Annotated in this window: 94 protein-coding genes and 2 tRNA genes (2 of these 96 cut by a window edge); 52 read left to right on the top strand and 44 right to left on the bottom strand. The window is 36.9% G+C overall.

Annotated elements, in window-relative coordinates:
- The 8 genes from ZA06_RS09715 to ZA06_RS09680 form a co-directional block, all read right to left on the bottom strand.
- Nucleotides 1-414: the 5' end (the start) of a sodium:solute symporter gene (locus ZA06_RS09715; RefSeq protein WP_053977276.1), read on the bottom strand. Its footprint begins 1,284 nt before the window's first position; only the first 414 of its 1,698 coding nucleotides appear in the window; its start codon is at nucleotides 412-414; its stop codon lies beyond the left edge, outside the window.
- Between the two features lie 113 nt (nucleotides 415-527).
- Nucleotides 528-3,050 carry a PIG-L family deacetylase gene (locus ZA06_RS09710; RefSeq protein WP_053977275.1) on the bottom strand — a complete coding sequence of 841 codons (2,523 nt, stop codon included), beginning with the start codon at nucleotides 3,048-3,050 and terminating at the stop codon, nucleotides 528-530.
- 88 nt (nucleotides 3,051-3,138) lie between these two features.
- Nucleotides 3,139-4,206, bottom strand: a complete 1,068-nt coding sequence (gene corA / locus ZA06_RS09705; protein ID WP_053977274.1) for a magnesium/cobalt transporter CorA — start codon at nucleotides 4,204-4,206, stop codon at nucleotides 3,139-3,141.
- Between the two features lie 34 nt (nucleotides 4,207-4,240).
- A complete protein-coding gene (locus ZA06_RS09700) occupies nucleotides 4,241-4,771 on the bottom strand; it encodes a mechanosensitive ion channel domain-containing protein (RefSeq protein WP_053977273.1) in 531 nt (176 codons plus the stop codon).
- A gap of 75 nt (nucleotides 4,772-4,846) precedes the next feature.
- Complete coding sequence (locus ZA06_RS09695) at nucleotides 4,847-5,434, bottom strand: Maf-like protein (RefSeq protein ID WP_053977272.1); 588 nt, start codon at nucleotides 5,432-5,434, stop codon at nucleotides 4,847-4,849.
- Complete coding sequence (locus tag ZA06_RS09690) at nucleotides 5,434-6,348, bottom strand: geranylgeranylglycerol-phosphate geranylgeranyltransferase (RefSeq protein ID WP_082331996.1); 915 nt, start codon at nucleotides 6,346-6,348, stop codon at nucleotides 5,434-5,436. Before ZA06_RS09690 ends, ZA06_RS09695 begins: the two co-directional genes overlap by 1 nt.
- A 35-nt stretch (nucleotides 6,349-6,383) precedes the next feature.
- A complete protein-coding gene (locus tag ZA06_RS09685) occupies nucleotides 6,384-6,914 on the bottom strand; it encodes a KdsC family phosphatase (protein WP_053977270.1) in 531 nt (176 codons plus the stop codon).
- Complete coding sequence (locus tag ZA06_RS09680; protein ID WP_053977269.1) at nucleotides 6,904-7,662, bottom strand: Rossmann-like and DUF2520 domain-containing protein; 759 nt, start codon at nucleotides 7,660-7,662, stop codon at nucleotides 6,904-6,906. The genes ZA06_RS09685 and ZA06_RS09680 overlap by 11 nt, the downstream gene beginning before the upstream one ends.
- Nucleotides 7,663-7,720: 58 nt before the next feature.
- On the opposite strand from ZA06_RS09680, the gene ZA06_RS09675 reads away from it, so the two are divergent.
- A complete protein-coding gene (locus ZA06_RS09675; protein WP_053977268.1) occupies nucleotides 7,721-8,113 on the top strand; it encodes a group III truncated hemoglobin in 393 nt (130 codons plus the stop codon).
- Nucleotides 8,114-8,190: 77 nt separating this feature from the next.
- Complete coding sequence (ccsA, locus tag ZA06_RS09670; protein ID WP_053977267.1) at nucleotides 8,191-11,379, top strand: cytochrome c biogenesis protein CcsA; 3,189 nt, start codon at nucleotides 8,191-8,193, stop codon at nucleotides 11,377-11,379.
- A 67-nt stretch (nucleotides 11,380-11,446) separates the two neighbouring features.
- Here the strand turns inward: ccsA and ZA06_RS09665 are convergent, their stop codons facing one another.
- Complete coding sequence (locus ZA06_RS09665; RefSeq protein WP_053977266.1) at nucleotides 11,447-12,163, bottom strand: DUF3307 domain-containing protein; 717 nt, start codon at nucleotides 12,161-12,163, stop codon at nucleotides 11,447-11,449.
- Complete coding sequence (locus ZA06_RS09660) at nucleotides 12,160-12,759, bottom strand: transcriptional regulator (RefSeq protein WP_053977265.1); 600 nt, start codon at nucleotides 12,757-12,759, stop codon at nucleotides 12,160-12,162. The genes ZA06_RS09665 and ZA06_RS09660 overlap by 4 nt, the downstream gene beginning before the upstream one ends.
- A 167-nt stretch (nucleotides 12,760-12,926) precedes the next feature.
- Between ZA06_RS09660 and mscL the strand changes: the two genes are divergently transcribed.
- From mscL to ZA06_RS09635, 5 genes are all read left to right on the top strand, one after another.
- Nucleotides 12,927-13,376, top strand: a complete 450-nt coding sequence (gene mscL, locus ZA06_RS09655) for a large conductance mechanosensitive channel protein MscL (protein ID WP_053977264.1) — start codon at nucleotides 12,927-12,929, stop codon at nucleotides 13,374-13,376.
- Nucleotides 13,377-13,418: 42 nt separating this feature from the next.
- Nucleotides 13,419-14,021 (top strand): glutathione peroxidase, encoded by a 603-nt coding sequence (locus ZA06_RS09650; RefSeq protein ID WP_053977263.1) that lies wholly within the window; start codon nucleotides 13,419-13,421, stop codon nucleotides 14,019-14,021.
- Between the two features lie 111 nt (nucleotides 14,022-14,132).
- Nucleotides 14,133-15,302 carry a trans-sulfuration enzyme family protein gene (locus ZA06_RS09645; RefSeq protein ID WP_053977262.1) on the top strand — a complete coding sequence of 390 codons (1,170 nt, stop codon included), beginning with the start codon at nucleotides 14,133-14,135 and terminating at the stop codon, nucleotides 15,300-15,302.
- 82 nt (nucleotides 15,303-15,384) lie between these two features.
- Nucleotides 15,385-16,101, top strand: a complete 717-nt coding sequence (gene bshB1, locus ZA06_RS09640) for a bacillithiol biosynthesis deacetylase BshB1 (protein ID WP_053977261.1) — start codon at nucleotides 15,385-15,387, stop codon at nucleotides 16,099-16,101.
- Between the two features lie 59 nt (nucleotides 16,102-16,160).
- Nucleotides 16,161-16,236: transfer RNA gene (locus tag ZA06_RS09635), tRNA-His, on the top strand.
- A gap of 98 nt (nucleotides 16,237-16,334) precedes the next feature.
- Here the strand turns inward: ZA06_RS09635 and ZA06_RS09630 are convergent.
- The 4 genes from ZA06_RS09630 to ZA06_RS09615 all read right to left on the bottom strand — a co-directional run bounded on the left by ZA06_RS09630 (nucleotide 16,335) and on the right by ZA06_RS09615 (nucleotide 23,098).
- A complete protein-coding gene (locus ZA06_RS09630) occupies nucleotides 16,335-17,375 on the bottom strand; it encodes an adenylate/guanylate cyclase domain-containing protein (RefSeq protein WP_053977260.1) in 1,041 nt (346 codons plus the stop codon).
- 121 nt (nucleotides 17,376-17,496) lie between these two features.
- Nucleotides 17,497-21,174 carry an ATP-binding protein gene (locus ZA06_RS09625; protein WP_205625705.1) on the bottom strand — a complete coding sequence of 1,226 codons (3,678 nt, stop codon included), beginning with the start codon at nucleotides 21,172-21,174 and terminating at the stop codon, nucleotides 17,497-17,499.
- A 136-nt stretch (nucleotides 21,175-21,310) separates the two neighbouring features.
- Entirely contained in the window at nucleotides 21,311-21,682 is a 372-nt protein-coding gene (locus tag ZA06_RS09620; RefSeq protein WP_053977258.1) for a response regulator, read from the bottom strand.
- A gap of 432 nt (nucleotides 21,683-22,114) precedes the next feature.
- Nucleotides 22,115-23,098, bottom strand: a complete 984-nt coding sequence (locus ZA06_RS09615; RefSeq protein ID WP_053977257.1) for an aldo/keto reductase — start codon at nucleotides 23,096-23,098, stop codon at nucleotides 22,115-22,117.
- Nucleotides 23,099-23,564: 466 nt separating this feature from the next.
- Between ZA06_RS09615 and ZA06_RS09610 the strand changes: the two genes are divergently transcribed.
- Nucleotides 23,565-24,929 carry a metallophosphoesterase family protein gene (locus tag ZA06_RS09610; protein ID WP_053977256.1) on the top strand — a complete coding sequence of 455 codons (1,365 nt, stop codon included), beginning with the start codon at nucleotides 23,565-23,567 and terminating at the stop codon, nucleotides 24,927-24,929.
- A 70-nt stretch (nucleotides 24,930-24,999) separates the two neighbouring features.
- Here the strand turns inward: ZA06_RS09610 and ZA06_RS09605 are convergent, their stop codons facing one another.
- The 4 genes from ZA06_RS09605 to ZA06_RS09590 form a co-directional block, all read right to left on the bottom strand.
- Nucleotides 25,000-26,565 (bottom strand): M28 family peptidase, encoded by a 1,566-nt coding sequence (locus ZA06_RS09605; protein WP_053977255.1) that lies wholly within the window; start codon nucleotides 26,563-26,565, stop codon nucleotides 25,000-25,002.
- Between the two features lie 107 nt (nucleotides 26,566-26,672).
- Complete coding sequence (locus tag ZA06_RS09600; protein ID WP_053977254.1) at nucleotides 26,673-27,707, bottom strand: M28 family metallopeptidase; 1,035 nt, start codon at nucleotides 27,705-27,707, stop codon at nucleotides 26,673-26,675.
- Nucleotides 27,708-27,788: 81 nt separating this feature from the next.
- Nucleotides 27,789-28,196, bottom strand: coding sequence for a hypothetical protein (locus ZA06_RS09595; protein ID WP_053977253.1), 408 nt, complete (start codon nucleotides 28,194-28,196; stop codon nucleotides 27,789-27,791).
- A gap of 4 nt (nucleotides 28,197-28,200) precedes the next feature.
- A complete protein-coding gene (locus tag ZA06_RS09590) occupies nucleotides 28,201-28,986 on the bottom strand; it encodes a DUF3108 domain-containing protein (RefSeq protein WP_053977252.1) in 786 nt (261 codons plus the stop codon).
- 202 nt (nucleotides 28,987-29,188) lie between these two features.
- Between ZA06_RS09590 and ZA06_RS09585 the strand changes: the two genes are divergently transcribed.
- The gene (locus ZA06_RS09585; RefSeq protein WP_053977251.1) at nucleotides 29,189-29,968 is read left to right on the top strand and encodes a M90 family metallopeptidase; all 780 of its coding nucleotides are present in this window, start codon (nucleotides 29,189-29,191) and stop codon (nucleotides 29,966-29,968) included.
- A 6-nt stretch (nucleotides 29,969-29,974) separates the two neighbouring features.
- Here the strand turns inward: ZA06_RS09585 and ZA06_RS09580 are convergent, their stop codons facing one another.
- The gene (locus ZA06_RS09580) at nucleotides 29,975-30,439 is read right to left on the bottom strand and encodes a pyridoxamine 5'-phosphate oxidase family protein (RefSeq protein WP_053977250.1); all 465 of its coding nucleotides are present in this window, start codon (nucleotides 30,437-30,439) and stop codon (nucleotides 29,975-29,977) included.
- Nucleotides 30,440-30,718: 279 nt separating this feature from the next.
- On the opposite strand from ZA06_RS09580, the gene ZA06_RS09575 reads away from it, so the two are divergent.
- The 6 genes from ZA06_RS09575 (at nucleotide 30,719) to ZA06_RS09550 (ending at nucleotide 36,160) form a co-directional block, all read left to right on the top strand.
- Nucleotides 30,719-31,549, top strand: a complete 831-nt coding sequence (locus ZA06_RS09575; RefSeq protein WP_053977249.1) for a universal stress protein — start codon at nucleotides 30,719-30,721, stop codon at nucleotides 31,547-31,549.
- A gap of 62 nt (nucleotides 31,550-31,611) precedes the next feature.
- Nucleotides 31,612-32,466: a universal stress protein gene (locus ZA06_RS09570; RefSeq protein ID WP_053977248.1), complete on the top strand. Its 855-nt coding sequence runs from the start codon at nucleotides 31,612-31,614 to the stop codon at nucleotides 32,464-32,466.
- Between the two features lie 27 nt (nucleotides 32,467-32,493).
- Nucleotides 32,494-33,348, top strand: a complete 855-nt coding sequence (locus ZA06_RS09565) for an ATP cone domain-containing protein (RefSeq protein WP_053977247.1) — start codon at nucleotides 32,494-32,496, stop codon at nucleotides 33,346-33,348.
- On the top strand, nucleotides 33,345-34,718 hold the full coding sequence (locus tag ZA06_RS09560) for an MBL fold metallo-hydrolase RNA specificity domain-containing protein (protein ID WP_053977246.1): 1,374 nt from the start codon (nucleotides 33,345-33,347) through the stop codon (nucleotides 34,716-34,718). Before ZA06_RS09565 ends, ZA06_RS09560 begins: the two co-directional genes overlap by 4 nt.
- 146 nt (nucleotides 34,719-34,864) lie before the next feature.
- A complete protein-coding gene (locus ZA06_RS09555; protein ID WP_053977314.1) occupies nucleotides 34,865-35,320 on the top strand; it encodes an Hsp20/alpha crystallin family protein in 456 nt (151 codons plus the stop codon).
- Between the two features lie 111 nt (nucleotides 35,321-35,431).
- On the top strand, nucleotides 35,432-36,160 hold the full coding sequence (locus ZA06_RS09550) for a sulfite exporter TauE/SafE family protein (protein WP_053977245.1): 729 nt from the start codon (nucleotides 35,432-35,434) through the stop codon (nucleotides 36,158-36,160).
- A gap of 6 nt (nucleotides 36,161-36,166) precedes the next feature.
- Here ZA06_RS09550 and ZA06_RS09545 read toward each other — a convergent pair whose 3' ends face one another.
- Nucleotides 36,167-37,012 carry a universal stress protein gene (locus ZA06_RS09545; RefSeq protein ID WP_053977244.1) on the bottom strand — a complete coding sequence of 282 codons (846 nt, stop codon included), beginning with the start codon at nucleotides 37,010-37,012 and terminating at the stop codon, nucleotides 36,167-36,169.
- 224 nt (nucleotides 37,013-37,236) lie between these two features.
- On the opposite strand from ZA06_RS09545, the gene ZA06_RS09540 reads away from it, so the two are divergent.
- From ZA06_RS09540 to ZA06_RS09505, 8 genes are all read left to right on the top strand, one after another.
- Nucleotides 37,237-38,076, top strand: a complete 840-nt coding sequence (locus ZA06_RS09540) for a universal stress protein (protein WP_053977243.1) — start codon at nucleotides 37,237-37,239, stop codon at nucleotides 38,074-38,076.
- 162 nt (nucleotides 38,077-38,238) lie between these two features.
- Entirely contained in the window at nucleotides 38,239-38,733 is a 495-nt protein-coding gene (locus ZA06_RS09535) for a DinB family protein (protein WP_053977313.1), read from the top strand.
- Nucleotides 38,734-38,745: 12 nt separating this feature from the next.
- Nucleotides 38,746-39,063: an antibiotic biosynthesis monooxygenase family protein gene (locus tag ZA06_RS09530; protein ID WP_053977242.1), complete on the top strand. Its 318-nt coding sequence runs from the start codon at nucleotides 38,746-38,748 to the stop codon at nucleotides 39,061-39,063.
- A gap of 148 nt (nucleotides 39,064-39,211) precedes the next feature.
- A complete protein-coding gene (locus ZA06_RS09525) occupies nucleotides 39,212-40,522 on the top strand; it encodes a TolC family protein (protein WP_053977241.1) in 1,311 nt (436 codons plus the stop codon).
- 25 nt (nucleotides 40,523-40,547) lie between these two features.
- The gene (locus ZA06_RS09520; protein ID WP_053977240.1) at nucleotides 40,548-41,624 is read left to right on the top strand and encodes an efflux RND transporter periplasmic adaptor subunit; all 1,077 of its coding nucleotides are present in this window, start codon (nucleotides 40,548-40,550) and stop codon (nucleotides 41,622-41,624) included.
- Nucleotides 41,625-41,633: 9 nt separating this feature from the next.
- Nucleotides 41,634-44,828 carry an efflux RND transporter permease subunit gene (locus ZA06_RS09515; RefSeq protein WP_053977239.1) on the top strand — a complete coding sequence of 1,065 codons (3,195 nt, stop codon included), beginning with the start codon at nucleotides 41,634-41,636 and terminating at the stop codon, nucleotides 44,826-44,828.
- A 12-nt stretch (nucleotides 44,829-44,840) separates the two neighbouring features.
- Nucleotides 44,841-45,146: a hypothetical protein gene (locus ZA06_RS09510; protein ID WP_053977238.1), complete on the top strand. Its 306-nt coding sequence runs from the start codon at nucleotides 44,841-44,843 to the stop codon at nucleotides 45,144-45,146.
- An 18-nt stretch (nucleotides 45,147-45,164) separates the two neighbouring features.
- Nucleotides 45,165-45,374 carry a YgaP family membrane protein gene (locus tag ZA06_RS09505; protein ID WP_053977237.1) on the top strand — a complete coding sequence of 70 codons (210 nt, stop codon included), beginning with the start codon at nucleotides 45,165-45,167 and terminating at the stop codon, nucleotides 45,372-45,374.
- A gap of 103 nt (nucleotides 45,375-45,477) precedes the next feature.
- On the opposite strand, the gene ygiD is transcribed toward ZA06_RS09505, so the two are convergent.
- The 5 genes from ygiD to ZA06_RS09480 all read right to left on the bottom strand — a co-directional run bounded on the left by ygiD (nucleotide 45,478) and on the right by ZA06_RS09480 (nucleotide 49,414).
- On the bottom strand, nucleotides 45,478-46,308 hold the full coding sequence (gene ygiD / locus ZA06_RS09500) for a 4,5-DOPA-extradiol-dioxygenase (protein ID WP_053977312.1): 831 nt from the start codon (nucleotides 46,306-46,308) through the stop codon (nucleotides 45,478-45,480).
- Between the two features lie 69 nt (nucleotides 46,309-46,377).
- Complete coding sequence (locus ZA06_RS09495) at nucleotides 46,378-46,905, bottom strand: YceI family protein (protein ID WP_053977236.1); 528 nt, start codon at nucleotides 46,903-46,905, stop codon at nucleotides 46,378-46,380.
- 51 nt (nucleotides 46,906-46,956) lie between these two features.
- Complete coding sequence (locus ZA06_RS09490; protein ID WP_053977235.1) at nucleotides 46,957-47,544, bottom strand: ester cyclase; 588 nt, start codon at nucleotides 47,542-47,544, stop codon at nucleotides 46,957-46,959.
- Nucleotides 47,545-47,642: 98 nt separating this feature from the next.
- On the bottom strand, nucleotides 47,643-48,476 hold the full coding sequence (locus ZA06_RS09485; protein WP_053977234.1) for a helix-turn-helix domain-containing protein: 834 nt from the start codon (nucleotides 48,474-48,476) through the stop codon (nucleotides 47,643-47,645).
- A 95-nt stretch (nucleotides 48,477-48,571) separates the two neighbouring features.
- Complete coding sequence (locus ZA06_RS09480) at nucleotides 48,572-49,414, bottom strand: SDR family oxidoreductase (protein WP_053977233.1); 843 nt, start codon at nucleotides 49,412-49,414, stop codon at nucleotides 48,572-48,574.
- 160 nt (nucleotides 49,415-49,574) lie between these two features.
- On the opposite strand from ZA06_RS09480, the gene ZA06_RS09475 reads away from it, so the two are divergent.
- The 3 genes from ZA06_RS09475 (at nucleotide 49,575) to ZA06_RS09465 (ending at nucleotide 51,674) form a co-directional block, all read left to right on the top strand.
- Entirely contained in the window at nucleotides 49,575-49,955 is a 381-nt protein-coding gene (locus ZA06_RS09475; protein ID WP_053977232.1) for a winged helix-turn-helix transcriptional regulator, read from the top strand.
- A gap of 139 nt (nucleotides 49,956-50,094) precedes the next feature.
- The gene (locus ZA06_RS09470; protein ID WP_053977231.1) at nucleotides 50,095-51,111 is read left to right on the top strand and encodes an LLM class flavin-dependent oxidoreductase; all 1,017 of its coding nucleotides are present in this window, start codon (nucleotides 50,095-50,097) and stop codon (nucleotides 51,109-51,111) included.
- Between the two features lie 17 nt (nucleotides 51,112-51,128).
- Nucleotides 51,129-51,674: a 2'-5' RNA ligase family protein gene (locus tag ZA06_RS09465; RefSeq protein ID WP_053977230.1), complete on the top strand. Its 546-nt coding sequence runs from the start codon at nucleotides 51,129-51,131 to the stop codon at nucleotides 51,672-51,674.
- A gap of 95 nt (nucleotides 51,675-51,769) precedes the next feature.
- On the opposite strand, the gene ZA06_RS09460 is transcribed toward ZA06_RS09465, so the two are convergent.
- Nucleotides 51,770-53,539 (bottom strand): DUF4209 domain-containing protein, encoded by a 1,770-nt coding sequence (locus tag ZA06_RS09460; RefSeq protein WP_053977229.1) that lies wholly within the window; start codon nucleotides 53,537-53,539, stop codon nucleotides 51,770-51,772.
- A gap of 355 nt (nucleotides 53,540-53,894) precedes the next feature.
- On the opposite strand from ZA06_RS09460, the gene ZA06_RS09455 reads away from it, so the two are divergent.
- From ZA06_RS09455 to ZA06_RS09440, 4 genes are read left to right on the top strand one after another with little or no spacing between them, the layout of a single operon-like run.
- The gene (locus tag ZA06_RS09455) at nucleotides 53,895-54,575 is read left to right on the top strand and encodes a TetR/AcrR family transcriptional regulator (protein WP_053977228.1); all 681 of its coding nucleotides are present in this window, start codon (nucleotides 53,895-53,897) and stop codon (nucleotides 54,573-54,575) included.
- On the top strand, nucleotides 54,565-56,229 hold the full coding sequence (locus ZA06_RS09450; protein ID WP_053977227.1) for a peptidase domain-containing ABC transporter: 1,665 nt from the start codon (nucleotides 54,565-54,567) through the stop codon (nucleotides 56,227-56,229). The genes ZA06_RS09455 and ZA06_RS09450 overlap by 11 nt, the downstream gene beginning before the upstream one ends.
- A gap of 5 nt (nucleotides 56,230-56,234) precedes the next feature.
- Nucleotides 56,235-57,596 (top strand): HlyD family secretion protein, encoded by a 1,362-nt coding sequence (locus ZA06_RS09445; RefSeq protein ID WP_053977226.1) that lies wholly within the window; start codon nucleotides 56,235-56,237, stop codon nucleotides 57,594-57,596.
- Between the two features lie 38 nt (nucleotides 57,597-57,634).
- A complete protein-coding gene (locus tag ZA06_RS09440) occupies nucleotides 57,635-59,044 on the top strand; it encodes a TolC family protein (RefSeq protein WP_082331994.1) in 1,410 nt (469 codons plus the stop codon).
- A gap of 60 nt (nucleotides 59,045-59,104) precedes the next feature.
- Here the strand turns inward: ZA06_RS09440 and ZA06_RS09435 are convergent, their stop codons facing one another.
- Complete coding sequence (locus ZA06_RS09435; protein ID WP_053977225.1) at nucleotides 59,105-60,904, bottom strand: AMP-dependent synthetase/ligase; 1,800 nt, start codon at nucleotides 60,902-60,904, stop codon at nucleotides 59,105-59,107.
- A gap of 515 nt (nucleotides 60,905-61,419) precedes the next feature.
- On the opposite strand from ZA06_RS09435, the gene ZA06_RS09430 reads away from it, so the two are divergent.
- From ZA06_RS09430 to ZA06_RS09400, 7 genes are all read left to right on the top strand, one after another.
- The gene (locus tag ZA06_RS09430) at nucleotides 61,420-62,667 is read left to right on the top strand and encodes a tyrosine-type recombinase/integrase (protein WP_053977224.1); all 1,248 of its coding nucleotides are present in this window, start codon (nucleotides 61,420-61,422) and stop codon (nucleotides 62,665-62,667) included.
- Nucleotides 62,668-62,841: 174 nt separating this feature from the next.
- Nucleotides 62,842-63,933 (top strand): hypothetical protein, encoded by a 1,092-nt coding sequence (locus ZA06_RS09425; RefSeq protein ID WP_157503212.1) that lies wholly within the window; start codon nucleotides 62,842-62,844, stop codon nucleotides 63,931-63,933.
- A gap of 80 nt (nucleotides 63,934-64,013) precedes the next feature.
- Nucleotides 64,014-64,298 (top strand): helix-turn-helix domain-containing protein, encoded by a 285-nt coding sequence (locus tag ZA06_RS09420; protein ID WP_053977222.1) that lies wholly within the window; start codon nucleotides 64,014-64,016, stop codon nucleotides 64,296-64,298.
- The gene (locus ZA06_RS09415; RefSeq protein ID WP_053977221.1) at nucleotides 64,298-64,627 is read left to right on the top strand and encodes a hypothetical protein; all 330 of its coding nucleotides are present in this window, start codon (nucleotides 64,298-64,300) and stop codon (nucleotides 64,625-64,627) included. The genes ZA06_RS09420 and ZA06_RS09415 overlap by 1 nt, the downstream gene beginning before the upstream one ends.
- A 136-nt stretch (nucleotides 64,628-64,763) precedes the next feature.
- The gene (locus ZA06_RS09410; protein WP_053977220.1) at nucleotides 64,764-65,273 is read left to right on the top strand and encodes a hypothetical protein; all 510 of its coding nucleotides are present in this window, start codon (nucleotides 64,764-64,766) and stop codon (nucleotides 65,271-65,273) included.
- A gap of 2 nt (nucleotides 65,274-65,275) precedes the next feature.
- On the top strand, nucleotides 65,276-66,568 hold the full coding sequence (locus ZA06_RS09405) for a DUF3987 domain-containing protein (protein WP_053977219.1): 1,293 nt from the start codon (nucleotides 65,276-65,278) through the stop codon (nucleotides 66,566-66,568).
- Nucleotides 66,569-66,680: 112 nt separating this feature from the next.
- Complete coding sequence (locus tag ZA06_RS09400) at nucleotides 66,681-67,637, top strand: DUF6371 domain-containing protein (protein WP_053977218.1); 957 nt, start codon at nucleotides 66,681-66,683, stop codon at nucleotides 67,635-67,637.
- 90 nt (nucleotides 67,638-67,727) lie between these two features.
- Here ZA06_RS09400 and ZA06_RS09395 read toward each other — a convergent pair whose 3' ends face one another.
- Together ZA06_RS09395 and ZA06_RS09390 are read right to left on the bottom strand one after the other, a co-directional pair.
- Complete coding sequence (locus tag ZA06_RS09395) at nucleotides 67,728-68,378, bottom strand: hypothetical protein (protein ID WP_053977217.1); 651 nt, start codon at nucleotides 68,376-68,378, stop codon at nucleotides 67,728-67,730.
- Nucleotides 68,379-68,383: 5 nt separating this feature from the next.
- Nucleotides 68,384-69,904, bottom strand: coding sequence for a hypothetical protein (locus tag ZA06_RS09390; RefSeq protein WP_053977216.1), 1,521 nt, complete (start codon nucleotides 69,902-69,904; stop codon nucleotides 68,384-68,386).
- A gap of 214 nt (nucleotides 69,905-70,118) precedes the next feature.
- On the opposite strand from ZA06_RS09390, the gene ZA06_RS09385 reads away from it, so the two are divergent.
- From ZA06_RS09385 to ZA06_RS09345, 9 genes are all read left to right on the top strand, one after another.
- Nucleotides 70,119-73,184, top strand: coding sequence for a type I restriction endonuclease subunit R (locus ZA06_RS09385; RefSeq protein ID WP_053977215.1), 3,066 nt, complete (start codon nucleotides 70,119-70,121; stop codon nucleotides 73,182-73,184).
- A gap of 14 nt (nucleotides 73,185-73,198) precedes the next feature.
- Nucleotides 73,199-74,824, top strand: a complete 1,626-nt coding sequence (locus tag ZA06_RS09380) for an HsdM family class I SAM-dependent methyltransferase (protein ID WP_053977214.1) — start codon at nucleotides 73,199-73,201, stop codon at nucleotides 74,822-74,824.
- A complete protein-coding gene (locus tag ZA06_RS09375) occupies nucleotides 74,817-76,112 on the top strand; it encodes a restriction endonuclease subunit S (RefSeq protein WP_053977213.1) in 1,296 nt (431 codons plus the stop codon). The genes ZA06_RS09380 and ZA06_RS09375 overlap by 8 nt, the downstream gene beginning before the upstream one ends.
- Complete coding sequence (locus ZA06_RS09370) at nucleotides 76,105-76,836, top strand: AbiV family abortive infection protein (protein ID WP_157503211.1); 732 nt, start codon at nucleotides 76,105-76,107, stop codon at nucleotides 76,834-76,836. The genes ZA06_RS09375 and ZA06_RS09370 overlap by 8 nt, the downstream gene beginning before the upstream one ends.
- A gap of 129 nt (nucleotides 76,837-76,965) precedes the next feature.
- Nucleotides 76,966-79,353 (top strand): ATP-binding protein, encoded by a 2,388-nt coding sequence (locus ZA06_RS09365; RefSeq protein ID WP_053977211.1) that lies wholly within the window; start codon nucleotides 76,966-76,968, stop codon nucleotides 79,351-79,353.
- Between the two features lie 6 nt (nucleotides 79,354-79,359).
- Entirely contained in the window at nucleotides 79,360-80,370 is a 1,011-nt protein-coding gene (locus ZA06_RS09360) for a hypothetical protein (RefSeq protein WP_053977210.1), read from the top strand.
- A gap of 8 nt (nucleotides 80,371-80,378) precedes the next feature.
- Entirely contained in the window at nucleotides 80,379-81,542 is a 1,164-nt protein-coding gene (locus ZA06_RS09355) for a hypothetical protein (RefSeq protein WP_053977209.1), read from the top strand.
- Entirely contained in the window at nucleotides 81,535-83,532 is a 1,998-nt protein-coding gene (locus ZA06_RS09350; RefSeq protein WP_053977208.1) for a hypothetical protein, read from the top strand. The genes ZA06_RS09355 and ZA06_RS09350 overlap by 8 nt, the downstream gene beginning before the upstream one ends.
- A complete protein-coding gene (locus ZA06_RS09345) occupies nucleotides 83,519-86,965 on the top strand; it encodes an SNF2-related protein (RefSeq protein ID WP_053977207.1) in 3,447 nt (1,148 codons plus the stop codon). The genes ZA06_RS09350 and ZA06_RS09345 overlap by 14 nt, the downstream gene beginning before the upstream one ends.
- Nucleotides 86,966-87,229: 264 nt before the next feature.
- On the opposite strand, the gene ZA06_RS09340 is transcribed toward ZA06_RS09345, so the two are convergent.
- The 4 genes from ZA06_RS09340 to ZA06_RS09325 form a co-directional block, all read right to left on the bottom strand.
- Entirely contained in the window at nucleotides 87,230-88,504 is a 1,275-nt protein-coding gene (locus ZA06_RS09340) for a hypothetical protein (RefSeq protein ID WP_157503209.1), read from the bottom strand.
- A gap of 253 nt (nucleotides 88,505-88,757) precedes the next feature.
- Nucleotides 88,758-89,708 (bottom strand): hypothetical protein, encoded by a 951-nt coding sequence (locus ZA06_RS09335; protein WP_053977205.1) that lies wholly within the window; start codon nucleotides 89,706-89,708, stop codon nucleotides 88,758-88,760.
- Nucleotides 89,709-89,948: 240 nt separating this feature from the next.
- A complete protein-coding gene (locus tag ZA06_RS09330; protein ID WP_053977204.1) occupies nucleotides 89,949-90,284 on the bottom strand; it encodes a helix-turn-helix domain-containing protein in 336 nt (111 codons plus the stop codon).
- A 248-nt stretch (nucleotides 90,285-90,532) separates the two neighbouring features.
- Nucleotides 90,533-90,617, bottom strand: a tRNA-Ser gene (locus ZA06_RS09325).
- A 183-nt stretch (nucleotides 90,618-90,800) separates the two neighbouring features.
- Between ZA06_RS09325 and ZA06_RS09320 the strand changes: the two genes are divergently transcribed.
- The 3 genes from ZA06_RS09320 (at nucleotide 90,801) to ZA06_RS09310 (ending at nucleotide 93,869) form a co-directional block, all read left to right on the top strand.
- On the top strand, nucleotides 90,801-91,430 hold the full coding sequence (locus ZA06_RS09320; RefSeq protein ID WP_053977203.1) for an NAD(P)H-dependent oxidoreductase: 630 nt from the start codon (nucleotides 90,801-90,803) through the stop codon (nucleotides 91,428-91,430).
- Nucleotides 91,431-91,583: 153 nt separating this feature from the next.
- On the top strand, nucleotides 91,584-92,780 hold the full coding sequence (locus tag ZA06_RS09315; protein ID WP_053977202.1) for a DegT/DnrJ/EryC1/StrS family aminotransferase: 1,197 nt from the start codon (nucleotides 91,584-91,586) through the stop codon (nucleotides 92,778-92,780).
- A gap of 129 nt (nucleotides 92,781-92,909) precedes the next feature.
- Nucleotides 92,910-93,869, top strand: a complete 960-nt coding sequence (locus tag ZA06_RS09310) for a hypothetical protein (protein WP_053977201.1) — start codon at nucleotides 92,910-92,912, stop codon at nucleotides 93,867-93,869.
- Here the strand turns inward: ZA06_RS09310 and ribB are convergent.
- The 9 genes from ribB to recG all read right to left on the bottom strand — a co-directional run bounded on the left by ribB (nucleotide 93,866) and on the right by recG (nucleotide 108,976).
- Nucleotides 93,866-95,023, bottom strand: coding sequence for a 3,4-dihydroxy-2-butanone-4-phosphate synthase (gene ribB / locus ZA06_RS09305; protein ID WP_053977200.1), 1,158 nt, complete (start codon nucleotides 95,021-95,023; stop codon nucleotides 93,866-93,868). The genes ZA06_RS09310 and ribB overlap by 4 nt on opposite strands.
- Nucleotides 95,024-95,057: 34 nt before the next feature.
- Entirely contained in the window at nucleotides 95,058-97,028 is a 1,971-nt protein-coding gene (locus ZA06_RS09300; RefSeq protein ID WP_082331993.1) for an LptF/LptG family permease, read from the bottom strand.
- A 12-nt stretch (nucleotides 97,029-97,040) separates the two neighbouring features.
- Entirely contained in the window at nucleotides 97,041-97,685 is a 645-nt protein-coding gene (locus ZA06_RS09295) for a LolA family protein (protein WP_053977198.1), read from the bottom strand.
- 21 nt (nucleotides 97,686-97,706) lie between these two features.
- Entirely contained in the window at nucleotides 97,707-100,193 is a 2,487-nt protein-coding gene (locus ZA06_RS09290; protein WP_053977197.1) for a DNA translocase FtsK, read from the bottom strand.
- A gap of 63 nt (nucleotides 100,194-100,256) precedes the next feature.
- Complete coding sequence (locus ZA06_RS09285; RefSeq protein WP_053977196.1) at nucleotides 100,257-100,625, bottom strand: diacylglycerol kinase; 369 nt, start codon at nucleotides 100,623-100,625, stop codon at nucleotides 100,257-100,259.
- Between the two features lie 14 nt (nucleotides 100,626-100,639).
- Nucleotides 100,640-101,137, bottom strand: a complete 498-nt coding sequence (gene tpx, locus ZA06_RS09280) for a thiol peroxidase (protein WP_053977195.1) — start codon at nucleotides 101,135-101,137, stop codon at nucleotides 100,640-100,642.
- 200 nt (nucleotides 101,138-101,337) lie between these two features.
- Nucleotides 101,338-103,764, bottom strand: coding sequence for a phenylalanine--tRNA ligase subunit beta (gene pheT, locus ZA06_RS09275; RefSeq protein WP_053977194.1), 2,427 nt, complete (start codon nucleotides 103,762-103,764; stop codon nucleotides 101,338-101,340).
- A 140-nt stretch (nucleotides 103,765-103,904) separates the two neighbouring features.
- On the bottom strand, nucleotides 103,905-106,346 hold the full coding sequence (locus ZA06_RS09270) for a S9 family peptidase (RefSeq protein WP_053977193.1): 2,442 nt from the start codon (nucleotides 106,344-106,346) through the stop codon (nucleotides 103,905-103,907).
- 527 nt (nucleotides 106,347-106,873) lie between these two features.
- On the bottom strand, nucleotides 106,874-108,976 hold the full coding sequence (gene recG / locus ZA06_RS09265; protein WP_053977192.1) for an ATP-dependent DNA helicase RecG: 2,103 nt from the start codon (nucleotides 108,974-108,976) through the stop codon (nucleotides 106,874-106,876).
- 88 nt (nucleotides 108,977-109,064) lie between these two features.
- Here recG and ZA06_RS09260 point away from each other — a divergent pair, with 88 nt between their 5' ends.
- A complete protein-coding gene (locus ZA06_RS09260) occupies nucleotides 109,065-109,970 on the top strand; it encodes a patatin-like phospholipase family protein (RefSeq protein WP_053977191.1) in 906 nt (301 codons plus the stop codon).
- A 7-nt stretch (nucleotides 109,971-109,977) separates the two neighbouring features.
- On the opposite strand, the gene ZA06_RS09255 is transcribed toward ZA06_RS09260, so the two are convergent.
- On the bottom strand, nucleotides 109,978-110,499 hold the full coding sequence (locus ZA06_RS09255; RefSeq protein ID WP_053977190.1) for a DUF7935 family protein: 522 nt from the start codon (nucleotides 110,497-110,499) through the stop codon (nucleotides 109,978-109,980).
- A gap of 18 nt (nucleotides 110,500-110,517) precedes the next feature.
- Complete coding sequence (locus tag ZA06_RS09250; protein WP_053977189.1) at nucleotides 110,518-112,083, bottom strand: FMN-binding glutamate synthase family protein; 1,566 nt, start codon at nucleotides 112,081-112,083, stop codon at nucleotides 110,518-110,520.
- A gap of 58 nt (nucleotides 112,084-112,141) precedes the next feature.
- Between ZA06_RS09250 and ZA06_RS09245 the strand changes: the two genes are divergently transcribed.
- Complete coding sequence (locus ZA06_RS09245; RefSeq protein ID WP_053977188.1) at nucleotides 112,142-113,719, top strand: AsmA family protein; 1,578 nt, start codon at nucleotides 112,142-112,144, stop codon at nucleotides 113,717-113,719.
- 92 nt (nucleotides 113,720-113,811) lie between these two features.
- Nucleotides 113,812-115,343, top strand: partial view of an ATP-dependent helicase gene (locus ZA06_RS09240; RefSeq protein WP_053977187.1) — the 5' portion only. The gene runs 787 nt beyond the window's last position; 1,532 of the gene's 2,319 nt are visible here — the first part of the coding sequence; its start codon is at nucleotides 113,812-113,814; its stop codon lies beyond the right edge, outside the window.

Below are 115,343 nucleotides of genomic sequence, written 5' to 3'. Positions count from 1 at the left end.
AATAGTAATTCCGGCCGATAATCCACGTTGGATAAGAAACAGGGAGGAGGTTAGTGTTCTTGTTTTTCTATCAAACCTGTTCTCTAAAAATTCATAAGCTGTGTAAACTTTAAGTTTGTCATACAGTGGAATAAATACCATACAAATGACAATTATGGCAATAGGCACTCCAAAATAAAACTGAACAAAGCCCATACCGTCGTGAAATGCCTGTCCTGGAGTTGATAAAAACGTGATGGCGCTAGCTTGGGTTGCCATTACCGAAAGGCCAACCGTCCACCAAGGTGCCGAATTACCTCCCTTTACAAAGTCCTGTACATTTTTGCTACCTCTTGTTTTCCAAGTTCCGTAACCAACAATGGTCAATAATGTTGTGACCAAAACAGCCCAATCCAACCAATTCAATACCCCCATACTAAAATGCTTTCATGATAAGGTAAAACGCAATAATGTAGATGACGTTGGCCACTATTACCAGTGTGTAGGATTTTAACCAAGGCTGTTTTTGTGGTGAATGTTCTGTCATGTTAGTCGTTCAGAGGGTTATCGGTTTTAATGTCTTCCTTGCCAATAGATAGCATATTGGCAAATAAACGGTAGGCTCCAGGAACTCCCGCCGGAAATTCCCTGAAGAAACTAAGGCCCGTATAGATATAATAGCCTTTGCCATACTTGGCTACCAATAAACTTCCCTTTTTCTTGGAGTCACCTTTATCATGCATTTCAAGGATAGGGGTGAATTCTTTACCCCAACTGTTTGGGAAATAAAGACCGCGTTCCTGGGTCCAACCTTCAAAATCGTGTTCATTGATTTTATTTGGGAAGTTCAGTAGCTCGTGTTTAGGCTCCAAAAAGGCAACTTCGGCCAATTCATCTGTAACGCGATCTCTGGACAATTCCAATTTATATGGCGCCAAATGATCTGTTTTTAGGCGGTGGTTGGTATTGTACTGTACAATCATATTGCCGCCATTGGCAACATAATCAAACAATAATTGTTGTTTGAACTTTAAAGCATCTACAGTGTTGTAGGCTCTTACGCCCACGACAATAGCATCGAAATATCTCAAAGTATCTTCGGAAATATTCTCAGGGTTGATGGTGATGACATTATAACCTATTTGTTGTAAACTTTCAGGAATTACATCGCCAGCACCTTCTATATAGCCAATATTCTGTCCTATTTTTTTAATATCCAATCTCACAATTTTACTTTCACTAGGAAGCAGCACCGTTTGAAAAGGAATATGGTCGTAATCTATTTCAATCAATTCTCTGGTATAGATTTGATCTCCAACATGCACCATAGGCGTAATCAAACCTTCATCTTGATGTTTTGGAGGAATGATGGTGAAGACCACCGTTTGTTCTGCTCCTTTATGTTGAATGTTTACTGTTTGTTTTTCTGGGAAAACCGTCCAGCCTTTTGGATGTGCCAATTGAACCTGGCCTTGTAAATTGTTGATGCCAGATTTCACAATTACTGAAACCTGTTTCTCTTCGTCATTGTCAAAAATGATGACTTTTTCAGCAACCTTGGCAGAAGCCTCGGGAATAATTTCAAACGGTTTGTACACTTCTCCCTTTACAGGATCGTTAGTTTTATAAATCACAGGACGCGTAAAGGAAATAGGGGTTCCTTCGATAGTTAAATTGAAGGTGACGTTGAAGGTTCTTGGTGTTTCAGGTTTTCCTATTAAAGATTTGTCATCCACTTGATACATGCCCAAAGTCCCTTTGCTGGTAAGCCAATATGGGGTAGTGGGCTGTTGTTGACTGTCTATAGTTAGTGACTCTTGGAATTTCTGGTTAACGTTATTCGCTAACTCAACATTTTTATCAGTTTTTGTATTGTTGATGGTGAAGCTTTGAAGTTTTATGTTGGCATTACTGCGATTAATGGCTTCAATATTCAACTGAACAGAACTTCCTGCAGTGGCATGATTGGTGTCTGCAGCAGCTTCAAGATACAAACCTGCACAGGCAGCAATAATTTGTTTGATTTCTTCGGTTTTGATAGTTTTCCAATGGGTGTCTTCCAGGTTTTGGATGAGTTTGTAGGCTTCCTTTAATTGAGGAATCGAGGCCGAAGGATTTTGAAAATTGTAGTGCTCTTCTACGTTTTTCATAATATTGCCAATTGCTTCACCGTCTTTTACACGAGTCCAAGTGGTATTGATGCCTTCAAAAATATTGCTTCCATCGTTGGGCATATCGCCTTTAATCAGTTCAATGTATTCCATTTGAGACCCTCGGGTTCCTGTGTTTCCAAAGCCTTGGGATTTGTGCTGACTACGGCTTAGGGAGGCAATTTCGGTATTGCTCAATCCTTTGGAAGGGTAATAGGTGCCAATATCAAAGGACAACAAATTGCTTTTATTGGCTTTTTCAAACTTTTCTTCACTTCCGTAAAACCACCAAGAGGTGTTAAAAAATAAACGTTTGGGTTGCCACACAGTTGTAGAATTCAATTGCTCTTGATATTTGGAAGAATCGTTTACCAAATCAAAAGCTTCAACGCTCAAGATGGCAGAACTTGTGTGGTGTCCATGCGTGCTGCCTGGGCTGCGATGGTCAAATCTGTTGATGATGACATCGGGTTTGAATTGGCGAATGGCCAAAACCACATCACTCAATACTTCGTCTTTATTCCAAATTTGCAAGGTTTCATCTGGGTGCTTGGAATAGCCAAAATCGTTGGCTCTGGTAAAGCGTTGTTCGCCACCGTCTATTTGCCTTGCAGTAAGCAATTCCTGTGTACGGATAACTCCCAATAATTCCCTTATTTCAGGGCCAATTAAGTTTTGACCGCCATCACCTCTAGTCAAAGAAAGATAGGCTGTGCGTGCTTTGACTTCATTGGACATATAGGAGATGAGACGCGTATTTTCGTCGTCTGGATGCGCTGCTACATATAAAACCGATCCCAAAAAGTTGAGCTTTTTGATGGATTCATAAATTTCGGAGGCATTGGGCTTTTTGGGTTGTTGGGCGTATAGGCCAAGACAGGTGGCCAATGTGAGAAAAATTGCATGTAATTGTTTCTTCATGGTGTGTTTTAATTGCCCCTAAATATAAAAATAAAACCAGCCAAAGGGCTGGTTTTAGAATTTCTTTAACGGTTGAGGGGTCAATGAATCACAACCACTTTTTCCGTTTAAAATAAATCACCATGGCAATAAACACTGCAATCATCACAATCCAAACTGTGTAATAGCCATATTTAAGATGAAGCTCAGGCATGTGGTCGAAATTCATTCCGTAAATCCCGGCAATGAAGGTCAAGGGAATAAAAATGGTAGCGATAATGGTCAAGACTTTCATGACTTCGTTCATACGGTTGCTGATGGTAGTCATGTACATGTCCATTAAACTCCAAATCATTTCCCTGAAAATATCAATATTATCAGAGAGCTGGATGACGTGGTCATAAATATCTCTGTAGAATTGAATGGATTTTTTATCAATAAGGGGGCTTTCGCTTTTTTCGATACGGCTGATGATTTCCCTTAAAGGAAAAATGGCGCGTCTTACTTTTAGTAGTTCCTTTTTCAGCATCAATATTTGAACACTCATGCTGTCCTTCATACTGCCTTCAAACAAGGAGTCTTCAATGTCTTCAATTTTATTGCCCAGCATTTCACTTACCACATAATAATGGTCTACAACAGCATCTACAAGTGCATATAGCAGATAGTCGGCTCCCATGCCTCTAATACGGCCTTTTCCGGAACGGATGCGTTCTCTTACGTTATCAAAAACATCACCTTCGGCTTCCTGAAATGTCAAGACATAACGGTCTCCCATCACAAAACTCACCTGCTCAATGATGACATTTTCGTCGGCATCAAGGTGTAACATTTTAAGGGAAATAAAGATGTATTCGTCGTACTCGTCGATTTTTGGACGCTGCGAAGTATTTACAATATCTTCAAGAATCAAAGGGTGCAGGCCATAATGGTCACCGGCCTTTTCAATGGCTTCAATGTGGTTAAGTCCGTTGATGTTAACCCAAGTTATGGATTCTGTGGTTTTGTAGCCAAAGACATCCTCAATATTTTTAAGTTCCTTTTCGGTGACGCCCTCAAGATTGTAATCGAAAGATTCAATAAAAAGTTGTTGGCTGTTTTTTTCACCAGTATAGATAAGGGTTCCCGGTGCTTTGGCGATGTGCTTTTTATACTTTGAGGTTCGTTTCTTTCCCATACATAAAAGTTGACCTTATAAATATAGGCAATATTTATAAAGCGTCATGACCATCGTCGATGGCATCTTTTTTTATAAGTGTTACTGGTTTTTGAAGAATGAGGTTGTTTGGGTAGGTGATAAGGTCGCCATTGTCCAAACGCAAATGTAACTGAAAGGCTCTAATATCTTCAATAATGGCTTCAATGGGAAAATCCTTATCGTGAATTTGAATTTTATCTCCCACCTTATAAGGGAAAGAGAAAAACATAATCACCCCTGAAGTGATATTACTCAAAATAGACCAAATGGCAAATAGAGCGATACCAATCACGGCAAACACCGAGGAAAATACCAAAGCCATATCCTTGAATTCCACTCCAAAGATAAATGCCCCAAACAGCAAGCTTATCAATACCAATGATACCGTAGTGTAGCGATTGATAAGATGGATTCTAGCCTCATTAATACCACTGTTTCTACCAATTTTGGTAATGCCGGTTTTCAGGGCAGCCCTAATAATCAACAGGATGATAAGGAGAATAAAAACCTTAATTAATTTGTCTTGGTAAGCTTCAAAAAACATAGTGTTAAGCAATGGAATTTCTTAAACAAAGATAGATGAGAAATTGAAATAATTACCTAAAAGAACCGCCTATTTCTATGCTATTAAACTAAGCAGCGTTTTGTAAACAAGATGGGTTGGGAGACCTACTACATTAAAATAGGAACCTTCAATTTTAGTGATGCCAATTTGTCCAATCCACTCCTGGATACCGTAGGCGCCAGCTTTGTCAAAGGGTTGACAGGTATTGATGTAATAACGTATTTCTTCTTCGGAAAGCTCTTTAAAAGTAACCTTTGTAATAGCGTTTACCGTTTTTTGAACAGTAGGAGTAGTAAAGCATACAGAAGTGATGACTTCATGGGTTTGTCCACTCATGGAGCTTAACATCTCAAAAGCTTCTTGTTCATCTTTTGGTTTGCCCAAAGCCTCATCGTTGTGCCAAACAATGGTATCGCTGGTAATGAGGATGGTATTGTCTTTAAGTTCTTCCTTAAAGGGAATGGCTTTCAGTTGGGCCAAATAATCACTGATTTCGTAATGCCTTAAGCGCAGCGGATATTCTTCTTTTACAGGCTTTAGAATGATTTTAAAATCCAATCCAAGATCCTTGAAAAACTGCTGACGTCTGGGAGAACCAGAAGCTAAAACAATATGGTATGGTTTTAATTGGTCGTTCAGCATTAATCAAGAAGGCTGTATTTGTAAATAATCAAGGATAACATTCCCAGTAGCATGACCAATTTAATCATATTGCTGATAAAATGAAACTCCTTTTTGGATTCTGCCATAAAGATCTTGATAACAATATAAAGCATTGGAGCAATGATGGCCGCTAAGAAATACACCACAGCAACCATATTCCCGTACAAATAGTTGATTAAATAATAAATAGCGCCTCCAAGCGGAATAAAAGAAACAGCAAAGGCTATTTTTTTGGCACGCTCACGGCCAATAGCAATAGGCAAGGTGTTCATTCCTGCTTTGTGGTCGCCATCAATATCCTCAATATCTTTAATCATTTCGCGCAGTAAATTCAATATAAATGCAAAAAGGGCATAGTCCCATAAAATGGTAAAAAAGGTCAGTTGGGTTTCTTGGTTGCCAGGAGTAATGGCTGGAATTAATTCAAATAAACCAACAATTATGATACTTAAAGCCACCATGGCCGAAATTACCAAATTGCCAACCAACGGCATGGGTTTTAAATAGGAAGCATACACATACAGTAATCCCGACACAATGATGAAGGTTGCAAAAAAAGCACTCTTGCCTACCAAGTGTGACAGATAGAAACCAATACCAACACCAATCACATTAAAAGCAATAAAAAGGTTGTTGGCTGCTTGTTCCGAAATGGTTTTACCAACAATTACTTGATCTGGTTTGTTGATCAAATCGGTTTCCACATCATAGATGTCATTGATCACATAACCTCCGGCAGCAATACACAAAGTAGCCAATACCAAAAGCGAAAAGCCAAATAGGTTTAAAGTGATGTTGACTCCAAACGGCTCAAAAAAAGCATATTTAATGAGGTATTGCGTCAAGGCAATCATTAGGAGGTTCTTCCAGCGAATCAATTTTAATAGTTCCAAGTTAGTGTTGTTTAGTTAGTTGGGATTTGTTGGTGTTAATCGTATTTAGCGCTAAAATTACTGTTCCATTTACCTTGAACTTTCAAGACTTGCTCAATCACATCGCGAACGGCTCCTTTACCTCCCTTTTTATGGGATACATATTTGGAAATGGCCTTTATTTCCGGTACCGCATCCTGAGGACAACACGGTAAGCCTGCCAAAGACATCACTGGGTAATCTGGGATATCGTCTCCCATATACAACACATTTTCTATGTTGATATTGTTGTTTTCAAGGTATTCGTGGAGCTTTTCAATTTTATCATGAGTTCCCAAATACACATCTTTAATGCCCAATCCGTTCAATCGTACACGAACCCCTTCATTAGACCCTCCAGAAATAATACAAATATGAAAACCGGCATCTATGGCCGTTTTCAATGCGAACCCATCTTTAATATTCATGGTTCTTAGCATTTCGCCAGAAGTAGTTACGGTAATGGTACCATCGGTAAGCACACCGTCAACGTCAAAAATAAAGGTGGTGATGTGTTCTAGGTATTCTTTATAGCTTTTATCTTCCATGGGTTTTCTTTATTGAACTGGTAAGCAGTTTGTAGATGGCTTCGTGCTGCGGATTCTCCAGTAATTTTAAATGTTTTTGAATTGTTTTTTTGTCGTTGCGCTTGGCAGGACCTGTTTGTGCCATATATGGGGACATGTCCTGAACCTTTTTGGCTGTTTCCGTAATAAGCGGCTTTAGGATTTCAAATTCCACACCTTGGCTTTCGGTAATTTCATGGGCAACACGATACAGTTGATTGGTGAAATTGTTCACAAAAACAGCCGCTAAATGCAAAGCTCTTCGTTGATCGCTATTCACTTTATAGACGTTGGAGCCTATAGCTTCGCCTAGTTCTTGTAAAAGGGGAAGGTTTTCTCTCTCCAAAACTTCAATACAAATGGGCACATCGGCAAAATCTACATCGGCACCTTTAGTAAAGGTCTGTAAAGGGTAAAAGACGCCTCTTTGATGTTTTTTGTCCAAATCGTGGATGCCAACACTTCCAGAGGTATGCACGACCAATCTACCTTCAAAAGGTAAGTTGGAAGACAATTTTGCCACCGCATCGTCACTTACAGCAATAATGTACACATCACTTTTTGTAAGCTGTGATAGGTCATCGGTAATGGAAACTTCATTTCTGTAGGTTTCCAAAGGCGCCAAATGTCTGTTGTACCATTGGTTTACAGATACTGATTTTGCCTTTTTAAAAGCCTTGAATAAATGTGTGGCCACATTGCCGGCACCGAGTATGCTAACTGAAATCATGCTGCTAAATTAAGTAAGTCTAGCATGATATGAAAGGGATATGATTTATCTTTGTTGGATGTCCAAAAAAGATATTCAAAACAGAGCCGATATTCATTTATTGGTCACCACGTTTTACAAAAAAGTGAGAACAGATGAGGTTTTAGGGCCTTTTTTCAACCCAATAATAAAAGATTGGGAGGCTCATTTTGAACACTTGACTACTTTTTGGGAGTCGAGTTTGTTTCTAAAGACCAAATATTATGGCAATCCGTTGGAGGTTCATGTAAAAGTTGACCGAGAAACGAACCATAGTATTACCGAATTGCATTTTGGCCTATGGCTCAATTTGTGGGTGCAAACCATAGACGAACTGTTTCAAGGCGATTATGCCGAAAACGCCAAGCACAGAGCCCGAAAAATGGGCACCTTTCTCTACCTGAATATTTTTCAAGCTAGACAAGCGCCTTAAAAGTTTCAGGTATTTTAACATAAGTAAGTAAAGTAAATACCTTAAATTTGCGCGAGCTAAAATAAGAGTCTCATATTATGCAAAATAAACTTGCCAAAATTCTATTTTCAACACGACTTACCGCTATTTTATTTATTGTTTTTGCCGCAGCCATGATTACGGGGACCTTTATGGACCGGAACATGGGGACTTCGCCAACACCGTATTCTAGACAGTTGATCTATAATGCGTGGTGGTTTGAGGCCATTATGGGGGTGTTCGTGATTAACTTTATCGGGAACATTTTTAGATACAGACTTCTTTCAAAGGAAAAATGGGATACTCTGTTGTTGCATTTGGCCTTTATCTTTATTCTTTTAGGAGCTTTTGTAACGCGTTATATTGGTTATGAAGGGATGATGCCTATTAGGGAAGGTGCTACCGAAGATACATTTCTATCTCAAAAAACATATGTCACGGCCTATATTGATGGGGATATGGTTGTTGATGGGCAGGCACAGCGCAGGGTTATTCAAAAGGAAGTGGATTTTTCACCACGTTTAACCAATAGTTTTAGTGTAGACACCGATTATGATGGACAACCTGTATCCATAGAACTTGAGAAATTTGTTGCTGGAGCTGAACAAGATATTATACCGGATGAATCTGGTGAAGACTATTTAAAGGTGGTTGAATCTGGAGGAGGTGCGCCACACAATCATTTCTTGAAGAGTGGGGAAGTACAAAGCATCCATAATACATTGTTTTCACTTAATAAGTTTGTGGATGGTGCCGTGAACATCACTTATAATAATGGAGAGCTTTTAATTCAATCGCCATTTGAAGGGGAGTATTTAACCATGGCCACTGGTGCCCAAGGAACATTGGTTAAGGATAGCATTCAACCTCTGGCTTTGCGTTCGCGTTACATTATTGGGAACATGCAAATGGTGTTTCCAAAGCCGGTAATTAAGGGCGTATTCGATATTGTTGAAAAACCTCAAATGCTGAAAGGAGATGCCGATGGTTTGGTGCTAAAGGTTACGGCAAACGGTGAAACCGAACGTGTGAGAGTTTTGGGAGGAAAAGGAAGCGACAATTCTTTTGAACAAATAAAAGTAGGCGGTTTGGACGTAGCTGTAAAATACGGTTCCAAAAGAATCAAACTGCCATTCAGTATCAAATTGAACGATTTTATTGCAGAACGTTATCCGGGTACTGAAAACAATTATTCATCTTATGCTAGCGAAATTACCGTTTTGGATAAGGAAAATGGCGATTTCAATTACCGTGTTTTTATGAACAATATTTTGGATCACGAAGGATATCGTTTCTTCCAAGCTAGTTTTGATCCAGATGAAAAAGGAACCGTGTTATCTGTAAACCATGATTTCTGGGGAACTTGGATTACCTATATTGGATACTTTTTATTGTACTTCGGCTTATTGGCCATCTTGTTTACAAAAGGCACCCGTTTTGCGGATTTAAGAAGAATGTTGGATAAGGTGAAAACCAAAAAAGCAGCATTAACCATTGCGATTTTGTTATTTGGTTTACAAGGATTTTCACAAGAACATTCTGAAGGCGATGGGCATGACCATGAACGTCCAACCAAAGCGCAGATAGATTCTGTATTGCGTGCCAACATCACGCCTAAGGAAGAAGCTGCGAAGTTTGGAAGAATGGTCATTCAGGATTACAGCGGGCGTATGATGCCTATGAATACCTATGCTTCGGAAATGTTGCGTAAGTTGAGTAAGCATGATACTTATGAAGAGTTCGACGCTAACCAAGTGCTGTTGTCTATTCAGGAGAGTCCAATGCTGTGGTACAATGTGCCTGTTATCTATTTAAAGCCTAGAAAGGCGGATTCCATCAGAAGTATTATTGGGGTGCCAAAGGACCAAAAATATGCGGCCTTGGTGGACTTCTTCAATGAAGTTGGAAGCTTTAAGCTGCAGCCGTATTTGGATAAAATGACCAATGTAAATGAGTTGAATGCCTATGAAAAGGAGTTTAAGGAAGCCGAGCAACGTGTGTATTTGTTGTACAATGCCATAGAAGGGCGTTCCATGAAGATATTCCCGGTGCCTAACGATCCTAATAATAAATGGATTTCCTCTTTGGAATTCAGGGAAGAAGGCTACCGACAAAAAATTGAAGATTCCTTATATGGAAACTTTATCAACGTAGGGTTCAGTGCCTATTTAATGAATCTGCATCAGGCTAAACAAACAGGTGACTTTTCTAAAGCCGATGAAATGTTAGGAGCATTCAAGAAAACACAGCACCGTTTAGGGGAAAATGTAATGTTGTCTGAAAAGAAAATTGATGCCGAAATTACCTATAACAAGTACGACATCTTTAAGAAATTGTTTAGCTGGTACATGTATGCAGGGACGTTTCTGTTTATTGTAATCATTGTTCAAATTTTTAATGAAAAGAACAAAGCTTTGTCTGTATTGGCAAATGTGTTCAAAGTGTCAATCATCGCAATTTTTGTACTGCATACCTTAGGGTTGGTAGTACGTTGGTATATTTCTGGCCATGCGCCTTGGAGTGATGCTTACGAATCCATGATTTATGTGGCATGGGCAACCATGTTGTTTGGATTGATTTTCGGTAGAAAAAGTGATTTGACCTTTGCGGCTACAGCCTTTGTGACCTCCATGATTTTAATGGTAGCCCATTGGAACTGGATGGATCCGGCCATTGCCAACCTGCAACCTGTTTTGAATTCTTATTGGTTGATGATTCACGTAGCAGTAATCGTGGCGAGTTATGGTCCGTTTACCCTTGGAATGATATTGGGAGTGGTGTCTCTTTTATTGATGATTTTCACCACGGAAAAGAATAAATCCAAAATGTCTTTAAATATTCAAGAGCTGACCATCATTAATGAAATGGCTTTAACGGTAGGACTAGTGATGCTTACCATAGGGAACTTCCTTGGAGGTATGTGGGCCAATGAAAGTTGGGGACGTTATTGGGGGTGGGATCCAAAAGAAACTTGGGCCTTGATCAGTATCATGATTTATGGATTTGTCATCCATATGCGTTTAGTACCAGGGTTACGTGGTAGATATGGATTTAACCTAGCCTCCATCATTGCCTTTTCAAGTATTTTGTTTACCTATTTTGGTGTGAATTTCTACCTGTCAGGGTTGCATTCCTACCAATCGGGACAGCAAATTGCCAGTTTGAACATTATTGCTATCGCAGTTGGGATTGTAGCGCTTTTGGGTGCTTTGGCTTATAGAAAATATGCAAAGTATTATAAGAAATAAGATTCCTGGATTTATAAATAAAAGGCGCCAACTTAGTTGGCGCCTTTTATTTTTACAAAGAGTATGCTTACAACAATGTTAGAGCAAATTTATAGGCCATGCTGAACATAAAGGCTAGACCAAAGCTTAAGAGGGTGCCTATTAAGATATATTCAGTCAATTTTCGGTCTTTGGCTTTGGAAAGGTCTCCAAATCGGAATACGGACTTGGCAGCAATTAAAAAGCCAATGCCGGCCCAATAACCCATTAATATAAAGGCAAACACAAACAGACGCTCCAATATGCCAATATAGGCACCGGCATTTTCCAAGGATTCGTCTATGGTGTCTTCTTCCAGTTGCCATTTGGCGATCACCGTTTTCATGATAACGGAAGAGACAGAGGTTATTCCCAATAAGCAGGAAATAAAGAGAAGTACTTTACTATTGAATAAGTCACTAAGGTCAAACGGAACAGGGGCGTAGGCGTAGGCTACCACTGTAATTACTGCAATGTGTGCCAATTGGTCCAAAACAAATAGGAGGCGGTTGTTCTTTTCATTTCTGAATTGCAGTTTTAACAAATCGATGAGGTAATGGGATATGGTAATACTTAAAATACCTATCCAGTAAGAGCTATTGGCTTTCAATAATAGGATGAGCAGTGCAAAGTGAATGGCAATATGCCAATAAAGGTATTTAGATTTGTAGGTTTTGGCTTCTTTGTCGGTCACCCATTTGGCAGGTTGCAATACAAAATCCCCAAGAATATGGGCAAGCATTAATTTGATAAATAAGTGAATCATAGTTGTGTGATTTGGGACTTGTAGTAATTTATGAGTTTTGTGATTTCGTCATGTCCTGCTCGTTTTAACCCTTGGCTGATATTGCCTTGCGTGGTACTAAAAATCTCGGCCAGTTCTATTTGGTTCATGTTAGGGTGTTCTAATGCGGCCCTTAACAATCTGGCAGAAGTTGGCGTCCAATTGTTCATGGTTAACAATGCTAAGTCAAACATGATATTCAAGGTGTGGTCCAACTCAGGAAATGTCGATTGGATAGCCAAGGTGTTTTTCTTTAATTGCTCAAAACACTTTCCGGAATTGATAAAGGCGGTACCATTGGATTCGGTGATTTTATTAGCAGTATAGTTCTTTTCACCAATACCAATAGCCATCCTGGCATCCATTTTTTTAAATTGTTTTAAGGAAGCTTTAATTAAAATGGCGGCTTCAAGTGCTTTTTCAGGGGGAACTTCCAGTTGAAAGCTATCTCCTCTGTAAACTTCCCATTGTTGTGGTGTTGTGCCGTATAGGTTCAACACTTCTTTGAGTGAAGGCATCCACTCGTTGGGCTCTAAGCTTCTTGAATTGATAATATCGCCGGTGATGATACTGGTCATGATTGTTGTTTTGGATATTGGTATATCACTTTAAAAGCTAATATACGAAGATATCATCTTAAAAACTAATAATATTCAATATAATGTTTGTAGCAAATATTCTTATACATTTATATTGTGCAATATGAGCAAGGAAAAGTATATTCTTCAACTAAAAAATGTAGCAAATGAAATTAATAAAAGAATTTAAGGAATTTGCCGTAAAGGGAAATATGATCGATATGGCTGTAGGTATTATCATAGGGGCCTCCTTCAACAAAGTCGTGGATGTTTTGGTTAAAAAGGTGTTCATGCCTCCATTGTCTCTGCTTTCACATGGTATCAATTTTGAAGACAAACGATTGGTGTTACGGGACGCCATAATTGATGCTTCAGGCAAGATAGTTTCTGAAGAAGTAGCCATAGGTTATGGGGCCTTCTTGGAAACACTGTTGGATTTTTTAATTGTTGGATTTACTGTGTTTATTGTGGTGAAATTTATGAACCGTCTCCGCAACCGCGCTCAAAACACCGCCGATAAAACTGTGGCAACTCCTAAGGATATAGAGTTGTTGTCTCAGTTAAATACGCTCATGGAAGAGCAGAACAGCCTTTTAAAATCACGATTGAAAGATTGACGACAAATAAGGGTTTTAAGTAAAAATAACTACTTTTAAATCATGAGAAAACTAATAGTATTGGTGTTGGCAGTTATGTTTATGAACTGCAAGCATACCGCAGAGCAACAGGAAGTTGTAACTGCTTCAGTAGAAGAAAACCAAGTTGAAACTCCTATGGAAAAAGAACAGATTTACCAGTTTAAGGTTGAAGATTTATATGGCAAGCCATTTGATTTTGCCTTTTTAAAAGGGAAGAAGATCATGATTGTCAATACGGCTAGTGAGTGTGGTTTGACGCCTCAATATGCCCAATTACAGGAGTTGTATAATGAATTCAGGGATAAAAATTTCATCATTGTAGGTTTTCCTGCTAATAACTTTGGAGGTCAAGAACCAGGAAGTAACAATCAGATTGCTACCTTTTGTAAAGAGAATTATGGGGTGACGTTTCCTATGATGGGGAAAATTTCGGTGAAGGGAGATGACATGCATGAGGTGTACCAATTTTTGACCCAAAAATCCAGAAATGGCTTGGAAGATTCGGAAGTGCAATGGAATTTTCAAAAGTATCTTTTGGATGAACAAGGTTATTTGGTAAAGGTGGTTTCTCCTCAAACTTTGCCCGTAGATGAATCCATTATCAATTGGATTCAGGGACAGTAGGGTAACATAAAATTAATGAAAACTTAAACACTTTAGCCCTTAAAAATCAAGAGCTAAAGTGTTGGTTGTGTGTTTTGTTTTGTAATTTTAGATTCTAAAATTCAGAATAATATGTCACACGATAATTTAGGACTCAACACAACTTGTGTTCATATAGGAGAAGTCAAGGACGAGCAATTTAAAAGTGCCATTTCACCTATTTATGTATCTACATCCTATGCGTTTCAAGATGTAGATCAAAAGCGTTATCCGCGTAGTTTTAACACGCCTAATCAGGAGGCATTGTCCAAAAAGTTGGCAGCTTTAGAGCATACCGATAGGGCCCTGATTTTTGGTTCTGGGATGGCTGCGGTAAGTAGTATGTTGTTTGCTCTGTTGGAAGCAGGGGACCATTTGGTGGTTCAAAACACTATTTATGGAGGCACCAGTAATTTTATTAGGGAAGAATTCCCAAAACGTGGCATTGAGTATACTTTCACCGAAGGTTATGAAGTAGCCGATTTTGAAAAGGCTATACAATCCAATACCAAAGTTATTTATATAGAAACACCTTCCAATCCCTTATTGACCATTACCGATGTAAGAGGCGTGGCCCAATTGGGAAAATCCAAAGGCATCATCACAGCCATTGATAACACCTTTGCAAGTCCCGTAAACCAAAACCCCATAGATTTTGGAATTGATTTGGTGATGCATTCGGCAACCAAATATTTGGGAGGCCATAGTGATATTCTGGCAGGAGTTGTTGTAGGCCCTAATGATCTTATGGAAAAAGTATGGAGAGTGGGTAGAAATTTTGGAGGAAACCTTAGCGATTTTACTGTATGGATGTTGGAGCGCAGTATTAAAACCTTGGGATTGCGTGTAAAGGCACAAAATAGAAATGCCAAAAAGATTGCCAAGTTTTTGGAAGCTCATGAGGATGTGAAACAGGTTTACTATCCAGGCTTGAAAAGCCATCCGCAATATGCCTTGGCAAAATCCCAAATGAAAGGTTTTGGGGGGATGCTTTCTTTTGAATTGGCAGATGGTTTGGATGCTTTGGAATTCCAGCAAGCCTTGCAACTTATCAAGCCTTCGTTAAGCCTAGCAGGGGTGGAGACTACAACGCTTTCTCCTCATTTAACGTCACATTCCCTTATGACTGCTGAAGAGCGTGCGGCTATTGGCATTAGTGATAACCTTATCAGATTTTCAACGGGTATTGAATGTAAAGAGGATTTGATCAAGGATTTGAAACAAGCATTGGCCAAAGTAAAAGGAGAAAACGTGATGGCATAATATTTTTGAGGGGTAAAGCGACAAGGATTGGGTTTTATAAAACAGAAACAATTCGTAATTTGTCCTCTTAAAACAAAGCTTCATGAAACTAGATATACTTGCTATTGGGGCGCATCCCGATGATGTGGAATTGGGATGCGGTGCCACTATAGCCAAAGAAATAGCCAATGGGAAATTGGTGGGAATTATTGATTTGACCCGAGGCGAATTGGGGACTCGAGGCACAGCCGAAACTCGAAAGGAGGAAGCTCGCGTTTCTGCCGAGATTTTAAGGGTGTCCCTACGCGAAAATCTTGGCTTTGCCGATGGCTTTTTTGTAAATGATAAAGAGCATCAACTAAAGCTTATTGAAGCCATTAGGAAATATCAGCCAGAAGTGGTGCTTTGCAATGCTATTGACGATCGGCATATAGACCACGGAAAAGGGAGTAAATTGGTAAGCGATGCCTGTTTTTTAAGTGGCTTGATGAAAATTGAAACCGAGGCCTTTGGAGAAAAGCAGGAACCATGGCGTCCTAAGTTTGTCTACCATTATATTCAGTGGAAAAACATTGAACCTGATTTAATTGTGGATGTTACCGGTTATATTGATGTTAAAATAGATGCGGTAATGGCTTATAAAACACAGTTTTATGACCCCAAGGGCAAAGGGCCACAAACACCTATTTCCAGTAAGAACTTTACCGATAGTATTGAATACCGTGCTAGGGATCTAGGTCGTTTGATTGGTACAGAACATGGGGAAGGTTTTACTGTAGAGCGTTGTATAGCAGTAGATAGCATTTTTGATGTAAAATAAATTGAAAAAAAGTTTTGCAGTAATGATGAAATCGTTTACATTTGCAAACCAATTAAAACGGTGGTTGTAGCTCAGTTGGTTAGAGCGCCTGATTGTGGTTCAGGAGGTCGTCGGTTCGAGACCGATCTTCCACCCAAAATTACCAAGCCTTTCTTTTTTAAGAAAGGCTTTTTTTGTGTTTTGAAGTTTGTTAGTGTTTTTTTAGATTTTGAAATTTTAGAAGAATAATAACTTTACTCAATGACTTGGTAGATGGTTACAGGTTCACTTTTATTTTTCAGGGAAATGCTTCCTATTTTTTCACAGATAAAGGACTCTTTTACTTTTTCGTAGCAATCTTCGCTAATGATGATTTGATTTTCCTTGGCGATATCTTGTAATCGGGAGGCAGTGTTTACGGCATCTCCAATAACGGTATAGTCCAAACGTTTTAAACTGGCTGATCCAATATTCCCTGAAATCACTTCCCCGCTTTTAATCCCTATGGATACTTTAGGGGTAAACGCCAAATCATTGCTCATTTGTGGTAGACTGTTGATTTTATTTCTTACCGCCAAGGCGGCATCTATAGCGCGATCTAAGTGATATTCCCCTCTAAACACAGCCATAATAGCATCCCCAATAAATTTATCGATATAGCCATTTTGTGCCATGATTTCCTTTACCATTTCATCAAAATAGGCGTTTATTAGTGACACTACCGTGTTGGCTTTTGCATTTTCACTGATGGCTGTAAAGCCACAGATATCAATAAAAATGGTAGTAGCTTCAATGGTTTCGTTATCCATGATGGTGACTTCAAATTCACGGCTGTTCATAAAGTTGAGGACACTTTCATCTACGTACATTTTCAAGATGTTGTTTTCTTTGACAGCTTGTATGGTTTGCTTGATATAGCGTGCATGATCAAGGGTTTTTTCCATGGTAAGGGTGAGGTCTTCAAAATTGATGGGTTTGGTGACAAAGTCAAAAGCACCGCGGTTCATGGCTGTACGGATGTTTTCCATATCTCCATAAGCCGAAACGATTACAGCTTTAAGAAGAGGTTTTTGTTCGCTTAATTTTGAAAGTAGGGTAAGGCCATCCATTTCAGGCATGTTGATGTCGCTGAGCACAATGTCCAAATCGGGTAAACCGCCAATTTTTTCAAGGGCATCATTGCCGTTTTGGGCAAAGTAAAATTCATATTCCTTTTGCCTAATTTGCTTTCTGAATTTTTGCTTTATCAGAACCTCTAAATCCGGTTCGTCATCTACTACCAATATTTTTGACATAACTAATTAGGTTTAAATCCGTAACTTTTAATTGGTTGTTCTACAGTCGATATCATGATATTATTTTCATAATGTTCCATCTACTTAATGAAGATCTGCCCTCGTTTTGATAGTATACCTCTTATTTTTGGACTGTATCTTCATTGTTTATAGGTAAAAGAATGGTGAACATGGTTCCCTTGTCTAGATCCTTTTCTGATACATTGTTAATGTTTATCGGTTTACCGTCACTGGTTTTAACGGTTAAGGTGCCGCCATGGGTTTTAATGATATCATACGACAATGACAATCCTAATCCTGTTCCTTGACCACTGGGTTTAGTGGTGAAAAAGGGCTGGAAAATTTTATCTACCACCTCTGCAGGGATGCCATGACCATTATCGATGATATTGATTTCAATTTGATCGCCCACTTGTTTTGTTGCAACAGTAACCTTTGGTTTATAATCGCGGGGGGCTGTTTTTTTCTTTTCATTGACGGCATAGAATGCATTGTTGATAAGGTTTAATAATACCCGACCAATATCCTGGGGAGCTACCATAATTTTGGGGATAGAGTCGTCCAAATCCATCTGCATACCAGCCACAAAGGACTTGTCTCGAGCCCTAAGGCCATGATAGGAAAGACGCATGTATTCATCTGCCAATTTGTTGATATCTGTCAATTCTTTGTCTGAACTACTATTACGACTATGCTGCAGCATGCCTTTTACTATGGCATCGGCTCTTGTGCCATGGTGCCTAATTTTTTCCTCATTGGCAGCGATGTCTCTCATAAGTTCTTCTTCCAGTTCAAGGTCTCTTTCCATTTCCGGTTTTTGCCTTTCGGCTTGAAGTTCTTCTATAAGTTCGGTGTTGATTTCTGAAAAATTATTGACAAAATTGAGAGGATTTTGTATCTCGTGGGCAATGCCCGCGGTTAATTCTCCTAGACTCGCCATTTTTTCGGATTGGATAAGTTGGGTTTGGGTGGCTTCAAGGTCGTGAAGGCTTTTCTCTAATTGGGAGGTGCGGTGTTTTACGCGCTCTTCTAGGATACGGTTTTCCTTTTTTAACCATTGGGAACGGTAATTACTAATGCTGTAGAGGATCAAAGCAAACAGGGTTACATAAGCCAAATAGGCCCACCAGGTTTTCCACCAAGGAGGAATAATGCTGAAACTTAATTCTACAGGCTTACTCCATACATTGTTATAGCCCTTTGCAATGACTTTAAAAGTATAATCCCCAGGAGGAAGATCTCTATAATTTTCACTTTTAGCTTCGGTGATGATATTGCTCCAGTTTTTGTCAATGCCCTCCAAAAAATAACGATAAACTACTGAGTTTGGATTGGAATAGGCCAACGCATTAAAATTAAAACTGATGTAATTTTGATTATAGGGCAGTTGTAATTCTAAAGGTAAATTATAAGGCCCTTCAATATCGTTGTATTCAATATTGGGATCTAAAGTGCTGGAGGGGCTATTGCTATTTAAGGAATTACTTTGATCCAAGGGTGTTGGTAAACCTTGTTTTTCGCTGTCAAGAATTTGGGAGTCACTTTTAAAGTTAATGGTTGTGTCGTAGAGGTTGATGCCAGTAATATAGGTTTTTACAGGAATAGTGTCCAGTTTCATTTCATCCATTATAGAAAGAATCTTGCTTTCAATCCCGATCCATAACCTACCCTGATTATCAATCATAGAGCTACCCATGCTCACATCCAAATATTGTAAGCCTTGTTCCTCTGCTATAGTGGTGACCTGCCATTGTTCATTTAAAGAATTGCCCCTTTCCATTTCTTCCAAAATGTTGATTCCTCTGAGGGTGCCAACATAGATTTTGTTGTTATGACTGTTAATATCGAAAATTTCATTGGATACCAAACCTTGTTCTTTCTGGAAAATTTTAACTGAGCCGTTGCTGGGATTAAAGAGATAAACACCGCGATCTGATGAAATCCAAAGTTGGTTTGAATTTGTAATATGGATGAAGTTTAAGTTATCTGTTAAAAATCCATTTTCAGAGGTAAAGTGTTCAATTGTGTGTTTTTTAGGGGCAATTCTATAAATACCTTGACCGTATGTAGCAACCCAAATGTTATTATTGGCATCTTTGCTTAAAGAAAAAATATTAGTATTACTTCCAACCGTATCTAATTGAATTGTTTTTGTCTCTGTTAATTCTTTATTTAGAAAGGTAATATTGCCATCAATGCCACCTAACCAATAATTACCATTTTCATCTTCAATAAATCTGAGATAGTTATGATTTAAACCTTCTTTTTTGGTAAGATATTTAATGTTTTGGTTGCTTGGGTCGATAATGGATATTCCTTGAATTCCCAAAGACCAAATTCGATTCTTAGAGTCTTTACGTAAAATATGATTGCTGGTCTGTAATAAATTGTCTTTAATGCCAAGGTTTTTAATAGTCTTTGTTTTAGGATTGTAAAAGTCTATTCCTCCTCTTGAGCCAATCCAAATACTTTTATCATCGAGCATCACGTTACTCCATATACTATCATTTGATAAGCCATCAGTTGAGGAGTAATTACTAGCTCTTCCTTGTAGTGTGTTTAATTTGAATATTCCACCGGTAGCCACAAATTTTTTGGTGGACCATATATTGCCTTGATAGTCTTCCACAATGGATGCGATCGGTCGGCGACCCTTAGAATTATCTAAAATAAATTTTTCAATAGTCTGGTTGGATGGATCGTATTTTAAAATGGAGCCAATTCCTGTACCTAGCCACATATTTTTATGTTTGTCTTCATATGTGGTGGCGATGCCAACCCAATCTTCTATAAATTTAGAAACAGGTAGTCTGTTGTAAGTTTTATTTTTTTTGTCGATAAAAGCAACGCCATCCAGTCCTCCTATCCATAGGTTGCCTTTGGAGTCTTCTTCAATAGAAATGATTTTATTTCGTAAGCTATCTTTCTCTTTTTCAAATACTATAAATTGATTTGTACCTTTCTTAAGATTAAGGATATTCATGCCATTAAACGAGGAAAGCCATACAAGACCTTCTTTATCAGTTAAAGGTGAAATATAAACCGAAGGAGTAGATTTCATTAATCCTTCTTTTGGAGTGATATTTTTTATGGTTTGGTTTTCCAGATTTATTACATGGTAGCCAAAATTAATAATGGAGTACCAAATATTTCCATACTTATCTTCTGTAAAGCCATATCCATCTCTTAGAGGAATGTCAGTAATAATTCTATAAGCTAATTTATGTGATGGGTCTAAAATCCAAAGACCACTGTTACATTGTATCCAGATACGGTCCTTAGAATCGATAAACTGGCAAAAGGCATAAGATAAATCCAGACCTAGGTCAATTCCATAAAACTCAAATTTATGGGAGTCATAGCGAGCAATCCCTACTTGGGTGCCAACCCACAAAAAGCCATTGTTGTCTTTTATAATATTGTTTGGCGAGCCCGTTAAACCAAATGCTTGACCTCCCGATTGAACCCCTCTAGAGGTACCACTTATATTTGCTAAAGGCCCTGCCTCGATGATATCAGGCTCCCCTAATGTTATGGTATCCAATTCAAAGGTGAACGTGGGGAGGGAATCCAAACTGAAAGGAGTAGAGGGGAGTTCGTTTAAATCAAGGTGTTCAGACTCTATTTGCCCTTCAATGTTGGTAATGTCGTCTATAACAAAGGGTTTGGAAGGGATGCTCTCTAAGTCTAATTTCTTTGTTGGTAAGGGAGCCAGTTTAATGGTGGGGATGGAGTCCCAATTGATGGTGTCCTTTTTGGGAAAAGTTATTTTTTTCTCTATTGGGGGAAGATATTCCATATCCCATTTTGGTAACGGAGGCGCAGGAACCTTTTGTTGGCATGAAAAAAGTATCATACTTAAAATCACACAATAGAATCCGATTAAGAATATTGGTTTTTGCTTATACATGGTCAGTTGTTCTAGATATTGAATGTTATAACATTTGATGGATTTCTTTTCTTAGGGATTCAAAGTCGATTGGTTTTGTGAAGAATTCCTTGGCACCGGATTGTATGGCCCTATCAAAGTTTTCACTGTCGCCATAGGCTGAAATCATACTTACAGTGATGTTTGGGAATTGCGATTTAATCTTGTCCAATAATTCAAGGCCTGTCATTCCCGGCATATTGATATCGGAAAACACATAAACCACTTTGGGAGGGTTTTCCCGTTCCAGTATTTCCAAGGCTTCAGAACCAGAAAAGGCGAACAACAATTCTAGATTTTGGTTTCTTACTTCTCTTCTGAATTTTTGACGAAACAAGGTTTCAATATCTCTTTCGTCATCTACAATCAATACTTCCATAAGGCTGTTATTTGTTGGTTACATATTCATATACAGGATAAGTGGCATCTGGTTTTCCCTACTTTTTAGGCAGTGAATAGAAATGTTTTTTATGGTTGTGATGTTTGGGGTTTCAGCTTGAATAGATTTTGTTCTTAGGGAACAGTCGGTTTTATTTTGGGAGGAATTGGGGATTATGATGAAATGCTTGTTTCGTAAAAAACGAAATTTCTTCAGTAAGCCTTACTAAATACGATGTAAAGACTTCATAACTAATATACAATAAAAATGATAATGAAGTGAGGCTAAGTGAAATAAGTTGGAGTTGTGATGCTTCTTAGTGGGTAAAAGGAAGGGAGAATACGCTTCTCAAAAAGGAAGGGAACCCAGTTTTAATTGTGTTCAATTATTCTTGGTTCCCTTGATAATGGAATATGTGGTCAAGTAAAGTTTTTAATAAACCCCACGGATAAACTCATGTACGTTTGCTTTGTAAAATTCAGCAAGTGTTGCGTGTAGTTCTTTTGATAGTGGAGGTAGTTCAGATACCAAGGCATTGGCTTGTGCTTGATTTGGGGAACTGGCCCCAGGAATGATTGTAGATACAGCTTTATGATCTAAAATCCATCTCAAGGCTAACTGTGCCATGGTCATGCCTTCAGGTACTGAAGGCTTTAGGGCATCGGCCAATTCCACACCTTTTTCAAACGGTATTCCGGCAAAGGTTTCACCTACATTAAAGGCATTACCATCCTTATTGTAGTTTCTGTGGTCTTCTTTGTTAAAGGTAGTAGTTTTGGTGAATTTACCAGCCAATAAACCACTGGCTAAAGGTAGACGGACAATAATCCCCACCTCTTTGGCTTCGGCTTGAGGCAATAATTCATTCACCAATTTTTGTCTGAAAATATTAAAAATAACCTGCAAGGATTGCAGGCCTTCTTGCTCTAGACACAGCAGTCCTTCTTCAACCGACTCGACACTGGCTCCAAAGGTTTTGATGAGTCCTTCGCTTTTAAAATCACGTAACCAGTCAAATACGTCTCCCTTTTGCATTTCAATAGTTGGAATGCAGTGCAGTTGCAACAAATCCAAAGCATCTACACCCAAACGGTGTAGGGAATGCTCGATGGCCTTTCGCATGGCATCTTTGGTATAGGAAGCTGGATAGACATCGCCACCACGGCCAAATTTGGTAGCGACTTTGATGTCCTTATCGGTCTGCCTTAAAAATTCTCCGATAAAAGTTTCGCTTTGGCCATTGCCATAGACATCGGCGGTATCAAAAAAGGTGATACCGTTTTCTACGGCAGTGTTTAAAATATCCAATGCCTTATCTGTAGAAAATTGCTTTCCCCAATCGGCACCAATTTGCCAAGTTCCCAAGCCTATTTCGCTGACTTTAAATCCGTTTTTTCCTAAGTGTCTTGTTTTCATTTTAATGTTTTAAGCCTGTCATGCTTCAAAATTACGTGCTTTTTTTGAACTGCCAAAGGGATGTTGTTGAACTGTTGGTAATCTGCAAAGGCGTGTTTGAAATGGAAGGCTTTAAAAGGGGGATTTACCACGTGAGAGATTCGCGTAGCAGCAGGGGATTTTTTCTTGATTATCGTTCATTTCGTAGTATTTCATGGTATACCAACAAGAATAAACGAAGCAAATGCCAATGTTTATTTTATAGTTGAAATTACCGGTTGGTTACCCACAAATCTAATTTATTTTCCTACAAGTACAATGTTTAATTAGGAAAGCCTTTAGCGTTTTATGTTTTAATAAGATGTAAAATTCTTATGAAATTTAGGTGTGGGCTAGCTCTAAAAGTAATCATATGGTAATCTTTCCTTAATAAGACCCTTAAAAGAGCAATCTATTTTTGCGGCAAAACAAAACAACAAAAATTAGTATGAAAAAATCAACGGGCCTTGTGTTGGGGGTTTTGGCCATCTCCAATGTATTTACTTCATGTAGCGATGACGATACTTCCAAAGGAGCTTCATCACAACAAATAGACAAAACATTTACAATTGCCGTGATTCCGGATACACAAAACATGACCGATTTCACGCACCAAACGAGTTACCAAAACAATGAAGGGGGCAATTTCCCTATTGATGCCTCTACTCAGTTTTATGATATGATGCAATATGTGAGCAATAATGCGGTGACCCAAGGAGGGGAGATTGCCTTTTTGACTTCGGTTGGGGATATTTGGCAACACCAAACAGAAATTGTAGATGCTGAGCACGAAGCAAGAGGCTTTTCGCACGATCCTTATTCCTTGATTTCGTATTCAGGAGAGGTGTTCCCAACAGAGGAAACCGTGAATTTTGAAATGCCTTTGGCACGAGAGGGATATGAAATGGTGGCTCAAACAGGGATTCCTTTTGGGGTAGCCCCAGGAAACCATGATTCGGATGCCATGTGGTCTGAAGCGTCTTTTGAATCGGATCCAAGTTTGGTAAATCAAATAGGAACTTTAGGAGTGATTCCAGAAATTTTAGGCATGTTGCACATTGGTGGATGGGATAATTTCAATTCTGTTTTTGGAGAAAACTCCGAATTTTTTAAGAATAAGTCTTGGTATGTATCCAGTTTTAATGGAGGTGCCAATTCTGCTCAAACTTTTGAAGGAGCAGGGTATACGTTTTTGAATATTAGTCTTGAAATGCAGCCTGCTGATGATGTGCTTGCTTGGGCACAATCTGTTATTGATGCGCACCCAGGACTTCCAACGATTATTACCACCCATGATTTCTTGGATGCCAATGGAGAGCGTTTGCCTAACCCAATTGTGGATTTGCCTAGAATTGATCCAGAGTATCACAATTCGGCAGAAGATGTATTTCAAACGTTGGTGATGCCAAACGATCAAATATTTTTAATTCTGTCTGGACATCACCATGGAAAAGCCATGCGTGTAGACCAAAACAATAGTGGGCATGCAGTGATTCAGGTGTTGGCCGATTATCAGGATAGAGGGCAAACTGTTTTGGATGTAGATCCTACATTCTTGACTTCACATGGAACCACTTATGGTATTGGAGATGGATGGTTGCGTTTAATGAATTTCAACTTTGAAGATGAAACGCCTTTCATTGAAGTGAAAACCTATTCTAGCCATTATCAAAAGTTTTCAGACGACGTGACAACTTATTCTGAATGGTATAAAGCCAGTGAAAATCCAGAAGTGAGCGATAGTGAATTCCATGCTTTGGATAGTTATACTATTGAACTTTCAGATTTTAAAAACAGATTTAGCGCGAACTAAATTTATAAGATTAGATGTTAAAAAAAAAAGCCTCCCAATATGGGAGGCTTTTTTTTAGTGTCTTCTCTTTTTATTGAACAGCTTTATCAGCCACAATACGTTGTTCTTGATTGGCCAATTGCCATGCCGTATAAAATACTAGGCGCGTTCTGGTTTCCAATAAATCGTAGGCTATTTTGTCTGGTGTATCGGTTGGTTTATGATAATCAGTATGGGAACCGTTGAAATAGAAAATAGCCGGAACATTATGTTTTGCAAAGTTGTAGTGATCTGATCTGAAATAAAAACGGTTGGGGTCGTTTTCTGCATTATAAGTGTAATCAAGGTCTATTTTAGTGTATTTTTCATTGGTAGCTTCAGAAATTTGGTGCAGTTCTGTGCTCAAGCGATCTGCTCCAATCAAGTACACATAGTTTGGGCTATCTGTATGCTTGTCATCTACACGGCCAATCATGTCGATGTTTAAATCGGCTATAGTGTTTTCCAAAGGAAAAACAGGATTGAAATCGGTGTAATACTTAGAGCCCAATAGGCCTTTTTCTTCTCCGGTTACATGCAAAAATAAAATGGAGCGCTTAGGTCCTTTCCCTTCTTTTACGGCTGTTTTAAAGGCTTCTGCAATTTCCAAAAGGGCCACAGTTCCAGAACCGTCATCATCGGCACCATTGTAAATCTGTCCATTTTTGATACCCTCATGGTCTAGGTGGGAAGAAATTACCAAAATTTCTTCTGGTTTTTCTGAACCTTTGATAAATGCCAGTACATTTTCGGAATTAATGTTGTTTGATTCCGTAGTAATATCAATTGTTAAAGGTGTTTCGATAGTTTTGGAGCTATTATCTGTAAGGATGTTGGTGTAAATTTCTTTACCAACCATGTCGTTGATAATGAAATGCGGAACATTTATCCCGTCTCCTTGAACCGCCATGGTGCCATGGTTACTTTTGGTTGCTTGCTTTTGGTAGAAATTGGCCACACGATCAAAGGATTCACTATCCATATAGATAACGGCTTTGGCTCCTTTCGTAATGGCAACGTCCCTTTTTAAGTTTCTTGCACCGCGGCCAGAGGTCCAAATGGTAGGTTTTTCGGTTCCCGAGGTGATATAGGTGCCGTCATCGTTTTGTGGTTCCCCAGATTTCATAAGCACGATCTTGTCCTTTACATCGAGGTTGTTGTAGCTGGAGTATTTTTCTGATTCAATACCGTAAGCAACATATACAATGTCTTTGGCCTCTATATGCTGAGTAGAGGACGTTCCTAGAGGCGCGTAGTCAACAAAACAGGTCAATGTTTTTCCGTTTATGGAGATAGTGGTTTGGGATGTTCCCTTTATTTCCAAAGGAACATTTTGAAAGTAAGTGTCTCCCATAGGTGAAGGCACTTCCATGTCTTGATATTGTTGGGCCAAGAATGCTACGGCTTTCTTTTGTCCTTCAGTGCCGGTTTCCCTTCCCTGAAATTCGTCAGAGGCATAGGTGTAAAGTAATTCTTTTAGTTCTGCGGATGTAATCGTATTGGCATAAACCGTAGGATCTGTAGAGGTAGGGGTTAGGTTAAAATGTTCGTTTTTTTTGGAACTGCTACAGCTACATATTAGCAACGCAAGGCAGCAAAGGGTAATCAGGTTTTTCATTAAGCGCAAAATTAAAGCTATACTGAATTAAAATTAGAAAAATTATCCTGCGAATGTAATAATTAAGTTAAACAGAATGGTTTAAAATAAAAGGCTTTAACAGAGTTTTATTCCTGGTCTAGAGTCAATTTATGTTTGGAATTGGCCAAATACCAAGCCGTGGCAAAGATTAATTGGGTGCGTTTCGCCAAAAGGGGATAGTTCAGTTTTTCTGCGGTATCTGTTGGTTTGTGATAATCTTCGTGTTCTCCGTTAAAATAAAAGATGACAGGAATTCCGGCTTGGGCAAAGTTGTATTGATCGGATCTGGAGAAGTAATGGTTGGTGTCATTTTTGTCGTTGAATCTGTAATCCAATTCCAATTGGGAGAAGGTAGTATTGGCGGTTTCCGAAATAAAGTATAACTCCTTACTGAGTCTATCAGCTCCTATAACGTACACATAATTTGGTTTGTCCGTGTGTGTTTCATCAACTCGACCAATCATATCAATATTCAGGTTGGCAATGGTTTTTTTTAGGGGAACAATTGGGTGTTCTACATAGAATTTTGATCCCAAAAGGCCTTCTTCTTCCCCAGTAAGGTGAAGAAACAGGATACTTCGTTTAGGCCCATTTCCATTTTTTTGGGCTTCGTTAAAGGCTTCTGCCATTTCCATAAGGGCAGCAGTTCCAGAGGCATTGTCATCGGCGCCGTTGTAGATTTCACCGTTTTCCACACCTTCATGATCTAGATGCGCAGTAATGATGATGGTTTCCTTGGGGTGCTTGTTGCCCTCAATATAGGCAACCACATTTTGGGAGCTGTTAAGGCTATCTGTAAAAAAAGATTTGGGAACCGGTTGAAAATAATTTTGATTGCTGAAAGGGGATGGAATGCCTTGGGCGATATAGTAATCTTTAAGATAATTGGCAGCTTCCTTTAGGCCTGTTTCGCCGGTTTTTCGACCTTGGTATTGGTCTGAGGACAATTCGTAAACATAGTCCATCAATTCTTGCGAGGTAATGGTACTGGCGTACTGTTCTACAGTCTGTCGGTCTTCAAAAACAATGCTGTTCTTTAGGTCCTCAATGCGCTCACTATACTTCTTTGTGGCACAGGATCCAACAATGGAAAGAACAGAAGTGAAAATGAAAAGCTTCATTGTACTGTGTTAATTGTCAATCAAATAAAGCGAAAAAAAAAAGGAATACCGAAGTATTCCTTAAAATTTGTGGGAAGTGAATTATTCAAATTCTATATCGTCAACTTCTTCGATATCAATTTCTTCAGTATCTAGATCTATGTCTTCTGTTTCCAGATCCTCTTCGTCAATGTCCAATTCTTCCAGAATTTCCTTAGAATTTTCTTCCGATTCTTTGGCGCGTTCCTGCAATTCTTCGGTATTGCCAACTTCTACGGTATGGAATACCGATTTGTAGATGGAAATACCCAAAGTGATGATGGTTAACAGGAAAATATACTGCACCACTTTTTTGGATTTGTTCTGCTTTTTGGAAACAAAAAAGATGGAAAGTCCCAATAAAAAAGCCAATATAGCAGGGATAAACGCTAGATTGGATAGTGGGGTCAAGGCTAGAATAACAGCCAATAGACTAGTGATAAATCCTAAAATGATCAATACTTTTCTCATGCTCTTAGTTTTTAAGGCCTGTGGCCGATTTTATTTTTAATTCGCCATTACCTACTGCAATCTTAAATTTGGCGTATACCGGAATTTTATTGGCATCGGCCGTCAACCATAATAAGTTGTCGTTGGTACCTTTTAGGACATCGCTGTTGTTGATGGAAATAGCCAATTTGTAGCAGTTTTTTTGCCCAAGGCTAGTGTTGATAGTTTCGGTACCCAAATATTTAAAATTGACAATGTTTTCTTTGTTGTCAAACAATACTTTGAACGATTTGGTTGTCCCTGTTGATAGACTGGCGAGATCCAAAGTACGCAGCTTGTAAAGTGTGCTTACCAAATCCCTGGTGGTACTGCTAATGGAGACCGTGGTATTTTCTTCGTTAAAACCGCCGCCTTTCTTTTTCTTCTTTTTAAGGCTTTTTACAGTGTTTGTTTTATGGCTGTATTTGTATTGCATAAACTTGTAATAGCCACCTTCGTCTATTTCTCTTTTGTATAGGTAAGGGGAAAGCGTTTTAGGGCTTACATAGCTTTCGTATAGGTCTCTAATTTTAAAGAAATTATCCCATTTGCTATAGGTTGCCGCTGTACATTTTAAGCGAAGTAAAGTAGCTTTGGAAGTGTTCACCTCACTGGTTTCCATTTTTACTTGGGCAAGCTCCGTTAGGATTCCAGACATATTGTAAGAAGCTGAAAAAATAAGGGTTTCCCCGGGACCAACGGCATTGTTTTGGGCAAAAGACAATACTGAAACCAAAAAAGAAAAGGCCAGTACCAAGCGAATTTTGTTCATAGGGCTTTGTTTAAACTATAAATGCTTTTAACATTTATTGTGCCAAATGTATTATTAAGTTTTTAGATTGAAAAAGAATTTTTGGAAGCTATTTGAGTTCTTAAAATATAATTGGTTTTAGATAAATTCCTTTTGATTTTGAAAAAACGATCTTTTTGTTATCACTTTGGTTTATTTTTGGAGAGCACCATATTTGCATGTTATGATCACAACTATTGCATTTTTGTTACTGTTGGCTTTTGGAGTATATGCCCTGTCCAAACTAAAGCGTAAACCCGTAGAGCCTTTTCCGAAGCATTGGCACAAATTGCTCATGGAGCATGTGGAATTTTATGAAGGTCTGCCTCCAAAGGAACAGCAACGTTTTCAAAAACGGATGATGGAGTTTTTTAGTGAGGTGTATTTGGAAGGTGTTAAAGTAGAACTCGAAGAATTGGACAAAATCCTGATTGCCGCCAGCGCCGTGATTCCAGTTTTTGGGTTTCCAGAATGGCATTATACTAATTTAAGTGGGGTATTGCTCTATCCCGATAACTTTAATGAAGATTTCGAGTTTGAAGACAAAAAGGGCAACCGCATTATTGCCGGAGTTGTTGGCACCGGCCGATTGGAAAAACAAATGATCCTTTCCAAAAAAGCGTTGCGACATGGGTTTTCAAAAAGCTCTTCCAAAACCAATACGGGCATCCATGAGTTTGTGCACCTCATTGATAAAATGGATGGAGTGACAGATGGGGTTCCAGAGCGTTTGATACAGCACGCTTATGTGATTCCTTGGTTAAAAATGATTCATAAGGAAATGGAAGCCATCAATGACAATAAATCGGATATTAGAAATTATGGAGGCACCAATGAGGCAGAATTTTTTGCGGTGGCTTCTGAGTATTTTTTCGAAAATCCCGAGCGCATGAAAAAGAAGCATACGGAATTGTACAAGATGCTGGAAAGTTGTTTTTACGGATCTTCAACTGCGGTGAAGTAAGGTGCTTTAGCTATCGTGGTCGTCTCTTTGTTTGCCGTTAATAGCATCTATTTTGATGACATAAACTACAGGAACATCGCCAAGATGGATTTTACTGGAAAACTCACTAAGGAAGTCTACATCCTTGTGCTCTTTCATCATAATCAAATCTTTCACACCTAAAGAGAAACTGTGCAGTTGAGCTTTGGCGTAGCTGCCTGTAAGCTCCTCATAGGTACCATGAACCAACACAGATTTCCATTCGTTTACCGAGGTTACTTCTTCTACCTGTAGCGCCACGTCTCTGTGTTTTCGCATGGCATTAATTTTATGGCCTTCGGCCGCATAGGCCAAAATCCAATGGTTGGCTGTGTCATAAAAATACGTAATCGGAGCAATGAAGGGTTGGTGGTAAAACATATAAGCCAAATGACCAATGTAGTTCCTCTCAAGCACCATATAGCATTCCTTTTGGTTTAATGTCTTGATCATGGCTGTGATGTTAAAACGTTGGTAATGAGTAAATTTATTTAAAATTAAACTAAAATGGAATGATATTTATCATTAATGCTTATTTTAAATTAATCTTGTTAATATATTGATTGTTAGTGTTTATGGCTGTTTTTGCGGTGTGCTAGAGATTTTTGGTGTTCAATATAAGTTTTTGGAATGTAAAAATCTCGTGTTCAGTATTTTGTGTGTGATTTTTGTCATAGTTTAAATGCGCTAATTGTCTTAAATTTAGGGGAAATATCCTTAAAGGGTTTGATCATGGAATATCATGTATTAATACCGACAGACTTTTCTGATAGCGCATGGAATGCAACCGTCTACGCCATGAACCTTTTGGCCGAGGAAGCGTGCACATTTTATTTCCTAAATGCCATGAATGCCAAGATTTCGGCCATGTCCAATATGTCCAAAAAATTTAATGAGGCCATGAGCGAAAGTGCCATAAAGGAACTGAGGGATTTAAAAGCGATGGCGGAAGCGGCCCATCCCAAGGAGAAACACCGTTTTGAGATCATTTTTAGTAGCGAAAGCCTAAATGACGCCATTGCCACCAGTATTAAAAAATACAAGCTCAATTTGGTGGTTATGGGCACCAAAGGGGCAACCGGTGCCAAGGAAGTCTTTTTTGGAAGCAATACGGTGGGCTTGATTTCCAAATTGTCATTATGCCCATTGATTATTGTTCCAGAAGATTGCCAATTTAAAATTCCGAAGCAAATAGCCTTTCCAACAAACTTTATAAGACCTTATCGTGCGGAAGATTTGCAGTCGTTGTTTACCATGGCCCAACAATTTGGTACAAGAATTAGGGTAGTACACATACAGGAAAAAAGTAGGTTGAGTGCCGAACAAAGAAATCATTATACATTGTTAAAAGAACTTTTGGAACCCTATGAGCACAGTTTTCATTGGATGCCCAATTACGCCAGTAAAACTCACGAAATCTTTGATTTTATAGAAGAATTGGAGATTGATATGTTGGTGATGATTAATTATAAACACAGCCTTTTGGAACGATTTACGAGGGAACCTGTCATAAAGAAAATAGGATATCATCCTGCGGTTCCCTTTATGGTAATCCCAGATTGAGCCCACAAGCGTCTTGGTCTGTCAACTAACAACACAAATAATAACTTTTAAATTTAGAAGTCATGAGAAAAAAAATTTTGTTACCAACAGACTTCTCCAAGAACGCTTGGCAAGCTATGAACTATGCCGTTGAACTCTACCAAAACGACCATTGCGATTTCTATGTGCTCAATGTGTTTACGGCCACTAGCAATATTTTGAAAAGTTTGTTGAACATGGAACCCGGAAGCGAACTCTACGAAACGGCAAAGTCCAATTCGGAAGAAGGCTTGGCGGAGGTGATGGATAAATTGGCATTTAAGTATGAACACAATCCAAAGCACCATTTTGAGACCATTTCAACCTTTAACAATCCAATAGAAGCCATTAAGGAAATTGTGGAACAAAAGGATATCGATATGATTGTCATGGGCACCAAAGGCGAAACAGGCTCCGAGCATGTAGCCTATGGTAGTACCGCAGTTTACGTAATGGAGAAGGTACGCAATTGCCCTGTAATTGTGGTGCCTGAAGCCAGTAAGCTGGCTATGCCCAAGGAGATTGTGTTTCCTACCAGTTTTAAAACCCATTACAAAAAACGGGAACTGGCCTATTTGGTAGAATTGGCTCAAAAGTGTCAGGCTACCGTAAGCATTCTGTATGTTTCAGATGATGACCTATTGGAAACAAAACAAGAAGAGCATAAGCAAATGTTGGAAGAGCAGTTGGAAGATGTATCTTACGAATATCATACTTTGCATTACAAGGCAGTCGAACCCGCAGTGAATATGTTTGTAGAAAGTAGGGATAGTGATATGGTGGCCTTCATCAATAAAAAACACTCTTTTTTCGGAAGTATTTTGAGCAATCCCATGGTGAAAAATATCGGGTTCCATTCAAGGGTTCCTATTTTGGTCATGCACGATTTAAGGAATTGATTTGCATTGGGTCTTAAATAATCAAGCATGGTAAATCACAATTTGGATATTACAAAGTCTTCAGGGGAGCGGGTGAGTTTTTCAATGCCCAAATTGAAGGCTTCCCTAAGACGCGTAGGGGCTAGTGATGAGGTGGTCAGCCAAATTATTGATAAGGTTCGGGATGAACTCTACCAAGGAATTTCTACTAAGGAAATCTATAATAGAGCCTTTGCCTTGCTCAAAAAGAAAAGTAGGTATTGGGCCTCCAAATACAAGTTGAAGCGGGCCATCTATGAACTGGGGCCAACGGGGTATCCATTCGAGAAATTTGTAGGCGCTATTTTAAAATACTCTGGTTATGATACAGAAGTGAGCCAGATTGTACAGGGAAAGTGCGTGTCACATGAAATTGATGTGGTAGCCCATAAAAATAACGAAACCACCATAGTAGAATGTAAGTTCCATAGCGAGCAGGGACAAAATTGTAATGTCAAGATTCCTCTGTACATCCATTCCCGATATCAAGATGTGAAAGCACATTGGAATACCAATGTAAACAACAACTCCATTTTAACCGATGGCTGGTTGGTTACCAATACACGTTTTACCTCAGATGCTTTGCAATTTGGAAAATGCTGTGGATTGTATCTGCTGAGTTGGGATTATCCAGATGGCAATGGCTTAAGGGATAGGATAGACCGTTTGGGACTGTACCCAATTACGGTGTCCTCATTGCTAACCAATCGAGAAAAGCAATTTCTGCTGAGTAGGGATGTGGTTTTGTGTCGGGACCTAATGGGAGATTCCTTTTACTTGGATCACCTAGGTGTTTCCGAATCCCGAAAGGAGCGCATTTTAAAAGAGATTGAACAACTATGTAATTTACCGCATGAAGAATGAAAAATTATGCAAACATCCATTTTTTGGGAGCTTCAGGTGTGGTAACCGGCTCTAAATACTTTTTGGAAACTTCCGAAGCTAACATATTGGTAGATTGTGGTATGTTTCAAGGGCTAAAGGAATTGAGGCAGCTCAATTGGGAAGAATTGCCCATTGATGTAGAAACTTTAGATGTGGTGCTGTTAACCCACGGCCATTTGGATCACGTAGGCTATTTGCCTAAGTTGGTTCAGAAGGGGTTTACGGGAAAAATTATTGGAACGGCGCCAACCTTGGCTATTGCGGAAATCATTTTAAAAGACAGTGCCAAGATTCAGGAAGAAGAAGCCGAAAAAGCCAATAAAGAGCATTATACAAAACACCATCCCGCCTTACCTTTTTATACAGAGAAAGATGTGGAGAAAACCTTGCGATTTTTTCAAGTAGGGATTCAGGATACCTGGTTGAACCTTTCGGAACATATTACCTATCGGTTTCGGTACAACGGGCATATCATAGGGGCAACTTTTATTGAATTGGACATTAATGGGAAACGCTTTGTGTTTTCTGGTGATATTGGGCGTTGGGATGATTATTTGTTGAACGATCCTAAAACTCCGGAATGGGCCGATTATTTGTTTGTGGAAAGCACCTATGGGAACAAATTGCATCCAGAGGAAGATGTGGAAGACATCATGGCCCAATTGGTTTTGGATACTATAGAAAAACAAGGGAATCTCATCATTCCCAGTTTTGCTGTGGAACGTTTGCAGACCCTGATTTACATTCTTTGGAAACTTTACAAAAGCAACAAAATTCCCAATATTCCCATATTTATAGACAGCCCGATGGGCAACAATGTGTTGGAAGTTTTTAAACGGTTTCCAAAATGGCACAAATTGCCCATGCAGGAATACGATGCCATGTGCAATCATGTCAACATTGTGCAATCCTTTGGTGAAACTTGGGAAACCATTGATGATCCAAGGCCAAAAATAATCATTGCGGGCAGCGGGATGGTAACCGGAGGACGGGTGTTGACCTATTTGCAACAATTTATAGATGTGCCCAGTACCACCGTATTGTTGGTGGGATATCAGGCGGAAGGGACCCGTGGGCGCCAACTGAAGGACGGGGCTCATGAAATTAAGTTTTACGGTAGGTATTATCCTGTAAAGGCTACTGTAAAATGTCTAGATAGCCTTTCTGCCCATGCCGATCAGGATGATTTGCTTCATTGGTTGCGCACCATTAAGAACATCCCAGAGAAGGTGTATTTGGTACATGGAGAACCACCGGCCTTGGACGCCTTTAGGTTGAAAATAGAGAGTGAATTTGGCTGGAAGGTCACTATTCCAAAATTATTGGATACCGAAAAAGTGATGTTGTAATCTTCAAAAATAAGGTCGATTTTTTTGAAAGTAAATTCCTTTAAAATTAGGTTGTAAATATTGTAACTAGCTGATATATATCATTTTATTTTTCGTATGATATCCTTACATTGGGGTTGGTAAGTTTAACCATTAAAATTAAGGTCATGTCACTTATTAAATTTAACAAAAGAAACCGATTACTCCCATTTTGGGATGATGAGGGTTTAAAATCGCTGTTGGGCTCTGATGCTTTTTTCAACAACGATTTATTTGACGAGGACAATTCAATGCCTGCGATGAATGTTACCGAACATGACAAAGACTTTGAAATTGAATTTGCGGCTCCTGGGTTCTCTAAAAAGGACTTCGAAGTGACTATTGATGACAATGTGCTACGTGTTTGTGGCAAGAAGGAAAATGAAGTAGAGGAAAATGAAGAACACGGCTACAAGCGTAGAGAATTCAACTATAATTACTTTGAACGCTCTTTGAAATTACCAAAATCTGTTGCTATGGACCAAGAGGTTAAAGCAAAATACAAAGATGGTATTTTAAAGTTGAACCTTCTAAAAAGAGAAAACGCCAACGAGTCTCTAAAAAAAGTTATTGAGGTTAATTGATAGTGAAAAAGGCAGAAAGTAAGGGATAACCGCTTTCTGCTTTTTTTTGTTTGTAAAAGTGCGTAACTTCAAATAGTTAAAGCCTCTTAATCCAATGCTATTGTTTTTTTAATGTTGACCAAATACCTCCCAATTTTTGTATTGCTTTCTCTGCTTGCCGAAGTTTTGGGAACTATTGGTGGGTTTGGATCTTCGGTGTACTTTGTGCCTATTGCCAATTTTTTCTTCGACTTTCAATCCGTTCTTGGGCTTACGGCCTTGTACCATTTGGCAAGTAATACCAGTAAAATTGTTTTGTTCAAAAAGGGATTTGATAAAAAACTGGTTTTAACATTGGGTATTCCAGCGGTTATTTTTGTGTCCGTAGGAGCATATTTTAGTAAATATTTTAATCCTAAGGTATTAACGTATGTGTTGGGGGCATTTTTAATGCTCATGAGTTTAATTTTTTTAATATTCAGTAAACTTCGAGTTATTCCTAATGCTCCAAATGCCATTGTAGGAGGTTCGTTGTCTGGATTGAGTGCAGGGCTTCTAGGGACCGGTGGCGCTATTAGAGGAATTACCATGGCAGCCTTTAAAATGGATAAGGATAAATTTATTGCCACTTCTGCGGTAATCGATTTAGCGGTGGATTTCAGCCGTACCATTGTGTACTATTTCAATGGGTATATGCGCAAGGACTTTATGTATTTGATTCCAATTTTGATTGTGATAAGTGTTGTAGGGACTTGGATAGGCAAAAAAATCTTGGAGCGCGTATCTCAAGAGCAGTTTCGGAATTTCGTTTTAATTCTCATCTTTCTTATTGGTATTGTAAGTGTGGTGGCCAATAAATAAGGCTGTTTAATGACTATGGAAAATTAATAATGGCAGGGTAAGATTGTTGCTGATTCTTGCTGTGGATGAGGTGGATAAATAGCGCTCAAAAAAACGTTCCCTGTGCGTGATTAGGGTTACCAGATCGATAGGGTTGGTCTGTATGTAACTATGGGAGGCATAATACACGGGAACATTGTTTATTACATGATATTGATAATTGATAGGGGTATCAAGTGTTTGGAGTACTTTAAGATCTTCTTCTTTTTTTAAATCTATCCGTTTTGGATTGTGGGGGTGGATTCTTAATACATGTAGGGAGCTCTCAAAGGTTGATATAAAGCTTAAAATACCCTTTTTGAAAGCGGCATCATCCATAGAAGTGTCTTCGTCCAAAGGAAGAATGGTGTTTTTTGGAGGACGGTATTCAAAGCCTTCTGGGATCACCAAAGTAGGGCAGTCCACTTTTCTGATAACATTAATGGTGTTGCTTCCAAAAATGACTTCTTGGGCACCTGTAGCTCCGTTGGTACCCATAACTACCATATCGATATCTTTAGAGGTAATGACCTGTTGTATGGCATTGGTGAGAATATCAAAATCAACCAAATATTCGATACTGTTGTCGCTAAGCTCAAATTCGCGTTGAAGAGTATCCACTAAGGCTGCAAGGCGTTTTTTTGCGGGGCTTATCAGGGCTTGGTAAATGGGCTGTCCACCAGCCACCATTAAATCGTCCGAGGTGAAAGCGGTCGCACTTTTCACATGTAACAAATAATACTGCATGTTTTTGCCCTTGAATAAATTTAAGGCGTAACGAATGGCATTGATAGAGTTCTGCGAAAAGTCTGTTAACAGTAATATGGTTTTCATTGCAGGATTATTTGTTATTTATAAAGATACCCAAGAATTATGATAAAGCTTATGATATTTCTCATAAAGACTTGATTTTGAGTAGTGATTTAGAAGTGTTATACAAGCATAATATTGATCAACAAAACCATTTGTGAGAGATGGCTGATAAATGTCATTGTATAGCGAACTAAATTGTTTTAATTTTATAGGGTAAATTGACATACATCAACACTACTAAGATCATGAAATACCAGATATTATTGCCGACTGATTTCTCTGATAATGCGTGGAATGCCACAGTTTATGCGCTTAAATTATTAGCTGAAGAAGAATGTACTTTCTATTTGCTGCATTGCAAGAATGAAAAGATTTCTGCCATGGCCAATATGTCCAAAAAGTATAATGATGTGATGCGGGAGAGCAACCTCAAGGAATTGACCAAGTTAAAAGAAACTGTGGAGGCTGCCAACACAAATCCAAATCATTCATTTGAAATCATTTTAAGTGCAGGAAACCTGGGAGAATCTGTTGAAGCCTACATAAGAAAATATCACATCAACTTAATTGTGATGGGAACCACAGGTGCTACAGGTGCCAAAGGCATGTTGTTTGGCAGTAATACGGTAGGCATTATTGGTAGAATAAAGAATTGTCCAATTTTGGCTATTCCGGATAAAAGTGAATTTGTGCCCCCAAAACAAATTGCGTTCCCAACCGATTACAACCGTTTTTACAGTCCAACCGAAATGGGAGCAATCAAGAATATTGCCGAGTTGTTCAACTCCAAAATTAATGTGGTACACATCAATACTGAATCGAAGCTTACGGAAATACAAACCTATAATGTGAACGCTGTTAAGGAGTATATGCAGGACTTAGACCATAGCTTCCATTGGATGCCTCATTATGCCAAAAAAGCTACGGAAATCAATGATTTTGTGGACGAGCACAACATAGATATGTTGGCTATGGTGAGTTACCAGCATAGTTTATATGAAAGTTTAACAAGAGAGCCTGTAATTAAAAAAATAGGTAGCCAATTAAAGGTGCCCTTCCTAATCATACCTGAAAGTAAGGATTAAGAAATTGTATGCTGTTTCTCGTCTGTATTTATAGGATGAATCAGAAGTTTGCAAGACCTTTTTTACTGGCAATCTAGAGATAAGGTAATATTAACGTTCACTTTGAATTGGCTAAATTTAAAAGCTTTAAATTTAGCTTGTTAATCAAAAATAATGAGCATTATGGACAGCCTTAAAAATCTTCAGGACGAATTATTGGAGGAATATCAAATCACCCAAAAGTTCTTCAAATTGTACCCCAACGATAAGAATGACTATGCCCCTCATGAAAAGAGCATGAAAATGGGACACTTAAGTACCCATATAGCAGAAATATTTGGATGGCCAGAAGTAGTATTGACTACGGATGAATTGGACTTTAAAGAAGGCGACGGACCAAAATTGAAGGAAAACGCCCAGGAGTTGGAGCAGACCCTTAATGAGAAGTATGAAAAAAACATGGCCGCGCTTAGAGCAGCCAACGAAGCCGATTTAAGTGATGTCTGGGCATTGAAGATGAATGGACACACCATAAAGGAATGGTCTAAATATGGAGCCATAAGGCATTCCCTCAATCAAATAACCCATCATAGAGCGCAATTGGGTGTATATTACCGTTTGTTGGGAATTCCAGTTCCAGCTAGCTATGGACCTTCGGCCGATGAACAGAATTTTTAAAACCAGGAGCCTATGTTTGCCGTAATTTATTCGTTTAAAGTAAAAGAAGGTTTGGAAGCTACATTTGTAAATGGCTGGAAAGAACTTACCGAACTTGTCCATCAGTACGAGGGTGGTTTAGGGTCTCGACTGCATAAAAAAAATGATTCACATTATATCGCCTATGCCCAATGGCCCGATTATGAAACATGGCAGTCGGCAGGCAAGAACCTTCCGGAGAGCGCCAATAAAATTAGAAAATTCCTTAGGGATTCCTGCGATGAATTTGAAACCCTGTTTGAATTGGATGTGGTTGAAGATTTGCTAAAGGACCAACCTTACGAGGTTTAGTCCTTATGAAACTTATAATAGAGCGCTCACTGTACAGTGGGCGCTTTTGCGTTAAAAACTAAGCATGTGACAAAAAGGCTTGGTAACCTAAGTTACTGACAACCCTTTTTTTCAAATGTATTTTTGTCCCAACATTTAAGAATACATTATGAAGCATCGTTTATATATTTTTGTAATAACGCTGATAGGCTTACAGTTTTCAGGGAACGCCCAAACCGAGGTGCCTATTGCTAAATCGGAGGTTTTGGATGCCGTGGTTGAATCCAATCACAGCCTCAAAATTTCCGAAGAACAGTTCAATGCCGCTAGGGCAGATTTTAGGCAGACCAATGCTGTCTTTTTGCCAAACATTACGGCATCGCATACAGGGATTTCTACAACAAATCCTTTAATGGCCTTTGGTTCTAAATTGAACCAAGAAATAGTAACGGCCGCCGATTTTAATCCAGATCTTTTAAACGATCCACAGCAAATTCAAAATTTTGCTACCAAGTTCGAGATTCAACAACCCTTGATCAATGTGGATGGTTTTTACCAACGTAAGGCTGCTAAATCCAAAATGGAAGCCACGGCACTACAAAGTGAGCGTACCAAAGACTATCTCACGTTTGAAGTGGACAAGGCCTATATGCAACTGCAATTGGCCTATAAGGGCGTAGAGGTGTTGGAACAGGCTTTGGAAGCTGCTTTGGCCAATAAGCAATTGGCAGACAACAGTTATATTCAAGGCTACTTGCAAAAGTCGGATGTGTTGGCCGTTGAGGTGAGGGTGACCGAAGTGAGAAATCAATTGCAAACGGCCAAGAGCCAAGTGCAAAACGCTTCAAACTACATCTCCTTTTTAATGAATACTAGCCAGGATGTGGTGTATCTTCCAACAGATGCGCTTGAAGCGGAGATGTTAACGGAAGAGAATGCCTTGATGATTTCCAAAGAACGTTCAGATATCAAGGCGATGGAGTTGGCAAGCAATGCCTATGAAACCCAATACAAGGCCGATAAAATGACCTTTTTACCACGTCTTAATGCCTTTGGAAGTTATGAGTTGTATGACGATCAAATTTTTCATGCCGATGCCAGTGGGTATCTGTTTGGAGCATCTTTGAGCTGGAATATATTGGAAGGAACCAAGCGTTTTGGAAAAGCTCAAAAAAGTAGAGCCGAGTTTGAAACGTCCAAACTTCAGTATGAACAATATGTCTCACAAAGCCAAATGGAACTCAACAAAGCCAAGCGCATGTTGAATGATGCCAAAAACAGATTGCAACTGTCCAAATTGGCCTTGGATCAATCGGAAGAATCGTTACGCATCAGAACCAATCGTTTTGAGGAAGGCCTGGAGAAAACTACCGATTTGTTGATGTCTGAGACACTCTTTGCCCAAAAGCAATTGGAATATTACCAAACTATTTTCGAATATAACTATGCACAGGCTTATGTGCAGTTTCTAACCAAATAAATTACTAAGCAAGACAGATATACATATGAAAACATTATACACATTATCAATCGTAGCTGTAACAGCATTGTTTATGAGCTGCGGAAGCAAGGACGCAAAACAGGAATCGCAAAAGGGACCGGCAGTAGCCGTAACCGTAAGTCCTATTAAGGCCGATGGAAATAGTACTTTTTTAAGTGTTAGCGGGAAAGTACAGGCCGTAAACAGTGCCGATTTGAGCACCCGTTTTATGGGGTATGTAAACAGTGTGCCCGTAAAAGTGGGGGACCAAGTAAGAAAAGGGCAATTGTTGGTAGCTATCAATAATAGTGACCTTGAGGCCAAGCGCGCACAAATCAATGCGGGCATCACCCAAGCAACTGCAGCGTTTAAAAATGCCGAAAAGGACTATAACCGCTACAAAAACCTATTTGCACAAAACAGTGCAACCCAAAAGGAATTTGATGATATCACGGCTAGATATGATATGGCAGCAGCCAATCTAGAGGCGGCTAAGCAACAGAAAAATGAAATCAATGCCCAAATGGCCTATACCAATATTACAGCGCCTTTTAATGGAGTGGTAACAGCTACTACAGTAAAGGCAGGAGATATGGCGAATCCAGGAATGCCATTGGTATCTGTGGAAGGTCCTGGGAACTTTGAGGTTATTGCCATGGTGCCGGAATCGGATATTTCAAAAGTGGCCAAAAATCAAAAAGTAGAGGTATTGGTAAAAGCAACCAATAAAACCTATGAAGGGAACGTAACGGAAGTAAGTACTTCAGCAAAACATACAGGAGGGCAATATGTGGTAAAGATAGCCTTGCCTAAAGCAGATGATAAGATTCTGTCAGGCATGTTTGCCACAGTACAATTCCCTATGGAAGGCACTACCCAAAAACAAATGGTTTTGTTGCCAACTTCAGCAATTGTTACCAAGGGGCAATTAACGGGCGTCTATACGGTAAGCCAAAATAACACCGCAGTATTACGTTGGTTACGATTGGGCCGTACCTATGGAGATCAAGTAGAAGTATTGTCCGGTTTGGATAGCAGCGAAACTTATATTGTTTCAGCTGAAGGTAAATTATACAACGGAGCTTCAATAACCATTAAATAAGCAGAACAGATGAAAGAAGGTTTAGCAGGAAAAATAGCCAAGAGCTTTATAGGCTCTAAGCTTACAGTGCTCCTTATGATTGTGTTTATGGTCATTGGGGTCTATAGTTCATTTTTAATTCCTAGGGAAGAAGAGCCACAAATTGATGTGCCGATGGCCGATATTTTTGTGGGGTATCCAGGCGCTAGCCCAACTGAGGTTGAGTCGCGTGTGATCAAGCCTTTGGAAAAACTGATTAGCAATATCAAAGGGGTAGAGTATGTGTATTCTACATCAATGAAGGAACAGGGAATGGTAATCGTTCAGTTTTATGTGGGAGAAGACATCGAGCGTTCCTTTGTAAAGCTGTACAATGAGATCAATAAGCATATGGATCAAATGCCGCAAGGTGTAACCATGCCTTTGGTGAAAACGCGTGCCATAGACGATGTGCCTATGTTGGGATTGACCTTGTGGAGCGAAACCTATGACGATTACCAATTGGGACAAATGGCCCAAGAGCTCCGAAACGAAATTGAAAAGGTAGGCGATGTTGCCATTACCCATAAAATTGGAGGGCGAGACAGACAGCTTAGTGTGGTCTTGGATAAAGATAAGTTGGCAGCTAGTGGATTGGACTTTTTGGAAGTATCCAAAATGATTCAGGCCAATAATGCCCAAATGGGAGCAGGAAGCTTTGATAAAAACGATACCGAGTTTTTGGTGAGCTCTGGAGATTTCCTTAAAACGGTGAGCGATGTTGAGAACTTGGTAGTAGGTGTTCAGGATAACAAACCTATTTACCTAAAGCAGGTTTCTAAAATTATAGACGGGCCAGAAGTACCCGTAAACTATGTGAGTTTGGGATTTGGACAGGGAAGTGAAAAAGCAGCTGAGTTTCCTTCGGAATATTCAGCGGTAACTATTTCGGTGGCCAAAAGAAAAGGTGCCGATGCCATGAAAATTGCCGATGTGATCCTTGAGAAAGTATCGCATTTGGAAAAAACCTTGATTCCAGACGATGTGCATGTGGAAGTCACCCGTAACTATGGAGAAACCGCTTCACACAAAGTATCGGAATTGTTATTGCACCTTATTGGTTCTATCATTGCCGTAACCTTTGTTGTAATGTTGGCCATGGGATGGCGTGGTGGTTTGGTAGTATTTTTATCGGTGCCTATCACTTTTGCCTTGACCTTGTTGAGCTACTACATGTTGGATTACACATTGAATAGAATTACGCTTTTCGCTTTAGTATTTGTAACAGGTATTGTGGTTGATGACTCCATTATTATAGCAGAAAACATGCATAGGCATTTCAAAATGAAACGCTTGCCGTTTAAGCAGGCAGCCTTGTATGCGATCAATGAAGTTGGGAACCCTACCATTTTGGCGACTTTCACGGTAATTGCTTCGGTATTGCCAATGGCCTTTGTATCTGGATTGATGGGGCCTTATATGGCACCAATGCCAATTGGGGCATCTATAGCTATGATTCTGTCTTTGTTTGTAGCCTTGACCATCACACCGTATTTAGGGTACATATTTTTACGTGAAAAGGATAACAAGCAGCATAAAGAGAAAACAGAGAAGCCGCTGGAAGAAACCTTTATCTACAGAATGTATAACAAATTTGAGCGTCCATTATTGGAAAATCGCTTTAAGCGTTGGTTGTTCCTAGGCTTTACCTTTGTCTTGTTGCTAGGGTCTATGGGACTGTTTATGACGAATTCCGTAGCGGTGAAAATGTTGCCTTTTGATAACAAAAATGAATTTCAAGTGGTGATTGACATGCCTGAAGGCACCACGTTGGAGCGTACTGCTATAGTGGCTCAGGAAATTTCACAATACCTTTCTACCAGACCGGAAGTGGTGAGCTATCAAAATTATATAGGGACTTCAGCGCCAATTACTTTTAATGGATTGGTAAGACACTACGATTTGCGTGGTGGTAGCAATATGGCGGATATTCAGGTGAACCTTATTGATAAAGGGGAGCGTAGTGCGCAGAGTCATGATATTGCCAAGTTGTTACGTCCGGATATTCAAAAGATTGCCGCTAAGTACAATGCTAATGTAAAATTGGTGGAAGTACCGCCAGGGCCTCCAGTTTTGTCTACCATTGTAGCTGAGGTGTACGGTCCAGATTATGATGAGCAAATTGCCATTGCCGACAGCATTCAGACCATTCTCAAAAATACCGATGATGTGGTGGATATCGATTGGATGGTAGAAGCAGATCAGGTGGAGTATGAGTTTGTTATCAATAAGGAAAAGGCCATGTTGTACGGTGTGGCCCCTCAACAAATTACCCATACCTTGAATTTGGCCTTGTCCAATCGTGCGATTACCAATTTGTACGATGAGGATGCCTTCCGTCAAGTTGGTTTGGTGTTGAGTTTGGATGAAAAGGAAAAGTCCACCATTCAGGATATTGCCCAATTGCAGGTGAAATCTCAAATGGGGAATATGGTATCCATTAGTGATTTGGTAGACATCAATCCGGTAACCCGCGCCAAGAGTATCTATAGAAAGAACCAAAAGCGTGTGGTATATGTATTGGCCGATATGGCTGGAACTTTGGAAAGTCCTGCCTATGCCATTTTAGGAATGGAAAAGAAACTGAAAGAGATCGATTTACCTGAAGGCTATGCTTTGGAGGAATTATACATCAACCAACCCGAGTTTGAAGATGACTATACCGTAAAATGGGATGGTGAATGGCAAATTACCTTGGAAGTATTTAGGGATTTGGGAATTGCCTTTATGGGAGCCATTATCTTGATCTACATTCTAATCGTAGGATGGTTCCAAAACTTTAAAGCACCTGTGGTAATGATGGTGGCCATTCCATTGTCATTGATCGGAATTATTTTAGGACACTGGATTATGGGAGCATTTTTCACCGCGACCTCATTTATCGGAATGATTGCCCTTGCGGGAATCATGGTACGGAACTCGGTATTGTTAATTGATTTTATCAACCTAAGAGTAGCCGAAGGCGTGCCACTGAAACAGGCTGCCATTGAAGCGGGAGCTGTGCGTACCACACCAATTTTGTTAACGGCAGGAACGGTAGTAATTGGAGCCTTTGTGATCTTGTTCGACCCTATTTTCCAAGGGTTGGCAATCTCCCTAATGGGAGGGACTATTGTGTCCACAGTATTTACCTTGTTGGTAGTGCCATTGGTATATTATATGATTGAGCGTAAAAAGCATAATTAAAAAACACAGGAAATGAAATTAGTAATAGTTACGGCTGTAGAAGACTTTCAAAAAGACGTCTTAAAACTCTTTAGGCAAGCCAATATTGAGAGTTTTAGTAGTTCGGATATTGATGGTTATAAAAACGTACCCGCTGTATTGGCTACCAGCAGTTGGTTTCCAGGAGAATCCAGCGGAAATGAGTCCATTTTGTTCTTCTCTTTTACAGAAGAGGCCAATATAGATCTATTGTTTAAGTTGATTCAGGAATTCAACAGTAATATGGAAACCAATAACCCAATAAGGGCGATTGTTATTCCTATAGAAAAGAGTATTTAACACTAAAAATATAAAGTTATGATGAATAGATATATCCGTGTTATTGCAGGGACGTTTATAATTATTAGCGTATTGCTTGGCATGTTTGTAAACGAAAATTGGTTATGGTTTACCTTATTTGTAGGGGCCAACTTGTTGCAGTCTGGAATTACCAAATGGTGTTTGATGGAGGACATCCTCTCTAAATTTGGTGTAAAGAAAGAAGGCGATTGTTGCGCTTCTAAGTAATAACGGTTGTTTTTGGTTACTGCAAAACGCCCACTGTACAGTGGGCGTTTTTTTATAAAAGAAAGAGCTAGATACTCTTGTTTTTTTATGAACTGAAAGCTTCTTAAACAGTTTCAATTTTTAAAGACGTCATGGTCAAGGAACCACCTACGGGTTTGTCATTAAACAGGGTAACCTCTTCATTCTTGTCCTTTAAGGCCAAAGTGTAGAGCAGAGGTAAATAATGCTCTGGTGTAGGAATGGCCAAATCAAAGGCTTTTCCTTGAGATCTAAAGTTGATAAGGTTCTGATGATTATCATCCAAAATATAGCTTTTCATTTTTTCGTTAGCCTCTAAAGCCCAATCATAGGCAAACTCTTCATTCAATCTGTTCCAGGCCACTTTTCGCAGATTGTGTACCATATTGCCACTTCCTATAATCAATACCCCCTTGTGGCGCAGCTTTTGAATTTCCTTGGCCAATTCATAATGATAACTTGGTGGTTGCGAATAATCAATACTCATTTGTATTACAGGGATATCTGCATTGGGGTACAGATGTTTAATAACACTCCAAGCACCGTGGTCCAATCCCCATTTTTCATCCAAACCAACGTTGGTTTTGGTTATTAGGTTTTTGGTTTCCTGCGCCAGTTCTGGGCTACCGGGTGCTGAATATTGCACGTCGAACAATGCTTGCGGAAACCCACCAAAATCGTGGATGGTAGGCGGATGTTGCATAGACGTAACAAAGGTGCCTTTAGTTTCCCAGTGCGCCGAAATACAAAGAATGGCATTGGGACGAATGAGCTCTTGACCTAATTTTCTAAAGGCCTGTACAAACTCATTTTCTTCAATGGCATTCATGGGGCTACCGTGCCCTAGGAACAATACAGGCATTTTGCCTGTATTACCCAAGGATGAGGTCATTTTATTTAAATCTTTCAAATTCATGCTAGCACTTATTAAAGGTAATAACGCCAAGGATTTTAAGAATTTCGTTCTTTCCATTCCCTAAACAATTTATAAAACTTGCTTTACAAATTGCACTTCGACCATTATTTTTACATCTTCACCAACCAATACGCCTCCAGTTTCCAAAGCCGCGTTCCAGTTAAGTCCAAAATCTTTACGGTTGATTTTTCCTGTGATTTCAAAGGCCAGTTTTTCGTTGCCCCAAGGATCTTTATTGGTACCTCCATATTCTACATATAAACTGACGGTTTTGGTCACGTCTTTTATGGTTAGTAGGCCTTCCAGTTCGTAAGCATCATCCACTTTTGTAAAGGAGGTACTTTTAAAGGTAATGAATTTATACTGCTCCACATCAAAAAAGTCGGCGCTTTTTAAGTGGGCATCCCTTTCAGGATTGTGGGTTGAAATTGAGGCTGCTTCAATAGAAACTTCTAAAGGAGATGAAGAGAAATCTTCACCTTCGATACTTGCTTCATAATTGGTAAATGTTCCTTTTACATAGGAAATCATCAAGTGTTTTACTTTAAAACCTATGTCGCTGTGTGTGGGGTCGATAACCCATTTTGTTGTTGCCATTTGATAAAAATTTTAATTACTGTTTCTAGTTTATTTGATATGTTTTATGTGTTATTGAACAAGTCCTATTTGTCTCATAAAATCTTGATTGTCATAGAATAAGTATTCTTCAATCATTTTGCCATCTTTCCAATGGCCTATGGTTGCCATTCTCAATTTGAATTTTTTGCCAGTAGGAGGTATGGTTTTTCCATCACCAATAGGCATTGGTTCTGAAAAGGTTCCTTTCAATTCACCTATTACCGCAGTCCAATCGCCACTGCCAAAGCGTACAGGATGCTTTTCAATTTTTGTGTCGGGAGCAAAAATGAACATAGGTTTTAAATCGTCAATATGTGATGAGTACAACCCTTTTGTAGTACTTCCGTCTGCATTGTACACCACAATATCGTCCGTATGGCTATGACTAAATTTGTCCCATTCTTGATTGGTAAAATACTCAAAGTCTAATGTGTCAAAAGTAGCTAGCCGTTGTTGTATTTGAGCTTCTTGTGCTTTATAGCTTTGTAATTCAGCCTCTAACTTGTCTATTTTAGTTTGAAGTTCGTTGGTGTTGTTGTGGGAACAACTGCTAAACAATGTTGCGTATACTAGCGTAACGATTGTTAGAATTCTTGAATTTTTGAATGTTGTTTTCATGTGTAATCATTTTATTTTTAGCTGATTAAATTGCTGATACAAAGATGAAAACAATAAGGGGTTAAGTTGTTACACTATTCGGAAATAGGATTGTAGAATTAGGAAACCAATAGTTTTTTCATGTCGTCTCTAAATTCGCTTGGCGATTGTCCAGACTTCTTTTTGAAGACATTAGAGAAGTATGAATTCTCGTTATAGCCCAAATCATAGGCTATTTCTGAAATGGTTTTGTCTGTGGAGATGAGCAAGTTTTTGGCCTCAATGAGTTTTCTGGTCTCAATAAGTTCCGATACGCTTTGCTCCATGATGTTTTGACAGATCATGTTGAGGTTGCGTGAGGACATAAAGAGCTTTTCCGCATAAAATTCTACACCAACAGGCCGATGGTAGTTGTCCTCTAGAATGGTTAGAAAATTCTTGAAGGTGGTATTTTGTGTTTTTTCAAGAGACTCGTTGGAATTGTCCGCTTTTTTGCGCTCTATTTCTATCATGGTAAAGACGACACTTAGAAGCTGCCTGATAATAGCATAATTTGGAGTTTCTTGTTTGGTTTCTTCGTAAATCATTTCACAAAGCGATACCAAGCGTTGTGTACAGTAATCTTTATTGAGTTTTAAGTTGGCCTGGTTGTGGTAAAGCGAATAAAGTTGAAATGTGGTTTCTGGGATAAATTCACTTTTAAAGCGAATGCCCCAAATATCACAGCGGCCATTGACAGCTTTGGGAATGACACGATGCACTTTGCCTTTGGTTATAAAACTTACAAAAGGTGCTTCTACAGTTTTGGAACTGAAGTCTATAAAATGTTCCAATTGGCCTTCGACACCAATGAGGAGCTCCTCAAAATCATGATTGTGTGGATCATTGGGGTTCGAGGCAATTTTCTGGGCCTCGGCGGCATCAACTTTAAAAATATGGAACAGTTTATTCATTTTATAACCAATTGAAATCAGCTTAACGTATAGCTTGGTCAATACTAGAAATATACAAAAAGGATTCCGTAATAGGAACCCTTTTTATGTAATGTTTAAAGTGCTTGCTTTACCGATTGCTCTAAAGAAGTGGTGGGCCTACCCAACAGCTTAGACAATTGATGGGTCTCGTCAAACAGGTCACCTTTGGAAGCAGACACGTCCCAACTGGCTAATCCTTTGGCGAGACCTTCTGGAACACCTACTTGCGATAGGATACCGGCGTATTCTGCTTCAGGAAGATTAGTGTAAGGAATGGTTTTTCCTGATTGTTTGGATATTTCTTCGGCGAGTTCTGTTAAAGTATAGCTTTGGTCGCCTCCAAGCTCTAAGGTTTTATCCTTGTAGCTCTCATCTGTAATAACTATAGCTAAAGCTTCTGCATAATCCAATCTAGCTGCCGAAGATATTTTTCCGTTTCCTGCACTACCAATAAAAGCGCCATTTTCTAAGGCATTGGGGATAGAAGCAGTGTAGTTTTCAGAATACCAGCCATTACGTAAAATGGTAGTATCAATACCTGATTCTTTGAGAGCCTCTTCTGTGGCAACATGTTCACCTGCCAAACTTAAAGTAGAGGTGTCTGCTCGCAGCAAACTGGTGTATACAATCCAATTAACGTTTGATTTTTTAGCAGCATTTATAACATTTTGGTGTTGGCGTGCCCGTTGACCTATTTCGTTAGCCGAAATAAAAACCAATCTATCAATGCCTTTTAGAGCCATTTCTAAACTTGAAGGATCATCATAGTTGAATTCACGTGCTTCGATACCTAAATTTTTAGCTTTATCTGTAGAACGCACCAAGGCTACTAGATTCTCAGGTAGTTCTCTTTTTAATAGTTCCTGTACAACTAATCTTCCTAATTGACCAGTAGCACCTGTAATACCTATTTTCATAATGTTTGTATATTAAAGTTTCTGTTGTATATTTGATTTATAAAAGTTGTTAACTAACTTTTAGTTAGTCAAAGTTACTGTGTAAGTTTTTAATATGCAATAGGTTGCGTTTCTGTTAAATACTTACTTTGAAGTTAGTAATAGTAATAATCAGGCTTGTATGGAAAAAGAAAATTTAAAAAAATACAGTAATGTGGAAGAATGTCCGGTTAGAAATGTATTGGATAGGATTGGTGATAAATGGTCGTTGTTGATTTTACTGATTTTGGAAGAAGAAAAAGTATTGCGGTTTAATGAATTGCATAACTATATAGTGAGCATCTCCCAAAAAATGCTGAGTGTGACCTTGAAAAGTCTGGAAGCCGATGGATTGGTGAAACGTACCATTTACCCTCAGGTTCCACCAAAAGTGGAATACGAGTTGACGGAAAGGGGTAGCTCTTTATTGCCACATATCCATAGTTTGGTGGCATGGTCTAAAGACAATATTGGTGACATCAAACAATCTAGAAAAGATTACGAGTTGGTCTCACAGAAATAGAAATATTTCTTTCCCAAATTGTTATATCTTTTTTGGTTTGGTGTGTAATTTACAGAAAGATTTACGACTCCTTTTTACAACTTTATGAAGCTTTTGAATCGTGGTTTTCATCACGGTTTCACCCGAATAATTAAAACGAATGAATACAAAACAAACGGCCTATTCCATTTTGGAATTGGCATTGATATCTAAAGGACAATCGGTTCAACAAACTTATAAAAATGCGGTGGCTTTGGCACAAAAGGCGGAAGTCTTGGGCTATACCCGAATTTGGTTTGCCGAACACCATAATATGATGGCCGTAGGAAGTAACGCCCCAACGGTATTGATAGGGTATGTAGCCCAACAAACTTCAAAAATACGTGTAGGATCTGGAGGGGTAATGTTGCCCAATCACTCTCCATTAATTGTCGCGGAGCAATTTGGAACCCTTGGGAATTTATATCCCAATCGTATAGATTTGGGATTGGGAAGAGCTCCAGGAACCGATCGTGACACGGCCATGGCCATAAAGTCCGATTTTTTACAGGCCTCGCATTCCTTTCCAAATGATGTAGAGCAAATACAAGGGTTCTTTTCAAAGCACAATGAAACTGCAAAGGTGAGGGCGGTGGTAGCCGAAGGAGTAGAAGTGCCCATTTATATTTTGGGTTCCAGTACAGATAGTGCCCATTTGGCGTCTAGAAAAGGGTTGCCCTATGCATTTGCCAGTCATTTTGCAACAGCGCATTTAGATGAGGCCCTGGCTATTTATAGAGCACAATTTATCCCCTCGGAAGTTTTGGAAACTCCTTACGTTATTGCAGGAGTTAATGTGATTATCGCTGATACAGATGAAGCAGCCCAACGCTTGCAGACCTCGTCTTTGCGGATGATTGTTGGGATGTTTACAGGGAAGCGCGATTATTTGAATCCACCTACAGAGATGACTCCAGATTTAAAGGAAATCATGCAGCACCCTTCCATTCTAAACATGATCAAATACAGTTTTGTGGGAAGCAAAGCGACCGTGAAGAAACAGGTGGCCGCCTTTTTAAAGCAAACCCAGGCAGACGAGCTTATTATATCAACCAATGTCTACGATATCAACGACAGGTTGTATTCTTTGGAGAAATTTGCAGAGGTGATGCAGGAGCTCTGTGTAGCGCTTGGATAAAGGAAACTTTAAGGACCATGTCTGAAGTAATAATATACAATTTGCGTATCGTGCCGCCCAGTCCCATTTATGAGGAAGTGACTGCTTTTAAAACGCAATTTATAGAGCTTTTTGGGCCGCTTCAATATTCAAAATCCAAACCGCACATTACCTTGGTACAGTTTAAAATGGATGTTCAATATGAACCTTTTTTGATTAAGTGTTTTGCGAGCTTGTCTAAGACCAAGAAATTTAAAATGGCCATTGAAGGCTTTGATATGTTTGAAAAGGGCTCAAACGTATTGCTGTTAAAAGTGAGTCCGTCTAAAGAATTTGACCACTTGCTGGCGCAACTAAAGTTGTTGTGGGAAAGGAATCTACAAAGGGAGCTGAGCTCTTTAATTGTTTCCAAAACGCCACACCTCACCATTGCTAAAACAAGGGATAGCGCAACACTTCATAAAAGCTTTAAATTGTTTAAGGATGTAAAGTATTTCAAGGAGTTTGAAGTGAGTGAACTCATCCTGCTGTCAAGGCCAGAACATAATACTTGGGGTTGGGAGCATCGTATAGCGTTGGGGTAAGATATATTTTATCTGAATTGGAAGCTTTCAAGCTGCGTTATGTGTATTTAACAAATAATATTAAGGTGCCCCTTTTTAATAAAAATATTCAAGTATTATTTGGTGGCTCCTTCTTCAAAGGTGTATTTGCCAAGCCTTAAAAGGCAAAAGAAAACCAATGAAACATTTTGTAAATGATAATCAGAATATTGTAAAAAGGAATGGGCTATATCATTTCTCAAATTCTTTCCTTTTCTTGTAAAAGTAATTTTAAATAACTCAATATCTTGGATTGTGAAATATTCTTGAGTTGTTGGGTTTTCAAGTAATTCTTCTAGAAGTTGTTCTTTAATCTCTCCATTTTTTGAGGTTGATGTATTGCCTCCTGATAAGCGAATAAAATCTCGTAAGGCTCCTTCAAATTTTATTGTTAACGAATCTAGCGCTAATATAAAATTGTTAATTTTATTTGTATTCATAAGTACATAAAGTTCAAATTGAGCTATTAAATTATGGATACCAGGGGCTAACATTGTTAACCACGTAGAATTCTGGTCAATTTCATTATGTGTCATTGACCTTTTAAATTTCATTCCGTACCAAGTGTGGAGTTCTAAATATTGAAATATTTTATAGTAATTCAGTTTCCCACTTATTATGCCATCAACAAAAACTTTGAAAAATAGGCTGAAACATTTTATGCTATGTGTAATTATATAGTTTTGAATAATTTCTTTATCAATTTTTTCTGACTCTTTGAGGTTTTTAAAGTTGCTGTTTATGTCAAAAATACTTGTGCTAAAAAGGTTCTTAATTGAGTTTTTTATTGAATTTTTTGAATATTCTGTATTCTCTATTGGATCAACCAAGATATCTTCGTTTATTGAAAAAAAAGCAAGGATTGAATCAGTAGGTAAATCGAGAATGACATTTGATTTCATATTCAAATAGTCATTGAACATTTCTGTTGCTTTGTCATCAAGTTGATAGCTTACTTTATTGAGTCTTACCGTTTGTTTTAATCTACAATATTCTTTTAGGTTCTCTTCAGCTTCGTCTAATTTTCCTGCGAGCCTAAGATATTTCGCTTTTGTACCAATTGTAGTGAATTTAACAAAGTCAGTATCTTTTGGATGCTGGTCTAGAATTAAATCTTCATTTTTCGCAAGTAGGTTGTATAGTTTATGAAGAGGAATACATATTAGGTTGTAAAGTCTTATTCCTATTTCAAGCATATCTTTATTGCTTGAATAGGACGCAGGATTATTTATTTCAACCCAATCAGGTAAACTTTTTGCGAGTTTTTCTAATTCGATTTTTGAAAGAATATTGTTTTCAAGTATTGTATTAAGAATATAAGGTTTTACCCAATTGGGTAATGAGTTAAGAAGTAATTTGGAGGTTTCCTGGGCTTCTTCAATTTTGATTTTTGTTTTTCTTGTTATAAATAAAATGGCAGATAGAATGATTGGTATTTCTCTGGCTTCTTCTGCTTGTATTATAGTGATAGATTGACTATAATTTTCTATCGCAATTTCTGCAAATTTATTATGTTTTGTTTCTTGCCAAAGAAGATGTGCATATCTTGATTTTAACCAAGAATTTTTTGTGGACTTCAGTCGATATTTTAAATATGCTAAATCAACTTTATCTAGTCCAATACTTACTATTTGTCCTTGGGTATCTGTTATTTGGACATTTGTTATTAGTTCTCCCTTGTTTAAGTTGTAGTTTAGAGATTTTCTTTCAGTTATGAGTTTCCTTTCCCAATCACCTTTGATGTTTTTAGTGGCTTTTAGTTTTTTTTGAATATTCCAGATATTAAATGAATTAAGTTCTTCAATTGAGCTGTAAAAGTTTTTTAGTTCTTCTGGAATCTCATTCATAGTTGCTACTTAAATTAATTAGAAATAATCCTTCTTAAGGATTCTAGCTATTGACTCTTCTAAAATAACAACTTTCTTTCAAAATTGTAGGAATATATCTCTTCAGAAGGCTTTCTTTCCTTATTCATTCATTTAAAAAATTTAATCAAAAGTCACTAGTGTTTGTGTTAAGATGTTGTATTTTAGAGTGTTATTTGTTTTGCTATGGTTTGGCAGTTGAAAAAAGAAGTCGAATCAAATAATGTTATAAAGTCTTAGGTTGCTCATTTTGTAGAAATTTTCACAAATTTTTAATATATCAAATCACAATTATAATAGTAATACTATTAGATTTGTGATTTAAATAATTATTATAATGATCAATTTGCTGCAAAATTTTAAAATTGAAGTTCCCAAGGGCATCTTTATCAAAGATCCTGAGACCTCAGAACTGGGAAAGCGCATCATCAAGCATAGCATTGAACTCATTGATCAACTTGGCTTTGAGCAGTTCAATTTTAAAAAGTTGGGAGCCGATATTAATTCCAATGAGAGTTCTATTTATAGGTATTTTGAGAGCAAACACCATTTGTTGATGTACTTGACTTCTTGGTATTGGGTATGGATAGAGTACCAATTGGTGTTGGAAACCTTTGCCTTAAAAGCTCCCAAGGAAAAACTTGAAAAGGCCATCGAGGTACTTACTAGAACCACAGAACAGGATAGCAATTTTGAGCATATCAACGAGGTATTGCTCAACAAAATCATTATCAAGGAAAATGCCAAGGCATACCTTACCTGCGATGTCGATACCGAAAATGAAGAAGGCTTTTTTATGCCTTTTAAACGTGTGGTGAAGCGCTTTGCAGAAGTTATTCAGGACTATAATGGCAGTTATCAATTTCCATTGAGTTTGGCCAGTTCTACGGTTGAGGGGGCTTTGCACCAACACTTTTTTGCAGACCATTTTAAAACGCTTACCAACAATACCGATGCTACGTCGGTTACCCAATTTTACACAAACGTCATTTTTAACACCCTAATGCATGAAGAATAACGAAACCCTATCACCTTGGAAACGCTTTTTGGGCTTGGTGCAGCTAGAAAAGGAAGACATTTTTAGAGTGGCCTATTTTGCAATTTTTGAAGGTATTTTGGCTTTGACCTTGCCGTTGGGAATTCAAGCTATTATTACGCTTTTGCAAGGAGGGCAAGTGTCTACATCGTGGATTGTGTTGGTGGTGTTGGTAACGGCTGGAGTGGCCTTTACGGGGATTTTAAAACTTTTCCAGATTCGTATTATTGAGAGCATTCAGCAACGCATTTTCGCCAGGGCTTCATTTGATTTGGCCTACAGGTTTCCTAAAATAAAAATGAATGAAATGCGCAATTACTACTTGCCAGAACTTGCTAACCGTTTTTTTGATACGCTAAGCATCCAAAAGGGATTGTCAAAGATTTTGATTGATATTCCTTCGGCATTCCTGCAGATCATTTTCGCCCTTATTCTACTGTCTTTTTACCACCCGTTTTTTATTGTGTTTGGTTTGCTGTTAATAGGGCTTATCATTATCGTGTTCAAATATACCGCCAAAAAGGGCTTGGATACCAGTTTGACGGAGTCTAAATACAAGTATAAAATGGCCCATTGGCTGGAAGAAATTGCCCGTACAGTAATCAGTTTTAAACTTTCGGGGAAGACCAGTCTGGCCATGAACAAAACAGATGATTTGGTGTTTGATTATGTGAATTCACGTGAAAGCCATTTTAAAATCTTGATGTTGCAGTTCAAGCAAATGATTGGTTTTAAAGTATTGGTAACTGCTGGATTGTTGTTGGTTGGAGGCTATTTGGTATTGCATCAGCAGATGAATATCGGGCAGTTTGTTGCGGCGGAAATCATTATCATTTTAATTATTGCTTCCGTGGAAAAACTCATTTTAGGATTGGAGTCTTTTTACGATGTGTTAACGGCCATTGAAAAGTTAGGCCAGGTGGTAGACAAGCCCATCGAGAATCAATATGGCGAAGAGATTACCGCAGCCAAGCCTTTTACCATTGAATTGAAAAATGCTGGCTATAGAGTATTCAATCGGAAGAAACCAATTTTGGAACATATTTCTTTTACAATTGAACCTACAGACCGTGTGTTGATTCAAGGGGACAGTGGTTCGGGGAAATCCAGCTTGTTGCAGCTTATAGCAGGGGTATTGGCGCCAACCGATGGGTATATTTATATAGACAATCTTTCTATAGAGAGTTTGCATATTAACAAATACCGGTCGCATTTGGGGATGGTCCTTTCCGAAGAATCACCTTTTGAGGGTACTATTAGGGAAAATGTCACTTTTGGAAATCCTGAAATAAGTGATGAAGCCATTTTTCAAGTGTTTGAAAAACTTGGGTTGTCCAATTTTTTAAAGCGCCAGCCTAAAGGATTGAACACCTTATTGAAACCAGAAGGAAAACAGATACCTTATTTTATTTCAGCGAAATTATTATTGGCAAGAGCCATTTTAAAACAGCCTAAAGTGCTCATTTTGGAAGAGCCTTTAAAGCAGTTCAATATTGAAGAATCCGAAAAGATCTTTCAATACTTATGTGGCGCCTCCAACCCTTGGAGCGTGATTGTGGTAAGTAACCTCAATGTATGGAAACGCATGTGCAACAAGCACATTATTTTGGAAGATGGTCACATGATTAACTCGTAAACACTATGCTAAACATTTCAAATAATAAAGTCTCGGAATTTTTGGATTTGGAACAATTCAAATCTGGTAAGGCAACCTTGCATAAAAACCACCATCGTTTGTTCAGAAGGGTGCTTTTGGTGAGTACTATTTTGTTGATTGTGATTCTGTTTTTGCCTTGGACACAAAATATCACCAGTAAAGGTTTGGTGACTACTTTAAAACCTAACCAAAGGCCGCAAACACTTCAGTCGCCAATTCCAGGACGCATTGATGCTTGGTTGGTGCAGGAAGGCGATTTTGTGAAGGAAGGCGATACCATTCTTAAGATTTCGGAAATCAAGAGCGAGTATTTTGATGAGCAACTAACCGATAGAACTGGAGAGCAAATTAGGGCGAAGTCGGCTTCTGTGGAAGCTTATCGTTCCAAAGTACAAGCACTCAAGAATCAGTACGCTGCCCTGCAACAGGAGCAGCAGTTGAAGTTGGAGCAGGCTAAAAACAAATTGTTGCAGTCCAAATTAAAAGTAGAATCGGATAGTATCGATTTGGAAGCTGTTAAAACTAAAGCACAAATTGCCCAAACCCAATTTGAAAGAACCGTGACCTTACAGGAAAAAGGGCTGAAAGCGGTGAAGGATGTGGAAGAATACCGCAATAAATTGCAGGAGGCCAATGCCAAGTTGATTTCACAGGAAAACAAATGGCTGGCTTCTAAAAATGAAGTCATTAATTCAGAATTGAATATTTCTACCATTCGCGCTACTTATGGCGATAAGTTGGCAAAGGCCCAAAGTGATTTGTATTCGGCAGAATCCAGTGCTTTGGATACCGAAGCACAGGTATCGAAACTAGAAAATAACTTGGCTAATTATGAAAAACGTAACAGTTTACTTTTCATTACAGCGCCTCAAGATGGTTATATCAATAAGGCCATAAAATCGGGGATAGGGGAAACTTTTAAAGAAGGAGAGCCTTTGGTTGGGATCATGCCCGCCAATTATGAGCTTGCTGTTGAAATGTACGTCAAGCCTATAGATTTGCCCTTGTTGCATAAAGGCGAACATGTGCAGGTAGAGTTTGAAGGTTGGCCTGCAATCGTGTTTAGTGGGTGGCCCAATGTGTCCTACGGAACCTATGGGGCGCAAATTGTAGCTATTGAAAATTTTGCTAGTCAAAATGGAATGTACCGGGTATTGATTACACGAGATCCAGATTATGGACCGTGGCCAGAAGCCCTACGTGTGGGATCGGGAGCCAAAACCATTGCGCTTTTGGAAGACGTGCCTATTTGGTTTGAATTGTGGAGACAGATCAACAGTTTTCCTCCAAATTTCTATACCCCTAATGGGACGGATGCAGCCCAAAAAAGTGATTCAAAAAAGTAACAGCTATCATTTAAAAAGATATAATGGTTTTTAAAAACATGCATTTTCCTAAATATATAGTGATTATTGTATTACTGTTAAGTGCCGTGAACTTTAAGGTTCAGGGGCAAACGGTGGCTGATAGTATTTTTACTTTGGAAGAATTTTTGGGCTATGTAAAGCAGTACCATCCCGTGGTAAAGCAGGCCCACTTGATTGCGAGTGAAGGAGAGGCAAAACTGCTTAAGGCTCGCGGGGCTTTCGATCCCAAAATAGAAGTGGATTACGGTAAAAAGGAATTTACAGGTACAGAGTATTATGATAAGCTCAATGCAGCATTTAAAATCCCTACGTGGTACGGAATTGAGTTTAAGGCCAATTATGAAAATAATGAAGGCTATTACCTAAATCCTGAGGCTAAAGTTCCAGAAGATGGTCTTTATAGCGCAGGAGTGTCCATGTCCTTGGCAAAAGGCTTTTTGGCCAACCAACGTATGACCACATTAAAACAGGCAAAGCTTTATAGGGACATTAGTTTGAACAAGCAAAGTTTGGCGGTGAATGAAGTGCTCTACAATGCGGTTGAAGCTTATTTTAGCTGGTTGAAGTATTATCAGGAGTATCAGGTGTATGCTTCATTTCAAGAGAACGCTCGAGAACGCTTATCCAATGTTGTGGTGAGCTTTGAGGCTGGGGATAAGCCTGCTGTGGATACTTTGGAAGCGAGTATCAATTTAAAAAATAGGGAATTGGATGTAGAGAAATCCCGAATTAACTATGTGAAATCGCAATTGGAACTTTCCAATTATTTATGGCTTGAAAACAATACACCGGTGGAATTGGATTATAGTTTGGTGCCAGATGAAAATTCCCTGTTTATTGCGGATCAAGTGTTGAATAGTAGTTTGTTAGAAGTGAACGAGGAACTTTTGGTAAACCATCCAAAAATACTGGCTATCAACTTGGAAAAAGAGCAATTGGTATTGGAAAAACGGTTGAACACCAATAACCTTTTGCCTAAAATAGATGCACAATACAATTTTTTAACCAGTGATTACGAACGTATAAATTCGTTGACGGTTCATAATTATAAAGCTGGGCTCAACATTAGTATGCCTTTGTTTTTGCGAAAGGAGCGTGGCGATTTGAAGCTTACCAAATTGAAATTGCAGGATGTTGAATTTAGTTTATCCGCAACAAAAGTAAGTTTGCTTAACAAAATTAACGCCGTTCAGCAGGAAATAGACTCCTATGAAAACCAAAGTGCCATTGCTCAAAATTTGGTAAATGATTACAAGCAATTGGTCGCTTTTGAGCAAGAACGATTTGAGTTGGGGGAAGGTTCTTTGTTTTTGATCAATTATCGAGAGGCCAAATTGATTGAAACAGAATTGAAGCGTATTGACATTAATAATAAGGTGCTTTCTACCAAAGCAAAGTTTGCCCAAATATTGAATACCTTGGAGTAGTAAAGGAAACTATTTAGCATAAAAAATCCGCTCATTGAGCGGATTTTTTTGTTTTATATTTTAAAGACCATATAGTTGAGCGATATCAGTCTCATGTTTTTTAGCAATGACCTTCCTTTTGATTTTCATACTTGGAGTCAGTTCGCCTTTATCAACAGTCCATTCTTCCGGCAACAGCACAAATTTTTTGATTTGCTCCACATGGTTGAACAGTGGGTTGTATCGGTCTATGATACTTTGGTAAAGCTTGGTGATATTTTCCGATTTTAGGGCAATTTCTTTGCCTACGTATGGGATGGAATGCTTTCGGCACCAATCGGCTAAACCGGAAAAGTTAGGGACAATCAATGCCGAGACAAATTTTTGGCCATCTCCAACCACCATGATCTGTTCAATTAGAAAACTCTCTTTCATTTTGTTTTCTATAGGTTGCGGTACCACATACTTACCACCTGAAGTCTTGAACATTTCCTTTTTACGATCGGTGATTTTTAAATATTTGGAATCGACCATTTCTCCAATATCTCCAGTGCAGAACCAACCATCTTTCAAAACTTTTTCGGTTTCTTCAGGGCGTTTAAAATAGCCTACCATCACATTGTCTCCCTTACAGCAAATTTCTCCGTCTTCCAAAAGCTTAATTTGAACTGACTTTAGGGGCTTTCCAACGGTTCCCGGTCTAATATCATTGGTGCGATTGAAGGCTATGATAGGAGAGGTTTCGGTGAGACCATAACCCTCCACAACTTTAATTCCTGCAGCTCCAAAAACGCGTATTAACCGTTCTTGGCAAGCACCACCACCCATAATGATGGCTTTTACATTTCCGCCAAGAGCTTCACGCCATTTCTTGTAGATAAGTTTATCCGCCAACCATAATTGAAGTTTATAGGCAAGATTTGATTTTTGATTAAATTCATATCTATTTGCTAGCTTAACAGCCCAAAAAAAGATGGTTCTTTTAAGGCCCGTTTGGGTTTCTCCTATAGAAATTATTTTTTCATAAACCTTTTCCAAAAGCCTAGGTACCGCACAGAACATATATGGTTTTACTTCTCTCAGGTTCTCAGCCACCTTGTCTACGCTTTCGGCAAACGAAATAGTAAAGCCATTGTAAGTATAAAAATACATGGCCATTTTCTCATAAATATGATTCAGCGGTAAAAAACTTAGGGATCTATTTTCTTCCAGAGTTAAATATTCAAACACTTCATCAGACGTGGCTTTCATATTGGAATAGGCGTTTTTGTGAGAAAGCATCACACCCTTGGGGGTTCCTGTGGTCCCAGATGTATAAATAATGGTGCACACATCGGTGTCTTGAACTTTGTTGGCCTGAATCAATACTTGGTCATAAATAGCGCTGGAATAAGGTTGAATCAATGGTTTCCAGCTAAGCTCCGTATTGGTTGAGTTGATGATATAGATTTCCTTTAAGGAAGGAATGGAATGTTGTACCGAACTTAACTTTTCATATAGCTCCATGTTCTCCACAAAACAGATTTCAAGCTGCGCCTCATTGAAAATGGTCACTAATTCATTGCTTGAAATGTTTGGGTATAATGGTATTAATACTGCACCTGTAAGCTGGACGGCTAAATCAATGACCAACCAATCGGGAGATGAGAAGCATATCAATCCAACTTTTGATTTGTTTTCTATGTTGATTTCATTGCCGTTTATGCCTTTTGCCAATAGTGAATTTGCCAGCCCAAAAGCCATTTCCTTTAGTTGGATTGGTGTATAGTGCTCCCAGGCACCGTCTTTTTTGTACTGTAAGAAGTTTTCTGGCAACATTTTGATATTGTCACCTAATAAAAAATCAAACAGTCTATGTTGTTTGTTGTCTGTAGTATTCATTATAGCGTAAATTTAGCGAGGTGCCTTAGTGGAAAATCCCAATTTAGATTATTATTTCACTTTGATGTAAAGTCTAGAGTGGTTTAAAGGTCTTTTACATTGTTTTCCTCACATTTTTTTTAAATCCCCATCAGCTAAACCCATAAAAAGATAAGCGATAAAAGAGATGTCAAAAATACAACAACCTTTAAAAATGATGTTGCAAAAGGAGATTTAAATGTGGGATGGGGTTTGAAATTGTTAGTGTAATTATTAATTAAAGTGATTTTGGCTTGGTTTAAGAAAAGGAAGGGGAGTTGTTGTAGAATAAAGGACTATATAAAAAAAAGCCCTGCAATAAATGCAAGGCTTTTCAGCGGAGAAAGAGGTTATTGAACTTTTTTTGCTCCGATTTACAAAGGTGTAGTAAAATCAAGGGTTTCGAGAGTTTGTGTAATGTTTTATTTACTTAGATTTGGTTCGAAAAAGCTTTTAAATATACCTTTACTGTCAACGATACTGTCAACTCGAAAACTATGAAAGGAACCTTTAATCTTAGAAAACCAAAGGACACTAAACCTACTTTAATTGTCTTTTCAGCCTACTTTAAAACTGAACGAAAAAAATTTGTGTATTCCACAGGTGAAAGCATATTGCCTTCAGAATGGGATTTTGAAAACAGACAACCAAATAATTTAAAAGGTAGGGGAGGAAATTCCGAACAGCATAGATCGATTAAAAGGCAAGTTGATAGGTATGATGTGTTCTTAGCGGAATTGGTTAATAGGTACAAGAATATCAATGAAGAATTGGACATTGAGACAACCCGTAAGGAATTTGACAAAGAGTTCAAACGAGTTGAAGCAGTGTCCAACAATTTTTTCATGATATATCAACGCTTTTTAGATTCGAAAAGGAATAATCACACAGATACGGCTAATTCATCATCAACAATTAAACGATATGAATATAATGAGACCATCCTAAAGGATTTTCAAGCTCATTCAAAGAAAAGTCTACATTTTAATAAGATCAACAGTGAGTTCTATAATGATTACATTAATTATTGTGTTACTGTGAAGAAGCATTCTTCTAATACCTTAAGACGCAATGTAGGATTGCTTAAAACCTTTTTGAATTGGGCTTTGGAAAACAATCATACTTATAATGCTGACTTTAAAAAATTCAAATCTCCAAAAGCTCAGGCTACAGATGAAGTGGCTTTAACTTTTGAGCAGGTCAAGGCGATATATGAACACGATCTAAGCGAAAAAAAGAAACTGGAACGCGTTAGGGATATCTTTGTTTTTGGCTGTTCCACAGGTATGCGAATTAGTAACTATTCGAAGGTTACTAAAAATGATATAGAAAATGGTTGCATAAAGGTTGTCGATAAAAAGAATAATGACAAGTATTTAAAAATACCTCTTAACGATTTTTCTTTGGAAATATTAGAAAAGTATGATTATAAGCTCCCTGTTATTTCTACACAAAAGTTCAATAAATACATTAAGGAGGTTTTTAAGGAGCTTAAGTATAAACACAATATCAAAAAGGTTACGAAAATTGGTAACAAGGTTATAGAAACGCCAATTCCATTTTATGATAGAATCTCATCACATACAGCCAGAAGAAGCTTTATAACGATTATGAAAAACAAAAAGATACCAGATAAAGTTATTATGGAGTTTACAGGGCATAAGAGTTTGGAGGTGTTTAATAAATATTACAAGCCAAATGAAGATGATAAGAAGGATTTTATGATGGATGTTTGGAGTAAATAGAATTGAACTATATTAAATAAGGGACATAGGTCGAGTGAAGACAATTTAATTGACTTTTGAAAAGTAGCTTTAGTGTTTTAGTTAGATATATGAAAGAGGGCAATAAAGTGCCTTTTTTTAATGTGAAAGAATTAATTTGGTGCATTTAAAATGCCAAATAAAAATTATTATGTTATGCATGAGCAAGAATTAAAAGATTATTCAATAGATATTTCGGGAGTTCAATTTATGGGAGTATTACATGGAATGGATTTGTCTGTTTTTGATAATCAAAAAATTGAATTATTAATTCAAAAAAACATCTATGTTTTAGCTGCATTCCAATATCATGAAGGAGATGAATTTGCTTATTACAGTAAACCTCCGAAGGAATTTGAGTTAGATCTAGATTATAAAGAGCGGAGATATACGATGAATCCAGTAATTATTGCGGAAATTTTTTGTCAACTAGAAGTATGCGCAATTGGGAATGGGGTAGGAGCCGAAATAGAAATTGAAAAAATATTTTTTAAGTTAAAATCGTTAGTAGGGAAAAAAGATAAAATCAAATATTTGAAAAAGCGATATCAAAAGAACTTTCCAAAAGATTCTGATTATGAATGGTATTCAGATTTAGAAAACGAAGGAGGAGAAGTTTTAGGTGTTTATGTGGCTTGGTATGAATATGTTTATTTTTATTTATGTAGTGAGAGTGGTTATTTTTTTGTGAAACTATATTTAACATATAATAAAACTGATTTGTATTATAATTTTTCAGACTTGATTACTTTGACATTAAACTGGGAGGAATCCGAAGGGAGGACTGATTTGAGGGATTTATTGGATAAATGGCATGATTTCCATGAAAAGGATTTGATTTTATCTGATATTCAACGAAAAATAGAGGAGATAGAAAAAGGAGAAAAATCTAATGAAGATAATAGAGAAAAATATTTAGAATTAAGTTACAAGTATGACTTGACAAATGAGTGTTTATCGGCTTCAGAAATAGCTTATTATGTTTATTATAAGGATTATGCAAAGGAAAGGGTGATTGAAGATGATGGACTTAAAAGAGAAGAGTATTGGAAAAAAATAGGGGAAACTTTTGGGAAAAATGGAGCGAATATCAGAAAGGAGCATGGGAAACTTGTAAGAGATAAGGAGTATAGGCTACAGCCAACTTTTAATCGCGTAAGTATGTTAGAAAAAATATTACCGTTATTATCAGAAAAGTCTAAAATTCATTGTAAAGACGAATTGGAGATTATAAAATTAAATTTATAGTACCTACTATATAGTTACTATAAGAATAAACGAAGACAGTCAAAATATACTTTCGCAATGTTAATATTAAAAAAGTATATATGACAAATGTTATTCAGCTACAACAGCTAACAAAAACAGAATTGTTTGATCAATTAGAAGGGCTAATTGATCGTAAACTTTCTACTTTGCTAGAAAGTAACCCGAATGAGAAACTTTCCATTCAATCGGTTTCAGAGGAACTAGGTGTTTCCAAATTAACAGTCCACAACTACATAAAGAAAGGTTTTATACCTGCTTCCAAGATTGGAAGACGGGTAGTAATTAAACGGGTGGACTTGGAAAAATCGTTGGCCGAAGTTAAATCCTTAAAATATAGAAGATAATGGAAAATAGAAATGAATTGAAAGACAATAATAAGGAAGTGGTCGTTAATTGTCTTAAGCCTGTTGCTAAAAATTTGAAAAAATATTTTAAAGAGAATGTTGAAATAGATTTTATATCAAGTAAAGAGTTCAAGGAATCTATTGATTCTTATGATGAAATTATTCTTCGAATAAATTTTCCCGTTGACCCTGAAAAAGTTGACCTTCTTTTAAAGAACAATAAAATCATGGGGATTGAAGAATTTAAGGAAAAAAGTTCCCGTTTCGGGAAAGTGATTCATGAGGGAAATTCAATTTTAATTGAAGTTAGAAAGAGTGAAAAAGAATAAATAAATTCAGATTTTATCAGAAAGATGGATGTTTCTGGTTGCTGCTTTGTGAAAAACCTTATGTTTTTTGATGGCAGCAACCACATGTCCGTTTATTAAAAAATTGCCATTTAGGTATTGAACAATTTTATCAATTATGAAAAATAATATTATAAATATAAGAATATCTGATACACTGAAACAGGAATTGGAGATTCTGAGCTCTATTAAAGAAGTATCTATGTCAAATTTGATTCGTGAAGCACTTTTAAATTTTATTAATACTGTTGATTTGGACATTGAAAAAGCAAAGAGTTCGAGGAGTTGCTCATTATTGCAGTCTCTTTCTTTTTCCGAGTTCATTTTTTGGATATATGAAAAAAAGAGGAACCCAGAAATTATTGAAGGAGGGGAGTATCATATCCAACAATTGGAATTAATAAAAAAAATGAGAAAACATCCTTTATTTACACAAGAGATCTTGGAAGAAATTGACAAGATAGCCGTAGAAATAGAAAAACTACTAAATGGAGAAATCAGGGGGGCTATGAACTTTGAATTTCCAGTTGAAGGGAACTCCAATTCATTTAATTATGAATTGTTTTCTTATTTCATGTATGCTATAAGGTATGATGAAGAAAATAATAAAGTGTTGTTTATAGATTAGCTATGGAGTATAGTAGCATAGATGAAATAGAAAACGAACTTGATGGTTTTTCGAAGTCAAATATTGAGATTGCTCGAGAAAAATTATTTTCAATTATAGATCAGTTGCCTAGTGAGTATAGTGACTTGATTGAACATTCATTTATATATAAGAGGATTCCAAAGGAGTATTTATTAAGTTCAATATTATTTACTGTAAGCACATCAATTGGTTTGACATTTTCCATGAATGTTTTGGGGTATGTAAATTATCCTAATCTATATTTTACCATAATAGGTAGTAGAGGAGATGCTAAATCAGAAGCCATAAAATTAGCAACGAACCCTTTGAAACAGGTTGATGATTTGTTTTACTCTGATTTTAAAGAATCTTTGAGAGGTGTTAATAGTGAGGAGGAGGTAGAGATGCCGATAAGGAAGCAAGTATTAATTCAAAATGCCTCCATTGAAGCTGCCCATAAAATTCATGCTGAAAACCCTAACTCTATAGGAATTTTAATAGATGAAATATTTGGACTTATTGATAAAATGGGGAATTCAAATAGTAGGGATGGAGTAGCTTGGCGCAATTTTTTACTTGAGGGTTATACTAATGGACATGTAGATGTTTCAAGGAAAACAACGGAAAGCTTTAGAATTAATAAAACCTGCCCAACATTGATGGGGGGACTTCAGCATCAGTTTGTACCAAATTTGTTTGCTAATGGCAATTTGGAAAGTGGGTTTATAGATCGGCTATTGTTTACACCTAAGTTAACGGCAAATAAAGTACTAAAGAATAATGGTATACCTATTGAGACTATTCTTAATTATGATAAGAGTATTAAAAATATCTTAGAATATAAACTGGAATCTGAACGGCTATTGGAAGAAAGGAAACAGTTTGAAATTACTATGTCTGGACCAGCAAAAGCAATGGTTTTTGAGTATTGCCAGGAGTTGATAAATAGACAGTCAAAAACTAGACCAGTCCTTAAAGAGTATATGTCTAAAATGCAGATTTCTATACATAAGTTTTGTATCCTAGTCTTTATGATGAAGTATTCCCAACAAAAGGGGTTTGGTACAAATCTTTGTTTGGATGAGGTGAGATTGGCAATCGAATTAAACGAATATTATTATACCAATTTTAACATCATATTGGAGTCGTGCCTTTCCGTTAAGGAAAGCAAAAATGAGCCGGAGGTAGAGCATATTATAGCAATGGCAAAAAGAAACAATGCTTCGCAAAAGGCAGTTGTTGAAGTTACTGGGCTAACTAAAGGGACGATTTCAAAAAGGTGGAATAAAAATTAATAGAAACTGGAAACTCGAAACCTAGAGTTTTAATAAGGTTACTGTCTGTTAATTAGATTGTTGTGAAGTCTATTTGTGAAGTTTCGAGTTTCCAGTTTCTAAATTTAAAATTATGCTTCAGAAAGTAGAGCAATCGTTGGTTTTTGAAAACAAAAGAGATAGGTCTTTAGTTACCCCCTGTTGTAACAGAACCAACAAGGATTCAAAGTTCGTAAACTTTAAAGGCTATCCATCCAACTATGGGTATTGTCATTCTTGTGGAGAAACAACGCTTCCTCCAACCGTATATAAGGATGAATTAGGGAGAGAATATATATGGAATGATGTAAGTAATACATTTGAGCCATATGTCACACAATTGTATGACAAATTGTATTACAAATCAGTTGATTCATGTAATACAAAATCTATTAAATCTGAAAAGAATATAAAATATGTTGATTTTGAGATAATTGAAATGTATTACAAGGTGCAGCCTGAAAACAACTTATTACAATATTTAAGGAGGACATATGGAGATGAAAAAGTGGATATAGTAAAACAAATGTATTACATAGGTACTAATAAAGACCTTGGGACTGTCTTTTGGAGCATTAATTCACAAGGTAAAACTCAAAAAGCAAAGGTGTCGTATTACAGAGCTAATGGTAAACGGACGAAATATTTTAAAGTGCCTTATAAAAATGAAGATGGGTATTACAGTTGTTTGTTTGGGGAGCATCTAATTAATAAAGAAGGTTTTTTAAGTAAAACAGTAGTTTTAGTGGAAAGTGAAAAAACAGCCATTGTTTGTGCTATGCATTTTCCAAAATATCTATGGTTAGCATATGGGGGTATAAATGGATTAACCGAAGATAAGTTAGGAGTGTTGAAGGGTAGAAGAGTGGTTTTGGTTCCTGATATAAGCGAAAATGCTGTTGCTATAATGAAAAAAAAATTACCATTGCTCTTGGATTCTGGGATTGAAGCAAAAATCTGGGATATGACAAAGGGGAAGTCCGATGGTCAACTCAAAACAGAAGGCTTGTTTAATTGTGATTTGGAGGATTTTATTAGGCTTGTGAATTGAAAATAGGATATAAATAAGGGTAACATCAATTAATAACAAAAATGTCTTGATGTTACCCTATTATAGGGTGGTATATTTATAATAATTTCATCAAATAGAATTTGCTATTGCAACATCCCAAGATGGCAATTTCCTTTTTTCCAAATTTGCTATAATAATAGGTTTCGCAGTTTCTTCTAGATTGACACTAAATTTATCTAATAGATTTTTTATTTCAAAGATTGCAGTTATAATTTGTATTATCCCTGCATGTTCACTTCCTGTTCTTAATTCATAAGATTTTTTGATAAACTCATCGGCTCTACTTGAAATTTGCGCCTTGTTTGCATCATAAATTGATTTGAAATTCACGCTAATTATCGCGCTATAAGCATTAGCGTTTGCAACCTGTGATTGAATTTCTGTAAGCGTTTCGTTGTGCAAGTCCGCTAAAGATTGATAAAGGGTCTGTAATTCTACATTGTCATTTAGTCCTGAATTATTTATGAGATAAAACTGTTTCTTTACAGGATCTAGTGGTTTTTTTTCCAATTTTTTAAAAAATCCTTGCCCCTTAACTTTTCCGATGAACCTGGATATTTCAGTGCCATGGTTATTTAAAACTTCATTAGCTTTAGTTAAATAAGTTTGGATTGCATCTTGATTGGCTGTTGTAATTGAGTCTTGTGCTTGAACTCGGGAATTAAGATTTAAGCAAAGTAAAAATAAAGAAGTAATAGAAATTTTGTGAAATGTTTTCATGGTTTTTAGTTTTTTTTGTAAAATATAAAGCGAGAGTTATTTAAAGAGGTATTTGAATATCCAATAGTAGGCCTAACCCCGTTCATTTGTATTTCAGAATTCATCATATTTAAATAAATATTATTGATAGTTTCATCTTGAGTTATTAGTTCAAGTTGAGCTATTAAGCCCTTTAAAAAAGATGTTTTGTCACTTAATTCGGAACCATAAGAAGATGTTAGAAATGCTCTTGATTTTCCTCCACATGAATTCATGGTAATGATTTTAGGATCGCTTTTGGAAATGTTTTTAATTATATAATCTCCATTACTGTCATGAATTTTGCCACTAAAACAAGAGTTAACAACAGTTAAAACATTATCTATTTCACTATTTTCAATTCTAGTTAATATATCAGAAAAGTAAACTTTTTCCTCTAAGGGAAATGAATGAATGTAAAAGGAATCTCGATCGTCTAATGTTCCATGACCTATAAAAAATATTAATAGTTGGCTATCGTCATAACTATCGATGTGGGGAGAAGTGCCCTCTTTTAATTGATCAAAAATGTCAATTATTTCATTTTTAGATTTGTTTTCGAAGACAACTAAATTGTCGTAGGTTAAATTATTGCTTATAGAATTTTTTAATTTATTTGTAATAGAGTAGAATTTATCATCTATATTTTCATATCCAGAGAAAATAAAAATTGATGTAGATATATTGTTGCTACAGTCATTTAAGTTTATTTTATTAAAATAGATTTCACCTTGTTTAGGTAATCCAAGTGGAGTTAATCCTTGTTTTCCGGGGTTTCCATTCTTGGAAGGGCTACAATTTGTAGTATTTGATCCCTTTTCTCCTTTGCGTCCTCCATAACCTCCTCTGCCATTTTCTCCGGGTGAACTAATAAACTGAAAATTGTTTAATATTGAATTTACGACATCACTTTCTGCTTCATAAAAGAAGTATACATTTCCTGAATTTCCTCCAAATGCTCCATTTCCTCCATTTCCTCCGTTCCCTCCATCTCCAGGACCACATCTACAGTCGAAGGGAAGGTCTCCAGTTCTAGATTGTCCTCCTTTTCCTCCATTACCGCCAATACCTCCATTACCTCCCGCTCCTCCTTTGGTTATTATTTTTAGAGAACCATAGGTTAATATGTTTCCTGTAAATGAAAAGGCAGGGCTATTTTCTCCAGGTTTTCCTGCTTCTGCATTTCCTCCATTTCTTCCATCCCGACAAGAATCTCCTCGGCCTCCATCAATTCCATTTTCTCCATCAAGCCCGTTATTTCCTGAAATTTTTATTGTAACGTTATTTCCAATATCAATTGTTTTACATGTAATAGAAATACTATCCTTTTCATTTAAAATTAACGTTGAATTGTCATTTAGTTTTAAATGATTAAAAATTTTATCTGAATTTATTACTAAGGTTTGGTCTGTGTCCAATACAAAATCACTGGGTGGTATAGTAGCAGCTGTTTGTGAAAATGTAAATTGATAGAATAGACAAATAATGATAATGGTTGGAATTTTCATTTTTGTGGTTGGTTGTTGGTTGTCAGTGGATTAAATTAGAAAAAAAAAATTATTTATGCGAGAAATAGTGAATTTTTTTATAAAGGGTTTTTTATCTATGAATAATAGAATTAATTTTTGGATTGAATTTATCTGATTATTGAATTATTGGTGATTCAAAATTTGAATAAAATAATTACTTTTAAAGTCTTTATAAAATCAACCTACCAACTGAATGAAATTCAACGAAGACTCCAGAGTAAAAATACCTACCATTCTACATTTGTTAAAATTAGGTTATCAATATCTCTCGTTAAAGCATCAGGTTTGGGACGAAAGCACGAATATTTTCATAGATATTTTTAAGCAACAGGTTAAAGTTATAAACCCAGAGCTAACATCAATTGAAATTGACAGGTTATATTCTGAAGTTTCTCTAACACTGGAAAATGAAGACTTAGGAAAGGCTTTTTATGAAAAATTGGTAGCAAGATCAGGAGTTAAATTAATCGATTTTGAAAATTTTGATAGCAATAGTTTTCATGTTGTTACTGAATTACCATACAAGAAGGATGATGAAGAGTTTAGGCCAGACATAATACTTTTAATTAATGGGATGCCTTTAGTGTTTATTGAGGTCAAAAAACCGAATAATTTACTAGGGATTCATGCAGAGCATAAACGTATGCAAACGCGTTTTCAGAATAAAAAATTCAGAAAATTCATTAATGCCACTCAGTTAATGGTGTTTTCTAATAATATGGAATACGATGATGAAGCGACAGAACCGTTACAGGGGGCTTTTTACAGTGCCACTTCGTATTACAAACCCATGTTTAATTATTTCAGAGAAGAAGAAAACTTTGATTTAAAATCACTTTTAACCGATGTCCCAGATGAACAAGAGACGGAGGTTTTAAAGGATAACAATCTACTAAGCATTAAAAATGCCCCTGAATTTTTAATAAATAAGAGCCCTAATAAACCTACAAATCGCATTTGCACCTCTCTTTTTCAAAAAGAGCGTTTAGCTTTTATTTTAGAGTTTTCAATCGCTTATGTGAAGGAGCATAGTGGTTTACAGAAACATATCATGCGATATCCACAAATTTTTGCAACCAAAGCCATTGCTGCTAAATTGGAAGCAGGTATTAATAAGGGGATAATTTGGCATACCCAAGGAAGCGGCAAAACTGCTTTAGCGTATTACAATGTTAAACACTTAACTCACTATTTTCGGAAAAAGGAAATTGTTCCTAAGTTTTATTTTATTGTAGACCGATTGGATTTATTAATTCAGGCGGGTAAAGAATTTAAATCGCGGGGTTTAATAGTGCACAATATTAATTCTCGTGAAGCCTTTGCGGAAGATATTAAATCTACCCAGGCAATACATAACCATTCGGGGAAAGCCGAGATTACTGTAGTGAACATTCAGAAATTTAAAGATGATCCTGATGTTATAAAAAACACTGATTATAATTTGAGTATGCAACGCGTATTCTTTTTAGATGAAGTACACCGTAGTTACAACCCAAAGGGTAGTTTTCTGGCTAATTTAGAGCAGTCTGATAAAAACGCGATTAAAATTGGGTTAACAGGAACACCACTTTTGGGATCAGAGTACAATTCTAAAACCTTGTTTGGTGATTATATTCATAAATATTACTATAATGCATCTATAAAAGATGGTTATACATTACGCCTAATTCGTGAAGAAATTGAAACAAGTTATAAGTTAACCCTGCAAGAAGCTTTAGAGGAAATTGAAATCTTAAAAGGTAATGCCGATAAAAAAGTGGTGTTTGCGCATCCTAAGTTTGTAGAGCCGATGCTGGATTATATTGTTGCCGATTTTGAAAAGGCGAGAATAGCCATGAACGACAATAGTATTGGAGCTATGGTAGTTTGTGATTCTTCGGATCAGGCAAAACAAATGCAAGACATTTTTAATGCAAAATATGGCGAATCTCAGGTTCTTAATTTGGCAGCCGAAGATCCTGCTAATTATACGAAAACCAAAACACACCAACGTAAAGTAAAACGAGCCCAGGTTATTTTACATGATGTGGGTACAAAACAAGATCGTGAAGATTGGGTTGAAAATTTTAAAGAAGGGAAAATTGATATTTTATTTGTATTTAAAATGTTGCTAACAGGGTTTGACGCCAAGAGACTAAAGAAGTTATACATAGGGCGTGTTGTTAAATCGCATAACTTATTACAAACCTTAACGCGAGTTAATAGAACTTATAAAGATTTTAAATACGGTTACGTTGTAGACTTTGCGGATATAAAAAAGGAATTTGATAAAACCAATCAAGATTATTTTAGAGAATTACAGTCGGAATTAGGTGATGAATTGGAACATTATTCCGCTCTTTTTAAATCTTCGGAAGAAATCAATCAAGAAATTCGGGAGATAAAAGAGGTTTTATTTCATTTTGATACTAAGAACGCTGAATTGTTTTCTCAGCAAATTAATGCCATTTCAGATAAAAAACAGATTCAACAAATCACTAAAGCATTAAATAATGCTAAAAGTCTATACAATTTAATTCGCTTATCTGGTAATTATGAATTGTTGGAAAAGTTAGATTTTAAAATGTTAACGGTGTTATCTCGTGAAGCTAATAATCGCCTAGGTTTAATAAATACTAAAGAAGCTTTAGAAAATAATATAGATTCTACAAACCTTTTAAATATAGCTTTAGAAGATGTGTTATTTGCGTTTAATAAAGTAAGGGAAGAAGAAATGGTATTGGCAGATACCTTAAAAAACACACTTCAAAAAACACGTGAAGCTTTAGGTGGAAATTTTGATCAAAGTTCACCAGAATTTATTTCTTTGCGCGAGGAACTGGAACGCTTATTCAAAAAGAAAAATTTGAATGAAGTTACCAAAGAAGAAATGGAAGCTAATATTAAAGCCTTAGAAAAAATTTACAAAGAAGCTAAAGAGCTTGATAGGAAAGATAAGCTATTGAAAGCAAAATACGATAATGACGAAAAATATGCACGACTCCATAAACGATTGTCTGAAAAAGATCCGTTAACCGATAGTGAAATGCAATTATTTGAAGCATTAAGCGGATTAAAAAAAGCTATTGATCAAGAATTATTGCAAAACACCAAATTACTAGACAACGAAAATTATGTAGAACGCTTAATGATGCGTTTGGTGGTTACAGAATTTAAACAAAAACAACACATTCCTTTAGATATTGCTGCTTCTAAGCGCATACAAGGATTGATTGTAAAAGAATACATGAATGAATACTACGGAAACGTAGCCAGTTAATTACAATAAAATTTATGACAGCAGCAGTTGCTTTTGAAACCCAAACCAAAGCACTAATAGACGATTTAAAAAGTGTCTGTGCCAATTACGGTTTAGGAAATGATGGAAACGAATTTAAAATTATAACCCAAGTTTTTCTGTATAAGTTTTTAAACGATAAGTTTATTTACGAAGTCAAGGGTATTGATAAAAATATTGCCAAATCGGACGATTGGGAAGCTACGTTGAAAAGTTATTCTAAAGATGATTTCGAAATGCTTACCTATCAGCTTAGCGAGGGTACAGCAGTTATTAAACCAGAACAGTTTATAAGTAGTTTACACACTAAACAAAACGAACCTGATTTTGCCCAATTATTCGATAATACCTTGTTAAGTATAGCAGAAACGAATAGTGCTATTTTCTCGGTAATTACTAATGGGGGCGAAAAAATAGTCTTATTCGAAAATTTAAGCAAATATGTTACCGACGACAGAGACGGGTTTTGCAGAGCTATAATTAATAAATTAGGAGGCTTTAGTTTCGAGCGTATTTTTACAGAGAAGTACGATTTTTTTGCTGCTATTTTCGAGTACCTTATTAAAGATTACAACTCAAACAGTGGTGGTAAATATGCCGAATACTTTACACCACATGCCGTGGCTAAAATCATGGCTCGCTGTTTAGTAAACGAAGATGTAAACAGTGTAACCTGTTATGATCCTTCTGCTGGGTCAGGAACATTGCTCATGAATTTAGCGCACCAAATTGGTGAAAGTAAGTGTAGCATCTATTCTCAGGACATTTCGCAAAAGTCGTCCAACTTACTACGTTTAAACTTAATTTTAAACAATCTGGTACATTCCATTCCTAATATTGTAAAAGGAAATACCATTTTAGAGCCCTTTCATAAAGACACTAATGACGATTTAAAAAAGTTCGATTATATCGTGTCTAATCCACCGTTTAAATTAGATTTTTCCGATTATCGCGAAGATTTAGACAGTAAAGAAAATCACAGTCGTTTTTTTGCAGGTGTACCTAAAGTGCCAGCTAAGAAAAAAGAATCCATGGCGATATATCTTATGTTTTTACAGCACATCATGTATTCGTTAGAAGAAAACAAAGGTAAAGCAGCTATTGTAGTACCAACAGGGTTTATAACGGCACAATCGGGTATCGATAAAAAGATACGCAAAAAAATGGTAGAAAGTAAAATGCTGGCTGGTGTGGTAAGTATGCCAAGTAACATTTTTGCAACCACAGGCACCAATGTGTCGATACTGTTTTTAGATAAAGCCAACAAAGAGGATGTGGTGCTTATAGATGCCTCTAATTTAGGCGAAACCGTTAAAGACGGAAAGAACCAGAAAACCGTTTTAACTGAAGCGGAAGAAGAACAAATTATTAATACGTTTAATACCAAAAAAGCCAAAGACGATTTTTCTGTGGTAGTAAGTTACAATGAAATAAAAGCCAAAAACTACAGTTTAAGTCCAGGACAATATTTTGAAGTAAAAATTGAATATACAGATATTACTGCGGAAGAATTTGCCTCACGTCTTAAAGAATGTTCATATAACTTGACAAATCTTTTTAAGGAATCAAAACGCTTAGAAGGAGAAATCAAAAAGAACCTAGAAGACTTGAAATATGCATAAGGTTCTTGAAAATGTAGCTAATTATTCAAAAGATAGAATATCGTTGGATGACATAAATGTTGAAAATTATGTTACTACAGATAATTTACTTCAGAATAAACAAGGAAAAGTGGAGGCTGAAAAAATGCCAAAGCAAACATCAAATACAGTAACTCGATACGATGAAAACGATATATTGATTGCAAATATTCGACCTTATTTAAAAAAGATTTGGTTTGCAAATTGTTCAGGCGGTAGTTCTTCAGATGTTCTAACTCTAAAAGTAAAAAAAGGGTATAGTCCTAAATTCATTTATTATTCACTTTTTAGGGATGAATTTTTTGATTATATGATGGCTGGTTCAAAAGGTACTAAGATGCCTCGAGGAGATAAAAATCAAATTCTAGAATTTCCAATTCCAAATTTTGATTTGGACGAACAAAAACAAATAGCCAAAGTCCTTTCCGATTTAGATGCCAAAATAGAAGTCAACAACAAGATAAACCAAAAGTTAGAGGCACTCGCCAAAACCATTTATGACTATTGGTTTGTCCAGTTTGATTTTCCAGACAAAAACGGTAAGCCATATAAATCCTCAGGAGGTAAAATGGTCTATAATGAAAAATTAAAGCGAGAGATTCCTGAGGGGTGGGATGCGGTAAGACTAGATCAAATGACAGAAAGAGTATGTGTTGGTTTCGTCGGAAAGTGTCAGCCATATTTTTGTTCTAAGGACGACGGAGTACCATTAATTCGAACAGGTAACTTAAGTTCTGACGGATTGGATATGAATAATATGATATATGTGAATTACGAATTTCATAACAAAAATATAAAGTCTCAATTGACTTGTGGAGACATTTTAGTAGCAAGGCATGGAGATAGTGGACTATCATCTATTTATTATAAAAAAGAACCTGCTAATTGTCTTAATATCGTAGTGGTTAAGCCAAATAAGGCTTCAAATTTTTCAAGTGAATTTTTATTTCAAACTCTTAAAACTGATAATATAATAAATCAAGTAAAAGCTACCTCTGGAGGATCTGTACAGGGAGTTGTAAATACTAAGTCAATTGCAAATGTGAAACTACCTGTTCCATTGGATGAAAATATTTTAATTTCTTTGAATAAGAATCTTAGGATTATATATACGAAAATTCACAACAATAAAGATGAAAACCAAAAAATCGCTGATTTACGCGATTGGTTATTACCTATGTTAATGAATGGTCAGGTAACGGTTGGTAAGAAAGATGAGGCTTTAGGTATGGTTGCGGAGGACAATGTTAAATATTCTAAGAGTGAATAGCTTCTTTAATCTTAGCGCAAAGCAATCAATTGGTTTAGATAAACCAATTTATAATAATGCCTTAAGGTTGAGAAAAGATGCGAATTTGATTGCAGGAAAAAATCAATCTTTTTCTACTGCTACATCATTGTTGATACTAAGCTCAGAGGAAGTTATAAAGGCAATCTTGGTTTTTTTACATAGCCAAGGTTATAAGGTTTACAGATTACAAGACTCAAAAAAGTTCTTTAGAGACCATAAAATTAGGCATCAGTTATCACAATTAATTGAAACAGGGTATGGTTTACTGGAGTCTTCAATGAAATTAAAAGAGAGCCCAAAGGCTATAGCTAATACTAAAATACGATGGTTGAATTCCGCCATAAACGAATTGGGTAGAATTGCTGGAGCTTTGGAACCATTCGTTCAGACCAGTGAGCGTATTGAGAAACTAAATGGTTTTAATGATTCAAAAAATAATGGATTGTATGTTGGCTTTAAGAATGGATTAATGGTTCCTTCTGAAATGATAACCAAAGATTATTTTGAAGAAGTGCAAGAAATTATAGAACGAACCTTTAAATTTTATAAGATGTTAAGAGTTCTGCATAACCCTATGATTTTTAATCATAGAAGCCCTAAAGAGATTAATCAATTAAAAGCCTATTTACATGACTTTATAGATAAAGCATTAATGGATTTTTCTTTTAAGGAGTTAAATGATAAAAATAGAACTGTGAATTAGGTGGGAGTATTTTAGGAGTATAAAAGTTTATGAATTAAAGATGGGAAATACTAAACAAACTTTCTTCAAAATTACATGGATGATATTATTCAGCAAAAACAAAACGAATAGATTTTAAAGACTTCATAAATGAGATTAGTTGCAATTTATATACTAGAACATTATTTGTTTAACGAGCCGCAAACAATAAACATATCAGGGAAATTTATTTATACTTTTAATAAGACTAAAAAAACTATTAATATAAGTAGAAAGAAAAATGGAGAATATGTAACAGGGCTTCATTCAAAAAGTATATCTGAGCTATCTGCTATTGTTGGGGCAAACGGGAGTGGAAAGACAACACTATTTTCAATTATTAATAAACATAATGATGATACCAAGGCAATCTTTGTCTATGAGCAGCTAAATGATGATATTTTTATTGAAAATAGGACAGGAAAAAAGGATGAAAATGGTAATATAACAATTAAAGGTAGTTGCCAAATTTTATACGATAATCAAAAATATAGTAATCAAGGTAATCCTGACATACCTGTACTTTATTACTCCCCAATTGCGGATGAAGATTTATCAAGTATTTATTCACCAATTTCTAAAACAAAACACTTTAAATCTACCTTACTAGAGTATCATTTAGATAATGTTACAAGGGCGATAATGTTAATGACAGATGATATTAGTAAAAAGATTAAGGAGGTTTATCCTCAATTACCATTTTATGATTTTCTTCATTTACAAGCAAAACCTCTAAGAAAACGTGATTTACGGAATCTTTATGGAGGGTTTAAGGAAGAAGGTGAGATAGAAAGAAGTCATAAAATTAATTTAGATAAATTATGGGATCAATATGAACATAAGGATAAAGATAAAGAACATCTAATTCATGAAAATGCAAACTTTCTTAAGGATTTAGAGGTTAATATTTTTTCTTATTTAATTATTGATTTTACTTCGATAAAGACTGCTTTTAATGGTTATTATCACGTTTCATTTGATGACTATATCAAAGAAAAAAGCTTTAATGAAAAGTTAAAACATTTCTTTTTTAATAAACTCGCTCATATAGACAAATATATTTTCAAGAGATTGTATGAGAGCTTTGAAGACTACGATTATTACAGCTTATTATTCATTTTTGAAGGGGCTAATTTTAATGAAGAATTACTAGAAAGGCAGAAAAAAACGGTATCATTTTTTGAGTCATTAGCGACTTCTATTAATGAACAAAAGAGGACTGTTGATCTAAGTGAAATGAAAGAAGGATTTGAAAGTCTTTTTAGAAAGGAATTAGACGGAGAAGAATTTAAAGGGATTCGTGATAATCTAATTAAGTTTTGGGATGCGTTATCTGTACAACTCGTTGATGAACCTGATTCTTTTAAACAATTTATTAAGGATTCTATTGGTAAAATTCAAGTAGGTCTTGAAGCCTCTTTTAAATCAATTCACGATAGTAGATATGAGATTATAGATAGGCTAAAAGATAGAGCTATTAGGGCGGTGAGGCTTTTTGATGGCATACAAAAATTTTATGATGAATTACAAAAAATAAAAAATAAGCCTGGTTTTCAATTAAATTCAGGAAGTATAACTGTTAATTTAAAGGAGGCAGATTTTAAGGTTTTTAAAAATTTGATCTCTAGATACAAAACAGTTATAGAAGAGTTTAACATTAATTCAATGATTAATGCCCAATTAATTGAATTTAGGCCAGACAAAAGGCTTTCATTTGGTGAAAAATCTCTTATCGACCTTTTTAGCAGCATATATGAATTTACAATTAAAAAGTATGATTATTTAAGGCGAAAAGAACATTATATATTGCTCTTGGATGAGGCAGACTTGGGATATCATCCTTTATGGAAAAAGGGATATATCAGTGCCATTTCAAAAGTATTACCAATACTTTTTCAAAAACTTAATGAAGGTGTTGATAATACAGGCAAGGAATATCTTGAGGAAAGGAAAATTCAAATTATTATATCCACTCATGATTGTCTAACTCTTTCGGATATCCCTAATTATAATATTACATATATTGATCGAGATAAAGAAAATACAAATAAAAGTATAGTACTCTCCTTTGAAGACAAGCCTAAAAAATCATTTGGAGCAAACGTTGTCGATCTTTTAAATCATTCTTTTTTTATAGGTGATGGTTTATTGGGTGACTTTTCTAAAGAGAATATAAATTTAGTAATCGATAATTTAAATTTCCAGATCCTAAAAAATGAAATTGAGGAATTGAAGGGGATAAAGGATAAGAACCAAAACCAAGAAGAATTATTAGAGTCTAAAATGGTTGAGCTCAATAAGATTGAAGGTAAATTTGAATTAAGGGAAAAGGAGTTTTTAAGATCATTAATCGATATAATAGATGAGCCTATTTTAAATTTTAAATTGGACGAGATGTATTTTAAGGCATTTCCAAAAGAAATTGATAAACAAGAAGCAATAATTAGGGTTAAAAAGATCCTAGAGGATGCTGGGGTTAATATTACCGATATTAATTAAAAAAGAATGGTTTATTTAGGTAATCAAATACAGGCATTAAATGACTACAGTAGAGAGGCCATTTGTTGGTTGGGTGTCAAATTAAAAGGACGGAAAACGAAATTGAATTCTACAGGCTATAGTTGTGGAAATCCCTCATGCTATTCTTGTGAAAAAAGCAATATAAGAAGTGGAATTGATCAGGCATTTAGAGACTTGTTCACAGAGGATATAATGAAGAAGTTAATTGAATCTAAGCCAAAGGAGCTCAAAGATTTGAATGATACATTAAAATCTCAATTTACTTCATTAAGAGGAAAGACGGCAAAAGATTTTAAAGAAAATGCGAATAAAATATTTGTTAAATCAGGTTATAGTGATTGGTTTAGTAAAGATGAAACCTTAGGTGAAAAATGGAATTATAGATTAGCTCGCCTCTTAAATATCCATACTTGTACATATTGTAATAGGGAATATGTTTTTGTAATTAGAAATCCAAATAAAGGGAAGGGGATGGTGTCACAGTTTGATCATTGGTTTCCAAAAAACGATTACCCTTTATTAGCTCTGTCTTTTTACAATTTAATTCCTTCGTGTGGTACTTGCAATGGTATTAAGGCTTCAGTAAAATTAGATCTTGACGATCATCTACATCCTTATGTCCACTCCAATATTTCTAATGCATATCAATTTAGTTTCCTACCCAAAACCAACAAGGAAAATTATATTGTTTTTAAAAATAATAATTCGATGTTTAATACGAAGGGAATTGATACCGTTAATGCCTTAAATTTACCATTAATTTATAAGGGGCATTCAGATAAAGAACTTCAAGATTTAATTGATTTACGTTATAAATATTCAGACAATTATCTAAACATACTTTTGGAGAATACATTCAAGGGAATTAATATTTCTAAGGAGGAAAGGTATAGGTTGATTTTTGGAATTGAAATAGAAGAAGATAATTATCATAAACGTATTTTTAGTAAGTTTAAGAGAGACATCATAAATCAACTATTATCGATAAAAAATTAAAGCCTATAATGTTTTTTTTAACCGACCAAGACCCCAATTACAGAATCAAAGGCTCAAGAGATCCTTTAGGCTTTCAACCTATATGGCAGTCCTTAGGTAGAAAAGTGGTGAAATACCTGTCTACAGTTTCCGTAAATCTTAAGGATTTTCAAGTGCTTTCCTATGGATGGTATTTTTATGGAGACAGGGATCCTAAAGATTTTTTAAAATTCTTTCTCAAGTTTGAGCAAGCATTTGGATTTGCAAGAGGCATCTACCTCAAAGATGATAGCTTTAATGGGGTAGACTTTGTGAGAAAGAATACTAACCAACCTTCATTTCAGTTTAGTAATAGGAACGAACATACTCTTTTGAGTAATCAAAAGAGTTATGGTATATACGGTAAGTATAACCGCCCTTTTACTGAGATGAGAATTAAGGAACATGATGATTTTAGAAATGTCATGGAAGCTTCCTTAAAGGAAAAGGTAGATTATGATATCTTGAAGCAATATGTTTCCAAGTTATTAAATGAAAATGTCTCCACCTTTACTAAAAAAGAGTTGATTATCTTTTCTGACTGTGTTTCAAAAATTACGGAACAAGAAAGACAGTTTTATAAGGAATTGATTTTAAGGACAGATGACAATCATGTTCAAAATGAGGTCTTCAATATCTTCCAATCCAATCCTGAAATTTTAGAAGCTGAGAGGTTTAATCTATATGGCTTTTTAGATGTGTTGTCTGATAATACGTCAAATGAGGAATTAAAGAAGAACCTTACTGCTATCAAATATACAGAACAAATATTGGCACCTTTCTCTTATTTATTTAGAACTTTGCAGTCAGAGCCTGTGTGGAGTAAAGAAAGTGTTACACAAGCCCCAATATTTGATTCCTTCCCTGAAAAAATACCTTACCAATTTGATAATCCTGTATTGAGCAGTTTTAACGAGTGTTTCTATGCGGATCCTTTTGATATTGCTCTGGCTGTTATTAAACGTAATCAGGATATAAGTGATAATAGGAGAAATGCCGCTTGGCTAAAGCAAGATGGAGATTCAATTATTATTTGCTATGCCGATGGCGCAAGAAGAGTGACAGATTTTGAATTGGATGAGGATTTTGAAAACAATTATTTTTTACCAACCTATATTTCATTGTATAGGCAAATTTTGCTGAATAATGACTAAACTGGTTTTGTCAGAACATCTTAAAGAGGAGTTAAACGGAAGAAAAATTAAAGCGGCCGTTTTTCATACTTTTAATTTTGATTCTGAATTTTTTGAAAATTATCTTTTGCCTTTGTTTTTGCCCGAAATTCCTTTTGGAGATAATAAAATTCAGAACACTATTTTATGGAAAAAATTCCAACATGATTTGCCCCCAATTACAGTGTATTGCGATTTTCACGCCAAAGCGCAAAGAGGGATTCATTTAAATTATATCGTTCGTCCAATTGATATTCCTAAAAAAAATGGGGTTAAGCCTTGTTATCATCCTAAGCACAGTTATGTTTTGCTAGAGGATGATGAGTTACTGTTATATACAGGATCAAATAATTTAACCGAGGCAGGATGGTGTAGTAATTTGGAAGGGGTTAATTTTTTTAAATTAAAATCAGGAACAAATTTCCCAAGGCAATTTAAAGACCAATTCAAGGAGTTTAATAGAAATATTCGAAAAACCTTTTTTAACGAAGGTTTTCAAGATGAACATACAGAAAGCAAGGCCGATAATTTAATAGATCGGTTTTTTAGGTCACAGGGATATACTTCTGATATAGATAATATTTGTTTTGATACCTTCTCAAGATCTGAATTGAATTTAGAAGATTTTCCTTCTTTATTGAAGCATTTAAAGGTTGAATTGAATAACGATGAGCCTTTTGAACAAGTAGAGGTAATATCTCCATACTTTCCAAAGAGTATTAAGCTTTTTGAGCAGTTGAAGACCATAACCCAATGTAATGATATCAGTTTTTCTATTCCTTTTGAAAATACAAATGTTGTAGCTTTAAATCGAGATCTTTTTGATATGGTCTTGGATAAAGGAATGAAATGGAAAACCATTAAGGCGCTTCAAAATACTAAGGGGTATAGATTTAATCATTCAAAAATTTATCAATTTGTAGGTCGGGATAAGGTCTTTCAGGTTGTTGGCTCCATTAATTTCACTAATATGGCATGGAAAGGTGCTAGGGAAGGAGGAAATTACGAATCGGTTGTTGTATATAGTTCCAAAAAGGAAGACTATAGAAGCTTATTAGAATCGTATGATTGTACTTCGTTAACTTTTGTAGGTCAAAATGAAGAGGAAGGTGTTTCAGAAAGTAGAGAAGATGTATTTGCTTTAAGTTTTATAATTGATTGGAGTTCTGGGGTTTTATCAATATCCAATTTAAATGAGGCAGAACAGCATGGTAAAATTGAATTTGATGAGCTCCCAGCTATTTTAATAAATACATCTCGTGATGTTAAGTTGAGTGAGGATCATATTCGATATTTTACAAATACTCCAATAATAAAAGTTAGGCCATCCAATAAATCGATATTTTTTTATTACTACCCAATTCACAAGAATATTGAGTCTAAACCCTTGCCTGAGTACCTTAATTTAAGTGATTCGGAATTATTGGAATTATGGCAGGAGTTGGATAGTTCAGAAGACACCTCTGGTGTTTTAAGGATTATTGACAAATTTATTGATCGTGTCACTGATGAAACTGGAGACCTAGATGAAGGAGCAATAAAGGAAACTCAAAGTACTTTAAATTTAATGGCAACCCATTTGAGTGGACTATTGTCTTTGCAAAAGAAAATATTTGCCAAAGGGCGTACTGAAAGAGAGAATAAGGCCATTTTGAAATTACGAGATTACTATTTGTTTGCAAATAATGTGGATACTCTTTTAGGATATCGAAATTTATTGGTCAAAATGTCAAATGGCGATAAATTGAATAATGGATTTTATTGGTTACTTCTCAATTGCATCAATATTTTTTTTTTTAAAGATTTAAATGAAGGTGATTTTGAAAACCCTGAAGATTTTGATAAAGTTTCTCTAATTAAAAAGGGATTAAAGAAGGAAATCAAAGCATTAAAATTGAGAATAGTTAATGGTAGGTTGACTGAAAAACACTTGGAATGGACTTTAAAAATGTTAAAGGATGATATTAAGTGAAGAAGAAGCTAAGAAAATAATCAATTTGAATCCATCCAATTCAATTGATACAGATATTGCAAATCGACAGTTTCAAGTTATTTTAAAGGGCTTTAATTATTTAGTTCAAGATGATTCTGATGTGCTATATATAGCAGACGAGGTTGGACTGGGTAAGACCTATATAGCTTTAGGGATCGCCTCTTTACTAAGGCATTTTACAGAATCTTCAAGACACGGAAGCTATAAAGATGTGATCTTGGTTCCAAAGCAAAACTTACAGAACAAATGGTTTAGAGAGATCAATAATTTTATAAAGCATAATTATTTATTAGAGTGTAATATTGTAAAATCAGTTTTAGGTTCACCTGTTGCCAATTTATCTGAAAAGAATATTCATCATTTCTTAAGTGGTTTCGATAAGGAATGTCCTTCGTATGAAATTTACAGAAACTCATCATTTAGTATTGCTACGACGGAAGGTTTTGATTGGAAATTAAAGTTGGAAAATACATTGCCAGATGAATTGAAGCCAGTTTTTAGAAAGGCTTATGGTATTTATAAAACTTCAGATTTAGAAATATATTTAAAAAGGCTCTATGCCTTTCTTTTGAATATTTCATTACCCGAGATGGACTTGCTGATTGTTGATGAAGCCCATAATTTTAAGCATGGAATAGGTAAGGATGTTTCCTATAGAAATCAGATTGTCTCGAGGATTATGGGGGTTACATTGCCTGAGGACGACGATTATATTTTTAATCATTTCCCCGAATTAAAAGAAAAAATATCTCAAAAAGCTAAGAAGGTAATCTTGTTATCAGCAACACCCATTGACAATGGATTGTATGAATTAAAACAACAATTAGATTGTTTTTTACCAAACCATAGGTTTAAAAATTCGGTGAATTTAGATGAAGATATCAGGACTTCCTTAAACACCTTCATGATAAGAGGGCTAATGAAAATAAACTTGGCTCAAGATGGAGAGGTTAGTCGAAATATGTATCGTCATGAGCACAGAAAAGGTAATGTTCAAAAGGCTATAGATGCAGCTCCACAATACATCAATGATGATTTGGAATCAATAATTATTGGTTTATTACAGTTAAAAACTCTTAAGCATTTTAATGAATCCAACAACAAGAGTTTTGAAATAGGAATGTTGGCAGGCTTTGAAACGTTTAAAACTCAAGATAGTGATGAGCCTGAATTTGAGGATGCCTCAATTAAAGCAAACAAGGCCGAGGATCATGATATCATCAAGAAAATTGCAAATTCTTATTTTGATACGTTCGACAATCATTTGCCACATCCTAAACAAGATAATTTAATTCGTGTATTATTTGAAGGGATTCAAAAGGGGCATAAATCATTAGTTTTTGTCCGTAGGATAGCCTCTGTCATTGAGTTAGAAAGAAAGTTGACGATTGAAATTGAAAATTGGCATCTTTCTAAAATCAAAAAATATATTAGAGGTAATTCCCGATTAAAAATGCTGCAATCTGCTTTTCATGAACGCCACCAAATAGCAGAGATTGATGAAGTGTTGAAAAGACTAAGTAGTAAAATATTTGAATATAATAAGAAGGATTATGAACATTTAATTCTAGAATACACAAGTAATTTAGAATTAAGGCTACTCGAAATTTTATTAGAAATATATAATCAGGAGAATGAAACTATTGAGCTGGATGAATTTAAAGGGTATGTGAAAGATCACATAAAATTGAGGATAATTAAAGCAGATTTCCGAGAGTTAGGAAAAAGGTTAATAGATGGATATATTGAAAACCGTCAAAATAATGAGGACTTTGAAGAAGACCATACTCTTGATTCTACGGAGGATTCCTTTAATTATTTCTTTTCTTCCTATTTTAGTTCCAATAGATATACAGAGGGTTTTAATTTTAGAAAGCGTTCTGCAACAAAAGATTGGTATAGGTTCAATAATTATTGTCTAAAATCTAAGTTGTCAAATCTGCATTTTAATCCTGAAAAGTTAGTGTCATTTGAATCTATAGTAAGGGACAATAAAACAGAATCTAGGAGAATGGATGCAGTTAATGGTTCTCTCTTTGATTCGCTCACGGTAAGTGAAGTTGACAATGACCTTCAAATCCCTGATCAATTTAAGAAAAAGACATTTTTCAATCTTTTGATTGAAGAAGTTCTAGACAAAGAATTTGAACAGTGGCTATCAAAAAGGTCTGAAGATGTTCTGGTTGGATCAGACTTTTGGAATGACCTTGAGGCATTAATTGAAATTTTTCAGGGTATTTTTAGAAATGGATCAGGTTTACTTCCTGCTTATGTAGCTGAATCGCTAGACAAGGATGAATTTGAAAAGGTATTGATTGATGTCTTGAAAGCTTCCTTTCCTGAGGTAATTGCAGAGCTGAAACAAATTTTAATAGATTTTGATAAAATAATTACTACTAACTTTTCTAATAGGAATAATATTCAAAGGGCTCTATATGGTCAAAATCCGATAGTAGGTGTTAGTGGTCACCACAGGCGAGATGTGAGTAGGGTAGCGACCCAATTCAGAATGCCAGGGTTTCCGTATGTATTATTTACGACTGACGTACTGAAAGAGGGAGAGGATCTGCATCTATATTGCAAGGATGTTTATCATTATGGGATTGCTTGGAATCCATCTGATATGGAACAAAGAACAGGAAGGATAGATCGAATCAACTCAAGTAGCTATTTTCAATTAAAAGGAGATGGTAAAATACAGTTTAGTAATGCATTACAAGTGTTTTATCCTTATTTGGCAGATACTTTGGAAGTAAACCAAGTGGCTAAAGTTTTTAATAAAATGAATAAGTTTATTGAAACCTTTTATGACCCAACGGAAATAGGGGATAAGGATTCAAAAGCTTCAATTGATGAAATTGTAAAAGAAATACCTTCACAAATAAAATCACTCTTATCCTCTAAGTATGACCATGAAACTTTTCAGGGGGTAGATATAACAGGTAAGGCAGAATTTGAAATTGTTAAAGAGGTTGGAATTAATAGGAAATACTTAAGTGGTAAACTTAGAAATGCCTTTGAACTTATTCAGGAACATTTTAATGATTTTTCATCTCCACCGAGTTTAAATGATAAACGATTTTTTATAGACGCCCCAATTTTACTAAATGGGAGAAGGGCTCCTCTTCGTGTTTCTCTTGTTAAAGGAAATAAATTTGATGAAGTTTTATTTTCAATACAATCGATAATTTGTCGAAATACTGAACTGCGTAATAGAAGGATTCGCGATGAAATTAGATTTCAATTAAAACATCTATCCCTTAATCTTGTTGAAAATAATGATTATCTGTTAGTACAAAATACTTACCCGATGGAAACAGAAGCAAATGAATTGATCCGTGCTATTCGAGATATTATTCAAAAAGCAGATAACCTTGAAGAGGAGTACTTGGGAGAGGATTTGGAGGTTTGATTTGGATTTATCATAACTTCATCTAATAACCCTTGTTGTTAAATGAAGTTATGATTGTTTCTCTTTTAACTAATTCATTTAAAAGTAGTCCTTTTTTAGATAATTACTTTTCTTGAATTTCAAATCCATTTTTCTTATAAGTTTGAGATATTTATAACATTATCTTAACTCCATTAAATTTAAACTATAAATTGTTTTTGTTAGGGTTTGCATGGATTTCGTGATTCAAGGAAAGTGTTTTTCTGTTTGATTTTCTCATATGAATTACTGATTAATTCTTATATAATAGTATACCGCTATATTTTTAGGAGTTGTTTCTGGATCACCACCTCCTGTTATTTTTAATGAATGCTTATGTTTTCCATCATTGTTAGTTTTTTTTGTAATCGTATTGTGATATCGAGTTCCAGTTCGTCCCCCACTGTCTTCTTCCGAATTGTATCTAGTTCCTTGATCTGTAAAAGTATGCTCATGATTTCCGTCTACATTAGTTAAACCAATAAATGGTGAATTAGGTAGTTTTGTAGCGTCTCTTTGATAACTATATTTATTAGTGTCAGATCTAATCCCTTCATCTTTTCCGTTTGCAAATTCTTGGGGCTCTTGTGAATTAAAGAATTGGTTCTTTCCTCTAATAAATTGGCCCCTCATATCAGGAACCAATTGATTATATCTTTTACCATAATCTGAATTTCTGACATCTCTTCCATCTGCAGGAGCCCATTTACTTATTCTATCTGAATAGGGCATTTTATTTTTTGTTTCAGCGCTAAAAGCATTAAAATCCAATGTAGAGATTATAATGCTCCCAATTGGGAAATTAGCATAGGGATATGCGGGGAATTCTATAGTCATTGGGTCAAATCCATCAATATTCAATGTTAAGGTTGCAGAAATATTAGGGTCTTTTAATTTCATGTTTTGGGAAAGGCCTGTAAAACTACGGATTAGGGCATTTGGTTTTAGGTTATAACTGTCATAAAAATCAAGATTGTTTGTGCTGACTGAAATGATTTTTGCTTCTTCTATTTGTCCGCTTTCAGGCTCTTTTTTAAGAACAAAAGTAAACCCCGACAATAAATCTCCGACAATATCATAATAAAAGCCACCCGCTAAATCTTCTCCAGTTTTAGGTAAAGTTTTGATACATTCAATATATGCTTCTAGCGATTTTTCGCTTATTGTTTCTTGATAGTATTCTGTATAAAAGCTATTGTCAATAGTGAAACCCGCTTCATTCCTAACTTTCAATTCTCTAAATTTTTTTCTGAATTGTTCTTTGTTTTTGTTCCTTGACCAAAAAACGGCATATGCTTCGTATTTTCCTTCCAAGGATTCGCCTGATTCATGTTTTTTTGAAAGTTCGTCAAGTTCCGTTTCGCTTAAACTGAAAAAAGACTGAAAGTGATTGTATATATCTTGTTGGTTGTTTAGAGAATACCTTTCCTTAAACGCTTCTTGTAAGTCTTTTCCGCAGTCTGTTTGAGCAAAATTTTGAAGGGATAATAAAAGAGCTAGAAATAAAGTTACTTTTTTCATTTCGATTGGTTTTATGTTAAACATTCTATTTTAATTCTTTAGGTAGAGGCAAATGTTTTTAACAGTAGTAGACATTTCATTTGTTTGTTAAACATAAAAAAAGAAGTAATTCAAATAAGGCCTAGTTGAATATGTTATAATTCATAGTATAAGAATGACCACTTAATATTATGAGGTTTCCTATTGAATAAAGGAAAATAGTAGAGGGCTAAATCTAATTAATTTATGACTATATAAGTTGCAAATTTTTATACTAATAGTTAGTTTTTTTTTCTGCTTCGATTTTTTTTTCTTTAAAACTGGAGAAAATGAAGGTTAATCCCAAAACAATAGCTCCATAAAAAAATATGCTATAGAATTCATTAGTTAAAAGTGAGGTTAAGCTAATTCCTATCGAAATATAAATTATACCGAACAAAATTGATTTGAAATCTAATATATGTGCAGGGGGAATGTATGTTTCAAATTCTGAAGTTATATCATAATTTACCTTTATCTTATTCAAATATTCTTGAATTTCAAAAAAGTCTTTGTATTTAAAGCTGAATGATATTTGAGACAAATCTTTAGAATAAATAATAAGTTTAGGAGATTTAGGATTTGATATTGATATTTTGTCAATTTCTTCCCATTTTAATCCTATGGATGCTGTTTTAAATAATTGAGCTAATCTAATTTTTAGGCCATTTGGATGCTTTACAAAATGAATAACAGCATCATAGTATTCTTGATTTTTAATCATTAATTCATCAAATAATTCTATTCCATGACTATATGTCAATTTGGCCGCTAAAGTTATTTCTTCATCCAATAACCAATGTAATTTGCCTATTTTTTGTTCAGCCTTTTCAATCTTTTTCAATTTCGCCTTTTCGAACTTATATTTATAATTGTAAACAAAATAAAATACTACTAAACACAAGAGTGTGATTAAGGCGGCTAAGATAAAATCAGAAAGAGATTTAGAAATTATCATTCCAATAGGTCCAGCGCCACTTAAAAAAAGACCAGTTCCCTGAACTGTTCCTATTGGGCTTCTTTTGTTATTTAAATCCCCTTGGGAAGGATTTTCTTTATGGTTTATTTTTAACTTAGATTCGAGATGAATTAGTACTATTGCTCCAATAAGAAATGGCACATAAAAATTCACTATTATTTCTTCAAGATCATCAATAAAAAGCGAACCAATAATAAGTATAGACATTAGGAGTATAGTAATTTGTAATATGCTTCTTAGTATTTTCACATGTCAATATTTTGGTTAACAATATGTATTAGGTTTTGCTATTACAGGGTTTACAAAGTAAATTATTTTAAATGTAGCAGTTACCATATAGAATGTAAATACCTATAATTGGGTATTTTAATAATAGGTTGATATTGCTGTCAAAAATAAATTTACTTATCAATTGAAGAGAACAAATTACTCGGTTAGATTAATTTGTCACCAGAGGGGGTTTCTAAATAAGTATTCATCCACTTTCTCTTCAATATCCTTTCTAGTTGAAACTTTTCCTTCGAGAAGCCATTCATTGATGTTTTTTTTGTCAAAATACAAGCGTTTTCCCTTTTTGAAATGTGGTATTTCACGTTTGTGGACCAATCCGTATACGGTGTGTTTAGATAGGCTTATATAGTCTGCTACTTGCTCAATGTTCATAATGTTTGGTAGGGAAGGGGTGGGTGCTCCATTATTACCTTCCATTTTGTCATTAATATTTGTGAGTAATTTTTCAATTCGGTCTAAGCGTTCGTTGATTAATTCAAAGGGATTTTCCATTATACTTAAATTTATAATTGAGTATAAAGTTATAAAACGAAAGGTCGAATGAAAGTTAAGGAAGTTTAGAAATTGAAGTTTTTTCCGTATTGAAAAAGGAAAGACGTTATAAATTTTACTAAATTGTTTAGAAGAAAAATGAGGTGTAAAAGTCGAAATTGCTTTGTATAGCTAAAATAAAAACTGTCAACTCAATTGTCAACTCAAAAAATAAAGCCTTGTAAATCTGCGACTTACAAGGCTTTCTGCGGAGAAAGAGGGATTCGAACCCCCGGAGGTGTGACCCTCAACAGTTTTCAAGACTGCCGCATTCGACCACTCTGCCATTTCTCCTTGAGTGTCTCATCAGGTATTTCCTGATTGCGGGTGCAAATATAGTGACCTTTTTCATTACTATCAAAGAAAAAACGAGAAAAAATTTAAAAGATTTTTCAGTCATTCAATATAAAATTGATTTTGTGTTGGTTAAAGGAATTTTCAAATGCTACATTTGTGGTGAAAATTTTAAAGAGACTTATGGAAATCATTAATTTTTTAAAATGGCGCTATGCAACCAAGGCCTTTGACATAACTAAAGAGGTGCCTTCTGAAAAATTGAACATCATAAAAAAGGCCTTCAATTTAACGGCGACCTCATATGGGCTTCAGCCAATAAAACTGGTAATTATAAAGAATAAGGAATTGCAGCAGGAGCTCTTGCAATATTCCATGAACCAAAAACAAATAGTTTCTGCTTCCCATGTATTGGTATTTTGTATACAGACCGATATTGATAAGTCTTTTGTAAATGAGTATTTCAAAAGGGTACATGATTTGAGGCAAACCTCGAAAGAGATCTTAAAACCTTTTGAAGACTTTCTAGTGGATGATTTTGAACAAAAATCTCAACAGGAAATTGAGGAATGGGCTACTAAGCAAGCGTATCTTGCTATGGGGAATATTATGACGGTTTGTGCCTTGGAACAAGTAGATTCTTGCCCTATGGAGGGATTTCTCTCAGAAGAATATGATAAAGTTTTAAAGTTAGGTGAACACAACCTAAAATCAGTACTGCTATTGCCTATCGGGTATCGGTCTGAAAATGATAGGTTTGCCTCTATGACTAAGGTGAGAAAGCAGGATGAGGACGCTGTTTTGGAGCTGTGATTATTTCTTTTTTGTAAAAGAAAGATTAGATTATATTTGTTTTGCAATCACGTTTTCTGGATTAATAAGAGCTATTGTATTTATAGGTAAATGCAGAAAATCGTAAAATGAGAAAGGAAAGATTTTAACACTATAACTGTAATATTATAAAATATGCCCGGATTTGAGCACTTCGGCGATGCCGAAAGAAAAGAAGTGAATGATGTTTTGGAAACTGGAGTGTTAATGCGATATGGCTTCGATGCCATGCGTAACGGCCATTGGAAAGCAAAACAGCTAGAGCATGATTTACAGGAATATTTCCAGGTGAATCATGCTCAGTTGGTTTCTAGTGGTACCGCGGCGGTTTCGGTAGCCTTAGCTGTTGCAGGAGTAGGAGCTGGCGATGAAGTTATCATGCCTACCTTTACTTTTGTAGCCAGTTTTGAGGCCGTTATGATGTTGGGGGCTATTCCTGTTTTAGTGGATATTGATGATACCCTTACCTTGGATCCTCAAGCAGTAGAAGCAGCCATTACTACAAAAACCAAGGCCATTATGCCTGTCCATATGTGTGGAAGTATGGCCAATTTGGATGCCTTGGAACAAATATGCAAGGAACATAATTTATTACTTATCGAAGATGCTTGCCAGGCTATAGGGGCTACTTATAAAGGAAAAACTTTGGGAAGCATTGGAGATGTTGGGTGTTTTTCCTTCGATTTTGTAAAGACCATAACTTGTGGAGAAGGAGGAGCTGTCCTTACCAATAATGAAGCCTATTTTAAGAATGCCGATCATTTTAGTGACCATGGGCATGACCACGTAGGTAACGATCGTGGTGCAGAGGGCCATCCATTCTTGGGTTATAACTTTAGAATTTCAGAACTGAATGCTGCCGTTGGGGTGGCTCAGTTAAGGCGTTTACCTGAATTTTTAGAAATTCAGAAACAACACTTCACAATATTGCGAGAGGCTTTATCCACAATTCCCGAAATTACATTTAGAAGGGTACCTGAAGGAGGCGAAGAGAACTATTCTTTTTTAAGTTTCTTTTTACCGGATACTGAAACTTCCCTTAAGGTAGCTGCAGCTCTTAAGGAAGCAGGGATGGATGGTTGTTTTCAGTACTATAACAACAACTGGCACTATATCAGAAAGTGGGAGCACCTAAAGGAATTAAAGACGCTGTATCCCTTATCTCAAGAAGTGAAAGAAGGATTATCCTATCTTCAAACCAAAACTTTTGAACAGTCCGATCATTATGTGGGAAGAAATATTTCCTGTTTGATCAAATTATCTTGGACGGAGCAAGAAGCCAAGGAAAGGGCTTCAAAAATGGTTCAGGTTATTAAAGAAGTTCTGGGTTAAAGCTTTTATTTTTAGAACAATTTATTGGGTTTATTTTAGTCGTACCAAAGGTCTTATTTCTCTGACTTTAATTTGGTTAGCTCTTAATTTAGTATCTTTAAAGGGTAACCGATTAAAATACAGTGAATTATGAAGGCTAATCATAGTGTAAGTTTAGGACTTTTATTTGTTTTTATTTTATTTCTTAACTGCAAAGGAGATAAAAAAACGAATGAAGTGAGGGAAGAAGTAACTATTGAAGCAGAAAAGCCAAAAGATCAGGTGGCAGAGTACTATACCGAGAGTATGGAATTTATTGGTCCCGATTCGTTATCATCTGGCTGGACAACCTTTAGGTACTCCAACAAATCATTCGAAACCCATTTGTTTTTATTAGATAAATATCCAGAAGGAAAGACTATTATTGATACCAAAAAGGATATTTTCCCGCCTTTCGATAAAGGGATGGACTTAATAAACGAAGGGAAGGTGGAGGAAGGTTATGCCGCCTTTGGAGCTTTACCAGAATGGTTTCAGAATGTCGTGTATACAGGTGGAGCTGGATTGATTTCTCCTAATCAAACTACAGAACTAACCATTAAATTGGATCCTGGATATTATATAATGGAATGCTACGTAAAGATGTCCAATGGAAAATTTCACACCTCTATGGGAATGATAAAACCGATTATAGTGACCTCCGAAGTGTCTGATCTTTTACCTCCGATTTCTACTGTTAATGTATCTATTTCGAGTACAGAAGGTATCGTGTTTGATGATGTTATCAAAGCGGGCGAAAATACGATAAAGGTGACTTTTGTAGATCAAAAAAAGCATGAACACTTTTTGGAACACGATGTAAATCTTGTGAAACTGGATGATACAGCCGATTTGGCTGCTTTGGAAGCATGGATGAATTGGTCCAATCCCAAAGGACTTATCAATCCAGCGCCAGCGGGCGTTACCTTTTTAGGAGGGATGCAAGAAATGCCCGCAGGAGGTGAAGGCTATTTTAAGGCTACACTTACTAAGGGCAAATATGCATTCATTTCCGAAGTACCTAAGGCCAGTGAAAAAAATATGTTGAAAGTTTTTGAAGTAACCGATTAGTAATTCACGTAATCCATGATTTCCAATCCATAGCCAATCATTCCCACACGTTTGGTTTGCTCGCTATTGGAAATCAATTTAAGCTTATGGATGTTTAAATCGTGAAGAATTTGTGCCCCAATTCCAAAATCTTTAGAGTCCATTTGAATTCCAGGTGCCTTAACAACATCCTTGTGGTTTTGCTGCGCTTTCAAAATAGACAATCTATGCAGTAAATTGGTAGATTGGTTTTGTTGATTTATAAAAATGATGGCGCCTTTTCCTGCTTCGTTAATCAATTGGAACATGTCGTCCAATTTCTTGTCAGCATTGTTGGTCAAGGTTCCTAGAATATCGTTGTTCACCAAAGTTGAATTTACTCTGGTCAATACATGCTCATTGGTATTCCAAGTCCCTTTTGTTATGGCAATATGTACCTGGTTATTGGTGGTTTGTTGGTAAGCACGCAATCTAAATTCCCCAAAACGGGTCACGATTTCAAAGTCTTCTTTCTTTTCAATCAATGAATCGTGTTGCATACGGTAGGCCACTAAATCTTCAATAGAAACGATTTTAAGATCGAATTTCTTAGCTACTTCCATTAGCTGTGGCAAACGTGCCATGGTACCATCTTCGTTCATGATTTCAACAATCACACCAGCAGGTTGCAATCCAGCCAAACGGGCAAAGTCTATTGCTGCTTCGGTATGCCCTGTTCTTCTTAAAACGCCTCCTTCTTTGGCCACAAGAGGGAAGATATGTCCTGGACGTGCCAATTCAAAAGGTTTGGTGTCTTTGTCTACTAGTGCTTTCACCGTTTTGGCTCTATCACTTGCAGAAATACCGGTGGTCACACCATTGCCTCGTAAATCAACTGAAATGGTAAAGGCGGTCTCCATTGGGTCGGTGTTGTTGCTTACCATCATGCCCAGTTCAAGAGCTTTACATCGGTTTTCAGTAAGCGGGGTGCAGATTAGACCTCTACCGTGGGTAGCCATAAAGTTGATCATTTCTGGGGTCACCATTTCGGCAGCAGCAAGAAAGTCACCTTCATTTTCTCTGTTTTCGTCATCCACAACGATAATTACTTTTCCTTGACGGATATCGTTTATGGCGTCTTCAATGGTATCTAACTTGAATTCAGTTGAATTGTTAACGGTTTTAAGCGTAGACATAGTAGCATTTTGTATTATGCTGCAAAGATATAGCTTATTTTATATTTTCTATGCTAGTTTTATACAACTCTTCCTTGACTCTAATTTTTAACAAAAAGTAGGTAATAGGATAGAAGGGAAGCCCAATAATTAATAGAAAAAAGTTAATCTTTTTATCGCTCTCGGGTAATGAGCCATAGAATTTGGACAGCACAAAAGAGGACACCGTAAAATAGATGACTACAAAAACGAATGAAATTATTCCTAATTGTAGCACTATGTGTGCCAATTCTGGAAGTTTATTGTTTCTAAAAATAAAATAGAAAAGAATCAATACCGCACCAATGCCATAGCTCACTATGGTGGTCAAGGAATAGTCATAAAAGTCGTTGGCTATTTTTTCAGATTTAAGTAGGGTATTGTGCAATATGACGCCTTTGTCTTTGATGTCGTCTGCACTTAATCCACGGTCCAATAAAAGCTGATATGCAACAGGTTTTATTGTCTTGTCGTACTCATAGTGGGAGTAATTTTTAATGATATCAATAAGTTTGTCATCTTCAAGGGTATCCAAACGTTTGTAGGCTTTGTCAAAAGCTTCTTTTTTGTTCTTGAAGCTGAAAAGTTTTCTCAAAGGATCTGTAATGGTATCAAACTCAAACAAACCTCTATCTTTGGTCGCTCTTTTAGTTAAGAAAATACTCAACGGAAGCATGATTAAGGTAGATAACCATGTAGCAAAAATAGGATTGAGAGACCCATCTTGTGAACTGTTTTTTGAAAAGATCCCTATAAAGTGATAGGTTAAAAACAGAAGAATAGCAATAACCATTGGAAGTCCAATCCCACCTTTTCTAATTAGGGCTCCCAGTGGTGCCCCGACAAAAAACAGGATGATACAGGCAATGCCTAAGACATATTTTTCATGTAGGGAAATGACGTGTTGGTTAAGCCATTTCTTTTGGGTTCCCAAAGTGTGTTTTTTGGTCTTGATAATTTGATTGGTACTGTTTACTGTATTGGCTGCTAGATTCAGTACTTGTAATTTGGTTCTGTTATCAAATAAATCAAGAACTTCATCGGTGTAAAGAGAATCCTTTTTTGGTTTAATGTTTGCATTTAAGGATGCTACAGCAGTGCGGTCATAAAGTGATTTGGCAAAGTTCTTATATTCGGTCTTTTCCTTGTCTTTTAAGCTGTCAATGGTGTAGCTAAGATCGCTTATATTTAACATGTTGTATCGACCTTCAAAGCTCTTGTCTTCATAATCCACATCATTCAAGCCTTCAAGGTCTACATTGATGACATATTTTTCGAAAGCACTTCGAACATGGGGTTTTTTGGCATTTTGCTTAGGATCCTTGCTAAATATTTCATCGTAGTAGTTTCCATCATATAATACCAATTGGAGAATGTTGGATTCTTCGCTGCTTATGAGTTCTCCTGTATTGGCAGTAATTACAGTGTAATTTCCTGTTCGGTGAGGTGTTTTTTTATGAATATAGACCTTTTCTAGATATTGGCCTTTATCACCACTTTTCTTATCAACTTTAATATTGTAATCTGCTATTTCATTGAACTGTCCGGATGCAATAGCCATAGCAGGTTGCGTTTTGGCAATATTTTTTCTAAGGTTATAAAAGTTGAAGTTGGCCCAAGGAATAACGTTGTTGGCAAAAAAGAAGGTTACAATTGCGAGTCCAAAAATAAATACGCTTAGTCCTCTCATGGCTCTTTGCAAAGAGATCCCTGTTGATTTCATTGCGGCGAACTCATAGTTTTCGGCAAAACTACCAAACACCATAATGGAGGCCAATAAAATGGTAAGAGGTAAAATTAGAGGAATTAGAGTAGGGGTAACGTACAGTAAAAATTTAAAAATGACCGAAACGGACAAATCTTTTCCTGCAAGTTCGCTTATGTACAACCAAATGGACTGTAAAACAAAAATGAGCATGAGTATAATAAACACGCTCAAAAATGTCTTTAAGTAGGTTGTAAGTATATACCTATCTAATATTTTCATTTATTGCTATAATTAGTCCAATCTATTGATGTAGTAATTTTTGTATTTGGACTGGTCAAAAGTAAAAAGTGTTTTTGAAATAGGTTCATTTGTTTTAAACATATTAACGGTTAAAGTGGTTTTTGTACCGTTTTTGCCTATTTCAATTAAATTATAGATGTGCTTGGTTTGCGCGTCAACCCCTAATAACACATATTTAATTTCAGAATGTGTGTCAATAGGGGTTAGTTTTACATACTGGATTTTACGACCGTTTACATTTTGAACAATATCCATGGCGTATCTGTAACCTTCTTCATAAAAAGACAACATTTGGCTTGGTGTTATAGTGTCTTCATCTTCGGTGTTATTGGAAGAAATGGTTACCTCTTCATCATCAGGACTAATGGTGTAAAGGGTTTTGCCATCGTAGATTCTAGTGGCTCCCAAAATGTTCAATTTGTATTTTTCACCTTGTAGTACCACATTTCCACGGGTTTCTTGGTTGATGTTTTCACTGGCATTGTTAAGTGAATACTTAAAGTCTATACTAATATTGTCATAGCTTTTGATCTTGGCACTTACTTCATTCAATAAGGCTTTTGCTTTTGCAGAAGTGTCCTGTGCTAAACTGTGGAAGCCTATAAATAATGTAACTGCTATCAATAATTTTTTCATTGTAATGTGTGTTTTATATCGCTATATATTTTCGTTATCCAATAGTTGTTCCAAAGCTATTAGGTCTGGAACAAGTACTTGTCTGGCCTTGCTGCCTTCAAATCCTCCTACGATCCCAGCTGCTTCCAACTGATCAATCAATCGTCCGGCACGATTGTATCCCAATTTAAGTTTTCTCTGTAACAAAGATGCTGAACCTTGTTGGGCCGTAACAATAATTTCTGCTGCCTCGCGGAATAGGGAATCCCTTTCGGAAATATCTATATCAAGAGCTGTGCCATTGCCGTCTTCTCCCACATATTCTGGTAGAAGATACGCGTCTGGATAGGCTTTTTGTCCTCCAATAAACTCGGTAATGGTTTCCACTTCAGGAGTATCAACAAATGCACATTGAATCCTGATAATATCATTTCCTTGGGTATAAAGCATATCTCCTCGTCCAATCAATTGATCCGCCCCTGGACCGTCCAAAATGGTTCTGGAATCTATTTTAGAGGTTACCCTAAAGGCAATACGCGCAGGGAAGTTGGCTTTGATAATCCCTGTAATAACGTTCACCGACGGACGTTGGGTGGCAATGATTAAGTGAATTCCAATAGCACGAGCCAATTGGGCCAAACGGGCAATAGGCGTTTCTACTTCCTTACCCGCAGTCATGATCAAGTCGGCGAACTCATCGACTACAAGAACAATATAAGGTAAAAACTGATGCCCATCATTAGGATTCAATTTTCTAGCCTTGAACTTCTCGTTGTACTCCTTGATGTTACGACACATGGCATTTTTAAGCATCTCGTAACGGTTGTCCATCTCAATACAAAGGGAATTCAAGGTGTTGATTACCTTGGTATTGTCAGTAATGATGGCTTCTTCGCTATCGGGAAGTTTTGCTAAATAGTGGCGTTCTATTTTGTTGAATAGGGTTAATTCTACCTTTTTCGGGTCTACCAATACAAATTTTACTTCGGCAGGGTGCTTTTTGTAAAGCAATGAGGTCAATACAGCATTTAGCCCAACAGATTTACCTTGTCCAGTTGCACCAGCCATTAAAAGGTGGGGCATTTTAGCTAAATCTACCACCATGGTTTCATTGCTGATGTTTTTCCCAAAGGCAATTGGCAATTCCATATCAGATTTTTGGAATTTCTGCGAAGCAATTACCGAACGCATGGAAACGATGGTAGAATTTTTGTTAGGTACCTCAATACCTATGGTTCCTTTTCCTGGAATAGGGGCAATGATACGAATACCCAAAGCCGAAAGCGAAAGGGCAATATCATCCTCTAAGTTTTTGATCTTGGAAATACGCACACCGGCCTCAGGAACAATTTCGTAAAGGGTCACGGTAGGACCTATGGTAGCTTTAATACTGCTGATTCCTATTTTATAGTTGCTAAGGGTTTCAACAATACGGTTTTTATTTTCTTCAAGCTCTTCCTGGTTGATGGTAATCCCTTCGGAATCGTATTTTTTAAGAAGGTCTAAAGGAGGAAATTGGTATTTGCTCAACTCTAATGTTGGATCAAATTGACCAAAATCGGCCACCAATTTATTGGCTAGATTGTCACGTTCAGAAACTTCTTCTTCAACCTGTTCTATCTCCATTTCAAAATCCTCTTCAGGAGCATTGTTCACTTCAACTTGAAGGTCGTTGTTGTTCTGGGTAGTAATGCTAGGTTCAAGAGTGATTTCAGGTTCTAATTCCTGCTCAATTTCTTCCTCCTCAAATTTTTCTGCTTCCTTTTCTTTTTCAATTTGGTTAAAAAGGGCTGCAATAGGGGCGGGAGTTTCTTCGTCCAACTCAAAAGCAGATTTGATGTCCTCCGCTTCTTCCGTTAAATTGTTGTCAATCGGAACAGAAATATTGTCGCCTGCAAGAATAGGACCATCAGTAGCAAATTCCGTTTTGATGTCCTTTTTGGCACTTTTAAAAAGGTTCACAAATGTATGTCCTGTAACATTGAAACGGAGGGCCAAATAGGTAATCAATCCAAAGAGTAGGACTAAGGAAGTGCCAATTTTTCCAATATAATCTTGGATGAAACTGTTCATTTCAAAACCAATGGTACCGCCTAAAGCATCGTATTTATGAGTGAAAAATCCAAAGAGAATGGAGCTCCAAATAACGATGAGAGTACCCCAAATCCAATGGGAGCGTAGTTTTGCTTTATTGATATCTAAAGCAATATAAATCCCCGAAAGAAAGGAAAGTCCAGCAAAGATAAAAGAAGCAACCCCAAAGCCTTTAAGGATAAACAAATCGCTTACCCAGGCGCCAACTTTATTGAGCCAGTTTTGAGCTTTGACTTCTCTAGTGCCTAAAGCATCCAAAGTGCTTTGATCTGCTTTGCCAGTGAAGAAAAAGGATAAAAAAGCTATAAAAAGCAATACCCCAAGAATCATCAATAAACTCCCATAAATCAATTTTTGTTGACTTGTTAGTTTGAATGAGGGTTTGCTAAAGGTAGAGGTTTTACTGTCTTTGGTTTTAGTTTTCTTCTTCGCCATCAACGCTTAGTTAGATTGAAACAAAAATACAAATTACTAACGTTTATCCTAACGGAAAAAGTATTAAAACAGCTTAGGGATGTAAATGACCAAAGCCCCTGCAACTGCGGCCATAGCGGCAATAAATACAGCTCCTGCTGAAATGTCTTTTATGTGGCCAATGGTTTTGTGGTACTCGGGATGGATGAAATCCGCAATGTATTCAATGGCAGTATTGATACCTTCAGCAGTCATGACCAAACCAATAAAAGTAATTTGGAACAACCACTCTGTATTGGTGATATTGAAATAGAAACCAGCTAGTGTCACCGAAATGGCAACAAACAATTGCACTTTAATACTGGCTTCGGTTTTAATTAAGTATAGGGCGCCTTTGTAGGCAAACCCTATACTTTTTATTCTGTTTTGTACAAAAGATTCTTTTTTGCTCATGCTTGGGGGGCAAACTACAGGGCTTGTAGGGCGGCTTCGTAATTAGGTTCGTCAACGATTTCAGGAACTTGCTCGGTGTAGGTAACCTCGCCTTCTGGATTTACAATAACAATGCATCGGGAAAGCAGACCTTCCAATGGCCCGTCAACGAAATCCAATCCGTAACTTTTTCCAAAGTTTCCGTCTTTAAAATCAGAAAGGTTGACTACGTTGTCCAATCCTTCGGCACCACAAAATCTAGCTTGTGCAAAAGGAAGGTCTTTGGAGATGCAAAGCACTTTTGTGTTCTCTAATTTACTGGCCTTTTCATTGAAAGTTCTTACTGATTGGGCGCAGGTTCCAGTATCAACACTAGGGAAGATGTTGAGGATTAAGTTTTGTCCTTTAAAATCAGCTAGGGTTTTTGCACCCAATTCTGTAGTAGTTAAAGTGAATTCTGGAGCTTTGCTGCCTACTTTAGGTAATTCCCCAGACGTGTGTATCGTGTTTCCTTTTAAAGTGATTGTTGCCATAATACGTGTTTTAAATTAATGGAATTTAAAATTAGTAATTATTTGATGCAGCACCTTAGGAATTCTATAAATTTTATTCACCTTATATCTATAGTGAAATAACATGTTTGTAAATAAGGATTTACGTAAAAGGAAGTTGGGGAGTATTTAGGTTGAAATAAAAAAAGCCTCTTTTTAAAGAGGCTTTTTTGTGGGTATTATTATCTAAGTGTCGCGCCAAGCTCTTTTTCAAAATTAGCTTGAAGTTTACTCATGATTTTATCAATTTGTTTGTCTGTAAGCGTTTTTTGCTCATCTTGGATAGTGAAACTCACGGCGTAGCTCTTCTTACCTTTAGGAAGGTTTTTCCCTTGATACACATCAAAAAGGTCTACATCCTTAAGCAATTGCTTTTCGGTTTTCATGGCGATGCTGTCAATTTGCTCAAAAGTTACCGTTTCATCCAATAACAAGGCAAAGTCTCTACGCACTTCTGGATATTTTGGAATATCCTTGAAAGAAACCGTGTTCTGTTTTGCAGCTTCAATAACATTGTTCCAATTGAAATCGGCAAACAGCACATCTTGGGCGATTCCAAAATGTTTCAATACTGATTTTTTAACCAACCCAAAGTTTACCAGTTGCAGATTGTTTGCTGATAAGGCAATGCCTTCTGCAATCATGTCATTTTTGGTAGGGGATACTGAGGTGTTTGTAATTCCCAGACGTTGCAAAACCACAGAAATAATTCCTTTTAAGTAAAAGAAGTCGCTTTGTTGGTGGTTAGCATTCCAGCGTTCTGCATGTCGTCTACCAGTCACAAAAAGAGAAAGGTGTTTGTGTTCTTCTTTGTTTCCGTTGTAGTTATGGTAGGTAGATCCAAATTCAAATAACTTCAGCGCATCGCGCTTTCTGTTGATGTTGTGACTAACCGCTTCCAATCCTGAAAACAACAAGCTTTGGCGCATTACGCTTAGATCGTTGCTCAATGGGTTCAAAAGTTCAATATTATGATCTTCCTTCAGCTGTTCACTAAGGGAAATATATTTTGGAGAAGATAGCGAGTTTGCCATAATCTCATAAAAGCCTTGAGCTACCAATTGGCTTCCAATGATGTTTTGAAGCTTGTAATCTTCAAATTTGGAAGAGTTGGAGATGGAAGCGTTAAGTTTTTCGGTGGTTTTGATATTGTTGTAACCGTAAACCCTTAGGATTTCCTCAATGATATCAGCCTCTCTTTGAACATCATTTCTATAGGCAGGTACTGTAAGACCAAGCCCTGTTTCGGTAACATTGTTGATTTTGATTTCCAAAGATGTCAAAATGCTTTTGATGGTATCCTTTGGGATTTCCTCTCCAATAAGTTTCTTGGCGTTTTCAAAGCTCAAACGTACCTGGAAATCCTCAATTTTCTTTGGGTACATGTCCACAAGGTCACTGGTGATTTCCCCACCAGCAATATCCTGGATCAATAAAGCAGCACGTTTCAGTGCATATTCCGTAATGTTAGGATCGATACCTCTCTCAAACCTAAAAGAAGCATCCGTGTTTAAACCGTGACGTTTTGCTGTTTTTCTAATGGATACCGGGTTAAAGTAAGCGCTTTCCAAAAAGATATTGGTCGTGTTTTCCGTTACTCCAGAATCCAAACCTCCTAAAACACCAGCAATGCACATTGGTTTTTCGGCATCACAAATCATTAAGTCTTCTGCGTCCAACTCACGTTCAACACCATCCAAAGTTTTGAACTTTGTACCCTGTGGCATTGTTTTCACCACTACTTTATGGCCTTTAATTTTAGCAGCATCAAAGGCATGTAATGGTTGCCCCAATTCATGAAGCACATAATTGGTAGCATCTACGACATTGTTCTTTGGGGAAAGTCCAATAGCTTTCAATCTATTTTGTAACCAAGAAGGAGATTCTTCAACCGTAATTCCAGAAATGGCAATACCGCAATAACGAGGCGCCAATTCCTTGTTTTGAACTTCTACATCAATCTTATTGGTTCTGTTGTCTACGTGGAAAGCACTCACCGAAGGAGTGATGAATTCCAAGTGAATATCTTGTTGAATTAAACCTGCTCTAAGATCTCTTGCGGTACCAAAGTGGCTCATGGCATCTGCACGGTTAGGGGTAAGGCCTATTTCAAAAACATGGTCGTTTTCTACTTTGAAGATATCCGAAACCGCAGCTCCAACTTTCACTTTTTCGTCAAGTACCAAAATTCCATCGTGCGATTGGCCTAAACCTAATTCGTCTTCGGCGCAAATCATACCATGGCTTTCCTCTCCTCGGATTTTTCCTTTTTTGATTTTCCAAGCTTCACCTTCAGGTGTGTAAAGCGTCGTTCCAATAGTGGCTACAGGTACTTTTTGTCCTGCAGCTACGTTTGGAGCACCACATACAATTTGTAGCGGTTTGTCTTCTCCAATATTTACGGTGGTAACCCTTAGTCGGTCTGCATTTGGATGTTGTTCACATGTTAATACTTCTCCAACAACAATTCCTTTAAGTCCTCCTTTAACGGATTCAAATTCTGAGATGCCTTCTACTTCAAGTCCTAAATCTGTAAGTAATTCTCCAGTTTTTTCAGGGGACCAATCTGTTTTGATAAATTGTCGTAACCAGTTGTATGAAATCTTCATTTTCTATCTTTAATAAAGGCGCAAACCTACAATTTTTTTCGTTTTTCAGATTGCCAAAGTTGCGAAAAAATGCAACCCTAACAGGTCTTATTTAGGCCACAAAGATAAATATTTGCGACTAAAAATATGACCTAAAGTTGCTAGTCTTTTTGGGTGTTGTTGCCGTCCAATAAACTTTCTTGGAAAAGGTTGAAAATTCGGGTGTATTCATCGGTCCAGCTGCTGGGTTCTACAAAGCCGTGTCTTTCCAATGGATAAAGGACCATTTCCCAGTTGTGTTTTTCCAATTCTATCAAGCGCTGGTTAAGACGAACCATATCCTGGAAATGAACATTGTCGTCTACCATTCCGTGTAAAATCAGCAAATCTCCTTTAAGTCCATCTGCAAAATAAATAGGGGAGCTTCTTTTATAGGCTAAACTATCGGAAACTGGCGTGTTTAGGATGCGTGCCGTATAACCGTGGTTGTAGGCTGCCCAATCGCCAACAGATCGAATGGCCGCTCCTGCTTTAAAGGTGTCGGCTTCGTTGAACATGGCCATAAGGGTGATAAATCCACCATAAGAGCCTCCATAAATACCTACTTTGTTTTTGTCAATACCGTAGTTGTTGATTAAATATTGTACACCATTCACTTGGTCTGAAAGATCTTTGCCTCCCATATGTCTGTAAATCCCCGTACGGCAATCTCTTCCGTAACCGGCGCTTCCTCTATAGTCAATATCTAAAACCGTATAGCCGTTATCCGCTAAAATATTATGGAACATATATTCTCTAAAATAAACGCTCCACCAAGAATGGGCATTTTGTAAGTATCCAGCACCGTGAACAAATACGATGGCGGCATTGTTTTTGGTAGCTGCGGAAGGTTGGTAGAGCCTAGCCTGCACGGTGGCGCCGTCTTCTGCCTTAAAAGTAATTAGTTCTGGGTCTCTCCAAGGGTAAGCTTCAAAACCTTCCGTTGTGGAATGCGTTATTTGTTTTGGTTGTTCAGACGTTTTTCCGAACAGAGGATTTTTCTGTAGGTAAAGCTCTGTTGGTTTGTTGGAATAGGAGTGCAAAACGGCCAAATACTCTTCGTTTGGAGATAATACCACATCGTTATTACCTATCATGCTTGTTAATTGGGTGAATTTACCTCCCTTAAGTGGCATGCTGAAAAATTGACGATCTCCCGAGTGGGTTTTGTTTGATGTAAAATACCAGTGCTTTTTGTCTTTGGAAAGGTAGACGTCATACACTTCAAAATTTCCTTCGGTCAGTGCTTTTGTTTTTCCTGAATTGACGTGGGTAGTATTTAAATGAGCAAACCCGGTGGCTTCAGACATGTACCAAATGGTTTCGTTGTCTGGCAACCATCCTAGAGCACTGCCTCCAAAACTGCTGATGCCAGGGCCGTCTATCCAAGCTTCGTCACGTTGTCTTACTAAATTTTTAACAGAGCCATCTTCATAGTTTAGGGATACAATCCAACGGTCTTTAAAATCATTACTATTAATGTCCAATACCGCATATTTGCTGTCCTTACTCCAGTTTGGTCCCGATATATAAGAGATTCTGTTGTCGTTTTTGTATGCTTTGTCAGGGTAGTCTTTTGTGTATTCAGGGATATCGTCTAAACCTTTCAAATTATCCAAAACAACGGGATAAAAAGTTCTTGCTTCTATGTTATAAATGAACATTTCATATGTGCCTTGTTCGCTACCAACTTTGGTGCGTGTGTGTTGGTCTTCGGTGTAGCCTGATTCAGTAACGTAATGAGGCACAATGGTGCCATTGGCCTCTTTTGGAGCTTGATATAGTTCGTAGGTTACAAATTTTCCATTCGGGCTTATTTGGATGTTGGTCACAAATTTCCCTTCGGTATAGATTTCAAGAGGTCTTTTGTTTAGATTTCTTTTGTTGAAAGCCTCATTAGCGTCATTTTTAGCTTTACGCTCGCTAAGTACATCAAAAATTCCCAATTGGTCTTGGTATAGCCATTCGTCTTGCTCGCTTCGTTCAGAAGTGCTGTTTTTCTTATTTGTGAAATCGGTAATCTGTTCGGTGATTCCCGTTTCCAACGACCAAGTGAATAGATTGCCATTCTTTACATAAGCTATTTTGGTATCGTTTGCTGTAAATTGAATGTTGCTTTCGGTGTCTAAGGTGTTGGTGATTTGCATCACCGAATAGTCCTTTTGATCAACTAGGTAAATGTCGCCATGCTTTGTGTAAATGCTCTTTGATCTATCGCTGTTGTAAGTGATGTGGTCATAAGGGTCAACATAACTGGATTTGTTTGTGATATTACTATTCCCACTTGGCTGTGGCAGGTTGTATGAGGTTTCAAAGTCTACTTTATTGGTATTTCCGTTGGAAAGTGTGTAAGCATAAAGGGAATCGCTAAAAGCTCCTTCAGGATTCCAACTGAAATATATGGTTTTACCATCGGCAGACCAGTGAGCATTTGAAGGCAAGTGGCCAACAAAATTGTCGCCCTGCATAATGGTTTTAATGCTTAACGGAGACTGATTGCCAGTTTGTGCAATAGTTGTTGAAGTGATGAAAATGGATAAAACAAGCGCTAAAATATGTTTCATGCGAAATGAATTGTAAGTTTTGAAATTTCGTGCCCAAACGCACTAAATAGTAAATGTTTGCGAATGTACTTTTTTGTGGGGATAAAGGCAATTGTTTTAATAAACCTTTATCAATTACTTAAGGAATAGTTAATTAACAGGGCGCTAAAAGCTTTTAACATTGCTCTAACATGAGTGAGCTGTAATAGCGGTTAATTTTAGGGTAATCAATTTGAAATCAATTTATTATGAGGCAACTAGACGCTTTGCATGGAGCTTCCGCTTTATTCGTTTTTTTATTCGTATCTATTTTAGAGTTTCATGTCCCATCAAACCTTCCCGAGAAAAGTCAACAGGATTCAGTTGTTCAAACAAGTAGCGTTATAGATACTTGTGCACTTTCCTTAAAACCAATACCTATTGTTAAGGTACGTCATAACGAGTTTATTTCGAACTTGGAGACTTATGATTCACATACATCAATCAATCGATCATAAAACGTACAGTTATGTTTTAGGCCCAACCGAAAGGTTGGGTTTTTTATGGTCTTAACTGATGTAATTCCAAATGTTTTTGTACTTGCTTAGTTGCTGATAAGTGTGGAGGATGACTTGGTTTTCTTCCAGTTTTAAGGAAGGGTCCTTCTTCAAAAGTTCCTTGGCCATATATCTGGCGTGTTGAAGAATGGTGCTGTCCTTAATGATGTCTGCTATTTTTAGGTTGAGAACACCGCTTTGCTGTGTGCCCATAATATCACCAGGCCCTCTCAATTTCAGGTCTACTTCAGCAATCTCAAAACCATCATTGGTTCTGGTCATGGTTTCCAAACGCACTTTGCTGTCCTCGCTCAGTTTATGGCTGGTCATTAAAATACAGTAACTTTGCTCGGCGCCTCGACCTACGCGTCCTCTCAGCTGGTGCAATTGCGAAAGTCCAAAACGTTCGGCGCTTTCTATAATCATTACGGAGGCATTGGGCACGTTAACCCCAACTTCTATCACGGTTGTTGCTACCATGATTTGGGTTTCGCCTTTAATGAAACGTTGCATCTCGTAATCTTTGTCGGCAGGTTTCATTTTACCGTGGACGATGGAAATTTGATATTGTGGAGCAGGGAAGTCCCTAGCGATACTTTCATACCCATCCATAAGGTCTTTGTAGTCCATTGCGGCACTTTCCTGAATAAGGGGGTAAACGATGTAAATCTGACGTCCTTTTTGGATTTCGTCCCTTATGAATTTAAAAACGTTCAAACGGTTTTTATCGTAGCGATGCACGGTTTTTATTTCCTTTCTTCCTGGTGGCAATTCGTCGATAACGGAAACATCCAAATCGCCATAAACAGACATGGCCAAAGTTCTAGGAATAGGCGTTGCTGTCATGACTAAAATGTGTGGAGGTGTAGCATTTTTTCGCCACAATTTACTGCGTTGTGCTACTCCAAAACGGTGCTGTTCATCGATGATGGCGAGTCCTAAATTTTTGAATTTCACCTTGTCCTCAAGGAGAGCGTGCGTGCCAATTAAAATTTGTAAATCACCACTTTCTAGGGCTTTATGGATCTCTTTTCGTTCTGAAGTATTAGTTGAGCCGGTTAGTATTTTTATATTGATATTCAGGTTTTTACATAGTTCAGATAATCCATTGAAGTGCTGGACTGACAAAATTTCAGTGGGCGCCATAAGGCATGCTTGGAAACCGTTATCCAAAGCGATGAGCATGGACATTAAAGCGACGATGGTTTTACCCGATCCAACGTCCCCTTGGAGCAATCTGTTCATCTGTGCATTGCTTCCTAAGTCCTGACGAATTTCCTTGATTACCCGCTTTTGGGCATTGGTCAAATCAAAGGGTAAATGCTCTTTGAAAAAGGAGTTGAAAAGCGGTCCGACATTCTCAAAAGGAAGGCCTTTTATTTTGGTTTTATTCATCAAATTTTTGATGACCAATTGCAGTTGTATATAGAAAAGTTCTTCAAATTTTAATCGGTATTGTGCCTTCGCCAAAAGTTCTTGACTTTTTGGAAAATGGATATTGAAAAGGGCTTCTCTTTTTGAAACGAGTTGCAAATTTGTGAGAATGGAAGTTGAAAGCGTTTCGGCAAATCTGCCTTGTGTTTCCATGAATAGCTCTTGCATGATTTTCGTCATGACCCTATTGGTGATACCCTTGGTGGAAAGCTTTTCCGTAGAAGGATAAACTGCTTGCATGGCCGAGCGAAGGTTGTTTTTGTGGTCGCTCAAGAGCTCCATTTCAGGATGTGGCATGCTAAATGTACCGTTGTACCAATTGGTCTTCCCAAAAATAACATAATCGGTATTGGGCTTGATGCTGTCCTTGATCCATTTCTGCCCCCGGAACCAAACCAATTCCATAGTTCCGGTATCGTCCCTAAAGGTGGCCACTAAGCGTTTGCCTCGTTTTTGAGCAACTTCCTTGATTCCGGTAATTCGTCCAACCACCTGTACTTCGGAAGAATTTTGTTGCAGCTGATTGATTTTATAGTAGCGTGTGCGGTCGATATAGCGATTAGGGAACAGGTTCAGCAAATCTTGATAGGTGTGAATACCAAGCTCTTTTCGCAATAAATCGGCACGGTTAGGACCAACGCCTTTTAAGTAGTCTATGGGAGTTTGCAACTTGGTATTCATGAAGACGAATATAATTGTTATCCATGAAACATAAAACCCGAATTTTTGTAAATTGGGAAACCATAACTTAACTTAATACAAAAATTACATGCGCGCATTGGTTATTTCCGGAGGCGGGAGCAAAGGTGCTTTTGCTGGTGGAGTTGCACAATATCTTATTGAAGAACTTGGTAGGGACTACGATATGTATCTTGGGACTTCTACAGGAAGTTTGTTGGTTCCCCATTTGGCGGTGAATAACATAGGGAAATTGTACAACGTTTTTACCAATGTGCAACAGCACGATATTTTTAGTATCAGCCCTTTTGTACAGCGAAAAAAGGGAGATAGGGAGTTTGTCTCGATAGATTTTGTGAACTCCTTGTGGCAATTTATCAAAATGAAGCGCACCTTCGGAGAGAGTAAATCCTTGAAGCGCCTTATTAAAAAGAATTTTACCAAGGAGGAATATCTTCAAATTTTGGCAACCAAGGAAGATGTGGTTGTTACGGTTTCTAACTTGTCAAATAATTCAGTGGAATATAAATCTATTAAGGATTTTAGTTACGAGGAATTTTGCCACTGGATCTGGATTTCCTGCAATTATATCCCTTTTATGTCGCTTACCGAAGTGAATGGCAACGAATATGCCGATGGTGGTTTGGGTTGTGTTGTGCCTATAAGGGAGGCGATTCAACGTGGCGCCACAGAGATTGATGCCGTTATTTTAAAGTCGGAAAAAATGGAAGGCAAAAAAGTGTTGGGGAAAAATCCCTTTTCCTTAATGATCAGTTTGTTTGGTCATTTAATGGATCAGTTGGAAAGCCACGACATACTTATCGGGAAGTTGGCGGCAAGTAACAAAAATGTGAAACTTAACCTGTATTACACTCCAACAGATCTCACCGAAAACTCTTTGATATTCAGTAGAAATTTAATGGTAAAATGGTGGCAGCAAGGGTATGAACATGCTGCCAAGAAGCACGGTGCAGATTCTGTTTTAAAAGATCTTTAAAACAAGATTACCACAATTCGCCTACTTCATGTTTAATGAAAGATAGGGCAGCGTCACTTGGTGCGCGGTGGTCCATCATTTCTGTTAAAACCACTTCTCTTAATTTGTTGGCAGAATCGGTTTTTTCCAACATGCTCGCCTTTCTTATCAGTTGAATCGTAGAGTTTTTGGCAGCTCCAATAATGTTCCAGCATTCGTCGGTAATATAGATTTGTTGCGAAATATTGTGCTCAAATTCTTGCTCAATAGTTGCGATAAGTAAAGATTCGTAATCTTCTTTATTTGAAGATGTTGGCTTGACTCTCACAAGTAATTTTGATGGGCTGATACGCTCTAAAAACAAGGCCATGCGCTCATAAGCTTGTAAGCGAATTGGAAGGGTATTTACCTGAATGTCTTTATGCAATAAAAAGCGTCTTCGGCCATCTTCATTTTTGGTGTGTTCCTTAAAAAAATGGTAGGCAATTAGTCCTGTTACTAATGTTGGTATGGTAAAAAGTAGTAAGTCGATAATTCTTTCGGAATCCATGTTTATAGCGAATTAGGGTTATTTGTTATGGTAATGTCCGCCCAAATATAGACAATCTTTTAAATCTTGCATACTTTTAAATGGGACGGGAGTTTTTTCGTAATGGTAAGTGTATTTTAATTCTTCGGAAAGATTGCGGTCATCTACATTCACATCTACATCAGTCATTTTAAATTGGCAGGGATGCTCGTAACCTGCAGCATGGGTGATTTCAATAAATTCCTTTCGGAAGGTTTTAAAATACTGTCCCAATCGCTCTGATTTTAAAGGGACGTTTATGCCATTTTGAAGCCATTTGTTCTGTGTGGCCACCCCACTTGGGCAACGGTTGGTGTGACAAATTTGAGCTTGAATACAACCAATGCTCATCATGGCTTCCCTTGCTACGTTAATACAATCGGCCCCCATGGCAAAGGCCATAGCGGCTTTGGCGGGAAAGCCCAGTTTACCACTGCCAATAAATACAATGCGATCGGTGAGGCCTTTACTTTTGAAAAGTTTATACAAATCGGTGAAACCATATACCCAAGGCAATGAAACATGATCGGCGAAACTTGGAGGGGCAGCACCCGTGCCACCTTCACCGCCATCTACGGTGATAAAGTCAGGGCCATGACCTTTTTCAAGCATTAGGTCGGCCAATTCTTCCCATTGTTCCAATTTCCCAATAGCAGCTTTAATGCCCACAGGAAGACCTGTAGCTTCTGCGATGGTTTCAATAAAATCATAAAGTTCAGAAACATTGGAGAAGGCCGAATGATTAGGAGGCGAAAGCACATCCTTGCCCATTTCTACATGGCGTATTTCAGATATTTCCTTAGATATTTTTGCTGCGGGTAAAACGCCGCCTTTTCCTGGTTTTGCGCCCTGGGACAACTTGATTTCAATGGCCTTGATATGCGGGTTGTCCTTGACCAATTTCACCAATTTTTTTAAGGAAAAATTACCCTGCTTGTCCCGAACTCCAAAATAACCGGTTCCAAAATGGAAAATGACATCACCACCTTGACAATGATATGGAGACAAACCACCTTCACCAGTGTTGTGGTAGGCACCTGCAATATGTACCCCTTTATTGAGGGATTCGATGGCTTTTGCGGAAAGCGAACCAAAACTCATAGCAGAGACATTGATTATAGAGGCGGGACGGTATGGTTTTTTGCGTTGGTTGTATGCGCCCATGACTTTGGCGCAAGGCAAAAATGTTTTATCAATGGCATTTGGATGATCTTTTTCAATCTTAAAAGGAATCATGGCATTATTGATAAAGATGTGTTGGTGGGCATAAATGTCCCTATCGGTTCCAAACCCTTCGTAGTTGTTTTCTTTTTTGGCTGACGCGTAGATCCAGCTTCTTTCAATTCTGTTAAAAGGAAGTTCCTCTCTGTTGTTGGCGACAAAATATTGCCGCATTTCTGGGCCGATGCTTTCCAAAAGGTATCTTAAATGACCAACAATAGGGAAGTTGTGGCTAATGGTATGTTTTTTTTGAATGAAAATATCCCTAATGGCTACAAGGAATAAGGCAATAAGAATCCACATCCACCAACGAATGTCGGCAAGGGCAAATAACAGAATGTTCATAAAGGGTTTTTTGTAAAGATATTTAAAAAATATGGTTCTAAAATGATATCTTTAATGTATGGGTAAAGGCAAGAAAATCAAATTGATAGTTCTTTTGACTGTCGTTGTGTTGGCTGCTTGGGCAGCTAGTAAAGTCAATTCGGTGGTGAAAGAAAAGGTAGAGGATTATCTTTCAAGTTCTTTGCCTGAAACCGTTAAATTAAAGTATTCCAATTTGGACTTGGACCTTTGGAAAGGGGCGGCTACTCTTGAAGGTATTGAGTTGGAAAACTTTAATGAAACTTCCAAAGAGCCACTCTTGAAGCTACGTTTGGACTCTCTTTCAGTTAATGATATTGGTTATTGGGCATATTTGTTCAATGACAATATTGATATTGGAAATATTCAATTGGTTCGTCCACAATTGACTTATTTCAAACTTCAAAATCCAGATTCTGTTAAGGAAGTTCAGGAAGAGCCAAAAGTATTTAATTATAGGGTGAATCTAGGAAGGCTGGATATAAGCAAGGCAGGAATTGAAATAGTGAATACCGAAACAGATTCCATACTTCTTCATGTATCCGATTTAGATTTCGGTTTGGACAAAGTGTTTGTCGATGAGACTGTTTTGCGGCAAAAGATTCCAGTAGATTATGAGGGCTATCAAATGGCTTTCGATTCTCTGTTCTACACTATTGGTCCCTTCGAGAACATGGCGGTTGGACCTTCTAAATTATCCCAACAAGATATGGCTTTTGAAAATGTTAGGATCTTTTCAAAATACTCAAAGTATGAGCTTTCCAAGCATATTCCTGTAGAGAGGGATTTTGCGGATGTGGTGTTTGAATCCGTAACATTGAAAGATTACAAAATAGGTGTTGGAGATAGTGGAAGGGTGTCTTTTTCAAGTCCAAAGATGGAAATCTTAAACCCTCAAGTGGATTTTTTTAGAGATAAACTCGTGGCAGACGACCCCAAAATAAAACCGCTCTACAATGAGATGCTTCGGGATTTGAGTTTTGATTTGACTATTGATTCTCTTCAAATTAAAAATGCGTCTGTTGCTTATTCTGAACGCGTGAAACAAGATAATCATGGAGGAAAGATTACCTTTTCAAATTTGAATGCCGACATTGCCAATGTGAGCAATACCTATGAAGCTCCAATAAAAACAGAGATTGAAGTTGAAGCCAATTTTATGGAACATGCGCCTTTGAAGGTTCACTGGAATTTTGATGTAAACGATCCTGATGGGACATTCATATTTCAAGCAGAATTGGATAGGTTGAAGGTGCATGATGTCAATAAATTTTCAGAACCTAACCTACGGATCAAGTTTGAAGGGGAAATTGAGCAATTGTACTTTACCATTTGGGGAAATACCAATGTGTCGCAAGTGGATATGCGTGCCAAATATGAAGACTTTCAAATTATTGCCTTGAAAAAGGATGGTTCAACCCCAAACAAGCTATTGTCGGGTTTGTTGAATACTCTAGTGGCCAAGGATAGCGATAGGTTGCCCGATCATTTTAGGGAGGGCCATAAAGAGGGGATTGAAAGAAACAAAACCAAATCGGTGTTTAATTATGTTTGGATCAATGCCAAAGATGGTTTGCTGAAAACCATGGTAAACCACAAACGAAAGCATAAAACCTAGAAATTATTCCGCATTGTTTATAATTATTAATAAATCTGACCGACTAAAACTTAGACATTGGTTAATTTCACGCCGGAAAAAAATCAGAAACTTTGGAGAAGTATTTAAGTCAGCTGAATGAAGCACAGTTAGCCCCAACCATTCAAAAGGATGGGCCAATGATAGTGATTGCTGGAGCCGGATCTGGCAAAACAAGGGTACTAACCTATAGGATTGCCTATTTAATGAGCCAAGGGGTCGATCCCTTCAATATATTGTCCTTGACCTTTACCAATAAGGCAGCGCGTGAGATGAAAGAACGTATTGCCACAATTGTTGGGCAAAGTGAGGCCAAAAACCTATGGATGGGAACATTCCACTCCATTTTTGCCAAAATCCTGCGTTTTGAAGCCGATAGATTGGGTTATCCAAGCAATTTTACCATTTATGACGCTCAGGATTCTGATAAACTGATTGGTTCCATTATCAGGGAAATGGGACTTGATAAGGATGTTTATAAAGCGAAACAGATTCGTTCTAGAATTTCTTCTTATAAAAACAACCTTATTACGGTTAAGGCCTATTTCAATAACCCTGAACTTATGGAATCTGATGCTGCAGCAAGAAGGCCAAAGTTGGGAGAGATTTACAGGAACTATGTAGAGCGCTGTTTTAAGGCGGGCGCTATGGATTTTGACGATTTGTTGTTGAAAACCAATGAACTCTTAACGAGATTTCCAGATGTGTTGGCAAAGTATCAAGATCGCTTCCGCTATATTTTAGTAGATGAGTATCAAGATACCAACCATTCCCAGTATTTGATTGTAAGGGCCTTGTCCGATCGATTCCAAAATATTTGTGTGGTAGGGGATGATGCGCAGAGTATCTATGCTTTTAGGGGAGCCAATATCAACAATATTTTGAACTTCCAGAAGGATTATGATGGTGTGAAAATGTTCCGTTTGGAGCAGAATTACCGTTCTACAAAAAATATTGTCAACGCTGCCAATTCCATTATTGATAAAAACCAAACCAAATTGGATAAGGTGGTTTGGACTGCCAATGATGAAGGAGGGAAAATCAAGGTCAATCGTTTGATGACCGATGGTGACGAAGGGCGTTATGTTGCGAGTTCTATTTTTGAAAACAAAATGAACGAACAGCTCAAAAACAGTGATTTTGCAATTTTATATCGTACCAATGCGCAGTCTAGAGCTATGGAAGACGCATTGAGAAAACGTGATATTCCTTATCGTATCTACGGAGGGCTGTCCTTCTATCAGCGTAAGGAAATCAAGGATATTCTTTCTTATTTACGTTTGGTAATCAATCCGGCGGATGAGGAAGCTTTAAAAAGAGTCATCAATTTCCCGCCTAGGGGAATTGGACAAACAACGGTTGATCGGTTATTGGTAGCTGCCAATGGCTACAAGCGCTCCATGTTTGAGGTGATGCAAAACTTGGATAAAGTTGATTTGAAGATTAATTCTGGAACTAAAGGGAAATTACGTGATTTCGTTTTAATGCTTGAGAGTTTTCAGGTGATGAACCAAACGGCTAATGCTTTTGAATTGGCCGAGCACATTACCAAGGTGACTGGATTGATTAAGGAATTCAATAAAGATGGCACTCCTGAAGGTGTTGC

It is taken from the genome of Mangrovimonas xylaniphaga (assembly GCF_001280435.1).
Classification (GTDB): domain Bacteria; phylum Bacteroidota; class Bacteroidia; order Flavobacteriales; family Flavobacteriaceae; genus Mangrovimonas_A; species Mangrovimonas_A xylaniphaga.
The sequence above is the reverse complement of the archived record's forward strand: the minus strand, read 5'-3'. Positions and strand labels throughout refer to the sequence as shown.

Coding starts and splice junctions, on each gene's coding strand:
- ZA06_RS09710 (WP_053977275.1), bottom strand. CDS start 3,050: ATGAAGAAACAATTACATGCAATTTTTCTCACATTGGCCACCTGTCTT.
- corA (WP_053977274.1), bottom strand. CDS start 4,206: ATGGGAAAGAAACGAACCTCAAAGTATAAAAAGCACATCGCCAAAGCA.
- ZA06_RS09700 (WP_053977273.1), bottom strand. CDS start 4,771: ATGTTTTTTGAAGCTTACCAAGACAAATTAATTAAGGTTTTTATTCTC.
- ZA06_RS09695 (WP_053977272.1), bottom strand. CDS start 5,434: ATGCTGAACGACCAATTAAAACCATACCATATTGTTTTAGCTTCTGGT.
- ZA06_RS09685 (WP_053977270.1), bottom strand. CDS start 6,914: ATGGAAGATAAAAGCTATAAAGAATACCTAGAACACATCACCACCTTT.
- ZA06_RS09680 (WP_053977269.1), bottom strand. CDS start 7,662: ATGATTTCAGTTAGCATACTCGGTGCCGGCAATGTGGCCACACATTTA.
- ZA06_RS09675 (WP_053977268.1), top strand. CDS start 7,721: ATGTCCAAAAAAGATATTCAAAACAGAGCCGATATTCATTTATTGGTC.
- ccsA (WP_053977267.1), top strand. CDS start 8,191: ATGCAAAATAAACTTGCCAAAATTCTATTTTCAACACGACTTACCGCT.
- ZA06_RS09665 (WP_053977266.1), bottom strand. CDS start 12,163: ATGATTCACTTATTTATCAAATTAATGCTTGCCCATATTCTTGGGGAT.
- ZA06_RS09660 (WP_053977265.1), bottom strand. CDS start 12,759: ATGACCAGTATCATCACCGGCGATATTATCAATTCAAGAAGCTTAGAG.
- mscL (WP_053977264.1), top strand. CDS start 12,927: ATGAAATTAATAAAAGAATTTAAGGAATTTGCCGTAAAGGGAAATATG.
- ZA06_RS09650 (WP_053977263.1), top strand. CDS start 13,419: ATGAGAAAACTAATAGTATTGGTGTTGGCAGTTATGTTTATGAACTGC.
- ZA06_RS09645 (WP_053977262.1), top strand. CDS start 14,133: ATGTCACACGATAATTTAGGACTCAACACAACTTGTGTTCATATAGGA.
- bshB1 (WP_053977261.1), top strand. CDS start 15,385: ATGAAACTAGATATACTTGCTATTGGGGCGCATCCCGATGATGTGGAA.
- ZA06_RS09630 (WP_053977260.1), bottom strand. CDS start 17,375: ATGTCAAAAATATTGGTAGTAGATGACGAACCGGATTTAGAGGTTCTG.
- ZA06_RS09625 (WP_205625705.1), bottom strand. CDS start 21,174: ATGGAATATCTTCCCCCAATAGAGAAAAAAATAACTTTTCCCAAAAAG.
- ZA06_RS09620 (WP_053977258.1), bottom strand. CDS start 21,682: ATGGAAGTATTGATTGTAGATGACGAAAGAGATATTGAAACCTTGTTT.
- ZA06_RS09615 (WP_053977257.1), bottom strand. CDS start 23,098: ATGAAAACAAGACACTTAGGAAAAAACGGATTTAAAGTCAGCGAAATA.
- ZA06_RS09610 (WP_053977256.1), top strand. CDS start 23,565: ATGAAAAAATCAACGGGCCTTGTGTTGGGGGTTTTGGCCATCTCCAAT.
- ZA06_RS09605 (WP_053977255.1), bottom strand. CDS start 26,565: ATGAAAAACCTGATTACCCTTTGCTGCCTTGCGTTGCTAATATGTAGC.
- ZA06_RS09600 (WP_053977254.1), bottom strand. CDS start 27,707: ATGAAGCTTTTCATTTTCACTTCTGTTCTTTCCATTGTTGGATCCTGT.
- ZA06_RS09595 (WP_053977253.1), bottom strand. CDS start 28,196: ATGAGAAAAGTATTGATCATTTTAGGATTTATCACTAGTCTATTGGCT.
- ZA06_RS09590 (WP_053977252.1), bottom strand. CDS start 28,986: ATGAACAAAATTCGCTTGGTACTGGCCTTTTCTTTTTTGGTTTCAGTA.
- ZA06_RS09585 (WP_053977251.1), top strand. CDS start 29,189: ATGATCACAACTATTGCATTTTTGTTACTGTTGGCTTTTGGAGTATAT.
- ZA06_RS09580 (WP_053977250.1), bottom strand. CDS start 30,439: ATGATCAAGACATTAAACCAAAAGGAATGCTATATGGTGCTTGAGAGG.
- ZA06_RS09575 (WP_053977249.1), top strand. CDS start 30,719: ATGGAATATCATGTATTAATACCGACAGACTTTTCTGATAGCGCATGG.
- ZA06_RS09570 (WP_053977248.1), top strand. CDS start 31,612: ATGAGAAAAAAAATTTTGTTACCAACAGACTTCTCCAAGAACGCTTGG.
- ZA06_RS09565 (WP_053977247.1), top strand. CDS start 32,494: ATGGTAAATCACAATTTGGATATTACAAAGTCTTCAGGGGAGCGGGTG.
- ZA06_RS09560 (WP_053977246.1), top strand. CDS start 33,345: ATGAAAAATTATGCAAACATCCATTTTTTGGGAGCTTCAGGTGTGGTA.
- ZA06_RS09555 (WP_053977314.1), top strand. CDS start 34,865: ATGTCACTTATTAAATTTAACAAAAGAAACCGATTACTCCCATTTTGG.
- ZA06_RS09550 (WP_053977245.1), top strand. CDS start 35,432: ATGTTGACCAAATACCTCCCAATTTTTGTATTGCTTTCTCTGCTTGCC.
- ZA06_RS09545 (WP_053977244.1), bottom strand. CDS start 37,012: ATGAAAACCATATTACTGTTAACAGACTTTTCGCAGAACTCTATCAAT.
- ZA06_RS09540 (WP_053977243.1), top strand. CDS start 37,237: ATGAAATACCAGATATTATTGCCGACTGATTTCTCTGATAATGCGTGG.
- ZA06_RS09535 (WP_053977313.1), top strand. CDS start 38,239: ATGGACAGCCTTAAAAATCTTCAGGACGAATTATTGGAGGAATATCAA.
- ZA06_RS09530 (WP_053977242.1), top strand. CDS start 38,746: ATGTTTGCCGTAATTTATTCGTTTAAAGTAAAAGAAGGTTTGGAAGCT.
- ZA06_RS09525 (WP_053977241.1), top strand. CDS start 39,212: ATGAAGCATCGTTTATATATTTTTGTAATAACGCTGATAGGCTTACAG.
- ZA06_RS09520 (WP_053977240.1), top strand. CDS start 40,548: ATGAAAACATTATACACATTATCAATCGTAGCTGTAACAGCATTGTTT.
- ZA06_RS09515 (WP_053977239.1), top strand. CDS start 41,634: ATGAAAGAAGGTTTAGCAGGAAAAATAGCCAAGAGCTTTATAGGCTCT.
- ZA06_RS09510 (WP_053977238.1), top strand. CDS start 44,841: ATGAAATTAGTAATAGTTACGGCTGTAGAAGACTTTCAAAAAGACGTC.
- ZA06_RS09505 (WP_053977237.1), top strand. CDS start 45,165: ATGATGAATAGATATATCCGTGTTATTGCAGGGACGTTTATAATTATT.
- ygiD (WP_053977312.1), bottom strand. CDS start 46,308: ATGAATTTGAAAGATTTAAATAAAATGACCTCATCCTTGGGTAATACA.
- ZA06_RS09495 (WP_053977236.1), bottom strand. CDS start 46,905: ATGGCAACAACAAAATGGGTTATCGACCCCACACACAGCGACATAGGT.
- ZA06_RS09490 (WP_053977235.1), bottom strand. CDS start 47,544: ATGAAAACAACATTCAAAAATTCAAGAATTCTAACAATCGTTACGCTA.
- ZA06_RS09485 (WP_053977234.1), bottom strand. CDS start 48,476: ATGAATAAACTGTTCCATATTTTTAAAGTTGATGCCGCCGAGGCCCAG.
- ZA06_RS09480 (WP_053977233.1), bottom strand. CDS start 49,414: ATGAAAATAGGTATTACAGGTGCTACTGGTCAATTAGGAAGATTAGTT.
- ZA06_RS09475 (WP_053977232.1), top strand. CDS start 49,575: ATGGAAAAAGAAAATTTAAAAAAATACAGTAATGTGGAAGAATGTCCG.
- ZA06_RS09470 (WP_053977231.1), top strand. CDS start 50,095: ATGAATACAAAACAAACGGCCTATTCCATTTTGGAATTGGCATTGATA.
- ZA06_RS09465 (WP_053977230.1), top strand. CDS start 51,129: ATGTCTGAAGTAATAATATACAATTTGCGTATCGTGCCGCCCAGTCCC.
- ZA06_RS09460 (WP_053977229.1), bottom strand. CDS start 53,539: ATGAATGAGATTCCAGAAGAACTAAAAAACTTTTACAGCTCAATTGAA.
- ZA06_RS09455 (WP_053977228.1), top strand. CDS start 53,895: ATGATCAATTTGCTGCAAAATTTTAAAATTGAAGTTCCCAAGGGCATC.
- ZA06_RS09450 (WP_053977227.1), top strand. CDS start 54,565: ATGAAGAATAACGAAACCCTATCACCTTGGAAACGCTTTTTGGGCTTG.
- ZA06_RS09445 (WP_053977226.1), top strand. CDS start 56,235: ATGCTAAACATTTCAAATAATAAAGTCTCGGAATTTTTGGATTTGGAA.
- ZA06_RS09440 (WP_082331994.1), top strand. CDS start 57,635: ATGCATTTTCCTAAATATATAGTGATTATTGTATTACTGTTAAGTGCC.
- ZA06_RS09435 (WP_053977225.1), bottom strand. CDS start 60,904: ATGAATACTACAGACAACAAACAACATAGACTGTTTGATTTTTTATTA.
- ZA06_RS09430 (WP_053977224.1), top strand. CDS start 61,420: ATGAAAGGAACCTTTAATCTTAGAAAACCAAAGGACACTAAACCTACT.
- ZA06_RS09425 (WP_157503212.1), top strand. CDS start 62,842: ATGCATGAGCAAGAATTAAAAGATTATTCAATAGATATTTCGGGAGTT.
- ZA06_RS09420 (WP_053977222.1), top strand. CDS start 64,014: ATGACAAATGTTATTCAGCTACAACAGCTAACAAAAACAGAATTGTTT.
- ZA06_RS09415 (WP_053977221.1), top strand. CDS start 64,298: ATGGAAAATAGAAATGAATTGAAAGACAATAATAAGGAAGTGGTCGTT.
- ZA06_RS09410 (WP_053977220.1), top strand. CDS start 64,764: ATGAAAAATAATATTATAAATATAAGAATATCTGATACACTGAAACAG.
- ZA06_RS09405 (WP_053977219.1), top strand. CDS start 65,276: ATGGAGTATAGTAGCATAGATGAAATAGAAAACGAACTTGATGGTTTT.
- ZA06_RS09400 (WP_053977218.1), top strand. CDS start 66,681: ATGCTTCAGAAAGTAGAGCAATCGTTGGTTTTTGAAAACAAAAGAGAT.
- ZA06_RS09395 (WP_053977217.1), bottom strand. CDS start 68,378: ATGAAAACATTTCACAAAATTTCTATTACTTCTTTATTTTTACTTTGC.
- ZA06_RS09390 (WP_053977216.1), bottom strand. CDS start 69,904: ATGAAAATTCCAACCATTATCATTATTTGTCTATTCTATCAATTTACA.
- ZA06_RS09385 (WP_053977215.1), top strand. CDS start 70,119: ATGAAATTCAACGAAGACTCCAGAGTAAAAATACCTACCATTCTACAT.
- ZA06_RS09380 (WP_053977214.1), top strand. CDS start 73,199: ATGACAGCAGCAGTTGCTTTTGAAACCCAAACCAAAGCACTAATAGAC.
- ZA06_RS09375 (WP_053977213.1), top strand. CDS start 74,817: ATGCATAAGGTTCTTGAAAATGTAGCTAATTATTCAAAAGATAGAATA.
- ZA06_RS09365 (WP_053977211.1), top strand. CDS start 76,966: ATGAGATTAGTTGCAATTTATATACTAGAACATTATTTGTTTAACGAG.
- ZA06_RS09360 (WP_053977210.1), top strand. CDS start 79,360: ATGGTTTATTTAGGTAATCAAATACAGGCATTAAATGACTACAGTAGA.
- ZA06_RS09355 (WP_053977209.1), top strand. CDS start 80,379: ATGTTTTTTTTAACCGACCAAGACCCCAATTACAGAATCAAAGGCTCA.
- ZA06_RS09350 (WP_053977208.1), top strand. CDS start 81,535: ATGACTAAACTGGTTTTGTCAGAACATCTTAAAGAGGAGTTAAACGGA.
- ZA06_RS09345 (WP_053977207.1), top strand. CDS start 83,519: ATGATATTAAGTGAAGAAGAAGCTAAGAAAATAATCAATTTGAATCCA.
- ZA06_RS09340 (WP_157503209.1), bottom strand. CDS start 88,504: ATGAAAAAAGTAACTTTATTTCTAGCTCTTTTATTATCCCTTCAAAAT.
- ZA06_RS09335 (WP_053977205.1), bottom strand. CDS start 89,708: ATGTCTATACTTATTATTGGTTCGCTTTTTATTGATGATCTTGAAGAA.
- ZA06_RS09330 (WP_053977204.1), bottom strand. CDS start 90,284: ATGGAAAATCCCTTTGAATTAATCAACGAACGCTTAGACCGAATTGAA.
- ZA06_RS09320 (WP_053977203.1), top strand. CDS start 90,801: ATGGAAATCATTAATTTTTTAAAATGGCGCTATGCAACCAAGGCCTTT.
- ZA06_RS09315 (WP_053977202.1), top strand. CDS start 91,584: ATGCCCGGATTTGAGCACTTCGGCGATGCCGAAAGAAAAGAAGTGAAT.
- ZA06_RS09310 (WP_053977201.1), top strand. CDS start 92,910: ATGAAGGCTAATCATAGTGTAAGTTTAGGACTTTTATTTGTTTTTATT.
- ribB (WP_053977200.1), bottom strand. CDS start 95,023: ATGTCTACGCTTAAAACCGTTAACAATTCAACTGAATTCAAGTTAGAT.
- ZA06_RS09300 (WP_082331993.1), bottom strand. CDS start 97,028: ATGAAAATATTAGATAGGTATATACTTACAACCTACTTAAAGACATTT.
- ZA06_RS09295 (WP_053977198.1), bottom strand. CDS start 97,685: ATGAAAAAATTATTGATAGCAGTTACATTATTTATAGGCTTCCACAGT.
- ZA06_RS09290 (WP_053977197.1), bottom strand. CDS start 100,193: ATGGCGAAGAAGAAAACTAAAACCAAAGACAGTAAAACCTCTACCTTT.
- ZA06_RS09285 (WP_053977196.1), bottom strand. CDS start 100,625: ATGAGCAAAAAAGAATCTTTTGTACAAAACAGAATAAAAAGTATAGGG.
- tpx (WP_053977195.1), bottom strand. CDS start 101,137: ATGGCAACAATCACTTTAAAAGGAAACACGATACACACGTCTGGGGAA.
- pheT (WP_053977194.1), bottom strand. CDS start 103,764: ATGAAGATTTCATACAACTGGTTACGACAATTTATCAAAACAGATTGG.
- ZA06_RS09270 (WP_053977193.1), bottom strand. CDS start 106,346: ATGAAACATATTTTAGCGCTTGTTTTATCCATTTTCATCACTTCAACA.
- recG (WP_053977192.1), bottom strand. CDS start 108,976: ATGAATACCAAGTTGCAAACTCCCATAGACTACTTAAAAGGCGTTGGT.
- ZA06_RS09260 (WP_053977191.1), top strand. CDS start 109,065: ATGCGCGCATTGGTTATTTCCGGAGGCGGGAGCAAAGGTGCTTTTGCT.
- ZA06_RS09255 (WP_053977190.1), bottom strand. CDS start 110,499: ATGGATTCCGAAAGAATTATCGACTTACTACTTTTTACCATACCAACA.
- ZA06_RS09250 (WP_053977189.1), bottom strand. CDS start 112,083: ATGAACATTCTGTTATTTGCCCTTGCCGACATTCGTTGGTGGATGTGG.
- ZA06_RS09245 (WP_053977188.1), top strand. CDS start 112,142: ATGGGTAAAGGCAAGAAAATCAAATTGATAGTTCTTTTGACTGTCGTT.